Genomic DNA, 94,476 nt, shown 5'->3' with positions numbered 1-94,476 from the left:
TTTAAAGGATAATATACATTAAACTATTGCAAAGTAACATTGCTATAGGCAGCAACAAGACTAAAGGTTTTGTTGCTGTTTTTTTGTGCACTGTACCCATTTGCAATTTCATTTCCATAATTTTTGGAAACGCCCAGCACCAATGTTTTAGGGAATTTTACAGATGAATTGGAAGCATTGCTGAAAAAATTAAAAGCTGTATCGGGTAGCTTTACCCTTGCTTCCGAATTGTCCAAAATTATATTCAGGGTATTAAACTCGTTGGATATATTGTTAATAAACAGGTCGCCAAAACTTCCATCAATAATAGCATCTCCCGTAAAGTTATCGATGGCAACGTTGGATGATTTCGATGTTAATTTAATGCTGTTTACATCCTTTAGGCTTACCGATTCCACATAATTTACCTGCAACTCTCCCTGATGCCAATTATCTACTAAAATAGGCGAATATGAAGCATGTATTACAGAATTTTTGCCAATTACGTTAGAAGCATGCAACCTTGAATAAGACAAGGTTGCATTTATGGTTGATGAATTATCGGCCAAGGTTACTTCGCCATGACGGACGTTCATTTTTAGCTTAGCGCCTTTGGGCATTTTTATTTTGATTGTTTTTTTAACCTTCAGGTTTTTGTCGCCGCTGTCGGACCTGTAAAAAAACACATTGGGAGCCCCCGAAGCATCACCGCTTCTATATTCTATTGCCTGTTGCCTTGCCTTCATTACCTGCTTTCGGGCTTTCTCTGCTTGTTTGTGTGCTTCTTCCCTAGCCTTTTCCAGTTCTACTCTGTTTATTTTTTGATCTTTCCGCATCTGTTCGTAATCTTTCATCATTTCTTCTTTATGGGCTTGCCATTCTGCCTGATGTTCTTTTACTTCTTCTTGCCATTCATCTAAATTGGCCTTGACCTCATCATCAAAACTTTTATTAAATTTTTCCTTCCATTCTTTTAAGTATTTATCCCCGTCCCGCTTGTAAGCTTCATAATCAAAAGAAAAATCTTCAAAATTAAAAGGCAACGGTGGCATTGGGGGAACCGGAGGCATTACCATAATACTGTCAGGCATTGGCGGTAATGGCGGTATTGGGGGGATGGGAATGGAATCGGGAAAATCAAAATCGAAGTCAATATCGATATCGTCCATATCAGAAATCACGATTACGTTATCATCATTGGCCCATCTCATAACGTTACTGGCAGTGCTTACCGAAACTTTATCGGCAGTGCCCGTTGCCTTAAAATTCCAATCTTTAAAATATTTTTCGGCCTCTTCCTTAGAAACATCCTCTATTTCTATAACGGCCTCTATTTCTACCTTGTTTTTATTCCAGGTATCAAACTCAACATCGGCATAACTTGTATTTACGTCAATTGCTACGTCCTTATTTACATCAAAGGATTCTTTGTAGGTTTTCGACTGTTTTTGTGCTTGTACAAAAACCGATGACAAAAGCAATACAACTAGCAATCTATACGTTTTGTGTTGTAAATTTCTCATTTTTTGATTCTTTAAGTTCTTTAATCTTCTCTTTTAACCGGTATAGCAACTGTAAGCGCAACTGTAAATTGTTAATTAGCGCATTAATGGTTTGGTCGTTTGGTCCTACATCGTTTAACTCTACGGTAAGCTCTTTATAGGCATCGTTGAGTTCGGACAGCCTGCCCATGTATCCGTCCAATAATTTTTTATTGGCATCGTTTAAATCTATATCTGCCAGCTCTAGGTTAATATTGGCAACATAATAATCTTCTACTTTTTTTAGGTCGGGGGATATGTCGCCCAATGTAATTTTATCGGCTTCTTTATCAGTTTTTTGATCCACACCTGCCACTTGGCCCTCAATAGGTGTATTTGACTCTTTTTGATAGAAAAAAATACTGGTCCCAATACCCAAGAGCACGACTATGGAAGCGGCTATTTTCCATAAATAAGACTTCGGTTTTCTCTTTTTGGGAAACGTTGCTTCCAAAAGCTTCAAAAAATCTTCTTCATGCCCCTTTGGCAATGTATATTGCCCTTTATCTTTATGGTCTTCAAACATTTTTTTAATATCCTGTGCCATATGCTCTTTCTTTTAAAAGTGACTTCAATTTTTGTTTTCCGCGCAATAAATGTGTTCTCGATGTTGTATTGGTAATTTCCAGGATTTGTGAAATTTCTTCATGATCATATCCTTCAATTAAATACAACATCACCACATATCTATATTTGTCGGGCAGCTTGTTTATGGCCAACTTGACATCGGCAATGTCCAGTGGGCTTTCCATTTCCCAATTTTCATCGTCTACAAGTTGCACAAACGATTCGTTTAACGATACGAAATACTGCCGTTTGGACTTTAAAAAATCGATGCTTTTATTTATTACAATTCGCTTTAACCAACTTCCAAAAGTTACTTCTGCTTTAAACTGATCCAATTTTTTAAAGGCTTTTATAAAACTTTCCTGCATAACATCTTTTGCGTCGTCTGCATTTTTTACATAGCGCATGGCTATACAATACATGGCATCGCAATACATATTATAAAGCTTCATTTGTGCCTTACGGTTGTTTTGTTTACATTTTTCGATCAGATCAATTTCAAGCATGCCGGCTTGTCTCTTTTTTTAGTTGGATACAGTTACTATTCACCATTAAAGACGACGAAAAAAACAAAACGTTGCAATTTTCTTCTTTTATTTATTTGATGTAGCAATTGTGCTATGTTTACATTTTGTATTTTCGCTACTGATTTTAAGGAAACCCCTTATTATTTACAAAGAAACAACTTAATATATAATGCAAGAATACAGCATCCAAAACGATTTTATAAAACTTATTGCGCTCGATTATGGCGCTACCATCCACCAACTAATTACCAAAGATAAAAACGGAAATAATGTAAATATTGTTCTAGGATTTAAGGAAAAGCAAGAATATAGGCACAATCAAGAATATTTAGGAGCTTCGGTAGGTAGGTTTGCCGGACGGGTCCATGAAAGTGGTTTTACGCTAAACAACCAACATTACACCCTACTTTCCAACAACGGTGCCCATTTGCATGGCGGAAAAGAAGGCTTTTCTTTTAAAACATGGAAACTGGAAACCATACATCAAGGCAATGATCCTTTTATTAAATTTTCATACACAAGTAGCGACATGGAAGAAGGTTACCCCGGAAACCTTCAGGTATTTTGCACCTATCAACTCAAAAAAAATAAATTGATAATTACCTATGAAGCAAAAAGCGATAAAGACACTATTGTAAACCTAACAAACCATAATTATTATAACCTTGACGGAAGTGGAAGTATTTTAAACCATGAGCTCATGATTGCTTCTGATAAAATTTTAACAAAGGACGAAAATGCTGTTGCCGATGGAGATTTTATGAGTGTTGAAGGTACGCATTACGACTTCAGAAAAAAAAATAAAATAGGCAATCAAATTAAAACCAAAGGCATAGACGACTGTTACGTACTTACCAACAACGACCCTTTAGCAGTATTGTACGCTAAAAACACAGGCATAGAAATGACCGTTTCCAGCAACCAGTCCGGCGTTGTTGTGTACACCCCCGAAAATTTTGATGAAAATAGATTTTTAAACAAGCCCCTCCATAAATATCCTGCCATTTGTTTTGAAACCCAAGGTTTCCCAAATGCGCCCAATCAACCGCATTTTCCTTCAGTAATATTAAAAAAAGGCGAATTATATAAAAACGAAAGTATTTTTGCGTTGACCGTAAAATAAATCTCTTTTAAAGAAATAAAAGATTAAATGTTTTATCGGTTTCTATTAAAAAAAGTAAGCCCCGCCAAAAAATGAGCGGGGTTTATTATTTTATCAATGCCTTATATTACGCTTATTAAAAACGTGAATTATTATACCATTAAATTTAAAGTAACGTCTATGTTGTCTTGTGTGGCGCGGGAATATGGACACACTTCATGGGCTTCGTTTATAAGCTTTTCTCCGGTTTCCTCGTCTATGCCCGGTAAAGTTACATCCAAAACAACTTCCAGGAGAAAGCCTCCCAATTCGGGGTGTTTGCCTATACCTACCGTTGCGGTAACGTCAAAATTATCTCCTATATCCACTTTGTTTTCTTTGGCAACAAACTGCAATGCGCTCCCAAAACAAGCCGAATATCCAGCGGCAAACAATTGCTCGGGGTTTGTATGGGCCCCTCCCTTGCCACCTAATTCTTTTGGCAGTTCCAGTTTCATGTCTATCAACCCGTCATCGCTTTTTACATGTCCTGCCCTACCTCCGGTTGTAGTGGCGCTAGCTTTGTATAATGCTTTCATTTTTGATTTTTTTATATTATTCTCTAATATACCTTTATTCATACAGAATATCAGTATGGAAGTTATTAAATTTGTTTTAAAATTTTAGCATTTGTCCAAAAACAAGCCACATAAATCCGCTTTGAGCAAACACGAAGGGGTTTCGCAAAACGAAACTACCAATCGGGCTGCCATTTCCAAATTTTTGAACAAGAGGAATAAAGACTTTTCTTCGGATGCGCTTGCCAATGCTATTGTTAAAGGAGATACCATAGCGCTTAGCAGAGCCATTACCTTGGTAGAAAGCACCAACCCGAAACATTTACAAAAAGCCAACGAGGTTCTTGCCAAATGTCTTCCGTATGCAAACAACTCTATAAGAATTGGAATTACAGGAGTTCCCGGTGTTGGAAAAAGCACTTTTATTGAAGCTTTAGGAAACAATATAGCCAACAATTCCAGTAAATTGGCCGTTCTGGCGGTAGACCCAAGCAGTTCGATAACCAAAGGAAGCATCTTGGGCGATAAAACCCGTATGGAACAATTGGCAAATAATCCAAATGTATACATCCGCCCTTCGGCTGCGGGCACTTCATTGGGCGGCGTTGCGCGAAAAACAAGGGAAAGCATTATTTTATGCGAAGCCTGTGGGTTTAAGTATATTTTTGTAGAAACCGTTGGTGTGGGGCAAAGCGAAACGGCCGTACATAGCATGGTAGACTTCTTTTTACTTTTAAAGTTGGCCGGGGCCGGCGACGAGCTCCAAGGGATAAAAAGAGGGATTATAGAACTTGCAGATGCCATTGTTATCAATAAAGCCGACGGCAATAATTTTAAAAACGCCCAAAAGGCCAAAGTAGAATTTAACCGAGCCCTGCATTTGTACCCGCCAAAGCCCAATGGTTGGGTGCCCAAAGTCCTGCTTACCTCGGCTACCGAAAGTACCGGGATCGACAAGGTTTGGGAACTTATTGAAATGTATATGGACCAAGCTAAAAAAGAGTCGTTTTTTAGTAAAAAAAGAATGGAGCAACATACGTTTTGGCTACACCAAACCATTGAAGACCGCTTAAAATCGAATTTTTATAATAACGAGCAGGTAAAAAAAGCCTTGCACGAACAATTAACAGCCATAGAAAACAACCAAACCACCCCTTTTGCAGCTGCTCAATATTTGCTTTCCTTGGTTTCCAAATAACTTTTTTGCATACCAAACCACATATGTAACCATTACTTTGTTTTCTAAAAATCTTATAATATAGAACGCTCAGCAGTAGTTGATTTTTACTGGTAAATACCTACATTTGCATTTGGTTTGCAGCTTTGCAGTCAAAAAATAGCTTTATAATTATGAATTACGAGTTTACTATTATTGTTCCTGTTTATAATGAAGAAGACAACCTGGAACGGGTAGAAAAAGAATTTAAAAAATATTTTGAAATAGCCGCAAAGCCTACCAAAGTGCTTTTTGTTAACGATGGCTCAAAAGATAAGAGCCAAGAACTTATTGAAGCTATTTGCCAGCGCTCCAATCATTTTACCTATATTTCTTTTGTAGAAAACCGCGGGTTGAGCGCCGCCATAAAAGCCGGTTTCGACCATGTGGACACTCCGCTTTTGGGATATATAGACTCCGACCTACAAACCACCCCGGAAGATTTTAACGAACTACTAAAACATATTGAACATTACGACCTCGTAACCGGGGTCCGTGCCAATAGAAAAGATTCTTTTGTAAAAAACATGTCGTCCACCATTGCAAATGGTATCCGTAGGGCCTTTACCCACGACGGCATGGACGATACCGGTTGCCCGCTTAAAGTTATTAAAAGCGATTATGCCAAGCGCATCCCCATGTTTAATGGTTTGCACCGTTTTCTACCCGCCATGATTTTGCTTCAAGAAGGTAAAATCGTTCAAATTCCGGTACGCCATTTTCCGCGTATCGCAGGAACGGCAAAATTTGGTTTCTGGAACCGCCTTATTGGTCCGCTTCAAGATTGTTTTGCATATCTTTGGATGAAAAAAAAGTACATTAATTATTCCATTGCTAAAAAAGGTTAAATGGCAGACTGGCTTATATACGCTATTGGATTTCTCGCACAAATACTCTTTTCCGGGCGCCTTATTTATCAATGGCTTTCATCAGAAAAAAATAAAAAGGTACTAACACCGTCGCTTTTCTGGAAATTAAGTTTGTTTGCTTCCTTTTTACTGTTTGTATACGGTTGGTTGCGCGACGATTTTGCTATCATGCTGGGGCAAACGTTAACATACTTTATTTACATCCGCAATTTACAGTTACAGGGCGAATGGCAAAAATCGCCACGCTTATTGCGTATTTTTTTATGGTTTTTCCCCATATTGATTATTATTTATGGGTACAACAACAATACGTACGACATGCACCAGCTTTTCAAAAACGAAGATATTCCCTTTTGGTTACTAATCCTTGGTATTGTGGCCCAGGTAATATTTACTTTTCGGTTTATTTACCAATGGATTTATTCCGAAAGACGCAAAGAGTCTTCACTTCCGGCCGGTTTTTGGCTTTTAAGCCTTTTGGGCGCTTTATTGATTTTAAGTTATGCCGTATTGCGAAGAGATCCTGTTTTACTGGTGGGACATTGTTTGGGAAGTATTATATACATTAGGAACTTACTTATTTTAAGAAAACAAAATGACTGAGTTTATAGAAAAGCATCCCGTTAAAATTATCCTGTTGGTATGTGCCCTTATATTTATAGCCAATCTGGACGTGATTTATGTAAATATCATGGAGGCACGCAATTTTGTAACCGCCCGGGAAATGATACAAAACCACAATTGGGTACTTACCACCATGAACGATTACCCACGCTACGAAAAACCACCATTACCAACGTGGCTTACAGCATTGAGTGCAATGGTGTTTGGGGTTCATAACCTTTTTGCGCTACGGTTACCGGCGGCATTATCTGCCATTGTATTGGTTTTCTTTTTTTATAAAACGGTATTGCTCATTAACAGCAATAAAAAGTTAAGTTTTTACACTGCTTTAATCCTCCCTACTTCTTTCTATATTATCTTTTCGGGAAGAAACGGCCAATGGGATATTTTTACGCATAGTTTTATGGTTATCAGCATTTATTTTTTAATAAAAATGCTAAAGTTTGACCAACTTAAATGGGGCAATGCCCTTTTGTCCGGCCTCTTCTTTGGGTGTTCGTTTTTAAGCAAGGGGCCCGTATCGTTGTATGCATTATGGCTCCCTTTTTTAATTGCCTACGGAATAGTTTACCGAAACGAACTAAAGAGAAAACATATCTTGCCCTTTGTTTCACTTTTGTTGCTGGGGCTCGCCATTGGCGCTTCTTGGTTTGTGTATGTTCGTTATGCCGATCCGCAGTCGTTCATGGAAATCGCCACAGAAGAAGCCGGCAATTGGACCAGCTACAACGTGCGCCCGTTTTATTATTACTGGAGTTTCTTTACCCAAAGCGGTATATGGACACTCCCCGCTTTTGTTGCATTGCTATATCCGTATTTAAAGAATAGAGTAAGCAACAAACGGCATTATACCTTTGCTTTTATGTGGACCATGGCTTCGGTTGTCCTGTTATCGTTCATTCCCGAGAAAAAATCGAGATATTTGCTCCCGGTGCTAATCCCGATGGCCTTTAATACTGCTTTTTATATAGAATACCTTGTAAATCATTTTAATAACATAAAAAAAGGCGAGCGTTTTCCGGTATATTTCAATTTTGGACTTATTGCCCTTATCGGGATTGCCTTCCCTATTGGGGGATTCATCTTCTTAAAAGATAAATTAAGCGGCCATTACCCATCTTTCATCCTTACGGCCATTTTATTGTTTGCCATTGGTGCCGGTATTGTGTTTTTTCTTCGGAAGAAAGACACCGAAAAGGTCTTTTACCTCACTATTGGTTTTGTTATTGTCATTTTACTTGTTGGTTTTCCGTTGGCCAATACTTTTAATACCAATGAAGAATTTAACAATATAAATACGCTCGAAACTTCTCTGCCATTGTACTCCTTAGGCGAACCCGCCCCTGAAATGATATGGCATTTGGGACATTCGGCCCCAGAAATTCAACATGGTGGGCACCTTAACATACCAACCGAAGAAGAATTTGGAATTTTGGTAGCAGACGATAAAAAAGACGAATTAAAACGTATCTTTGAAAAAGATTATTCTATCGATTATAAAGAAAAATACGACATAAATTATACGGCAAACCCCAAAGACCGCGCATACAAAGCAAGGCTTACAAGTTCGTACTACATCATTAAAAAGAAATAAAATATGGCATTTAACAAAACCGAAAAGTTAGGATATGCCCTTTTGGGAATTATATTGATTTACAGTTTGTACCTAGGATTTACCAATCCTGATTATTTTAACAATACATATGCCGCCGAAGACCATACCGTAGAAAACGGCACTGCATTTATGCTGCTTTGTATAAGTTTGCTGTGCCTAGTGCGATTGTTTACCATAAGTAAAGGCAAATCTATTACCTGGAAGCTGGGCGTTTTGCTTTTTGCCATTGTCTTTTTCTTTGGTGCCGGCGAAGAGATATCCTGGGGGCAACGTATTTTCGGGATAGAATCCGGCGAATACTTTTTGCAGCACAATGCACAAAAGGAAACCAACCTGCACAACCTTGTAGTGGGCGATACCAAAATAAATAAAATCATTTTTAGCCAGTTGCTCATGATCGGCATGGTTGTTTACCTGCTTGCCGTACCACTTATGTACCGTAAAATGGGCTGGGTTAAAAATTTAGCCGATAAATTTGCCGTCCCGGTTGTAAAATGGCACCAAACCATTGCCTTTATAGCTGCTACCGTTGTAGTTGCCCTTATTCCTGCCGATAGAAAGTGGGAAGTTTACGAACTAGCCTTTGGTTTGATTTTCTTTTTGATTTTTCTTTACCCCCTTAACGGATATCTTTTTAAAAAAGAAATAATATCTTAATTGTTATTATCTGAATTTAATTGACTTCTTGTTGATTACAAAAATCATTTTATTTTTTAATTGATTAAGATGATATTTAACAAGGCTTTCGTATAAAACAAATAAGTTATTGAAGAATTTTATCAGTCTAATAAGGGAATCATTGTATGGAAAATTGGGAATTATATTAATAATGGTCTTCTTTTTCTGTATATCATCATATTATGAAGATAGAGAACTATTAAGAATTAATAATTATAAATCATACTCTGTCGTGTAAGGCTACATGCCGAACTGGTAAATGCCATAAAATTATCCATGGAAAATTCCGGATACAATGAAGCCAAGCTAGACGAGGGGAAAATATTATTAAAGGAGGTAAAAGAAAGATGCAATATTGTAACAGATTTTGAGAAAAACCTAAGAATAGCCTCATTGGCCTATAAAAAGGTGAAACAGCAGGTCAATTTAACCTACAACAGGCACCGTGCCATAACCAAAGTTGCCATGGACACCAATAAACCAGCACTAAAAATCCTCAGGATCGACAAAAATCCGCCCAAGCAATTTGCATCTTGGCTGCAGAACGTATCGGTTTTTTATCAAACAATCGCCAAAGACAACGGATATCAAAAAAAACTAGATCAGTTTAATTTATACAAAGACGAAATAGAAAAGTCTATGGCCACGCTGGAAAAATTAAAGAAAAGCTACGAAAGTTACTATAAAATAAAAGGATTAAAAGAAGATAGTACTAAAAATAGAAATGAAATTATGGACAAGCTAAGTCATTGGATGAACCATTTCTATATTATTGCAAGATTAGAATTAAAAGACCGCCCGCAATTATTAGAGTCGCTGCATAAAACCGTGAAGAGTTAATTGTTAGTTGAGAGTTTAGAGTTGAGGGTTGAGGGTTGTACGCCTCTAATAACTATAACCAACCTTTGAACCTTTGTAACTTTGCATCTTTGAACCTCTGAAACAAAAACCCTTTTCTCATTTATTCATTAACTCATTAACTTATAGATATTATGCGACTTCTCCTTCGTCGAAGTGACTACTACTTTGAAAAGGGACTAGGGAAATTGTTAATAGGTCTAATAATGAGAATAAAGAGTAACTATCAACGAACAACGACATGCAACATAACAGCATAGCATCGTAACAACATAACAGCATAACACTAAACTCTTAACTCATAAACTTATCAACCATTATATGGTACAGTTTGGTAAACAGCCAGCCCAGAAGCATCCCGATGGAAATTCCGGTAATTATATCCAAAGGATAATGTACCCCTATGTAAATACGGCTATAGGCAACGGTAATACCCCAAATTACCAATAAAAAAGGCAACCATTTATAATATTTTTTTAATAAGACCGAAAAAAACGTAACTACAACAAAAGCATTGGAGGCATGGGCAGAAAAATAGCCAAATTGGCCACCGCAATAAGCTTTGACCAAGCGCATTTGCTGTGCAATTAACTCCTCATGGCAAGGGCGCAAGCGTTCAAATCCATATTTAAAGAGATTTGCAAGCTGATCGGTAGCGGTAATCATCAATGCCACAAGAACGAGTATCAATATTGTTTTTTTCCATTTAAAAACATAGAGAACAAGTATTAACAACAAGGCATATAATGGAATGGACGACCATTTGTTTGTCATGAACATCCAAAAAGCATCCCATTCGGTATTGCCAAGCCCGTTTAAATACAAAAACAGTTTTTGGTCGTATGCTACCAGTTTATCAATCATATTTATTATTCTTCATATCTACTTATTTCCCGGTCGTAGAAATCGTTGGCTGCTTGAATGAGGTTTTCGGCTTCTGTGGCCAATTCTTTTTCATCTTCAGCAGAAAAATCTTCCAGCCATTCAACCTCATCGTTTTCAAGGTTGATAACAAAGCGCGGGTAATCGGTATGGATGATAAAAATAGCATCTGGATAATCGGTATTATCGCCTAATAAAAATTTTGGTAGTTCCATTTATTGTATACGTTATTAGTTATTTACGGGGCTGTATGTCCCTATCGCTTTATTTTCTTACCATTTTATTCTTCCTGTATGCTTTCTTTAGCATGAATAAGTTTTCTTGTTAGGTAATTGAATCTAAAATACAAAAATATAGCTGCTATTGTAAGTCCGGACAACAAACCTATCCAAATACCCATATTTCCCAAGGAAGTTTTCAATCCAAAGTAATAAGAGATGGGGAAACCGATAATCCAATAGGCCACAAAAGTAATTATAGTTGGTATAACTACGTCCTGTAATCCTCGTAAAGCACCCAGGAAAGTAACCTGAAGCCCATCGGAAATTTGAAAAAAGGCCGCAATCAATAATAATTGCGAAGCTAATAAAATAACTTCGGTGTTATCGGCAAGATTTATCATATCGTTTTGGTCCAAATATATGGTGGGCAACCAATTACGGAAAAATATAAAGAAAAGCGCAAAGATAACTTCCAGGATAAATGTAAGAAAGAACACAGAAATGGCTATCCTACGGAGTTCCCTAAAGTTTTTTAATCCTTTTTGGTTTCCAACACGCACCATGGCCGCAACGCTAAGGCCAACACCAACCATATATGTCATGCTCGATAAGTTAAGCGCTATTTGGTTGGCAGCTTGTGGGTTTTTTCCCAAGACACCGCTTAACCAAACAGCCGATGTGAAAATAGCAACCTCAAAAAACATTTGTAAGGCCGATGGCAAGCCCAGGTTTATGACTTTTTTTATCATTTTGCCCTCGATAACCTTCCATTTAAAGTGTGTTACATACTTCTTGATCTTACTATTTGTGGTAAATAGCCACCAAAGAAAAACAACCATCATAAAGCGTGACACCAATGTGCCAATGGCTGCACCGATAATGCCCAATTGTGGAAAGCCAAATTTTCCGAAGATAAATAAGTAGTTAAGTACAATATTTACAATATTTGCCACAACAGTGGCATACATGGGATATTTTGTTTGCGAGAGGCCATCTGAAAATTGCTTTAAAGCCTGAAACATAATAAGTGGTACCAACGAAAATGCTACCAAATCTAAATAAGGTAATGCCAACTCTACAACTTCGCGCGGTTGATCCATTAAATACATTAATGGTTTTGCAAAAAGCAAGATCACAAATAGCACAAGGCCAATAAGGGTAGATAAAAAGAGTCCGTGTTTAAGTGCCGAGCGCCCCTGCTCTATGTTTCCGGCTCCATCGGCTTCGGCAACCAAAGGTGTAATTGCCGTAGAAAAGCCTATTCCCAAAGACATGGCAATAAATATAAAGCTGTTCCCCAATGAAACTGCGGCCAGTTCGGCTGTACCCAATTGTCCAACCATTACGTTATCGGCAAAAGCCACAAAAGTATGTCCGAGCATCCCTAAAATAACGGGAAAGGCCAAACGTAAATTATAATTAAATTCTCTCGTATATCGTTCTAAGATCATGGAACTGTTTTGAGGGCGCAAAGATACATTTTACCCTTTTGATGTCCTAATGAAGAACAGGTTTTGAATTTTAAATTAAACTGGAGGTGTTGGAAAACCTGTGTTAGATTTTCTTTGCTTCTTCCCAGAACACGTTCATTTCGGCAAGGGTCATTTCTTTTAACGATTTTCCCAATTCCTTGGATTTTTTCTCCAAATATTGAAAACGTTTAATGAATTTTTTGTTGGTGCGCTCCAGTGCATCTTCGGGGTTTACCTTTAAAAAGCGTGCGTAGTTAATCATTGAAAACATAACATCTCCAAATTCGGCTTCAATTTTATCATGTTCGGCCTTGTTGATTTCCTCTTGTAATTCGCCGAGCTCTTCCTGTAATTTCTCAAAAACCTGCCGGGGTTCTTCCCAATCAAAACCAACTCCGGCCACTTTATCTTGAATCCTGCTCGCCTTGACCAATGCCGGCAAACTTTTGGGAACGCCTTCCAGAACACTTTTTTTCCCTTCTTTCAATTTTAAGTTCTCCCAATTTTGTTTTACTTCTTCTTCGTTGGATACTTTTACATCTCCATAAATATGCGGGTGCCGGTTAATTAATTTATCACATATGCCATTGGCCACATCGGCTATATCGAAATGATTGGTCTCGCTCCCTATTTTGGCATAAAAAACTATATGCAACAATAAATCTCCCAATTCTTTTCTAACTTCTTCTAGGTCATTATCCAGAATGGCATCGCCCAATTCGTAAGTTTCTTCAATGGTTAAATGCCGTAAAGATTCCAAGGTTTGCTTTTTATCCCACGGACACTTTTCACGAAGTTCGTCCATAATGGTCAACAAACGGTCGATTGCTTTTAACTGCGATTCTCTAGAATTCATAAAAAAGGGAATTTTTAGCCAATTTAAAAAAGTTTAAAAGAGCTCAATGGGTAAATGCAATTTTTTTATAGTTTTTGTATTGTAAATAACGCTTTTTCGCTTCGGAAAAAACAGGGAATTTCTCTCCTTTTTCTTTATTCAGCATTGCTATTTGATAAGCAACCTTCCATAAATGAAGCATTTCCTTCCAAGCATTAAAAAGTTTATACGATGGGTCGTAAATATGGGTTGGTTCTGCCCCGATGCCATTTACTTCCAGTATTTTAAAATTCTTGCCGTGTTTTAAATCGTTTATTGATTTGGCCTTAATATCAAACCTACCGTAAAAAAAACCTGGCATTTGCCCGTTTAGATCATCGAAAACCTTTAACAATTGGTTGTCCAAAATAGCATTTCCATTGATAAACTTTGTGCCCCGGTTATGATTTCCTATGGTTTCAAGTTTAATGGTTTTTCCTTCCGGAACAACATAATGCCATTTGTGCTTAAATTTTTTTTCTAATTTTTTATACTGAAGCAAAGCACGCGGTTTCTCTTTTATCAATTCCTCAAGGGTATGGGTTCCGTTCCCGGTAACGGTTAAAAATTCCTTTAAGGTAATTGAAGGAATTTGCCCCGAAATTTTATTGGGAAACCGATAATAAAAAATACCCACTTCCACAGGGTATGCTATATATTCCTGAACAATATAATCGGCTTTGTTAAAGTGTATGCCCTTTAAATCTTCTTCATTTTTGCACAAATGCACCAAAAGTCCGCGAAAACCTATATTTGGCTTAACAATTATTGGAAAATGGAGGTTATTGTCTTGCAATGTTGCCTTTAATGCCTTTAAGGTACTCCCTTTGGCAATTAATACGGTCTTTGGCCTGTAGACCTCCGGGACCAGTTGCAGGGTTGTGTATTTTGTATCGCTTAAAATAAAACCTTCGCCAATCGCAGGATTTACCTTTAAAAAATAAAACAGGCTTTTTGCTTTGACGGACAACCAATAATGCTGCAAAAAAACAGGTACATACAAAACCCACATGGGCCAATATTCCCACGAAGTTAGTTTTATATACAGCTGCTTCAATTTCATCGTTTACCCAAAATAGGGAGTTTTACATCTTTGGTCAATAATACCACAATACAGCAAACAAGGGTTACACAAGCCAAGGTAAACAAGGTACCTCCATCGCTGTTAAAATTTATGCCTATTATGGCTACATGCGATACAATTGCGCCAATCATCATCCCCACACCGATGATAGCACCTATGTGGGATGTTTTTCTATAAAGCAACAAAATTCCGGTTATTAACTCCAAACACCCCAAGCCAATTCTTCCCACAGGTTCTGCGCCCAATTCCGTAAACAGTTTTACGCTGTCCGGATGTGCAGTAAATTTAAAGTACAAAGTTTGGATAAGGATTACCGCTGCAATAATTGCCGCTGCTCTTTCAACGTAATATTTTTTGTTTCTCATCTATTTTTGCTTTTTTATAGTATGTTAGCCCAATACTATTATTTAAGGCCTCTACTTGTGTGGTACTTACCGTTTTTACCTGCGGCATGTTGAGCACAAAAGAGTTGTTTGCATGAATACCGTGAAGTTTCAATATCGTTTCTGAAGTTATATTCCCGGTTGCCAAAAAAGTTTGAAATACTTCCAGTTTTTTCTGATGAGCTTCTTCATTGTATAAAGTTGCCGATGACCATAGATGAGGAATTTCCTTACTTAGAAAATGCATGTGTTTTTTTGTTCCGTCCCAAACAAGCACCTGCAAATGTTCGTCTATTAAAATCAAGGTGAAGGGCTCTATGTTCTGGAGTTCTACATTTTGCATAAAGTTTAAAAATGAAGGGGATTCAAAGGCTTCAAAAACAAAATGCCCCCTGCTTTTTCGGTAAGGAAGTTTACGTTGGTGTTTTTCAAAAGCACCGTTTAAAATGCAGGCAACCTTCGATTTGTTGTCGGTAGCAATCCAACTCCCGCCCTTTTCAGTATCAATGGGGGCCAATAATTTTAATTTATCCTCCATATAAACATGTTGCGGCGACGTAGTTTTTCGTAGCGGGTCCTCGTCCCGGTTTGAAGTTAAATAAAAGCCTTTTTCCGTAGGTATGTAACTTACTGTGCACATATGTTTTTATTTCTTATGGTAGAAGCGGCCACCCCGAATTGTTGATTTAGAACTATTGTTGGGTCCAGTTCTTTCAAGCCAATTTTAATAATGGCCAAATGGTGTACCATATGCTCTATGTTATAAACTAACTCCCGGTTTAAATTTGTGGAAACTTCTATTTGCCTTGAAGCGTCCTCATTGCAATAGCTACCCTTTAAAAGCAAGTTTACATCCTTTTTTACAGATTTTATAAATGCCATAATTTCTTCAATTAACACAGTAGCATGTTTTGGTTGTGTTTCTAATTTTAAGTCGCGGTTTCTTGTGTCGTAATTTACTTCCCCAATTTCTATGGACAGCATCAAGCATTGGTAAAATTCCAAAATATGCCTTACGTGCATCCCTATCGATGAGCCGTTCAAGACTTGAAGGGGTTTTGCATATTGTTGAGCGTTAAAAAGCAGGATGATTTCCTTTAATTGTTGCAGGGTTTGATTGGTAGTTTGTTGAATCATTATTACTTGCTTTCTCTATTATGTAGCTATTACAATTGTTTCCTTACAAGTAAATTTACCAAAAAGAAAGCCCGCTAAAAATAGCGGGCTTTCTTTTTATTAACAAAACTTTGTAGATAATCTTTTATCCTTGCTATTCCTTAGAGGTCTTTTCTTCTGCCGAAGCTTTTGCTTTGGTTGCAGTTTTTGCTTTGGCCGGGGCTTCTTTTTTGCTTTTTTCTTCATCTCCAAAATCGGTAATGCCGTAATCGAGGAGTAAGTTGTACCATTGTATTACTTTTTTAATATCGCTGGCATATACTTTATCTTCATCGTAATCGGGTAAAATTTCAAAGAAGTATTCTTCCAACTTTATTTTTTCTTCTTTATGGCTTATTTTGGTTTTTTTGCCGTTTTCCTTCTGCTTTATTTTATTAAAGACCTCTTTTAAGGGCACTTCTTCGGTAAGCGTGTAAATGGCAATTTCTGACAGCAAGCTTATGTTGCTTCTCAAACCAACACTAATTTTTTTTCTATCGATTAAAGATTCTGCCACAATTCCCGAACGGGTTTGCGCTTTTAGCTCATAAAGTCCGGGTCTTCCCGTAATGGCTAATATTTTATCTAAGCCCATAAGTTATTATTTTTTTGAGAAAGCAAATATCTGTGCTTTGTATATATTATCAAAACGTTTAACGTGCTTTTTTAGCATCTGGAAAACGCATTTTATAATCAATTCGTATTTTTCCTTTGGAAATATTGGAAAGTTTTCCCTTTAAAAGCCTCTTTTTTAAACTTGAAAGCTTGTCTGTAAACAATATTCCTTCAATATGGTCGTATTCGTGCTGGATTACACGGGCCGCCAACCCTTTGTATTCTTCTGTGTGTTTGTTAAAGTCGGCGTCGTAATATTCAATTTTAATTTTTGGGTTCCTGGTAATATCCTCGCGAATATCCGGTATGCTCAAACAGCCCTCGTTAAAGGCCCATTCTTCTCCTGTTTCTTCAATAATTGTTGGGTTAATAAATACCTTTTTAAATTGTTTTAGCGTTTCCCTTTCCTCATCAGCCAGGTCTTCGTCGTCTGCAAATGCAGAGGCATCTATTACAAAAAGGCGCAACGACAAGCCTACTTGCGGTGCCGCCAAGCCTACACCATATGCATTGTACATTGTCTCGAACATATTGTCGATAAGTTCGGTCAAATTAGGATAATCTTTGGGAATCTCTATTGCCACCTTTCGAAGTACCGGATCTCCGTATGCTACAATTGGTAAAATCATAATATCTATTAAATTAAGGATGCAAAAATACAAACTAAATCCAATAATACTATGCGAAGCACTATAAAGATGAAGATAATAGATTGTTTTTAAGTATTTTTATTCATAAAGTGCGACCGGAAAAAATATTCGGGCACCTTATTTTACAATAACTTTTTTTGCGGTTTGAAAGTTGGCTGTTGCTATGTTTAATATATATACACCGCTTCCTAAATCGGAGATGCCAAACGAAAAAGTTTTGCGCTCGGTTTCTACTACTTTTACCATTTTTCCGGTAATATCGTAAAAAGTTAAGCGTTTTTTACCTGTATCGTTCATAGACACGTTTAACATATCCCTTCTATTAACGGGATTTGGGTATATTTTCAGAGAATCGTCAATATCATCGAAGCTGTAAAGCGATAACATTTTTTCCAATGTCCAAGGAGATGAATCGGAATCAATGAAATGGGTCATGGTTAATGATTTTGTGTGGGGCACAATCATTTCCTTGTTGTTTACCGTTGCCGGAAAAACAAGCTGGATAAAAAAGCATAAGATTAGGGTAATTCTCATTTCATTCACTTTATGTTTTAAAATGCAAAAGTTGTTCCAAACATTTTGCCAATTTGTTTATATACAAAGGTAAAAAAATTTAAACACCAAGCCTGTATTCTCTATCAATTTATGGTTTTTTTAGTTAAAAATTAACCTTTTAGCATTTTTATTGATTTTTCTTCAACTTATTTTTATTACTTTTTACTATGTAAGTACGACTGTAAAATAAGGGTGGCACTCACTTCGTCCAGCAGCTCTTTTTTTCTTCTGTTTTTTTTCTTGACCCCGCCATCTATCATGCTCTGAAAAGCCATTTTTGAGGTAAACCTTTCATCGATGCGTTCGATTTCCATTTTAGGGATTTCTTCTTTTAGTTTATGTATGAATAAACGGATTTCGGCTTCAATATCAGAAAATTCGTTGTTCAACCGCTTTGGCTGGCCAACCACTATAGCATCTACCGTTTCTTTTGAAGTATATTCCTTTAAAAAAGAAAGCACTTCGGCAGTTGGTACGGTCGTTAGCCCCGATGCAATTATCTGTAATTCATCGGTAACGGCAATTCCCGTTCTTTTCCCTCCAAAATCAATAGCCAGAATACGTCCCATTTTTTTATTTTTCAACAAAAGTAAGGCTTTATTCCAATAATTTTTCAGTAGCCGCTCGATACAATAGTTGGGCGTCGTTTTAAATTCCTTATAAATAACAACAAAATGTTATACTTGTAAAAAGTATCATGAAAATACAACCATCCGCTATATATTTGTAACAAAATATACCATTTATAATGAAAGAGATTCAAGCTATAATAGAAAAGGCCTGGGAAAACAGGCAATTATTAAAAGAGCAGGAAACTGTAAACACCATAAGAAAAGTAGTTGAATTACTGGACCAAGGAACTTTACGAGTTGCCGAACCCACCGAAAACGGCTGGCAGGTAAACGAATGGGTAAAAAAAGCAGTAGTTTTATATTTTCCCATTCAAAAAATGGAGACCATTGAAGCCGGCCCATTAGAGTTTCACGATAAAATTCCGTTAAAGAGAAATTATGCCGAAAAGGGAATACGCGTTGTCCCGCATGCCGTTGCAAGACACGGTGCCTATATTTCTGCCGGTACCATTTTAATGCCCAGCTATGTAAATATTGGCGCTTATGTAGACGAAGGAACCATGGTAGACACATGGGCCACAGTGGGAAGCTGCGCCCAAATTGGCAAAAATGTACACCTTAGCGGAGGTGTGGGCATTGGTGGCGTTCTAGAACCTTTACAGGCCGCCCCGGTTATTATTGAAGACAATGCATTTATAGGCTCACGCTGTATTGTGGTTGAAGGCGTTCGCGTTGAAAAAGAAGCCGTTTTGGGGGCAAACGTGGTATTGACCGCCTCAACAAAAATTATTGACGTTACCGGCGATAAGCCCGTGGAGATGAAAGGTTATGTGCCTGCCCGTTCTGTTGTTATTCCCGGAAGCTATACCAAAAAATTTGCAGCGGGCAACTACAACGTTCCGTGCGCATTAATAATAGGCAAGCGTAAAGAAAGTACCAATAAAAAGACTTCTTTGAACGATGCTCTCCGCGAATACGATGTGGCAGTTTAAATACAGCTCAATAAAATATATAAAATCCGGGGTTTGATATCAATTTCCCGGATTTTTTTATTATCAAGCAAGATAATATCTTTGCCGAAAATATAGCATTGGGCACAACAGCAAAATTATCGGCGGTTATTATTACTTATAATGAAATTAACTACATAAAAGATTGTGTAGAGAGTGTTTTGTTTGCCGATGAAATTATAGTTGTAGATTCTTTTAGTACGGACGGCACATGGGAATACCTTCGGCAACACGAAAAGGTAACGTCCGTTCAACATCCCTTTGAAAATTTTACCAAGCAAAAATCGTATGCGCTGAGCTTGGCCAATAATGATTGGATTTATTTTTTTGATGCCGATGAACGTGTTACGCCAAAGCTTCAAAAGGAAATTGTCGAAACTATAAACAGCCCAAAAACATGTGATGCCTACTGGAATTACCGGACTTTTATGTTCAAAAACAAAAGGCTCTATTTTAGCGGCTGGCAAACCGATAAAGTTTATCGGCTGTTTAAAAAAAGTAAGTGTGAATTTACCAACGAACGCATTGTACACGAAACCTTAAAAGTAAATGGTACCGAAGGTAAGTTAAAACACAAACTGCTTCATTTTTCTTATAAAGACTATCACGACTATAAGGGAAAAATGATAAAATATGGACAACTTAAGGCAAAGGAAGCATTTTTAAAAGGGAAAAAATGGACATTCCTGCTACAATACCTCCGTCCGGCCTGGAAATTCTTTAACCATTACATTATCCGTTTGGGAATTTTAGATGGCAAAAAGGGCGTAATAATTTGCTACCTGAATGCTTTAGGCGTTTACGAACGCTTTAAAGAGCAAAGAAGATTGCAGAACAGCTCTCAGAAACGATCATAAAAACTTTTCCCGGTACCAATCCACCTGTTTTTTTAGGCCTTCTTCAAAAGCTGTCTCCGGATTGTAATCAAGTAATTTTCGTGCTTTATCAATTAGCGCAGTAGTGCGCAATTGATCTCCCGGCCTTGGAGGGGTTATCTTCAATTTGGCTTTGAGTCCGATTATTTTTTCTATAAGTTCTATCCCCTGTTGGGTTGTATATTCAACATCGGAACCTATGTTTATAATTTCACCGTTAATCTTTTGTTCTTTCCCGATAACTGCTGCCATTCCCTTAACGATATCCCCAACATAGGTAAAGCTTCTGGAATGCTTTTCACTTCCTTCAAATAAAGGGAATTCGGTTTGGTCGTATATAGATTTTATTAGTTTGGTGTACAGTTTTTCCGGACGTTCCCTTGGCCCGTATACAGAATACAACCTTAAAGAACATGCGTTTATTTTTCCTGTACGTTGTTCACCAAGAACCAGCTGTTCTGCTGCCAGTTTTGTCGACCCGTAAAAGGAAATAGGTTTTGGCAAGGCCGTTTCTGGCAATGTGGCCTCTTTTCCATAAATAGAAGAAGTGGCAATATTTACAAACAATTTTAGGCTTGGGCAAGCTACTTTTGTCCAGTCCAACAGGTTTTGTGTTGCGAAAATATTGTTCCCCACATATTCATCTAGAGAAGTAGTTGCCGAAATGCCCGGCTGGGCGGCAAAATGAAAGATATAATCAAAAGCATCGGGCAATTTCTTTTGTAAATCTTCAGTTAAATCTGCTTTAACCAAATGTACTCCCGCCGCTTCGATATCGTTTTTATTAAGTTCTTTTAACTTAGGGCTGTAATAAGTTGAAAAATTATCTACTCCATATACCTCGTGCCCTTCTGCAGCAAAAAATTCTGCTGTATGTGAACCTATAAACCCGGCTGCTCCGGTAACTAAAATTTTCATTTCTTTTTATTTTCTTTTATTAATTTGGCATATTTCATATACGAAAAAAAAGCCTGTATAAGGGCAAAGGTAAAACCGTCCAAACCGTGGAATATTCCTTTTTTGAAGATATAACATTTAAAAAAAGAGGTCCAACCATGCACAAAAGGAGCCAAGAAAGAAGTCTTTTTCCCGTTTTTTACATATTCCTCAACCTGCCAATCGGTATATTGATTCTTTTTTGATATAATTTGATGAAAACCGGTCCAGCTATAATGGCGCAGGTGCATTTTGGACTTCAAAACATTTTTACCCGTTACGTCTTGGTGCACAATGGTTGTTCCCGGCCGTGCAGTTCTTTTGTCAAAAAACCGACAGGCATAATCGGGGTACCAGCCGGAAAAATTAATGAGCTCGTCCCTAAAATAGGTATTTCTTCTAAAACGGTAACCATCGTATGGTCCGTCAAAAAATTTCCCCGATTTTATAAATAAATAAGAATCTTCTTCCAACCTTTCGTCTGCATCTAAATTCAAGATCCAATTATTCTTACAAAATTGCAATCCATGGATACGTTGCGGACCATCGCCCAAAAATTTTTGCTGAATCACTTTGGCGCCCATTTCTTCGGCTATTTCCACCGTCCTGTCGGAGCTATACGAATCTATCACGATAACCTCGTCGCAAACCCTAAACATATCTTCCACACAACCGCCTATCCACTTTTCTTCATTAAAAGTAATAACCAATCCGCTAATTTCCATTTATTAAATTTTCGATAAAAATACTAAAATCATCATTATTAATATACTTTTGCAGCTATTCAATTTTCCGTATAATGGTATTAACCAAGACTTCCTCATTGAAGAAAAATGTCCAGAAAAGACAAATATTTACCGGAAGACTAAAAAGTTTAAAGTAATTTTAAGTTATATCGTTAAAAAAACGATTTCACCAACATTGCAATAGCTTATCAAAAAAAATACTTAATGCACGAAGAAATAAAAAAAACGCTTGATATCCTCAACCAGGGCAAACTCATACTCTACCCAACCGATACCGTTTGGGGCATTGGTTGCGATGCCACCAATGAAGAAGCCATAAAAAAAATATATCAACTTAAGCAAAGGGACGACAGCAAGGCTTTAATATGTTTGGTATCCGACCTTAGGATGCTTCAAAAGTATGTATATGAAATTCCCGATGCCGCCTATGATATTATTGACCTGGCCACCAAACCCACCACTATTATTTACGACAGACCGTTAAACATAGCAAAAAACCTTATCGCCAACGACGATACTTTGGCCATCCGGATTGCTTCTGATGAATTTTGCCAAAAACTAATCCGCCAGTTTAAAAGGCCATTGGTTTCCACCTCAGCCAACATAAGTGGACTCCCAACCCCAAAATCCTTTTCAGAAATAAGCAATGAAATTTTAAAAGGTGTAGACTATGTGGTAAATTTGCACCGCGAAAAAAAGAATGGCCAGCCATCGTCTATTATTAAAATTGGTAATGATGCTACGGTTAAGGTTATTCGCAAGTAGTCTCGTATCTTGAATTTATTGAAAAATAAAGAAATTGGACATTTAATCATTTATTAGGGTGCCCATCCTGAAAAATTTGGCATCATAACTGAAAAAATACCGAACACCGAATACTAAATTGGAAAATAACAAACATAATAACGCCATACAACACCCTATATTCAAACTAATTGCAAAAGCTTCAGAAGCAATTCATGTAAAAAGCTATGTAATTGGTGGTTTTGTACGCGATTATTTTTTAAACAGGGAAAGCCCAAAAGATATCGACATAGTTGCATTGGGCAATGGTATTGACCTAGCGCAAAAGGTGTCCGAATTGCTCCCCAAAAAAACCAAGGTAACCGTGTTTAAAAATTTTGGCACCGCAATGCTAAAACACGATGACCTTGAAATCGAGTTTGTGGGGGCCCGCAAAGAAAGTTACCATTTTGACAGCCGGAAGCCCGTGGTGGAAAACGGAACATTGGAAGACGACCAAAACCGAAGGGATTTTACCATAAATGCACTTGCCATTTCTTTAAACAAAGAAGATTACGGAAACCTGCTCGACCCTTTTGATGGAATATCCGATCTTCACAAAGAAATTATCCGCACTCCTTTAGATGCCGATATTACCTATTCCGACGACCCTTTACGCATGATGCGCGCCATAAGGTTTGCTTCTCAGCTTAATTTTAAAATTGAAAAAAAATCGCTACAGGCTATCAAAAGGAACAAAAAACGGATAAACATTATTTCCAACGAACGCATTGTAGACGAATTGCATAAAATATTGCTCAGCGAAGTCCCTTCAACGGGCTTTAAACTCCTTTTTGAGACCGGCCTGCTTAACATGATAATGCCAGAACTTACCAACCTTCAGGGCATTGAAGAAAAAGAAGGGCAACGGCACAAAGATAATTTTTGGCATACCCTGGAAGTTGTTGATAATATTTCTAAAAACACAGATAACCTTTGGTTGCGCTGGGCTGCTTTATTGCACGACATTGGGAAGGCTCCCACAAAACGTTTTGATAAAAAAATTGGCTGGACATTTCACGGACACGAATTTGTGGGCTCCAAAATGGTATACAAACTCTTTAAAAGACTGCATATGCCATTAAACGACAAGATGAAATTTGTCCAGAAAATGGTACTCATGAGCTCCCGCCCCATTGTATTGGCACAGGACATCGTAACCGATTCTGCCGTAAGACGACTTATTTTTGATGCCGGTGACCATGTTGAGGATTTAATGACTTTATGCGAAGCAGACATTACCACAAAAAACCCAAGGCGCTTCAAGAAATACAATAACAACTTTAAAATTGTGCGTCAAAAAATTGCCGAAGTAGAAGAACGCGACCATGTACGCAATTTTCAACCGCCCGTGGATGGGGCAGAAATTATGGAAACATTTAATTTAAAGCCTTCCAAGGAAATTGGAATTATTAAAGAAGCCATAAAAGAGGCCATTTTGGAAGGTGAAATCCCTAATGAACATGATGCCGCTTATGCTTTTATGATTGAAAGAGGAAAAAAACTTGGATTGACGCCAGTTGAGAAATAGGGATTAGTTAATGGTTAATTGATAATGGTTAATTGTTGAACTTATAGAACTTTGAACCTTGAATAGTAATTAGGGAAAAGGGATTAGTCCATCCGCTGACGACAGCACAGCTACGTAACAGCATAACAATGAACTAAAAACCAGAAACTTGAAACCTTGAAACCTTTGAACCTTTGCAACTTTGAACCTTCGAACAATAAAAAAGTGAAGAAAAACTTTAGAAAAATAGCAAAAATAACCTTGGTACTGGTATATCTGGTTATTATCGCCGGGGCCGTTGTACGAATGACCGGAAGCGGCATGGGCTGTCCAGATTGGCCTAAATGTTTTGGTTATTATGTTCCTCCTACCAATGTTTCTCAATTAACATGGCAGGCTGGACGTTCCTTTAAAAAAGGTCAGGTTATTATTGTTGACCAAACGCTTCAGGTAGCCAAGGAAAATTTTACCACCGGAGAAAATTATAATAAAGCCCACTGGGAGCCCTATACCAAACACGATTACGCTATTTTCAATCCACTGCATACCTGGGTAGAATACATCAACCGTTTGTTTGGTGCCCTTGCCGGGTTTGCCACACTTGTTATGGCCTTTGCTTCTTTTTCGTTTTGGAAAAAAAACAAATGGATCCCCGTACTTTCGTGGCTTACCGTTTTTGGCATGGGGTTTCAGGCATGGCTGGGCGCTACCGTTGTATACTCTGTGCTTGCCCCGGTAAGGATTACGCTCCATATGGTAATGGCATTGCTTATTGTGGCCATGATCCTTATTATTATTTATCAAACAAAAAAAGAATATCATAATTTCGGGGGCCATAAGCTTTTTAAAAATGTACTATTGCTTGCCTTGTTACTTACACTTGTACAGGTAGTTTTGGGCACACAGGTAAGGCAGTTCATCGACGAACAAGTAAAAGATCATGGTATTACCAATAAAAGCCTATGGCTTTCGTCACCGGAAACCGACTTTTACATACACCGTTCGCTATCAATTTTAATTTTTATCACCAATGCCTTCCTCTTCATAAAAAACCGAAATTTAAAACCGGGGTTTTCAAAAATAAACTGGGTATTCTTCCTTATTGTTTTAGAAATCGCTACGGGAATTTCCATGTATTATTTTAATTTTCCTTTTGGCAGCCAACCGCTACATTTGGTTATTGCCTCCATACTATTTGGCCTACAGTTTTATTTACTTATGGAAAGCAAGCCCAAAAAGCTAATAACCTAAATATTTGTGCTGTTTGCATTTAACGTCCACTGTTGAAAAATATCTTTTTAGAATACAAGTTGCCAAATGAAATTAAGCCAAAAACTTTGTAACTTGCAACCTGCTGAAAAATGAAAAACCATGATTTATAAATTCAGAATAATCTTAGATGCCGAAGAAGATGTATTTAGGGACATTGAAATAGAAGGCAACAATACGCTGGAAGATTTCCATAATGCCATATCGCAGGCCTTTGGTTTTGACGGTACCGAAATGGCTTCTTTCTATGTAAGCGACGAAGAATGGAACCAAGGTGAAGAAATTGCCCTTTTTGACATGAGCGAGACCGGAACCGATGTAAAACTCATGGCCGAAACTTATATGGAAGACCTCCTGGATGAAAACAACAGGAACCTAATTTATGTATACGACTTTTTTAGCATGTGGACATTCTTTGTGGAATTGGCCGATATTGCCGAAAAAGAAGATGGCGCCACTTACCCAAACCTTTTGTATGTGCACGGGCAGCTGCCCGACGCACCGCCCGTAAAAAAGTTTGAAGCCGAAGACCTCTCTGAAGGTGACGACAATGGTTTTGACCTTGATAATTACGACGACCTTGATTTTGACGAGCATTGGAACTAACCCAAGCACAACATTAAAAGCAAGGTTCGCACGGTTCAAGAAACACTTTTGGTTTATTTAAAGATTACAAACCCATTAAAGGTTACCGTACCGTTACGCACATAAAACCCGACGGATAAACCATTGATTTAACAATCCTAACAGCATAACCAGATAACAAAAAGCATGATTAATTTATATCCCACACAAATAGAAAGCCTGTCCATTCACAGAATAGGAAACAAAAGCAAGAGCGAAGGCACATTTTTTTCAGAAGAACCTTACCGCCTAAACGATGAAATAACCGGGTTGCTCAAAGAATACTTTTTTAAGCCTTTTCGGGACAAAGAAGAAAATTATTACCGTTTCGACCACGAAGTCGACCTTGATTATAACGAACTATATTCCATCGCTTCCGAAGTATTTACAGACCCGCCAAGCATCCATAAACAATCCAAAAGCATTGCCACACATTTGTACGACCAGTCCAACCACCCGCACATAAAAAGCGGCGAAGTATATGTTGCGTACCTCTCAGATGTGGTTCTTGATAATGAAAAGTACAATGCCATTGGGGTTTTTAAATCAGAATTAAAACACGATTTCCTTGAATTTGAAGAAAAAGGCACCAATCTGGAAATCTTAATCCGTCAGGGAATCAACATCAACAAGCTCGATAAGGGATGCTTAATTATTAATGCCAATAAAGAAGAAGGATTTAAAATTTTATCGATCGACAGCAACCGCTACGATACCAAATATTGGCTGGAAAATTTTTTAAGCGTAGATGCCCTTACCGATGAAACTTTTTTCACCAAAAAATATTTAAAATTTTGCCAAGACTTTGCCAAAGATGTGGTCTTGCCTGCGGAAGACAAAAAAGAAGAAGTTATGTTCATGAACCGTGCTGTGAATCATTTTGCCAAAAACGATGCTTTTGAAGAAACCAATTTCTTGAATGAAGTTATGGACAACCCAGAGCTTATTCCCGAGTTTAAGCATTATAAAACCGAAAAAGGACCAAAATACAGTATCGAAGATGTATCTTCTTTCCCCATTGCCAACAAAGCCGTTTCGGATGCCCGCAAAAAAATTAAAAACGTAATCAACCTAGATACCAATATTCAAATAAAAATGGACTTCATCAACCCGGAATCTGCCGAGAAATTTGTAGAAAAAGGCTGGGACGAAGAGAAGCAAATGTATTATTATCTGGTTTATTTTAACAAAGAACAAAAAAGCTAGCATAAGCACCTATTTAATTAAGAGAAGATATAGCAACATACGGTAAACACTGATTATAAGGAATTGAATTCAACAAACTCCTGCAAATCTTTTTCCTGACCTTGCAGGCATTCATTTCAGCTCTAAAATTCCTACAAGGTTTCCAAAAAACCTTGTGGGAATAAAGCAAACGTAATAGAAGTGTTGACTTTTCTTATGTAAAACCTATGTTATATAAAAAGGGTTAAAACTTATAGTATAAACCAGAGCCCTGCCCGAATTGCTCTTCAGACCATTTTTCAACGGTATACTCCCAAATTCCAGTTAAATCTTCAACGGCTTTATTAGTCAATTTATATTTAACCATTATTTTTTCGCCTAGCTTTTAATTGTTGAAGGTGTTTATCTGGGTTAAAATCGTGTGCTATTCCGCTATCAATTCCCTCTTGAATTGCATTTCGCAAAGCAGTGGACTTACTTTCTTCATCTTCTAAAAGGCGAAGTCCGGCACGAATTACTTCACTTACATTTTTATACCGACCGGCAGAAACTTGTGTCTGCACAAATTGGTCAAAATAAGTTCCGAGTGATATTGATGTGTTCTTGCTCATAATTCAAATATTTACTCAAAAATACCAAAATATGGTAAGTTTAACAAATTACGTCATGTCCTAAAAATACATTTTTATCCCCTTAATAAATGGAATAATGTGCCTTTTTTTTGTTTTTTATCCTGAGAATATAAAAGTAGCATATAAATTATACTCAAAACCTCATTAGATACGTCCGGAACCCCAACCGATACGTCCAACAACCTATCTGGTTAGGTGAAAAATAGGTCTGGATATGCATCGGAGCATCTTAAACACCACTTAATGAGTAAACTACCCCGCCAGATGTTTGTTAGGAATCGTGCAGCAGCCGTTTCATGCTTACATCTTCGTAATTTCTTCTTACAAATTCCAGTGCCACCCTTACCACTTGGCCCATGGAGCGGCAGCGCTTAAATTTCAGGTCCAATGTATAATTATACAGCTCCTGTTTTAGTTCTTCCAGGTTTTCTTTGGTGGTAATATGGTCGTTTACCATACAGCGCAACAATGCTTTTAACCTTTTCTTGGATGTCAAGATCCGCTTTGCCAACAAAGAGCGTTCTTCTTTTTTATATTGTTCTATGGAAGCGGGTTTTAAGCGTTCTTCTACCATTTTTACCATCTGGTAATTTTCTTTAAAAAATTGTGGTTTGTATACCTTAAAGTTCCCTTCGTAGCACTGCTGGTCGAAATCTATTGCGCGTATTTTAAAAATTACATTGTCAAAATCGTGCACGGGTATAATTACGTAATTGTAAGAGCGCATATCTCCCAAAAGCCTTATCATGCAGCGTTCGTTAAACTTTACAAATTCTTTTGCAATCTGACTTTTTTGTATGTCGGTACATTCGGGCAGTGCATTTTTTATAAATTCATCGCCCGGGATCCCAGAAATATGTTCTTCGATCAAGGTATCGTGGTAAACGGCAAAGTTAATTCGGTTGGGCGACAGGATATGTTCCAGTTCGAGCCCGTATACCCGAGAGGCATCGGCTTTTTTTACATAAATATAGGTATAGTTGTCGTTAAGGATATTTCTAACCTTTATGCGAAAAGGCTGCGAGTTGCCAAAGGTGCAATAATCAATGGCATCTATGTTAAGGTACTGAAAGATGTCTTCGTTTCCATCAGAAAAAATAAGCGTATATACCTGTTTTAAATGGTAATCGATCTCTGGACGTTCAAATTCAGAATAATAAACACGTATCCAAAGCGTATCGTTATCATCTTCATCATACACCACAACAGAGCCGGAAAACCGAAGCAGGTCGTCATAAGATATTGGTATCTTTGTGGTCCGGTTGTAGCGCTCCAGATAGGTAAGCAACCGTTCGTTTACTGGATAGCTGGGCTTCTTTTTCGACATTAATTTTTCGCTCATCTCGTGTTTTCTTATTAATTAATCAAATTTAATCTATATTATTGTAACAAATCAACATAGAATTCGTCAAGTTAATAGAATCAACTCGAAAAAAGAAAATTTTGGAAAATATTCTTACAGTAAATAACCTCACCAAGAAATTCGACCTTTTAACCGCCGTAAACGATGTTTCCTTTAACATAAAAAAGGGAAACGTATATGGTATTTTAGGGCCTAACGGAAGTGGAAAATCGACCACCTTGGGCATTGTGCTCAATGTTGTTAACAAGTCTGCCGGGGATTTTTTCTGGTTTGACGGGAATACCTCGACACACCAGGCATTAAAAAAAGTAGGGGCCATAATAGAACGCCCGAACTTTTACCCGTACATGACCGCAGAACAAAACCTGAAACTGGTTTGTAAAATAAAAGAAGTGCCAAACGATAAAATCCATGAAAAACTGGAGCTCGTTGGGCTGTTGGACCGAAAAGACAGCAAGTTTAAAACTTATTCCCTCGGGATGAAACAACGCCTGGCCATTGCCTCTGCACTTTTAAACGACCCCGAGATTTTAATTCTGGACGAGCCCACCAACGGGTTGGACCCGCAGGGAATACACCAAATCAGGGAAATCATAAAAAAAATTGCCTCCATGGGCACGACCATTCTTTTGGCCTCTCACCTACTTGATGAAGTTGAAAAGGTATGCTCTCATGTTATTATTTTAAGAAAAGGACATATGCTCTATTCGGGCAGGGTGGACGAAATGATTGCCAGTCACGGCTTTTTTGAACTAAAAGCAGATAACGAAAAGGAATTAATGGCCGTTTTGGAAAAAAACCCCGCTTTTGGATCGCTAAAAATTGAAAATGGATTGATTACCGCTTTTTTAAACGAACCCATGGACGCTACAACATTTAATAAATTTATGTTTGAAAAAGGCATTGTGCTCTCGCATCTGGTTAAAAGAAAAGAAAGCCTTGAAGAACAATTCCTGACAATTACCAAAAACCAAGCTAACTAATGAAACGATTACTCCAAATAGAATTTATAAAACTCTGGAACAACAGGGCCAGCAGGGTCTTGACCATTGCATACTTTATTTTGCTCACTTTTATCGCCCTATTTGCAACCATAAAATTTGATATAGGCGACGTACATTTTCAATTGGCCGACCAAGGAATTTTTAATTTTCCGTACATATGGCACTTCAATACGTACATTGCCGCTTTTTTTAAGCTTTTCCTGGCCATTGTTATTGTTTCCATGATGTCCAACGAGTACAGCAACAAAACCATAAAGCAAAATTTAATAGACGGGCTTAGCAAAAAAGAATTCATTCTTTCTAAATTTCTTACCGTGGTGGTTTTTTCTATTATTTCTACCATTTTTATTTTTGTGGTCTCTTTGATTTTAGGGATGATTTATTCTGATTATACCGAACTCAGCATTATATTTTCTGACCTTGAATACTTTTTGGCCTTTTTTGTAAAGCTCCTGGGCTTCTTTTCATTTTGTTTGTTCTTGGGCATGTTTGTAAAAAGATCGGCTTTTGCCCTGGGCTTTTTAATACTCTGGCAAGTGTTCGAAGGCATTTTTTACGGGCTTGCACATTGGCAACTGGACAGCAATATAGCAAATGGTATTTCTCGGTTTTTGCCGCTAGAAGCCATGAGCAACCTTATAAAAGAGCCATTTAGCCGTTTGGGGGCCGTACAATCTGTAGCCAGTCAAGTTGGGGAATCTATTACCAAAGACTATTCGGTGCATTGGTACGAGATACTTATTGTTTTAGTATGGACATTCATTTTTATTTACTTATCTTTTGCCTTATTAAAGAAAAGGGATTTATAATCCACGAAAAACAACCTAAACTAAATGATAGCCCGATCAACTATCAAAAGCTGTTTTTTAATGGCACTACTCTACTTTTCGGTCAAGGAAATGCAGGCACAGACCAATGCATTGCCAAACGATTGCGTAAATGCCATAACGGTATGTGGCAGTGGAATGATAAACAGTAATGCCGACGGAAGCGGCGTCCAGGAAATAAGTAACAATGCCTGCAATAGCATGGAACACAATAGTTTGTGGCTAAAAATAAATATTGTCCGGGCAGGTACTTTGGGATTTACCTTACAACCTACAAACACCGATATTAAAGTAGATTACGATTTTTTTGTGTTTGGCCCCAACGCCAATTGTACCAATATTGGGCAGTCCATACGTTGCTCGACCACAAATCCAAACGCTGCCGGACTTACAAATAACCTTACCGGAATGAACGGCACTGCAACCGAAACCAGCGAAGGCCCCGGGGAAGAGGGCGATGGTTTTGTAAAATGGCTGGATGTCTCGGTTGGCGATACTTATTTTATTGTAATCGACCGCCCTGTAGGAAGCGGCGGGTTTAACCTTGAATGGACAGGATCTGCCACAACTGGAGGCTCCCCTTTTCCCGGTATGCCCATAGCAAATGCAATAACCGGCCAAGAGATATGCAACAGTACCGGAATGCATACATTCGATCTTTCGGTAATGACAAACAGCATAAACCCCGACCCCAACAACAACGTTAGCTTTTACGGCACCGAAGGCGATGCTTATGATCAAGTAAACCAACTCTCGCACAGCTTAACGCTTGATAATTCTTCTCAAAAAATATATGCACGCGTTACCAACGCCAACGGTTGTTTTGATATTACCGATTTTGAGCTTTCATCCTATAAAACCCCTGTACTAAACAATATGGATTTTGTGCAATGCGATTTGGATATTACAAATTCTACCGATGGTAAAACGGTATTCAACCTTTCTCAGCTAAAAGAACAAATAACCAATAACAGCAATACCCAAATTCTTTATTACGAAAGCGTGGCCGATAGAACAAACAACAACCCCGTTGCAAACCCCGAAAACTATATCGGGCAAGACCAACAGGTTCTCTATGCCAAAGCAATTGCCCCAAGCGGATGTGAAAGCACTTCCGAAGGTAAAATTACGCTTTCTGTAAAATCCACAACAGCCAGTTTGCCAAAGGCAGCATCATATTTTACTTGTGATTTAAATGCCGAAGATACTGTTCTGGAAGGAGCTTTCGACTTGGCCTTTATCAAAAAAAACGCATACCCAAACCTAGATGTATTTCTTTATAAAAGCCGCGATGATGCTGCCTTGGAAGTAAATGAAATTACATTGGACGAAATTATTTCCGAAAGCACAACCTTGTTTGCACGCCTTGAAAAGAACAACGAATGCCAGGGCGTGGAAGAAATAGACTTAACCGTAAACCCAACGCCTCAAATAAAACTTCCCGATGTCTTTCCTCTTTTATGCCTCAACATTGGAAGTCTCCCAATAACCGCCCCAAGCGGATTTGACCTTTATAAATGGTATAAAATTGATGAAAACAACCAGGAAAAACTTATAGAAACCCAACAGACCATTAAAATTACCGAACCTGGAAATTACCGTTTGGAAGTAAGCTATGTATACAATAATTATGGAGACACCAAGGAATGTAACAATAGCAAAACATTTAATATTGAAGCATCTAATATAGCCAGTATTTTAAAAGTTGATGTCGAAGATATTTCTGAAAACAATAAAATTACCATTTTGGTTGAAGGGGAAGGCAATTATGAGTATGCCCTTGACACGCCGTATGGAATATACCAGAACAATAACATGTTTGAGAATGTCCCAAATGGTTTTATAGAGGTATATGTACGCGACAAAAATGGCTGTGGCATGGTAAGTCAAAAAATATCGGTTATTGGTTATGACAAGTTTTTCACCCCAAATGGGGATGGCTACAATGATTATTGGAGAATACACGGAACAAATGGAACATTTCAGGCCAATTCCCTAATTTTTATATACGACCGGTACGGGAAGCTCATTAAACAAATACGTCCTTTAAGTAAAGGCTGGGACGGGAATTACAATGGCATCCCCCTCCCGTCATCTGATTATTGGTTTTCTGCAACCCTTGAAGATGGACGCGAATTTAAAGGTCATTTCACGTTAAAAAGATAAACCCCTATCTGCTGTGCACAAAAGTTTAAAATAGTCAATGCCAAAATATTTCTTCATTGACATGTTGTCTTCCAATTGTCTAATTATTAAACAATTTTCAATCTGTTTCCAATTCATAATTTGCTAATTTTGTAAGATGCGATTCAAAATAAAATCAAATTACAAACCAATGGGGGATCAGCCCGAGGCTATCCGTCAATTATCAGAAGGCATCGAGGCCCATGACAAATACCAAACCCTTTTGGGGGTAACGGGTTCCGGAAAAACATTTACGGTTGCCAACGTTATTCAGGAAGTACAGCGCCCCACCTTGGTCTTGGCACATAACAAAACGCTTGCGGCGCAGTTATATTCAGAATTCAAACAGTTTTTCCCCGATAATGCGGTAGAATATTTTGTTTCTTATTACGATTATTACCAGCCCGAAGCCTACATACCCGTAACCGGTACATATATTGAAAAGGACCTCTCCATAAACGACGAAATTGAAAAGCTACGCCTTAGCGCAACCTCTTCCTTGTTATCGGGAAGGCGTGATGTACTGGTGGTGGCATCGGTATCGTGCCTGTATGGTATTGGTAACCCTGTTGAGTTTCAAAAAAATGTAATTTCTATTGAACGGGACCAGGTAATTGCCCGCACCAAATTGTTGCACCGGTTGGTACAAAGCTTATATGCAAGGACAACAGCCGAATTTACCCACGGAAGTTTCAGGGTTAAGGGCGATGTGGTGGATGTATACCCGAGTTATGCCGACGATGCCTTTAGGATTCATTTTTTTGGGGATGAAATCGAAGAAATTGAAGCCTTCGACCCAACTACAAACCGCGTTCTTGAAAAATACGACCGCCTAAATATCTATCCGGCAAATATGTTTGTTACATCACCGGACGTTTTGCAAAATGCCATTCACCAAATACAGGACGACCTTGTAAAACAAGTAGATTATTTTAAAGAAGTCGGGAAGTCCTTAGAAGCAAAGCGCTTGGAAGAACGCACCAATTTCGACCTGGAAATGATTCGCGAACTGGGTTATTGCAGCGGTATTGAAAATTACTCCCGCTATCTTGACGGAAGACAGCCCGGCACCCGCCCATTCTGCTTGCTGGACTATTTCCCCGATGATTACTTAATGGTGGTAGACGAAAGCCACGTTACCATTCCACAGGTACATGCCATGTATGGAGGCGATAGAAGCCGGAAAGAAAATCTGGTTGAATATGGGTTTAGGCTCCCTGCTGCCATGGACAACAGACCTTTAAAGTTTGAAGAATTTGAGGCATTGCAAAATCAGGTACTGTATGTAAGTGCCACCCCCGCCGATTATGAACTGCAATTAAGCGGTGGTATTTATGTGGAACAGGTTATTAGGCCAACGGGCTTGCTGGATCCCGTTATAGAAGTACGCCCCAGCGAAAACCAAATCGACGACCTTGTGGAAGAAATTCAACAAAGGGTTGAAGTTGACGAGCGTGTTTTGGTAACCACGCTTACAAAAAGAATGGCCGAAGAACTTACCAAGTACCTTACCCGCATACAGGTACGTTGCCGCTATATCCATAGCGATGTAGACACACTGGAACGCGTGGAGATTATGCAAGATTTACGCAAAGGTTTGTTTGACGTGCTCATTGGGGTAAATTTATTAAGGGAAGGATTGGATTTACCCGAAGTTTCGCTGGTTGCCATTTTGGATGCCGATAAAGAAGGTTTTTTAAGAAGTGCCAGATCGCTTACCCAAACGGTAGGCCGTGCCGCAAGGAACCTGAACGGAAAGGCAATTATGTATGCCGATAAGATTACGAACAGCATGCAAAAAACCATTGACGAAACCAATTACCGCCGGGAAAAACAAATTAGCTTCAACAAAGAAAACAATATAACCCCTAAAGCACTCAATAAGAATTTGGATAGTGCCTTGGCAAAAAATTCGGTTTCTACCTATCAACTGGAAAAAGAAGCAGCCCGGAAAGCGGCCGAACCCGAACTGGAATATCTTCCGAAGGAAAAAATAGAAAAAATAATAAGGGACAAGCGCAAAGCGATGGAAAAAGCTGCAAAAAACCTTGACTTTATGGAAGCTGCAAAACTGCGCGACGAAATAAAGAGTTTGCAGGAACGTGTTTAAAATGGAAAGCGTTAAGAAATTTACTATTGATGGGAATTCCATTTTTGATATTCCCTCTTTTTATAAAGAAGTAAACCGCGAATTCATGAAAAATGAGGATTGGGACATTGCGGAGAACCTTGACGCTTTAAACGATTTATTTTATGGTGGATTTGGTGAATTAAAATCGATTGAAGCATGTGACCTTGTCTGGAAAAATATAGCCAAGAACAAAACTGATTTAGGCAGACAGACTACTATTGAGTTTTACAAAAACAAACTAAAAAAACCTTCTATTTACAATACAGTCTTTATAAAGAAGAAACTAGCTGAATTGGAACAAGGACAAGGCAAAACATATTTTGATATCATCATGGAAATTATTGAAAATCATCCGCAGGTTAATTTAATAGATGCTTGAATTAATTTTAAACTAAAAAGACTATTCCAGCAAAAAATGCTCAAGAATATATTGTTTCCTAACGGGCTGGCTTACATTGTTCAATGCTTTCAGGAATAATTCTTTTGATAATTCTGATTTATTTTTTTTATACAAACTGGCTTTGACCAATTCAAAATAATAATAGCGGCCTCTCAGCACAGGCTCAACCTTTTCAATGATTTTAATTGCATCTTCTTCTTGGTTCAATTGCATTAGGCAATAGCATACATTTAATTGCAATATAGGAGAGTCTGTTATGTTCTGTAACAATTTGTAGCATGATAACATTTTATTCCAAAAACCTTCATCATAATTGTTTTCCATCATATAGCTACTCACAATCAACGCCTCAATATAATATTGATTTAATTGATCTGGTTTCTCCAGATAATGAAACCCAGCATTGATAAACGATTGATTCCAAAGGCTTTTATCCTGATCAAAGAAAGAAATCATTTTGCCTTTTGCCATTCTTGAACCAAAACGGGCGATATGAAAGAAAAATAATGACAACAAATGCTTAATCCTTACGTCTGCATGCTGATTTTTTATGGTTTTTGTTAAAGCATACGCTTCTAGGCACACGTTGTAATTAAAAAACGATTTGGACTCAACAGCATCATATCCTATGTTAAACACACCGTATAAAACCTCGGCTACAAGTGTTATTTCCATAGGCTTTAAAGCAGAAAAGCTTCCCGGAAATTTTTGTCTGTCGCCCTTTTGGAGTCTTTTTCTGGTCCGCTGAATATTTTTATAGATGGCTTCTTCACCCAATAAGGTTGAAGCACTTATTTCTTTTATATGCAGGCCAAATATATTTTTAAGTATAAAAAGAGTTTTTGCCTTTTTTGGGATATCGGTGGCTTTGATAATATAATAAAGTACTTCAAGCCTATAATCCTGCTGGTCAGCATCAAATTCAATATAATTTATCTGAAAAGCTTCTTTTTTTATTTGATTCAGCAAATCATTTTTAGCGACAATAAATAACCAGCCCAATTTATTTTCGGGAATACGGCCATGCTTCCATTGTCTTAAAGCTTTCAAAAAGGTATTTTGAATAGCATTCTCGATAATAGGGATATAGCTTTTCCCAAAATGATGAAGAAGGGAGGCGTACAATTTTCCATAGTATGCCCTGTAGCTCCCTTCTATATTAATTTCATCATCATGATTCATAATCGGCAATGGGTCTTATTTCTGTTGTTCCGCCCCATAAATGGGCGGGGCATTCCATGGCAATTGCCAGCATTTCTTTTTTGCTTGCTGCTTGCAATAAATAATATCCTCCAATTATTTCCTTTGTTTCAAGAAAGGGACCGTCTTTAATAATACACTCTTTTCCCATAATAAAAGTAGCCGTGGATTCTAAACCATCTCCCGATATAAAATTTCCGTCTGACTTTAACTTTTCGACCCAGGCAAAATGGGCATTAATAAGTTCTTCCATTTCTTTAAGAGACAGTTTCTCCATTGTTTGCATGTCTTCATGCAGGAGCAATAAAAATTTTTTCATGACTTAACGTGTTTATTATAAAGACATTTTTCTTCTTCCTTTTTGGATATTCTTTTGAAAAAATTTCAAGAAAAAGTAATCAACCTACTAAATTTACATATTATTCTGTTACAACTATTTAGAACCTTCAGTATCAAGTTTTAAAAGCAAATAATTGGATTCGGCATAAAAATTTCATCAAAAACAATAAAAAAACGAAATCGGTTAAAATATTTTCCTTTCTCAACCGACTATATAGTATAACGCATCCCAACTTAATGAACCAAAAAGAGAAAAATAGTTTTATAAAACGTGTATCTGCTTCCGAAGAGGGAAAGTTGATATACTTTTTAAAACAATGGATTACCAATGGAGAGGATGCCAAGGATATAGTGCAGGATGTGTTTTACAATTTAATACTAGGTTTTGAAGAGATAAAAGACCTGGACAAAATTACCTCGTGGCTGTACAGCACGGCAAGGTTTAAGGCAATTGATTTTATAAGGAAAAAGAAGCCTACCGTAGCTTCGGATCTGATTAAAAACGATGAGGACGACAACGAGATTTTTGAATGGATCCAAAAGCATACTCCGGCCGATCAAGTTGATGAGTTATGGAAAGAAGAAGTGTACAACGTACTCGAAAACACCTTGGAAACCCTACCCGAAGAACAAAGGGATGCCTTTGTACTTTATGAACTTGAAGGCTTTTCCATGGCACAGATTGCCGAACTAAAAGAAACATCGGTTAACACCATTTTGTCGCGCAAACGATATGCCGTTTCCCGATTAAAAATAGCATTGCAGAAATTGTATAACGAATTAAATGACTAAGCATATGAAAGGATTAAAAATTATTGGATTTATATTTTTTAAAGTAGCCGTAATTGCACTGTATGTTTTTATAGTGATGCTGTTATGGAACTGGCTCATGCCAACTATTTTTGGAATTACAACCCTAACTTTTTGGCAGACCTTGGGCGTATTGCTCTTGTGCAAGCTCCTGTTTTTAGGAAGTGGCTGGGGAGGATACCGTGGCAGGTTTAGGGGAAAACGGGGAAGGCCCGCGGGAAAACCCTGGGAAAACGGGTTAAAACAACGATTAAAGGAAAGATGTAAAAACCATAAAACCAACAATGATGAATAAAAGAACTGCACTGGAAATATTGGTCTTTGCCACCAATATTTTTTCTACCGAACAAATAAACAAGGTACTGGAAAAGCTATTGACGCATCCCGGTGTTAAACAAGCAAATTTCGACCTGGAAGACATTGACAAGATATTAAGGGTAGTATCTTGCGGCATTACAGAAAGGGAAGTTGAAGAAGTTTTACAAAACCAGAACATACATTGTTTGGCGCTGGCTTAAAATTAGCATGCATTACTAGGCCCTATTTTTAAAAGGAACTATTACACCTTTTTCCAGATAGTTTTTGAGCCCATTTAAAAGCATGGCCCAACAAAACGAAGAAATACGAAAATGTTTATTGTCGGTTTTCCACATACGATGCATAAAGCTAAGTAATACTTTTCCCTTTTCTTCTGCCAGTTTATAATCCAAAACGGTACCGTTCCAGTCTAGATCGGCCTGTGTTATTGTTATTTCTAATGATTTAGCAGGAATGCAGGCCGTTACTTCACCGAACCAATTGTATTCTTCTGAGAAATAAAAATTATACACTTCGCCCATTTTGGGAGTTCCCGTACATTTTTTTGTCCACCAATTATTTAATTGATCTGGTTGCGATATGCCTTTAAAAACATTTTTGGCAGAAGTATTTATATACAATATACAGGTCGTGATATATACAATAATTTTGGCTCATTAAAATTTATTTCTCCTAAAATACAATATTTCAATTTATTATATAAAAAATCGCCACGGAAATCCGTGGCGATTTTTAACTAACTAACCAAACTTAACATTATGAAAAACTAATCATTCTATCGTTATGCTATCTCGATAAGCCTTTTTGGTTTTGGCAAGGCTTCTTCTTTTTTTGGCAATGCCAATACAAGCACGCCATCTTCGTAGGTAGCATTTATTTTATCGCTGTCTACAGTTTCCGGAAGTGTAAAAATTCTTTTAAAAGAAGTATAGCTAAATTCCTTACGGGAATACCTAGCGTTTTCCTTTGAGTCTTTCTCTTCGGACTCCTTTTTAACATCCGCAGAAACGGTTAAAACATTTTTGTCTATTTCTACGTTAAAATCTTCCTTCTTCATTCCCGGAGCGGCAACTTCAAGCGAAAACTTATTGTCTTCCTCTTTAATGTTTACAGCCGGTACAGAAGATGAAAAATTTTCAATTCCGCCAAACCAATCTGGTTTTAACACTTCATCAAAAAAACTTGGAAACAAACTGTTATTTCTTCTTACTAAGCTCATTGTTTATATTTTTTTAGTTAAACTTTAATTTTAATAATTGTACAAACTGCTATAGTCAAATTTAATTCCAATTCACTTTTGCTGACTTTTTGTCATTTATCAAGATATAATTACTGACATTTAGTCTTTATTCGTGTGTTTTTAAGTTTAAAATGAAGCTGAAAATGGCAGAAACCTAGAAAGTATTATATTTAGATACGCCATAAAATATGCTCCTACATGAAAATTATACTTCGAAAACTTAAAACCTTTTTTACGAACATAGAAAATCAAATTGCCTTTTACCCATCGATTATTGCCGTCTTGGGAGTGCTTTTTGCATTTATAATGATCTATCTGGAAAATTTAGGGGCTTCGAAGTACTTTAGGAATAACATCCCTCTTTTAGTTCTAGATAATGCCGATACCGCACGCGCGCTTTTGGGCGTATTTATCGGAGGGCTTATATCGTTAATGGTTTTTAGCTTTTCAATGGTTATGGTATTGCTCAACCAAGCTTCAAACAGCTTCTCTCCACGTATTTTACCGGGGCTAATTTCCAACCGGAGGCATCAATTGGTACTTGGGCTATATATCGCAACGCTGCTTTATTGCATTTTTATATTGGTATCTATAGAACCTACCGCCGACAAGGATAAAATACCGGGCTTTTCCGTTTTGATAAGCATTTTTTTAACCGTGTTCTGCCTGGCCGCATTTGTATATTTTATCCATTCGATCTCGCAGTCCATACAGATAAACAATATCCTGGAAAATATTTATGATTCTTCAAAGTCGAGGCTTAATAAACTAATCGATACTCAAAATGGCAATCCGGTTGTTTTTCCCGAAACGGAACAATGGAAAAAGTACAACTCCGACCGCTCCGGGTATTTGCAAACAATAGCCATGGATGCGCTTATAGAAATTGCAAGTGAACATAAAACGAAATTTAAAATACTTGTTGCCAAAGGGAATTTTATACTGGACGGGGTGCCCTTGCTCTTATCTGAAAAAGAGTTGGACGAAAAGGTTGCCAAGGAAGCTTTAAGTACTTTTATATTTGCAAAAGGGGAACTGATACACAACAATTATGTCCTGGCCTTTAAGCAAATAACCGAGATAACCGTAAAAGCTATGTCGCCGGGAATTAACGATCCAGGTACCGCCCTTAACGCCATTGATTACTTAACAGAATTGTTGGCATTGAGAATGTTAAAAAAAGATACAAACATTTACACCAAAGACGACACCCCCATTGTTTACGAAACATCCATAAGTTTTAAGGAACTACTGTACAACGTCATGGCATCAATTAGGTTGTATTGCAAGCACGACATTATTATTATACAGAAATTAATGGTTATGTTTAAATACCTACAATACCAACATTGTGTAGATAAAAGTTATAAAGAAAGTATTGTGCATGAAATAAAAACACTTGCCAGGGAAGCCAGTTCAAGCTTGAGCAATCAAAGCGATAAGGATGTATTGCACAACTATTTAAAAGACTTTGATATTAATTTAGGCAATGGCAGCTAATTGTAATATGTTTTAAATATAGCTACCAAAATTTCTGGCGGTACTACCCTGTCCGGATAATTTTCCATTACTTTCAACACCCTGTCCATGGCAAATGGGCTCAATCCCATGCGCAGGCCGAATTCTTTTAATTTCTGTACTTCTTTGGAATGTTGATCCTTATCTATATTCATCAACAACACCAATCGGTGAAACTGCAAAATCCGCTCAGATTCAGGAGTTGGCGGTATGTACGGGGCATGGTTTTTCTCGAACAATGCGTCAAGGTCTTCTTTTGCAATGTTCATATGTTTAGCAATTGCATAAATAAAATCGTATTCCCGGTCGTTGATGGAATGGTCTGCTTGGATAAGGGCAATCATCTCAGACAATAGGCTAAGCTTTTGTTCTTTTTCACTCATTGTATTGGGGCATTTCAATGGTTTTTTCACTACTAAAATATATAATTCTGTTTTTCAATAGTTAAACTTTTCTAATTTTTCGACAAGAAACATTCACAAATGCCCGAAATAATAATTAAAAAGAGTATATTGCAGCATTAAAACTATTACCCTATAGAATTAATAGACTTTTATGATTGCAACAGAAAAAAGAGTATTCACCCAAGAGGAAATAAAAGCACTTAATAAAAAGTACAAGAACTTAAACATTCACGAAAGGATTGCCGAACTGTATAACGACTTTGACCAAAGTGAAGTTATGCTAACAAGCTCTTTTGCAGCTACTTCTGCTTTTCTATTGCATCTTTTTTCAAACATACACAAACAACAAAAAGTATATTTTATAGACACGGGTTTTCATTTCCCGGAAACCTTAGATTACAAAAAAAGACTTACCAAGTTATATGGGCTAAACGTTTCTTCCATAAGTGCCATAAAGGAAGAATACGAATTTACGGTACAAGACGAAACTTATAAAAAGAACCCTGAATTTTGTTGTAGCATCAATAAGGTAAAGCCATTGGACATCATAAAAAAGAAATTCAATGTTTGGGTCTCCGGTTTAATGGAATGGCAAAGCGACCATAGGGCAACACTGGATATTTTTGAAATGCGTGGTGAAATTTTAAAGTTTTACCCTTTATTGGATGTTTCCAAGCAACAGAGGGATGCCTTTATTGAAGAACACCAGCTCCCTTTTCATCCACTGGTAGCAAAAGGCTACAACTCTATAGGCTGTAAGCATTGTACGGTTCCAGGCGAGGACAGGAGTGGCCGCTGGAACAATAGTCCGAAAACAGAGTGCGGGCTACATCTTTAAAAAGCATGATTTTTTTAGAATCCTTAACTTTTATTGCCTTAACAGCCTAATTCTATAACATCATTTAAGACAAAGTTGGCTTTCATTTATGATATTTTGATTTATAATATACTGACCTTTAATATATTATTAATCACTAAAAAAATACATCATGAATACTGAAGAATTAAAGGGTAAATGGAACCAGATTAAAGGAAAAATTAAACAGAAATACGGTGACCTTACCGACGACGACTTGACCTTTGCCGAAGGGAAGTTTGACGAAATGCTGGGTAGGGTACAAGAAAAGACCGGAAAGACCAAGGAAGAGCTTAGGGAAGAAATTGCTAGATTATAGAAACACAAGAGGCGGCCAATTGGCCGCCTCTTCTTCTTTTAAAACCCTGCGTTACTTGGCAACAATCCTTACATCTACCACATACTCCTCTCCTTTTTTAAGGGTATCGCCTTCAACTTTTTTATAGTTCATCCTGCTTTTAATATATTCTTCTACAATATCATTTTCAGCTTTCACGGTAAGCACCACGATTTCTCCTTCCTGATTAACCATAAAGCGCACATTGGCTATTATGTCATCTTCGGTTACCTTAAAGGTTGGCGTACCTAAAATAGTCGATAATTGTTTAACAACTGTTTTTCCTACTGGTTTTGGATCGTTGTTGGCCGCCAACGCATTGGTTGCTATTAGCATGGCCATTACTGCAAATAATTTTACGTTTTTCATAATGTTCTTTTTTTGATTATTGATTATGGGTCAAAATTAACTACAAAAACATTTACAAAAAACTGAATATTAATTAGTTAACCAATTTTTAAAAGAGATAACAATTGCTTAATAATTCAAGAATTACATATCATAAACGACCCAATTTATGCCAAGCCTTTATACAATGCGTGCGGGAAAGTATTTACTATTTTATAAGAATAAAAAGCTTGTTATTAATTTATCAATTTTATTCGTTTTATTTAAAAAGAAAAAATATACAGAAGGTAAAAACGTAAATAGTTTATACTAAAAAGATGCTCTGTTAGAAATATTATCAATTTTAGACAAAACGGGCTATTGTGCTAACATTAAATTTACATAGCAACTATATACTTAGATGAGTTTACATCATAAAAACAAAAAGTAGCTGTCTAAAAAGCCCTATTTAAACTTGTTTTGTCAGTCTGAGATTGTCGAAGACTTGTTGACATTCAGCGAATTATGCTTCGACAGGCTCAGCATGACATCAGGATTTACAGCTTTTTAGACAGCCTCTTAAGAATTCAATATAAATACAATTAATTATTTTAAAACTTCCTGAACTTTATCGGCAGCTTCTTTAAACTCGATAGCCGAGTGCACTGCAAGTCCGGAATTATCGATAAGATCTTTTGCTATTTCGGCATTGGTTCCCTGCAAGCGCACAATAATTGGCACTTTAATAGCATCGCCCATGTTTTTGTAGGCATCTACAATACCTTGCGCAACACGGTCGCAACGCACGATACCTCCAAAAATATTAACAAGAATGGCCTTTACGTTGGGATCTTTTAATATGATACGGAAAGCCGTTTCTACTCTTTTTGCATCGGCAGTTCCACCAACATCAAGGAAGTTGGCTGGTTCCCCGCCAGCCATTTTAATAAGATCCATGGTTGCCATTGCCAATCCTGCACCGTTTACCATGCAGCCTACGTTTCCGTCAAGGTTTACAAAGTTAAGTCCGGCAGCCTTTGCCTCTACTTCAATAGGATCTTCCTCGCGTAAATCGCGCATTTCGGCATAATCCTTATGGCGGTACAATGCATTATCGTCAATGGTTACCTTGGCATCAACGGCCATTATTTTATCGTCTGATGTTTTTAACACCGGGTTAATTTCAAATAAAGAAGAATCAGAAGATTCGTATGCTTTGTAGAGAGCAGTTACAAATTTTGTCATTTCCTTAAAAGCAGTACCGCTCAAACCAAGGTTAAAAGCAATTCTTCTGGCCTGGAAAGGCAACAATCCTGTTGCGGGGTCTACTTCCTCGTTAAAAATTAGGTGAGGGGTTTTTTCCGCCACTTCTTCAATATCCATTCCACCTTCGGTAGAATACATAATCATGTTTTTTCCTTTGCTTCTATCCAAAAGTACCGACATGTAGAATTCTGAAGTTTCGCTATCACCTGGATAATACACGTCTTCGGCCACCAATACCTGATGTACTTTTTTCCCCTCTTTTGATGTTTGTGGGGTTACCAAGTTCATCCCGATGATATTTCCAGCCAGCTCTTCAACTTCTTTAAGGTTTTTAGCAAGCTTGACACCACCGCCCTTTCCTCGTCCACCGGCATGAACCTGGGCTTTTATAACATGCCAACCGGTCCCGGTTTCTTCGGTTAATTGCTTTGCAGCATTAACAGCTTCAGCAGCATTTTGTGCTACAATACCTCGCTGAATGCGTACTCCAAAACTTGCTAATATTTCTTTTCCTTGATATTCGTGTAAATTCATAACGATACGTTGTATAATTTAAAGCGGAACAAAAGTAACAAATGGAGTTTAATAAACCCAATCTAGAATTATTTTTTTGGAAGTCAATGCATACAAAAACACATAAAATTGTTACGCAGGCGAACATGGACTTTTTATATAGATGAAAAAACGCCGCAGTAAATTTTTAAGCGCTTTATCTTTTAAACTTATTGTTAACCGCTAAAATCCAAGGGATCCAGATTTTTAAAATGCCCGTTCATTTGAATCAGCTCTTTGGTCCTGTTTACCTGCTTTAAAACGGGAAGGACTTTGGTAAGGTGCTTTTCAAGGTAGCGCAACCGGGCGTGTTCACTTTTAATCTGAATTAATTTGTATTCATCTTCAATATTCATCCCAATTTTATGGGCAAAGGAAAAGCTGCTAAACGTTTCAATATCAATAGAGGCAACCGTTACATCGATGCTGTTGTATAATTGATATATCAAGTCTATTACCTTTTGTTTTTGCTGTTGGGTGCCATCGTTTTTGCGGGGCATAAAGGTTACTTCACCGCCCGCATACAATTTATTGGGAATAGGATTGAAAAATTTTTCAACTTTAAACACGCGTTTTCCCTTGCAAACAATGTCCATTACACCGTTTTCGTAGGTCCGGACAATCTTTTTGATAATCATTTCTGTACCAAATTCGATCTTGCCTTCAAAAAAAACCGGGATACCAAAATTGAGTTTTCCCCGCTTGCAATCTTTTATAAGCTGAAGATAGCGGTCTTCAAAAACATGAATGGGGAGCTCTTCATCCGGAAAAACCACAAGTTGTAAGGGAAATAAGGGAATGATCCTGTTCATGAATATATTTTAAAAACGCTTCTTATAAAAATTCTCCGTGATATTATAATTTACCTTAATATCAACTTATTGTTTAAATTTACAAAAAAATATAGAGCCATTGTTTGATTATACAGGTCTTCTAAATTGTTATAATTATAACAATATGTTTTATATTTAGTTGTTTAACGCTAATAATTTTCAATAAAAAGGGCACTTTTATAATTTTGCCTTCTAATTTATAATGTAGTATGAACCATAGCGACCTTTTAAATGTAGCCAAAGAGTTTGGCAGCCCCGTATATGTATACGACTCGGAAAAAATCATTTCACAGTATAACAGATTAACTGCTGCTTTTAAAAACGTAAAGCAATTGAAGTTAAATTATGCTGTAAAAGCGCTATCAAATGTTGCGGTGCTTAAACTTATGAATTCTCTTGGAAGTGGTCTGGACACCGTTTCCATACAAGAAGTACAACTGGGCCTTATGGCTGGTTTTAAGCCAGAAGATATTATCTTCACCCCAAACGGCGTGTCTCTAGAAGAGATTGAAGAAGTTGCCAAATTGGGCGTACAGATTAACATCGACAATTTATCAATTCTGGAGCAATTTGGTACCAGAAACCCTGAAATACCGGTATGCATCAGGATAAACCCGCATGTTATGGCCGGGGGAAATTCTAATATTTCGGTAGGTCATATCGATTCTAAATTCGGTATTAGCATACACCAAATTCCGCATATTCTTAGAATTGTTGAAAATACTGGGATGCGAGTAAACGGCATCCATATGCATACAGGAAGCGATATCTTGGATATTGAAGTCTTTCTGTATGCTTCAGAAATACTTTTTGAAACTGCCAAAAATTTCCAAGACCTAGAATTTATAGATTTTGGCAGCGGGTTTAAAGTGCCATATAAAGAAGGTGACATAGAAACCAATGTGGAAGAGCTTGGCAAAAAACTTACCAAACGTTTTAACAGCTTTTGCAAAGAATTTGGAAGAGACCTTACGCTGGCTTTCGAGCCCGGTAAGTTTTTGGTAAGCGAGGCCGGATATTTTCTTGCCAAAGTAAATGTGGTAAAACAAACTACATCGACTGTTTTTGCCGGTATAGATTCTGGTTTTAATCATTTAATAAGGCCAATGTTATACAATTCTTACCACAAAATCTACAACATTTCGAACCCAAAAGGCAAGGAACGCTTTTATTCCATTGTAGGATATATATGCGAAACAGATACTTTTGGCAGCAACAGGCGTATTAATGAAATATCCGAAGGCGATATCCTTTGCTTTAAAAATGCAGGCGCCTACTGCTTTTCCATGGCGAGCAACTACAATTCCAGGTTCCGTCCTGCCGAAGTTTTATGGCACAAAGGAAAAGGGCATTTAATTAGAAAAAGGGAAACGTTTAGCGATTTAACCAACAATCTGGTTGATCTCGATATTCCTTCGCTAACAAAAAAAGAGCTCGTCAAGGAAGCTTAAAAACACTAAAAAAGGCCCGAAAAACTTATTTTCGGGCTTCTTTATTTTATATGGTTGTGCAACAAACAACTATATTTTGCTATATTTACTCAATATGTAAGACCGTCTCATCCCGATGGCCATCGGGAATTTTCGGGATTAACAGCTCCGGAACCATTGACTTTTGGTTTACGGAATTATATTTGCAATATAAAACCAAAGCCCCATCATTGCTACTGAACTAAAAATTTTAAAAATGAAAAAAAATGTATTTTTTGTCGTTGTTATGTTTCTTTTGGCCTTTGCCATGCAGGCCCAAGAAATTGAATGGATGTCCTGGACAGAAGCTGTAAATAAGGCTGCCACCGACAAAACCCCAAAAAAAATATTTGTAGATATTTATACCGACTGGTGCGGATGGTGTAAAAAAATGGACAAGGACACCTTTAATCATCCCGATGTTGCAGCCTATATGACCCAAAATTTCTATATGGTAAAAATGGATGCCGAAGAAAAAGAAGATATTGTATATAAAGACAAGACCTTTAAATATATCCCGCAGGGAAATAGGGGCTACCATGAGCTTGCCGTAGCATTGCTCCAAGGAAAAATGAGTTTCCCCACGGTTATTTTCTTAACGCCCGACCAACAAATATTGTCACCTGTTCCCGGCTACCAAAAAGCCGATGGGTTCTTAAAGATTGCCCGTTATTTTGGAGACGATATCTACAAGGACACCAGCTGGCAAGAATACAGTCCAGAAAAAAGCAAATAAACAAAGTCTTGAGAATGAAATACAATAACAATTCGCTTACAGCTATTAGTATATTTCTCCTTTTTCTGCTTGTGGCATGTGCTTCAGAAAAAGACCCGACAAACCTTTTAGACCATGTACTTGCATCAAAAAACAGCCTTATAAAAAATGTAATCGACAGTACGGACTATTATGAAGTTCAAATTCTGTTAAGCACCATACAAAGGACAAGCGATAAGGTTACTTTTACCGATTATGCATACCATGTAGACGATAACAATTACTTCTACCCCGCCAGCAGTGTAAAATTCCCGATATCGCTATTGGCTTTGGAAAAACTCGAAAAAGACAACCGTTTTGACCGTAATACCAAGTTTTATGTAGAAGGTGACAGCCTAGAGACGACTTTTGAAGATGAAATCAATAAAATATATGCTGTAAGCGACAATGAAGCCTTTAATCGTCTTTTTGAATACCTTGGCAAAGATTACATTAACACCACATTAAAAAGCAAAGGACTTTCGCCTGTAAGGATAAGCCATAGGCTCTCTACAGACAACGCTTATGAGCTTACGACCAAACCCTTGATTTTTTATGAAAACGACACCGTTCTTACCGAAGTAAAGGGCACTACCAATTTGCCCATTGAAGAATTACAATTGCAACGCCTGCACAAAGGCGCAGGCTATGTGGAAGGAGACAGTATTATACCAGAACCCATGGATTTTTCACTTAAAAACTACCTGCCTGTTTCTACCTTGCACAATACAATGAAACGTATTATTTTTCCCGATAGCTTTAAGGAAGAAGAACTTTTTCAATTAAACGAATCGGACTATAATTTTGTATTAAAATCCATGTCCAGCCTACCAAGAGAACATGGTTACGACCCTGTTGAATATTACGACAGTTATGGCAAGTTTTATATCATTGGAGACATCAAGGAAAATATCCCGGAAAACATAAAAATATACAACAAAGTTGGCTATGCCTATGGTTACCTAACCGATTGTGCATATATACAAGACACCAAGAACAACGTAGAATTTATAATCACGGCAACCATTAGTGTAAACAAAAACAAAATATACAACGACGGGAATTATGAATACGATACCGTTGGAATACCCTTTTTGGCCGAATTAGGCCGGGAAGTATATCAAAATTTAAAAAAATAACCGCCAAAACATATTTTAAAATGAAAAAAACAACCACCCCCCTGCTCCTACTCATTACAATATTATTTTTTATGACCACAAAAACAAACGCCCAAAGCTTTGGTTTGGCTTTTGACCACCATGCAATTTTGGTAAAAGACCTTACGGAAAGCTCCAATTTCTATTTAAATATAATGGGGCTCGAAGAAATTGAAAACAAAACACAAAAACCACACATACGCTGGTTTTCCATGGGAGGTAACACCTCGCTCCATGTAATAGAAGACAAAAGCCATACCGTTCCCGACGTTAAAGGTGTGCATTTTGCCATACACACAAAGAACCTGGACAAATTTATAGAACACCTTAGGGCAAACAATATTTATTTTGAAAACTGGCCGGGCGAACCCAATAAAACAAACAGCAGGGCCGACGGCGTAAGACAAATATATTTAAAGGACCCCAATGGATATTGGATTGAAGTAAACGAAAATTAGCTTTTATTGGGATGCCGCTTGAAAATATGGAAAAACACGTAGAAATAATTAAAGAAACCGTTTTATCCGATAATTGGTATACACTAAAGAAAATAGAGTTTAATTTTCTCAACAACGACGGCCAATGGGAAAACATAAACAGGGAAGTTTACGACCGTGGAAACGGGGCAGGCATATTACTGTACAACCGAAATAAAAAAACAATTATTTTAACACGGCAATTTAGAATGCCAACATACCTAAATGGCAACCCTAGCGGAATGATGATAGAGATCCCTGCCGGAATTATTGAAAATGAAGATGCCGTGACTTCCATTATCAGGGAAACCGACGAAGAAACCGGATATAAAATAAAAAATGCCACAAAGGTTCTGGAAACCTACATGTCTCCCGGGGCCGTTACAGAAATGCTTTCGCTGTTTATTGCCGAATATGATGAAAGAATGAAAGCCCATGAAGGCGGCGGACTTGAAAGCGAGCATGAGAACATTGAGGTTTTTGAGATTTCCTTTAAAAATGCCCTGGAAATGATTTCTACCGGAAAGATAAAAGATGCCAAAACAGTTATGCTCATACAATATGCGCTAGTTCATAAACTCATGGAATAAAAATCCCCCCATTAAATAGTAAACCACCTCGGTGCGAGCACACGGGGCATTAAGTGAAAAAATATATAACATTTCGACTCAAGCTTCGGAGCATCTTAAATCTCACTTAGCGAGTAAAAGTCACTGTAATTAATCATTTAAAAACTTTATGTCATGGCAGTAATTAATCCGTATTTAACATTTAAAGGGAATTGTGAAGAAGCCTTCAACCATTACAAAAAAATATTTGGGGGCGAATTTAGTTACTTGGGAAGGTTTGAAGAAATGCCTGCTGAAGAAGGCTTTGAACTAACCGACAGCCAAAAGCAGAAAATTATGCATATCTGTTTGCCCCTTGGCAACGGAACATTGCTGATGGGGAGCGATAGCGGCGATTGGGCACCTAAATTAACCACAGGAAACAATATCGCCATTTCCATTAGGGTGAAAAGCAAGGAAGAAGCCGATAAATTGTTCAACGGTCTTGCCAAAGGAGGCCAAGTTACCATGCCCATAGAAAACGTGTTCTGGGGAGATTATTTTGGAATGTGCGTAGATAAATTCGATATCAATTGGATGGTAAGTTTTAATCCAGAACACATTGTTGAACAATAAAAACAAAACACCATCATGAAAATTTCATGATGGTGTACACAAACTAACTAAAAAACAAAATTTAAAGGATTTATTTTAATAGCCTGAGCTAGATTATTCTGACTTTGTTATAACAATCTAATTAAGATTAATAAGCGCCCAATTCTGCAATGGCAGCAAATTGTTGCCCATCAATGGCAGCTATTGCGATTATTTTAAAATATCTAAATGTTTCTGTTTGACTTAAACCTATATTTTGAGGAGATGAAGTATTGGCCAGGTTAAATGTCCCCAGGCTTTTCCAGTCAACATTATCATTGCTTACCTGAATTTCAATATCCTGTACTTTCCTTGACCCGTTACGTTGCACAAACAGGAATCCGTTTACTGCTTGTTCCTCTTTAGTGTCAATAGTTAAACTATGCGGATATGTATAGTCCTGGCTGCACCCAGACCAACAAGAATGCCAATATGTTGCGTAGTCATTGTCCAGCACAAGAGAAGCCAGTCCATTGGTGCCTTCTCCACTTTCTGCCTGCGAAGTAAAATTGATTACCTCCCAGTTTGTTTTATCCAAATAATCGGGAGCCTCTAGAATGGAAGGCTCTTCAAGTGTAGAAAAATCTATCGATGGTGCCGTTCCATTGGCGTTGCGGGTATGAAAACTATCAATGGTAGTATTTTCACTAAAAAAGCCACAATTTTTCATAAAAAAGGAATTTTCTTCAGCACCACCGGCATAATCAAATCTTGCTCCTTTTCTGGCCGTTGCATCAGCAGTAAATTTTGCTTCGGTAAGTTCGGTCCAATTTCCATTGGTGTCGTAAATCCATTGATTTCCATACTGCCCCATTCGCTCCATAAAGCCAGTGCTGGTAACAAAATTTTCTAAAAAAGAATGCGGTCTTTTTAAATATGTACTCGTGTACGGCCTTCTAAAACTTGCTATTAGATTCCACTGATTGGTTTCTGGATCGAAAAAATAAGCGGTATAGTCTGTAGAATTATTTACGGATGGTTCTCCTTTTAATAAAAATTTATAGGTATTTCCGGCTTTCCAATTAAAAATTTTATAGCTCTGTCCGCCAGAACCTTCATTTCCAAATTCGCCTGTATGCACGCCTTCTCCTTTCCCTAAAAGAATAATTTTATAATCCTCGGGAATTTCATCGGGGTTCTGTGTATCGTATGGGCTCCAAACAGAGAACAAAACCCTTCTTTCTGATTCCGAATTTACTTGCATCCCAAAATATCCTTCGGCAAAACCGTTGGCCATAAAATAAGACCCCACAACATCTTCTCCTTCAGGGACCGTAACTTCGTTGTAAAACCATAGAATATCCTTATCTTCTGGAGTGGTATAGGTTAAATGTACAGAAGGGCCCCGCCTACCCCAATAAAAATCGTCTTCTACATAAGTTACGCCACTAGCTGTAGCGGCCCCACCAATTTGTATGTCGTTAATATCTCCTATATACGTTCCTGCTTTGCTTTTCCCTTGAATTTCGATAAAATGATAGCCCGGCGTTGTAATATTGAATATCCCTACGTTTACTAGAGAATAGTCTGTGCTATCCAACACCACTTCTTTAGTGATATTACCTACAGTTACCTTAATTGTGGATGTGCCTTCTGGAGCTTTGGCATTCAATCCAACATGAAGTTCGCCCGTGGCATTTACTTTAAAATAAGTCCTGATTTTTGTATCAAGACTTGTCCAATTATGAATTCCTTGATCTGAAATTAAGGTTTCATTTTTAGTTATATCGTCTACCGCCCAACTATTTCCCCCGGGTGGAATGGTAATGGCAAGCGTTAAATCTTCATCATCGATAACGTCTATAATTTTATCATCATCGTGACATGCCCACAAGGTTGTTAGGCTAATAAAAAGGTAAAAAAAGCTTTGCATTTTGTTGGTTTTCATAATGTTGGTTTTTAAAACGAAGGTGCCTAAAAAGTGCAAAATAATACTGCCGTACTGAGCGTGTCGAAATATAATTTGCTCAAAACCCTTTTTAGCCACCCTCATTATATTAAATTTGGTTAATCATTTTGAATCAATGTTGGCTGTGCATTTATTTGATTTTCAGGAATATACTCAATAATCCTATTGTCGGTTGGTTGAATTTCGTAATAAGGATTGCTTCCTGTTAAATGTGTTCCCGGATATCTTCTATCCATCACCTTGTTATTTCTAAAAACATCGAATTTACGGTGTCCTTCATAGGCCAGTTCCAATCTTCTTTCATCTAAAACAACATCCAGAAGATCTTTTCCTTCAGGGAAATCGGAAGCACTTCCATAAGTTGGGATCCCTGCCCGCTCTCGAATTATATTTACATTTTCCAAAGCTGCACTTTCGTTATTCATTTTAGCATAAGCCTCTGCTTTATTTAAATACATTTCTGCCAAACGAGAAACCACGGGCGACCATAAATGAGGTACGCCTTCTTGCAGAGATGTTTTTAATATGTAGAATTTTGGAAAGCCGTTTCTTTTATACATATCGTACCCTTTGGTAACGTATATTTTTTCATTAGAAGGATTGGTAAAATAATATGCAGTATCTCCACCTTGCGCTTCGCTCATTACTTCATAATCAACATCATCTTGCGTGAAATAGGTTTTGCCGCCTTCTTCAAAAGTTCTTCTGAATTGATATACATAATTGTCGTTAATCCAATATACTGCGGGAATCATGTTCCCTTCTTCATCTTCTTCAAATTGAGGCTCAATAAATTCTTTACGGGCATCTTCAGGATGTTCATTAATTAAATTTAAATACGAGCTTGAAGCGTACATCTCTCCCCAGCCCGATCCTTGTATATTGGCATAAAGAGACCCGACTGTATACCAGCCATTGTTATAATCGGATTCTTCTACATAACGGAAGCAAAAAATAGTTTCGGTATTATCTTCTGGTGTCTTTTGAAAATATTTGCCTAATTCAGCATTTGGAACCAATGAGAATCTACCGGAACCAATTACCTTATCTGCATACGCTATTGCTTTATCGTTCTGTCCCATATACAAATACACTCTTGACAACAGTGCTTGTGCCGCTTCTTTGGTTGCATAGGCATTTGTTTTATTTATGGACATTAAACTTTCGGCTTTTAAGAGATCGGCAACTACTTGCTCATACACCTCTCCTACCGTATTCCTGTCTGGAACATCATTAATATCGGAAGACAATTTTAGCGGTACGCCCAAGTTGGATGTCCCTTGGTTGTATGGTCTCCCGAAGACATTTACTAGCTGAAAATATGTGTATGCCCTTAAATAATAATTTTCCCCTATTAATTGGTCCGCTTCGGGTGTTTCCCCTTCCACAGCCAGTTCAATAACTTTGTTACACCCTACAATGGCCTTGTAACCGGCACTCCAAATATTGTTAACCCTTCCGCTAGTGGTTATATTATTGTAATTATAGCTATAAAACAAAGGGTCGGTAGTTGTCCCGCTTAAGGAAACATTGTCCCCGGGATATTCTGTAATTCTATGTAATTGAGGCGAAAATCCATTTCCATCTGCGTCTCCTTTTAGCAATGAATAAGAACCCCCTGTTGCAGCGACCAATCCTCCTTCACTTTCAAATAGTTCATCAGAAGCTACAGAATCATACGGAAACTTATCCAGATCGCACGCGGTAATACTTGCCGCTACCAATATGGTATATAATATTTTTTTCATTTTCTTAGTTTTTGTATATTAGAAAGATGCTGTTAAACCTATGGTCAATCTCTTGGAAACCGGATATCTAGTATCATTGGTTCCATCGACCCCAACTTCTGGATCCATCCCTGAATAATCGGTAATTGTCCAAAGATTATCTCCAGATAAATAGATATTTAAATTGCTCATTCCAATGGTATGTATCCAATCGGGTGAAAACGTATACCCCAAGCGGATATTACGCATTCTTAAGTAGCTACCATCTTCCAAATATCTAGATGATGTTTTATTGGATAAGTTATTCCCGCCATACACAGGTCTGGGGTGCGTTGCTTGGTCTCCCGGCTCCTGCCATCTGCTCCATCCATTATCGAGGACTTGTTGGTTGTACGTTGGATATGCACCATCGGCATCATATAACTCCCTGCTGTAATTGTATATTAAATTATCATTGGAAAAAGCAAAGTTTGCAGAAAGGGATATTCCTTTATAGGTAAAAGCAGTACCAAACCCACCATAATAATCTGGCGTAGATGTCCCTACCTCCTGTTGTGAAGCTTCATTCCAGTTATTTGTGGTTGTAATCTCTCCGGTTTCTTCGTTTACCACTTCCCAAAGCGGATCTCCATTTTCAGGATCTACACCAGCCCATTTACGCATGAACCAGGTATTAATATCTTGACCAACGTTCAACCTTTTGTTTCCCCTTATTATTGGTTCTCCTTCATATAATTCAGTAATTTCGTTTCTATTGATACCAATATTAAAGTTAAAAGACCACAAAAAGTCTTCAGTACTTATAATGTCTGCATCCAAGAAAATTTCAAAACCAGAATTCTTAACACCCCCTATATTCTCCCAATAGCCACTGTATCCTGTGACATCTGGAATTGAAACATAATACAGTAAATCCGAAGTATCTTTGCTATAATAATCAAAAGTTAGCCCTATGCGGTTTAAAAAACTAATATCCAATCCTAGGTTAGTTTGATATGATTTTTCCCAGCCAACATCCTCGTTACCCAATTGAGAAGGTGTTGTTACCGGAACTCCATTGTATGTATTGCTTAAGCTATACAAATCGTATTGAGGATATAACGAACTAGGCCTATTCCCTACGGCGCCATAACTCCCTCTTAATTTAAGTTCGTTTATGGCCTCTATGTTAAAGAAATCTTCATTATGAATATTCCAACCCGCGCTCGCCGAATAAAATGTCCCGTACTGATTATTGGAACCAAAATTGGATGCCCCATCACGACGAATGGACAACTGCACCATATACCTGTCATCATAGTCATAATTGGTATTGAATAGAAAGGATTGCAAAGCATAATCATTTTTAAGCCCTCCTATATCCTTTGGATTAGCGGCATTGTTTAATATTTCTGTTCCGGAGACTATTCCTGCTCCCGTTGCAGAAAAATCGTCGTATACATAATCGTTATATTCATATGCTGCCAAAGCCGTAAAATTATGCTTCCCCCATAGGTTCGCATACTTTAACATTTGGTTGGTAAATCTGGTAATCCTCCTAGAAGTATATTGATACAACCTACCATCATCTGCCAGACCACTATTGGAAGCCGGATCTGTATATGATTTACTATCGTATCTGTAAAGCGTGTAACCATTTGTAGAAATAAATTTTAAACGGTCGGTAATTTTAAACTCAAAATCGAAATTAGCAAGCAAATTCAACTCTTGAGAATTGCTATAATTCCATTGCAAGTCGTATAAATAGTTACTTTTGTCCCTCCCAATCCATGGCACTCCATTTTCCTGAGGATTTACAATATTTCCTTCATCGTTATAAGGATAATCCCACGGCATATAGGTTTGCATGGCATATAAAGAATGTTGCCGGTTCTCTACGGTATTGTAATTAACCCCTATTTTAGGAGAAATCTTAAGTCTATCCCCAAAATTGAGGTCTTGGTTAATACGAAAGCTTAACTTATCAAAATCGTACCCTTTTATGGTTCCCGTCTCGTCGTAATACCCCAGAGAAATGTATGTATTTGACTTCTCTGAACCCGAAGTGAAAACTATATTATGATCTTGGACCACTCCTGTTTGAGTACCGTTATCCAACCAATTATAATCCCGCTGTAATAATTCTTCATTAAACCACGGATTGTCCTCTTTATTAAAACTGTCTCCAAATGCTTGATAATAACCATACATCTGTTGAGAATTCATCACCTCAAAGTTTCCGTGATTAAAATTAGAAAAACCCGTTCTTGTAGAAAGCGTAATTTCGCTCCTTCCGCTCTTTGCCCGTTTTGTAGTCACCACCACAACCCCATTTGCCCCGCGCGAGCCGTACAATGAAGTTGCCGAAGCATCCTTAAGCACCGATATGGATTCTATTTCATTCGGGTTTAAATTTGGGGTCCCGTGCATAATCACACCATCTACTACCCATAACGGGCTAACTCTTCCATCTATGGATGAAATTCCCCGAATACGAACATCAGGTACCGAACCCGGCTGTCCTGAACTTTGAACAACTTGAACCCCAGCTACTTTACCTTGCAGCATTGTAGACACATCCGGGGTAGTAACATCCGTAAGTTCTTTGCCGCTTACGGTTGCCACTGCAGCAGTAACCTCTTCTTTGGTCTGGGTTCCGTAGGCCACAACAACCACTTCATCAAGTTCAGATGCAGAAACGGTCATGGTAACATCTACTACCGATTGCGAACCAACTGCTGCTTCTTGTTCCTTATAACCTATGTAAGTAAAAACAAGTGTTGCATTGGCATTTACGTCAATCGCGTAATTCCCGTCGAAATCTGTAACCACACCTTTTGTGGTATTTTTCACCATTACGTTTGCCCCGGGTATTGGCATTCCGGTTTCAGAATCAGTTACAGTTCCCGTTACATGCTTTTCTTGTCCATAAGAAAGCATCAAACAAAAAAATGCAACTAATGTAAATAAGATTTTCTTCATAAGATTAAATTAATTTGGTTGAGCATTAATTAGTTTAAAAGATTGATTTTTCGAATCGCTAATTAGTTTAACATAAATTCTATAAACAAAAGAAATTACAATTAAAAAACTTTCGTATACATTGCTAAATTAACAATATATTTTTATTTAACAAATATTTAAAGAATTTTATCTTTCGTTTTATTATTAATTACACATATACAGATACCAAAAGAGCAGTGATAGAACGGATTTAAAGAAAAATGTTAATTTAAATACTAAATAAGCATATATTTTATTTAAATTAAAAAGATATTGAAAGATTTTTTATTTTCGATTTATTTGTTTTACTTTGTCTAAAGGATTACAACACCTAAATCCTAAAAAAAATACCAGCAGTACCAGTAAACAATATAATGAGCATGAGTATAAAAACAACCAAGAAGGTTAACCTGCACACCGAGAGGGAGATAACGGCCCAGCCAAGGCTATGGAATGAAACTTATAATATGTTGATAAAAGAAAAAGAAAACATTAAGCGTTTTCTTTCCCCTATATTGGCCCATCAAAATCTACGAATTATTTTATCGGGAGCCGGGTCTTCGGCTTTTATAGGTGAAACGGCTCAGGGAATCATTCAAAAAAACACAAATAGGATTACGCAATCTATAGCAACCACAGATCTGGTAACCCATCCTGGTTCTTTTTTTATAAAAGACATACCAACCCTTTTAATTTCGTTTGCCAGGTCTGGAAATAGCCCTGAAAGCATTGAAACCGTTGTACTTGCCGACGAATATTGCAACAATCTTTCCCACCTTATTATTACTTGTAATAAAAGCGGGGAATTGGCCAATTATTCGGCAAGAACCTCCAGTCCGTGCTTAAGCATTGTTCTACCGGAAGAGACCAACGACAAAAGCCTGGCCATGACCAGTAGTTTTACTACAATGCTGCTCACCGCCATTTTAATCTCGAATATTGAAACTATTGAAAACAAAAAAGCAAATGTCGATGCCATATGCAAAGAAGCAAATCAAATTTTAAACGAACAGGCTTTGTTTCGGGAAATTGCAAAAAAAGATTTTGAAAGGGTCGTTTTTCTTGGTTCTGGAGAAATGCTGGGCATTGCCAGGGAATGCCACTTAAAACTACAGGAATTAACCGATGGACAGGTGATATGCAAACACGATTCTTTTTTGGGCTTTAGGCACGGTCCAAGGGCGGTGGTAAACGCGAATACATTGGTTGTTTATTTGTTTTCTAACGATGGGCATACTTTTAAATACGAAAAAGACCTTGCGGAAGACATTGCCAAGGATACCAGAAAAATTAATTCCTTAATGATCGGAGGAGATTCTGGCTTTATTACAAGCAATGCTAAAAGGATGAATGTCGATGTTGATTTAAACAACCCACTACAAGTTGTGCCCACAACCTTGGTTGGGCAATTATTAGGGCTGTATAAATGTCTGGAGCTAGGGCTTAACCCTGATAATCCTTCAATCTCCGGTGCTATTAACCGGGTTGTTCAAGGTGTAAACATATATAAAAGAACAAAAAAATGATATTAAGCGTTTGTCCAAATCCATCCATCGATACTTATGCTTGGCTAGACTCCCTAAACCCAAGGCATGCTAACAGAATTTCATGGTTAAAGGAATATCCCGGGGGCAAAGCTACGCATATAGCAATGGCATTACGAGAGCTCAACCAACCAACCGCACTTATGGGGAATTGGGCCGGCAGTTCCGGCATGTGGATAAAAAGAGAATGCAACCTAAAAGGTATACGTACCTGCGGAATAGAAATACAAGGGCAAAATAGAAAATGCTACACCTTCAGGTCTAACGATCCAAAATTCAACAATACCGAATTATTGGAACCCGGGCCGGAATTCACTCCTGAATATTGGGAGCGTTTTAAACAGGAATACACTCACGAAATAAGCAAACACGAATTGATATGCATCTCGGGCTCATGGCCAAAAGGCGCTCCCGAAAATGCCTATGGCGAGCTCATTGAAATTGCCAATAAATTAGGCCGGAAAGTAATTGTAGATTGCTCCGGGAAGCAGTTGGAGCAATGCTTACAGCAATCCTTTTTTGGTATTCATTTAAATGAAGACGAAGCCATTTCTTTGTTCAACACCAATGCCATTGAAACTATTATAAGTAAATTGAGTCCGCGTGTCAAACTTATTGCTATTACCAAAGGAAAAGAAGGGCTATGGCTGTATTACAAAGGGCAACTGCTCCACGCAAATGCAAACATTACAAATGTAATTAGCACTGTTGGTGCCGGCGATTGCCTAACGGCCGGGATTGCCTATGCCGTACATAACAATCTTTCTCCCGATATGATAGCCAAATACGGCGTGGCATGTGGCGCGGCCAATTGTTTAAACGAAGATTTGGGGATTTTAAAACGGAAAGATGTAGAAAACCTATTGCCCAAAACAAACGTACAACCCATAAATGTTAACGATTATGCCGAATAAAGATTTACTTGTTGTTGGGGAGTTAAATGTAGACCTGATTTTGAATAAAATTGAAGGATTCCCAAAAATAGGCACCGAAATTATTGCTGAAAATATGAACGTTACTCTTGGGAGTTCTTCGGCAATTATGGCGGCCAATGCTTCGGCTATCGGGATAAACACGTCTTTTTGTGGCATCATTGGGAAAGACGATTTTGGTGACTTTATCCTTAACGCGCTTCAAAAAAAGCACGTAAACACAGTATTCATCAACCGTACCGGCAAACAAAAATCGGGAATTACAGTAGTAATGAACTATGGCCAGGACCGTGCCAATATAACATATTGTGGCGCAATGGAAATGCTTCAAATACAAGATATTCCTTGGGATGATCTGCATCAATTTAAACATTTTCATTTATCAAATTTCTTTATTCAGAAAGGTATCAGGAAAGATATAACGGCCATATTTAAAAAGGCCAAGGCATGTGGCTTAAGCACTTCTTTGGATTTACAGTGGGACCCGGAAAACAAATGGGATTTCAACTATAAGGAATGCCTGCCACACGTAGATGTTTTCATGCCAAATGAAGCCGAGTTGCTTGCCTTGACAAAAACAACAACTGTAAATAACGGTATTGAAGAAATTATGCCATACGCAAACACCATTGTTATAAAAATGGGTGACAAAGGAAGTATGGCATTCCATAACGGAGAAACATATCAGGCACTCCCCTATGCCAATCCGAATTATGTAGATTCCATAGGTGCCGGAGATTCTTTTAACGCGGGCTTTATTAAAAAATACATAGAAAAACAGCCTATTGAAACCTGTTTAAAATTTGGAAATCTCACCGGTGCCTTAAATACAACCGCCGCTGGGGGAACAACTGCCTTTAGCGATAAAAAGAACGTTATTGAAGACGCGATAAAATTATTTAATGCTGAAATTTAAATCATCATGAACCTAAAAAACAAATTAAACGAATTCACCAAGCAAAAAAGAGGCTTATTGGCCACAAATTATTATAACCTGGAAACTTTGCATGGTGTATTAAAAGCAGCATCAGCATTAAACGAACCTATTATATTACAACTTACGCAAAGCTCCATTGATTATATGGGGTTGGAAACGGCCGTAAAATTAGGCAGAGCCGGTTTGGAACAGTTTAATGTAGAAGGCTGGATACACCTAGACCATGGAGCCTCTGTTGAACTTGCGCAAAAATGCCTGGATGCTGGATTTGACTCCGTAATGATCGACGGAAGCGAATTACCTTTTGAAGAAAACATAAAAATTACACAGGAGGTCGTAAAACGTGCCCAAAAGTACGGCGCACATGTCGAGGCTGAGCTAGGTTATGTAGCAAAATTGGGGCAATCTCACGGAAAACAAGGTTTTACACAACCCGAAGAAGCCAAAGCTTTTGTAGACGCCACCGGGGTTGATGCCTTGGCGGTAGCCATTGGTACGGCCCATGGATTTTATAAAGAAGAACCCAACCTGGATATTGACCTTTTGAAAAATATTGCAAAGGTTACCAATGCCACTCTTGTTTTGCATGGAAGTTCGGGAGTACCCCACAAACAGGTACAAATGGCTATTTCTAATGGAATATGCAAGGTTAATTTAGCCACCGAGATTAAGAACATATTTATGAAGACACTTCAAAATGAATTGTCCAATAATGAAGAAATCGACTTAAGAAAAGTATTCCCGAAAGCTACTTTGCAAGTAACCGAGTTGGTTAAAACCAAATTATTAATGATAAAAAACCAAAGCAATGCTACCGCAGTTCATTGATGCACATGTACATTTAAACACCCGATCGGAAGCAAAAATGGAATTGGCCAAGAAATACGGTGTTTCCTTTTTGTCCATTAATACCGATATTCCTTTTTTTGAAAAACTAAAAGACCAAGAGCAAGTGATTCATGACCTTTTGGACAAATATCCCGGAAGCACTAAGTTTATTACCAGTTTCGATACACAATACTGGAATACCGAAAGGTGGTTGCCCCACGCTTTGGCACAAATTAAAAAGGGAATTGAAAATGGCGCCGTAGGGGTGAAAATCTGGAAAAATATTGGCATGGATCCGGTTATAAAAGATCTTGACGGAAATTTTGTTTTGCTGGACGACGAAAGGTTCAATACCATATACCAATATTTGGTCGATAATGACATTTTGTTAATTGGCCACCAGGGAGAACCGAGAAATTGCTGGCTACCATTGGAAGAAATGACAGTAGATTCCGACAGGGATTATTTTTCACAGCATCCCGAATACCATATGCACCTATTGCCCGAATATCCTTCCTATGAAGAACAAATGAAAGCCCGTGACAATATCTTAAAGAAATTTCCCAATCTCAAATACGTCGGCCTGCATCTTTTCAGCATGGAATGGAGTATTGACGAAGTGGCAAAACGGCTCGACACATTCCCAAATACCATGACAGATCTGGCAGAAAGGATATGCCATATTCAACTACAAGCAAGGGAAAACCATGAAAAAGTAAGGGATTTCTTTATTAAATATCAAGACCGGATTATTTATGGAACCGATGTTATTGATGATGGACAAATAACAGAAAAAGAAATAGCCCGTAAGTTTGAACGTCTATGGAAAGCCCATTGGGATTTTTTTGCCACTAACAAAACGTTGGAGGCTCCAGAATTTAAAGGCGCTTTTCAGGGGCTTGAATTACCTGTTGCCGTATTAGAAAAAATATTTTATAAAAATGCCATTAAAACATACGGTCCCTTTGAACATATAAAAATTAATTAACTCAAAAAATCAAACAATTATGAATGATAATAGACGAAATTTCTTAAAACTGGGTTCCCTTGCCGGTTTGGGTTTGGCAAGCGGAAGCGCTTTGGCAGCTTGCGAAACAAAATCTGAAAAAAACTCTGTAGCTGCTACATTGGCATCTGCCCAAAACAACAAGCAAATATTCAATATGTCCGGTTACAGGGCACCAAAAATAGAAACGGTCCGTATTGGCTTTATCGGACTCGGAATGAGAGGTCCACATGCCGTGCAGCGCATGAGCTACATAGATGGCGTTGAAATAAAAGGCCTGTGCGATATCCGCCAAAAACAAGTGGATAATGCACAAAAAATATTAGCAGGTACCAAACACAGTCCAGATACCTATGTTGGAGATGATAACGAATGGAAAAAAATGTGCGACCGTGACGATATCGACCTAATTTATATCGCCACTCCATGGGAATGGCATACCCCTATGGCCGTTTATGCCATGGAAGCTGGGAAACACGTAGCGGTTGAAGTGCCTGCCGCAAAGACCATTGACGAATGTTGGCAATTGGTTGAAACATCAGAAAAAACCAAAAAGCACTGCATGATGCTGGAAAACTGTTGCTACGACTTTTTTGAGCTGCTTACCTTAAATATGGCCAGACAAGGCTTTTTTGGGGAAATCATTCATGGCGAAGGAGCTTATATTCATAACTTATTAGCCCTCAACTTTAACAAAGAAACCGGGTATGAAAGTATGTGGAGGCTAAAAGAAAATGCAAAACGTAACGGAAATCTTTATCCAACACATGGTTTGGGACCCATCTGCCAGATTATGGACATTAACCGTGGGGACCAAATGGACTACCTAACATCGCTTTCCAGTAACGACTTTAACATGCACCAAAAAGCTGTAGAATTAGCCAAAGAAGACAATTTTTACCAAGAATATACCGATGTTCAATTTAGAGGGAACATGAATACCACACTGGTAAAAACAAAAAAAGGGCGTAGTATCATGATTCAGCATGATGTAAGCTCTCCAAGGCCTTATTCAAGGATTCATTTGGTTAGCGGCTCTAAGGGAATGGCAAGAAAATGGCCTTCGCCGGCACGTATCGCCAAAGGGCATAGCTGGATGAACGAGGAAGAAATGAAAGAAATTGAAACTCAATACACGCCGGAAATAGTAAAAAAAGTAGGCGACCTTGCAAAGCAAGTTGGTGGTCATGGCGGTATGGACTTTATTATGGACTGGCGATTAATAGACTGTTTGAGAAATGGACTTGCATTGGACCAGAATGTATATGATGCTGCCTTATGGAGCTCCATTGCACCGCTGAGTGAAAAATCCGTAGCCAACAGATCACAGTCCATAGATGTTCCCGACTTTACCATTGGAAGCTGGAAAACCAATGCCCCCGTAGATATTACCTTAGCTGGTGGCGGTACTACCAATGTGATTTTAAATAATAAATAAACCCTATTTATTTCATTTTAAATATAATTATTACTTTTACTTTTGGTATTGAAATACAAACTCTTTACTAAAAGTAAAAGTTTTTTTTTCTTATTTTATAAATAAAAACACATCTATTTGTATGAAAAAAACTGCGCAACGTAGGTCATTAATTCTAAAGAAATTGGACGAAACAGGCCAGGTGAACGTTAATGAATTAAGCGAACTATTAGGGGTTAGCGAAGTTACCATACGAAACGATCTGGATAAACTGGAAAAAAACAATTTACTGATAAGAGCTCACGGCGGCGCCTTTAAAACAAACAACCTGGCACTTACGGTAACCGAAAAAAAACAGATAAATCTCGACATAAAACGAAATATAGGCCGGGAAGCTGCTTCTTTGATTACCGAAGACGACAGCATTATTTTAGATTCGGGGACCACTACTTTTGAGGTTTCAAATAATTTAAGTGAGTTTAAAAGGCTCACGGTTATAAGTAATGCCCTGGATATTGTAAACAACCTGGCACAATACAAAAACCTGGAAGTCTTTATGCCCGGCGGTTATTTAAAAGAATTTTCCATGTCTTTGGTAGGCCCCATGGCCGAAAGAAACTTTAAACAACTTTATTGCAACAAACTTTTTTTAGGTGTAGACGGCATTAAACCAAATATAGGTGTTTTTACACATTATATGGAAGAAGCATACCTTAACCAGATAATGATCGATATAGCCGAAGAGGTTATTGTTGTGGCCGATTCTTCCAAGTTTAAAAGGTCCGGGTTTGCATTTATCTGCAATTTTGAAAAAATAGACAAACTCATAACAGATGATAAAATTGAAAAAGCTTCCCTCGAAATGCTCGAAAAGAACAATGTAGAAGTAATCATTGCCAAAAATCAGGGGTAATTTTTAATCCTGCCTTACATTCCCCATAATCTGCTCCTCCTCTGTTATGTAATTAGAAAGATTTATTGCCGTTTCTATTAATGCCAAATGAGAATATGCCTGCGGAAAATTCCCCAGCAACCTTTTTGTTTTAAAATCTATATCTTCGCTAAACAGCCCTAAATGGTTGCTATACGATAATAATTGCTCAAACTGGGCTACCGCCTTTTTGTGTTCTCCTATTTTATTAAGGGCATTGATAAACCAAAAGGTACATATGGTAAACGACGAAGATGGCAAGCCAAAATCGTCTTTATTTTTGTACCTATATAGCAGGCCATCGTTGCTTAATTCTTTCTCGATAACTTTTACCGTGCTCACATATTTTGGATCCCGCGCATCTATAAAGCCATAAGTTTCCATTAACAGTACGGAAGCATCCATATCGTTGGAGCCATATGATTGTGTAAATGCCTGCACTTCTTCATTCCACGCATATTGGTGTATATCGTCTCTGATTTCCTGTTCCAAAGCAGCCCATTTCTCTATTTTCCTTGTTTTATTAAGCATTTTTGCCACTCGCAAAGCCCTGTCTATGGCTACCCAACACAATACTTTGGAAAAAGTAAAATGCCTTTCTTCGGTCCTAAATTCCCAAATACCCTTGTCGGGTTCGCGCCAGTGCTTGTTTACTACCCAAACAATTCCTTTGGTAATGGTCCATAAGCCTTCACTGTTTTCTATTTGGGTACTGAATTTCATGAACTGTTCGTAAATAACATCCATTAAAATCCCGTAAATATCGTTTTGGCGCTGTTCGTAAGCGGCATTCCCTATACGGACGGGTTTGGAGTTTTGGTATCCGCTCAGGTGGTCCAGCGTTTCTTCAATTAGCAGTTTTTCCTTATTGATTCCGTACATAATCTGGAGTTTTTCATCCTTGTCGGGAATTAAGTCAATTATGAACTGCAAATAACGTTTCGCCATATTTTTGTGCCCAAGTTCAGAAACCACTTTTATTACCATGGAGGCATCACGGATCCAACAAAACCGGTAATCCCAATTCCTTACTTCACCTATGGTTTCGGGCAAAGAAGTAGTTGCGGCCGCCAGCACTGCCCCGGACTTGTCGTAACTAAGCATCTTCAACGTTAGAGCGCTTCTGGCAATAATGTCGTTGTATTTTTTATAAGATGGTGTCCTGTCTGCCCAGTTCAGCCAATACACCTTTGTTCTTGATAGTTCCAGAAAGGCTTTGTTGATGGTTGGCACAAATATCTTTTCGTTGTACCCTACCAAAAAGTAACCATCTTCAATTATTTCTATTTCTTCACCTGCCACGACCTTTTCCTTATCAAAATTGGTATAGAGAAAAAGCGTATCAAACTTCTCCTTATCCGTCAGGCTAACAATAAACTCGTCTTTCACATAGGTATTTGTAACTCCTACTGCATATTCCAGCCTTGGGTTATAATCTATTTTAAATTTTGGTCTTCCGCTTTTGTGTTCTACATACCTAATAACATCCGGTGGCGAATTATACCCGCCTTCTTCATCGTAATAACGGGGCATAAAATCCCAAATAAGAAAAGTATCTTTTCCATTTGAAAACGTGGTAACCAATACATTTGTATTTTTATAATATTCTTGGCTTATTGTATATGATTCGTCTACCTCAAACCCGAAATTTCCCCCAATTTCGTCATCCAATATCTTGGCGAATACAGAAGTAGAATCAAACTCGGGCAAACAGCACCAATCTATAGATCCCGTTTTAGAAATTAATGCAGCACTTCTGCAATTTCCTATGATTCCGTATTCCAGATTATCCATTAATTATATTTTTTATAACGTTTAAAACCTAATAATTCCTTAAATTAACGAAAATCTTATTTGTTAACCAAGATCAATGTAATAAATGAAAGCAATAAAATTGTCTGTTTTAGAATTCTTAAAAAACATGGCGGTTTTTTTATGTTTTTTTCTTTATTATACTTAAAAAATTGACCCTTTAGAAATAGAAAACCTTTAATTAAATTATGAGCAAAACAATTATTGTTTCCAACCGATTGCCTTTACAAGTAAAACTTAATGAAAATAAACTGGAAATCACTCCAAGCGTTGGCGGATTGGCCACCGGAATGAAATCTGTACATAAGGAAGGAGACGGTATTTGGATTGGCTGGTCCGGTCTTACCGAAGAAGAACTCGACGAATCCCTCTCTAAAAAAGTGGATACTGCCGTTGCCAAGGAAAATTGTGCCGCCGTAAACCTGACTCAATGCGATATAGATAACTTTTATTACGGCTTTAGCAACCGTACCTTATGGCCGTTGTTCCACTACTTTATGGAATATACCGAATTTGAAAAGGACTTTTGGGAGTCGTACAAGGCCGTTAACCAAAAATTTGCCGAAGTAGTTTTAGAAAATCTGGAAGATGGAGACAATGTTTGGGTACACGATTATCAATTATTATTGCTGCCACAGCTTATAAAAGAAAAAAAGCCGGATACCTCTATTGGCTTCTTTTTGCACATCCCTTTCCCCTCTTATGAAATATTCAGGACTTTCCCGTGGAGGGAAGAATTACTGACCGGTATGTTGGGAGCCGATCTTATTGGCTTTCATACATATGATTACGAGCGCCATTTTTTAAGTTCCATTAAGCGTATTTTAAGGCTCGACGTTAAGTTTAACGAGGTAGTTTACCATGATAGGATTGTAAAAGTAGATTCCTTCCCGATGGGGATAGACTATAAAAAGTTTCATCAGGCTTCCGTTTCTCATACTAAAATGAACGTAAAGGAACGTTCGGAATTACAAAAAAGGCTGGACGACCATATTCAATCTTCTGTAGATACCAAGCTCATACTATCAATTGATAGGTTGGATTACACCAAAGGAATTCCAAACAGGATTCGCGCATTCGAATATTTTTTAAACAAATATCCCGAGTTCAAGGAAAAGGTACGCCTCATTATGCTTTCGGTCCCTTCCCGGTCGAACGTTCCCCAATACCAATTACTAAAAAAAGAAACCGACGAACTTGTAGGCAGGATAAACGGGCAATTTGCCACGGTAAGCTGGACGCCCATTTGGTACTTTTACCGTTCGATGCCCTTTAACAACTTAATAGACCTTTACACTTCTGCCGATGTTGCCTTGATTACCCCCGTAAGGGACGGTATGAACTTAGTCGCCAAAGAATATGTGGCCACACGTACCAAAAAAGACGGCGTACTTATTTTAAGCGAAATGGCCGGGGCCTCCAAAGAAATGAACGAAGCCCTGATGATAAACCCCAATAACTTCGAACAAATTGCAGATGCCATTAAACAGGCTCTGGAAATGCCCGTAGAGGAACAAATTGCCAGAAATACCATCCTTCAAAAAAGACTGGAGCGGTACAGTGTTGAAAAATGGGCACACGAGTTTATGAAATCGCTCGACGCCACCAAAAATCTCGGGCAGGTCATTGTTTCTGAAAAACTTGACACTAAGCTTACAAACCAAATGATTGAAGACTACAAAAAATCTAAAAGCAGTTTGATTTTACTGGATTACGACGGAACACTTTCCGGCTTTCAGGACAACCCGCAAAATGCAAATCCGGATATGGAGCTCTTTCAATTATTAGATGCCTTAAATAACCAGCCCAATACCGATATGGTTATTATTAGTGGCCGCGACAAGGAAACTTTTGAAAAGTGGTTTGGCAATAAAGAATATTCCCTAATAACCGACCATGGCGTTTGGCTTAAAAAGCGTAATAAAGACTGGGAAGCATTGGAGCGCCTAAAAAACGATTGGATGGAGAACATCCGCCCCATTCTGGAAACCTTTGTAGACAGGACGCCCGGAACATTTATTGAAGAAAAAAAATACTCGCTTGCCTGGCATTATCGCAAAGCCGACCCCGAACTGGCACAAATTAGAACCATGGAGCTCAATACCGTCCTTACAAGCTTAATTTCCAATAACGACCTTACCGTGCTTAAAGGAAACAAGGTTATTGAAATTAAAAGTAGCAGTGTTAACAAAGGCCGGGCCGCTTCCAGACTTTTATCTTTAAAAAATTACGATTTTATCTTTACCATTGGAGATGATTGGACCGATGAATATATGTTTGAAGAAGTGCCCGAAAATGCTTACACTATTAAAGTCGGGTTTAAAAAGACCAAGGCAAAATACTACGTAAAAGACACAAACGAGGTTAGAAAACTACTTACAAAATTTATTGATTAACAAATAGTTGCCCTGATTAATGTAGAAATAAAGCCAAAAAAGGAGAATTCATCGATAATTTAAGGTGACTGAAAGATTTTTTACTCTTTTGGCGGTTTCTTTTTTTAATTTAGTAGTCAAAACCAAAACTAATACCAACCTGGCAGGACATCCAACTTTGTTTGTCATAGTTGGTCTATTATATCAATTATGAAAACTACCCTATCTATAATTGCTATTGCAACTTCTATGTGGCTTCAAGCACAAATTGCCACCGAAGTTTATTTATTTGATATGGATAAATCCTTTAGGTTGACAAACCCCGTTAATCTTTCCAATAATCCCGGGTTTTATGACAATCAACCTTCATTTATAGATAACAACCTGCTATTATATACTTCAACCAGAAACCATCAAACAGATATTAAAGAAGTAGACCTAAGGAAAAAAACACAACAATGGGTTACCAATACCCCCGGGAATGAATTCTCTCCGCAAGCCACCCCAAAAACCAATATATATGCTGCAATCAGGCTCGATAATGATGGAAAACAACGCCTTTATAATTACAGTAGCCTGAACGGCGGGTACGAAGAACTGATAAGCGACCAAACAATAGGGTATTACAGTTGGTACGATAAAAATACCATCGTGTCTTTTGTGCCCGAAGAGGACAATTCGAAGCTTGTTGTAAATAACTTAAAGAACCAGACCAACTTTACATTTAAAGAAAATATTGGGCGTTCCATATGTAAAATCCCCAATACAAACCTTGTTAGCTATATAGACAAAAGCAGTGATGTATGGGAAATACGGTCGTTCGACCCCATTTCTGGAACCGACGCCTTTATTGCCAATACACTTGAAGGTATGGAAGACATGGCATGGGGCCCAGACGGGACCATCTTGATGGGAAAGGAAGAAGTTTTGTACAAATACAATCCCAAAGGTGGCCAAAAGTGGATTCCCGTTTCATCTTTGGAATACTTCAACTTAAAAGGCATTACCAGGTTGGCAATAAGCCCTAATGGAAAACAAATTGCCATTGTGGTAAATGAAGAAATTCCCGAAAATATTCAGCAACAAAACAACGCCATAATAGACATAGGCATCGTGGTTACCAATTTAAAAAAATCCTTGGCATTTTATAAAGATATATTAGGGATGAAAGAAACCCGAAAATTTACCATTGATAAAGCATTTGGAAGAAAATCTGGGCTTACCAGCGGACTATCGGCAGAAGTTACCGTACTTCAGTTGGCCGAAGGCAACAACGCTACAGAGCTCAAATTAATGTCTTTTGGAAAGCATAAAAACTGGTATCCAGATTACATTCAGCAGGATATGGGCGTTCAATATATTACCATTTATGTAAAATCGGTCGCCCCTTATTTAAAACGTATTCAAGAAAACAACATAAAACTCCTTGGCGATACGCCTATTGCATTTGAAAATGGCGAATCTTTTCTTTTGATAAAAGATTACGACGGTACCTTTATTGAAATTATCGGGGCTACCGATGAATGATTTTATGCTGATATAAAAAACATATTTTTTAACTTTAGGTCTTTAATTAAATTCCAATACCCAAAATGAAGACCTTTCTGTATGCATTCTTTATATGTGCCTACACAACTGTGTACGCACAAACCGACACCAAAATTTACGATATTATAGATGCCGTTTCTGCCAATAGGATAGAAACCAATATTACAAAACTGGCAAACTTTGGCACCCGGCACACCTTGAGCGATACCATTTCGAACACTCGTGGCATTGGTGCCGCACGCCGTTGGATTAAAAGTGAGTTTGAGGCCATTGCAAACAATTGCAACAGTTGTCTGGATGTATTTTACCAAAAGAATTTTGTAAAAAAGGGTACCAATAACCGCATTACCAAAGATGTATGGGTAGTAAACGTAGTTGCCGTGCAAAAAGGCACCAAATATCCAAATAGATACATTATTATGAGCGGCGATATTGATTCGCGCATATCTGATGCCAATAATTTTACCGATGACGCCCCCGGGGCAAACGACAATGCCGGTGGAATGGCAGGAACCATGGAAGCAGCGCGGGTACTTTCTAAATATTCTTTTGAAAATAGTATTGTTTACGTAGGGCTTTCGGGAGAAGAGCAGGGTTTATTTGGTGGTAAGGGACTTGCCGATTATGCCAAAGAAAAAGGATGGGATGTTATTGGTATTTTTAATAATGACATGATTGGCAATATTAAAGGTGTAGATGGCATTATAAGCAATACCGATTTTAGGATTTTCTCGGAGCCTACGCCTCCAACCGAAACCGAAAAACAACGAACAATGCGCAGGTTTTATGGTGGCGAAGTAGATGGTATTTCCAGGCAACTTGCTCGATATGTACATACAAATGTAAAAACCTATATGCCCGAAATGAACCCCATGATGATATACCGCTTGGACCGTTTTGGCCGTGGCGGTCACCATCGTCCTTTTAACGATGTTGGATTTGCTGGGATACGCATTATGGAAGCTCATGAAAATTATACCCAGCAACATCAAGACATCCGTACAGAAAACGGTATTGAATATGGAGATGTGCTTAAACATGTAAACTTTAATTATGCGGCTAAACTTACAGCTGTAAATGCTATTAACCTTGCCGCTATTGCCTGGGCTCCGCCTGCGCCAAAAAAAGTAGCTATTGGTGGCATCGTGGAAGCGTCGGCTAAACTTAAATGGACAAAGGTCGAGGGTGCCAAAGGATATAAAATCTATTGGAGGGATACTACTTCCCCCACATGGGATCATTCGCGGTATGTTGGAGATGTGGATTCTTTTACCTTGGATGGGATTGTTATTGACAATTTTTTCTTTGGAATTGCCGCTGTTGGCGAAAACGGACACGAAAGTGTGGTTGTTTTCCCCAATGATATTATAAAGGATTAAAGAAAAGGAAACTGGTTTCCTTTTTAAAATTCAAGGTTTTGAACTGGCCTGATCAAAGATATCTTTTTATGCTGAAAATAAATATTCCGCCTATAAAAGTGGCGCCCACAAACGGCAAAAAGATTCTTTTAACCGTTGGAGAATACCCCTGTCCAACCATCTTTTAACATCAACTTGATCGCAATGTTGAAGGTCTTCCATATATATTTTCAACATTTCCTTGGCGATATCATTATCGTAAATAAGGGCATTTACTTCAAAATTGATATGAAAGCTCCTGTAATCCATATTAGACGTTCCAACAGTTGTAAAAACATCGTCTACAATCATGGTTTTTGCATGAATATTTCCTTTTTCGTAGAGATATATCTTTACGCCTGCCCGCAATAATTTTTCCAAATAAGAATATGTGGCATATTTGGCGGCCCATGAATCGCAACTTTTAGGGATTATCAAGCGTACATCCACGCCACTTCTTGAAGCTGTGGCCATGGCCAATGAAATTTCGTCATTGGGTATAAAATAAGGAGTTGTTATATAGACATACCTTTTTGCAGAATTAATGGCCGTAAACATTGCTTCCATAATGCTTGCCCATTCTGTATCGGGCCCGCTGGCGGCAATTTGAATAGGGATTTTTCCGTCTATGCTACTTTCGGGGAACCAACTGTCTTCAACTTTAATATCGTTGTCGCAAACAAAGTCCCAATCTAACGAAAAATGAAGCTGCAATAGCCCGACCGACTGACCCTCGATTCTTAAATGCGTGTCCCTCCAAAACCTCCTGCCTTCTTTGTTTACATATTCGTCTCCAACATTTATCCCGCCCACATAACCAATTTTACCGTCTATAATGACCATTTTTCGATGGTTTCTATAATTTATCTTACTAGCAAATCTTGGAAAATAAACAGGCATAAAAGGATACATCTCTACGCCCTTGCTTTTTAAAAATGAAATGTTTTTATCGGAAATAGAACTAGCTACCGAATCGTAATTTATCTTTATGCAAACACCTTCATCGGCTTTATTTGAAAGGATTTCTATAAGTTCGGAACCTATTTCATCATCCCTGAAAATATAATATTCTATATGAATTGACGAAGTTGCATTTTGAATGTCCTGAAAAAGCCTTTTAAATTTTTGCTCGCCGTTTATTAAAATTTCTACTTTATTGTTAATTGTCAACGGAGACTTCTTCTCGCTGTCTATAAGCCTAATAATCTTTGTATCGCCATTAAGCACTTCTTCCCCAATGGAATATGCTTCTTTTTTATTGAGTACCAATTGATGTGCCCAATTTTGTATGTTTTTTTGGTTTAAAATATTTTTTTTCTTGAATATTCTAAACTTCCTATAATCCTGTCCAAAGAAATAATAGACTATTAGCCCCACAAAAGGGAAAGCAAGCAATGCTATTAAATAAGAAAGTGTTTTAGTGGGGTTAATATTTTTAAGCAGTATTGTTACGGCTGCAATCAATGCCAATAGATAATTGAACCCCAATAAAAATTCCCACAAATAATTTTTTACATAATCCCACATTATTTTACAGGTGGATAATAACCCGCCTTAGGTATTTGGATAAAATATTTTTTTCTGGATGCATTGTTAAGGTTTGTTTCCCTTAACCAAGGATTGTGGATTTTTAAGGTTTTGTAGGTAATCCCGAATTTTTTTGCAAATTTTGGAAAATCTTGAACTACCGTATCTACTTCAACATCGGTAAAGGGAATTCTTGTATAGAGGTCCTCTTCATCAAAATTAAACCCGTATTCTTCTGGGTGAGACAATATTTCCTTAACGGCCAATATTCTAAATACGTACCTGCTAGTTTCTTCGCCCAGCAATACGTTGTAATATCCTTCGGTTTCCTGGCGTTCCAATTGTTTAGCCATTCCAAACTGGCCAGCATTGTACGATGCGGCCGCCATGGTCCAGGTTCCAAAACGTTCTTTTGCCTTTTTTAAGTATTCACAGGCAACTTCGGTAGATTTTTCAATATGGTAACGCTCGTCCACATTATCGTTCACTTCCAGTCCGTACTCCCTTGCGGTACCCTTTAAAAGCTGCCAAAAACCAGTAGCTCCAGCCGGAGAAACTGCCTGTGTTAACCCACTTTCTATAACTGCCAAGTATTTAAAATCGTCGGGCACGCCATGTTGCCTTAAAATGGGCTCGATTATGGGAAAATACTTATTTGCCCTTTTTATAAGCAACAAACCATTGGACTGCCAATAGGTATTAACCAATAATTCCCTGTCCAGCCGTTCTTTTACGTCCGGGTCTTCAACAGGGACACGCTCTCCCGCAAAATTAATTCCATGTGGTATTTTAAGGGCATATACATTATAATCGTGCACCAAACTTAAACTATCCTTTTCTTTTTGTGGGGTTACAGCTTCTTGTTGGGGTGAAGTAGATTGAACAGCATTTATAAATATGGCCGAAACAGCAATTACCCCAATTAAAATCAATATGTTTTTCACGTTTTTCATCTTCATTTTTTTATAAATATACAAATTAGATCTATTTTTCATTTAAGATCAGTTTAGGTAAATTATCGTTAAACCATTTAAATTTATTGATAATCATAATATGCGTCCCGTTTTTAATTTTAATGCAGTTTTTTATATAACTGCAAGGAAAAACAGCATCTTTATCGCCTTGAATATGAATTGTATTGGGAATGGGTGCTGCCTGTTTCCAATTTACAATATTATCTATAGACCAGTTTAAATAATGTTTGTCCCTAACGGAAAGGTATTTCTCGTACAAATTTAATCTTTTTACTACAGTATCTCCAAAAGCATATTTTGCCAAAAGTTCCATGTTGTTTACCAATCCTGTTGGCAACAACCTATGTGCCTTGGTATACTTTGCAAAAATCATCCTTTTGGGGAGCTCTCTATTACATTTAACGCTCGATATTACAATTATTTTTTTTACGGGAATAATTTTGCCCATTTCTTGAACCAAAATCCCTCCAAAAGAAACCCCCATCAATACCGGGTTTTCATGGGTGATATATTGTGTCATCCTCTCGGCATAGGCTTCAATGGTCTCGTTTTTTTTGGGAATTTCCCATTCCAGGTAATGTAATTTAAATTTATCCCCGGGGAGTTTTATGTTTTCAAATATTGATGGATTTGCAGCCATTCCCGGCATGCAATAAACATGTATTAAATTAGAATCCATATATATTAATGATTGAAAAATAGATGATTAGCTATTTTTTAGTACCTTTGCATCGCTAAAGGTATATAATTCTTCATCAATATAACCAAGGACCAAAATTAAATTGTACCAAATTTTATCAATCTTTCCATTTTTTTTGGAGGGATCACCTAAAAGGATTAGGTATCGTATTTGGCAGTTTTTTAAAGTGATTTTTAAAACCTCGTAATAATGAATGAAGTAGTAATTAATGACAATGAGTTTTTGCGTCAATATGAAACAAAAATTGAAGGAAAGCTCGCAAAAATCGAGTATGCTTCACAAGAAAGAAAGGTCTTTTTAACCAAGCTTGTGATTCCGGAAGAGATAACAGATCCTGAGTTTAAAGATGAATTTATCAAAACCGTACTGAAGCATATTGAAGGAAAAAACCTAAGTGTAGTTCCTACTAGCCCCCAAATAGCTGGTTTTCTTAGAAAGCACAAAGAATTTAAAGATTTATTACCTGTAGGAATTAGGATTTAAAGAAAGAAGCCCCGCAAATTGCAGGGCTTTTATTTTTTTACAGCTCAACCAACTTCTTTTCTTTTACAAACTCAAAACGCACCAATCCGTCATCATCTATTTTGGTCAATTCTACTTCGTGCAGGGTGTTTATTAACGATGGATCCCACGGGGCTTTTACTTTTACATAATTTTCCGTAAATCCATGTATGTAGCCTTCTTTGTTTTCGCCTTCAAATAAAACCGTTCTATAACTTCCCAGTTGACTTTCGTAAAAAGCCCTCCGTTTCTTGGCAGAAAGGCCCCTTAGCATTTTACTGCGTTTGGCACGTACTTTATTTGGAACCACTCCGTCCATTTCGGCGGCAATGGTATTATCCCTTTCTGAATATGTAAACACATGTAAATAGGAAATATCCAATTCATTTAAAAAATTATAGGTTTCCAGGAAATGCTCGTCTGTTTCTCCGGGAAAACCAACAATTACATCCACGCCTATACACGCATGTGGCATTGTTTCCTTGATTTGCCTTACCCTGTTTACGTATAATTCGCGTTGGTACCGGCGGCGCATCAACTTTAATATTTCATTGCTCCCACTTTGCAACGGTATATGGAAATGAGGAACAAAAGTGCGGCTTTGTGCTACAAAATTGATGGTTTCGTTCGTTAACAAATTTGGTTCTATGGACGAAATGCGTAAACGCTCGATCCCTTCCACTTCATCTAGGGCCGTAACCAGTTGATAGAAAGTATGTTCGTGCCTTTTATTACCAAACTCCCCTTTTCCGTAATCGCCAATATTTACGCCCGTAAGTACAATCTCCTTAATTCCCTGATCTGAAATTTCCTTGGCATTTTTTAAAACGTTTTCTAAAGTATCGCTTCTCGAAATCCCCCTGGCAAGCGGTATGGTACAATAGGTACATTTGTAATCGCATCCGTCCTGTACTTTTAAAAAAGCGCGGGTCCTGTCTCCAATAGAATAACTTCCCACATAGAAATCGGCTTCCTCGATCTCGCAACTGTGTACATGGCCGTAATCATTTTTTGAAAGGTCGTTTAAGTAATGGGTTATTTTAAATTTTTCGGTAGCTCCCAAAACCAGATCTACGCCATTAACATCGGCCAATTCTTCGGGCTTTAATTGGGCATAACACCCAATAGCGGCCACAAAGGCATCGGGGTTTGCTTTTTGGGCCTGTTTTACAATGGATTTAAAACGCTTATCGGCATTTTCTGTAACCGAACATGTATTGATTACATATATATCTGCTTTCTCAGAGAACTCGACCCTGTCAAACCCTTCTTCTGTAAAGTTTCGGGCTATGGTAGAGGTTTCTGAAAAATTAAGCTTGCAACCCAATGTATAAAACGCTACTTTCTTTTTTTCCATGTAGTTGACTTTTAACATGTTGACCTTTATCTATTTCTTTTAAAAAAAGCGTACAAATATACCAACTTATTTGCAGGTATTAAAAGGTTTTTGTTGGTTGTTAGAGTTGAGGGTTTTAGATTTTAGGTTGTTACCCTGTTATGATGTTATGATGCTATGTTGTTGAGAGTTGAGAGCTGTACGCCTCTAATAACTAAAACCCAACTTTGAACCTTTGCATCTTTGAATAGTGATTAGGGAAAGGGGGGGTAGGGATTAGTTGATTGTTAACAGATAAATATTAATGGTTAAATCTTTGAACCTTTGCAACTTTGTAACTTTGCATCTTTGAACCTCTGAAACAAAAAAACCTTCACTCATTAACTCATTAACTTATAGATAGTATGCGACTTCTCCTTGCGTCGAAGTGACTGGAACCATCAACTATTCTGATTCAAGGATATGTTTTAGGTCTGATAGCCCCGATTCAAAATCTTTACCGACGGCCTTGTCCATGTTCATAAAAATCATAAAGATATTCATGGGGAATTTATATAGGCCCGAAAACCCCCAGACTACCGTGGTTGTTTCGGGGAGTACTTTTTCTACTTTAATATAGGCTTCAGAAGTAGATTTAAATGGTTTTATAAAGCGTAGTTCGGTCTCTATCGTTTCATTGGGCAGTATACGCTTGATTTCCTGTTCGCCAGATCCCACTTCTTTGTTTCCTTCCCACCAGCTTACCGCACCTATGCTCCCATCTATGCCCTTAAGGCCTTTCTTTATGTTCGGGTCTTTTTGAAACCACGGCGACCATTGGTCTTGGTTTTTAAGAAACTTTAAATAATTAAATACCTCTGGAAGAGGCCTGTTTATTTGTATGCTCCTGCTTACATGGTAATTTTTGGGCGCAATAACCCCCAAAAAAACAACCAATAGGATAACACCCCCCAATATGTACATAATTGTTGCCAACATAACCCGCTCGATAAGAACTATAAATTTACTAAAAATAACATAACCAAATACCTATTGTTTAGCCATTGTTGTACCTTTTTAAAACATCTTCAATGCTCCTTATGGATTTTTTGGACCAATCTATTCTTTTTTCCAACATTTCCCCATCGGTAAGCTGCCATTCTATATTGGATTTCCTGAGCCTGGCACATAAATGTTGCAGGATTATTGCCACGGAAACCGATATGTTTAAGCTCTCGGCAAAACCGTGCATGGGTATTTTTAAATATCCATCGGCCTGCTGCATTATGGCAGGGGTTAATCCGCTTTTTTCGGTACCAAAAAACAAGGCGCTTTTTTTATCGATAGCAAAGTCTTCCAGCATACAGGCATTGTTATGCGGCGTAGTAGCTATAATCTGGTAGCCTTGTGCCTTTATGGCCCCTATACAGTCTTGGGTATTGGCATAACAGTATACGTCTACCCATTTTTGTGAACCCATAGCTATGTTCTTGTCCAAACGCTTGCCATACTGTTCTTCTATAACATGTGCCTGCTGTATGCCAAAGGCATCACAACTTCTTATCACGGCACTTGTGTTATGCAGTTGGTACACATCTTCTATGACCACGGTAAAGTGTTTGGTGCGCCCTAAAAGTATTTCTTGTATACGTTCCTTACGGGCACTGGTAATAAATCCTTCTAAATATTCCAATAATGCTTTGGACATATATATAATGCTTTGGAATGTAAATTTATAAATATTCTAGTTGAGAGTTGAGGGTTCAGAGTTTTTGGTTTCAGGTTTCAAGGTTCAGGTTTCAAGGTTCAGGTTTCAGGGTTCAGGTTTCAGGTTTTTGATTCATTGTTATGTTGTTATGCTGTTACGTAGCTATGCTATGCCAGTGGATGGACTAATCACTATTTCAGGTTTCAAGTTTCAGATCTTTAATAAACAATTAACCATTAACTAATAACAGTCATCAATTAACGTTGAGCAGAACAAATAATTTTTTTTAAATTAAAAATGACCGATAGGTCATTTATAACACTTAAATTACTAGTAGATATGCAAAAAACAATTTTGATTACAGGAGCTTCAAAAGGATTCGGAAGAGTTTGGACAGAAGCATTTTTGGAACAAGGGTACCAAGTGGCCGCATCTGCACGAAATGTAGAGCGTTTAAACGACTTGAAAGATAAGTTTGGCCACGCAATATTCCCGATTCAATTGGATGTCACCAATAGAACACAAAGCTTTGAGGTCGTTAAAGATGTCAAAGACCACTTTGGAAGCATCGATGTTTTGATCAACAATGCAGGGCTGACTATGTTTGGCGCAATAGAGGAGTTCAGTGAGGAGGAAGCCAAGGCACAGTTTGAAACCAACTTCTTTGGTCTTTTAAATGTAACCCAGGCGGTATTGCCCATAATGCGCGAACAAAAGAATGGGCACATTATACAGGTTTCAAGTATATTGGGACTGGTTACCCTTCCTGTTTTAGGGTTGTATAATGCTACCAAGTTTGCGGTAGAGGGTCTAAGTGAAACATTGGCCTCTGAGGTTGCAGGATTTGGAATTAATATCTCAATCGTGGAACCTAATGGGTATGAAACCGATATATGGGCCGGTACTTCCGCAAAAAAGCAAATAGAGGCATATAACCCCGTTAAAAAAGCTTTTCAGGAGAGTGCATCCCCCGACTCTTATGGGAAAATTGAAGCGACAAAAGAAGCCATGTTAAATTTAGTGGAATCTTCTAAGCCACCTCTAAGATTGCTTTTAGGAAAAGTCGGACTTCCATTTGTGAAACAGGTTTACGAGCAAAGAATGGCCGGTTGGACGGATTGGAAGGAAGTTTCCGAAACCGCCCATGGAAAGTAAGTTCTAAATATAAAAGAGGCTCTATGGATATTTTCTGTCCATGGTCCCTCTTTATTTAAAAATGTCCACAGGGCGGATAAATACTACTTGATTACACTAGGGATTATCCCTATCAAGAATAAGGTGATTGAAAGGAAACTATAAATCTCACAGGTCATCGTCTTTCAATGTAAAATCCTTGTCTTTATTGCCCATTACCCTTTCCAAGAACTGCAAAAGAGGAATGATTTGTTCGATTGGACTCCCGTTATCCCGACTTATAAAAAACGTCATCACATAGCCAATAAGTGATGGCGTTTTTATTATTTTAATTTTCGCTCACAACTTCTATTGAAACCCTTCTGTTTTTCTCCCTGTTTTTATGTGTTATATTAGGGAACAGTGGTTCAGCCTCTCCTTTGGACTCTACTTCCATACGGTCACGGGAAATTCCTTGTGCTTCTAAATAAGCTGCTACCGATCTGGCACGTTTCATCCCGATTTTTTTATTTATTGATTCACTTCCCAAGTCACAAGTATAACCGGTAATATAGAGTTTTGATTCTTTATTTTTGTTTGCTAGTCCGGCAATGGTTTTTAACCTTTCGGTTAATTGTTCCGGTATTTCTATCTGGTCAATATTTCCAAAAACCAATGGTTTTTCCATATAAGCAACCTCTGAAGCGGTAAGTGTTGGCTCTATTATATTTTCTTCATGATTTTTTTCAACCACTTTGGGGACCAAAGCTTTAGTTTCCATAGGCTCTTCTATGGTAACCACTTCTGTTTTTTCTGCTTGTAATGCATTTTTCTTTCCTAACCGAAAACCTAGTTTAACCTGTATCCCTGCCGAAAGATACTTGCTGCTTTCTACAATTCCTTCTGCTGCCATCACTCCATTTGCAGTTACCATTTCCAGTCCATTAGGGCTATAATCCACTAGGTTCTGCGTTGGATTCTCGTCTTGTAAATCCGTAAGCCCATAATCTATATAAATGCCCGTATATAATTTTAAGTGTTCTTTTAGCTTAAAAATCAGCCCCCCTTCTACGCTTAACAGCACAGATGTTTTTAAGGAAACTTCCACATCATTTTCCCAATCGTTGGTATTACCAAATCCATGAACGGGAAGATCGTCTATCTCTAGATTAAGATCCGGATAGTAACTACTTAACTCTAAATCTTTGGCGCTAGCCGCCACCTGCTGCTTTGTAGGAAACAGTACTTTTCCTCCAAACCCGACATAAAATCCCGTTTTATCTGAAATTGCACCTCGGTACTGTAACATTACGGGAATACCAAAGCTATAAAAATGTTGATCTTCTCTATACTTGCTTGTATTTACCCTGTACTCGAAAGCGGAGCCTTGGTCGTCTATCTCATTGGTTACTACAATCTGTTGTTGGTTGTCATACAATTCAAATGTATTGCTATTGTACCTGGCCTCTATTCCGGTTTGGAGCCCCCAATGATTATTAAAAAAATAGGTGTATCCTACTCCTATACCACCACCAAAGCCCAATGTACCATTTCCCATCGAACTGTTATAAGCTATCCCGGAGGTACCTCCATCCAATTTAAGCATAATTTCCTGAGCCTGTCCAGATACCATCCATATTAAAAACAGGCTTGTTACTATTCTTATTTTCATATGTTATTGATTGATAATGCTATGTGCTTTTTATTTTACTAAAAGGTTTACCGTTTTCCTTTCTCCGTTGGAAAGACTGAGCAATACCACATAGATGCCCGTTTGCATAGGTGCCGTAAGCCGTGTCCGGGAGCCCATGGCAGGAACCGTTTGCAGGACCCTTCCATTAAAGTCAATAATGTTAATACTGGCCCCATTGAGCAATGGTTCTTCAAAATTGCCATCAAGAACAAATTCCGATCCAGCCATAACAGGATTTGGTATTACGGTTGCCCTTCTGCTGACACTTTCTCTTGATAATTCCAAGGGGCAAGAGGTGATTACTTCTCCGCTTTCGGTAAAAGCCTCTACGTAATAGCTACCATTCAAGGCAGTATTTTCGGAGTAATACTGTTGGGTAGCCCCAAGAACGGCGGTACCATTTTTATACCATTGGTAACCTACAAAGTTTCCGTTACTGTTGTCGAACATCAAAACATCGTCCCAGTGCTGACGTATAAGCCCTCCCTGGCTTATCAATAATGTTTTTTGAATTGAAGTAGCAGGGTTATGGTTTTTATCTCCAGACTGCATGGCCATTATTGTTGCAGCTCCAGACCGTTTATGGGTTAAAACATTGCCAGACACTTCAGCAATAGAGTTATTTGAAACAACATAGCTTATAGGCAGCCCGCTATTGGCCGAAGCCGTCAACGAAACCTGCGACCCACTCCCACAACCAAAGCTTAATTGCTGATTCCAGACGATGTTTTGATCAGCCTTGACAACTTCTAAACTTGAAGCTTCAAAATATATATCATAGTTCTCCCCTGCATTTAAATTTCCAAGGGTTATTGGATAGGTACCTGCATCTTCCCCGGTTTCTCGAGATAATTTTCCTGTTATAATACTTGTCCCGTCTCCATTTACAAAACCCATGACCTTATAGGTCAATTCTGGATCGGCCTCTCCAAAGACCTTTGATGTATTTTCAGCGGTTATAGTTAAGGGCGCCTTTGTAATTTCTAAAGTACCCGATGAATAATTGATTGTATAATTATTACTTAGTTTTAAACTTCCTTGATCAATGCTATATGTGCCTACAGCTTCTCCTTTTTCCCTTGCCAGCATTCCTTCAAAATTATCGTTGCCAATTAAACTTGGGCTTGCTGTATAAGTAAGTTCGGGATCGGATGCGCCATACTTTTTTTTCTGATAATCGGCTACTATAGTCACCAACTTAGGGGAAATGACAAATGCATCATTGTCTTCTTGAAACGTAATATTATAATTAGATGCCTTTACGCCATTTAATTCCAATTTGATATTATAATTCCCCACATTTTCGCCCATTTCTCGTCTGCTTTCGGAAACAATGTCTGTCAGGCCATCACCTTCTGCCAAGAAACTTCCGCTATCAAGCACAAAACCATAATGCTCCGGATCTGGTGAACCATAAGTTTTCCCTTGGTCTGATTCTGTAAGAATAGTAATTTGCTTTTGTTCTACTATTACATCAATTTGTTTTGTAATTGCTTCAAAATTTTCGGTAGCTTCTTGTTCAATAGTTAAAATACCATTCCCCACCTGCTGGGCGAATACCGATTTCAAGTCATTTAAATTCAAAATATTAGAAGCATCACCCTCTAAAGTATAACTAAAACTCCCATTAGGGTTACTACTCTCTATTGTTAACGTTCCTTGATCCCCATAGGTTAACAAAAGTCCTTTATTTAAATCGATGTTTATTCCATCCCATAAAACTGTAAGCTCGGGGGAGCCTTTTAATACCTTAATGGTTACTTGTGCGCTTATTTCATCAGGATTGGCAAAATATGGAATATCTCCTTCCTCTGGAAGAATTAGTGGTATGTTGAATACATATGTTCCTGCAACTTCAGCATTAAATACACCTCCTGAAGGTGTCAACAATGTCCAATTAGCTGTATTTCTGTCTAGCGAAACAATAACTTCGTTTTCATTGTTTAATATAGCTGTTGCCTCTGTGGGAAGGTTGTTTATTTCGGTTAAAGCAGTCCCATATGCTACCGCTATTGCTTCTGGGGAAGAAACATTTTTAACAAACGGAACAGGATCTGTATGGAGCTCATAAGCGCCCATATCAATAATATCGTTCGTAGGAGACCCGTTATAGAGGCGTTGTTTTCCCGCCAAATCGACATCAGTCGTCGGGTTTCCACCAGCATCGATATAAGCTTGGTTACTTCCCTTGTTAACTGCTGGACTATATTTTTTTAAGAACAGGTATTCTGTAGTTCCAGGAACAGTATCTACAAATTCTGGATCTATGTCTATATTATTGCCTCCATCGATTCCCATTGCATCGTCCCAGGTGCTACTCCCCCCAAAATTGGCAATAATGCTGTTTGAAAAAAAAGTTTTATGCCCCCCGCTATTGGTATATACCGATGCCGGCGGAATAGATGTACTCCCTAATGCCTCATTATCCCAAATAATGGAGTTTTTTATCAAAGGAGACGACAACAAATTATAAATAGCGCCCCCTTCTTCTTCTGCAACATTCTTTGTAAATGTACAGTTTACTATTGTTGGGGACATAATTCCAAGGTTGTAGATGGCTCCTCCTCCTCCATCACTTATGGCCATATTACCAGAAAAAACAGAATTAAGAATGGTTGGTGATGCACTAGGCAATGAATTATCTAGGCCTAGATTGCCCATGTTTGCCATAGCACCACCAATAATTGATATATTGTTTTTAAAAAGTGAATTATGTATTGTAGGATGACTACCTTCACTGTTGTAGATTGCACCTCCTGAATGGTCTGCAAGGTTGTTGGAAAAAGTGGCGTTTACCAAACTGGGATGATTTCCTATATCGTTCCATATTGCCCCTCCAGACTCTCCAGCATGGTTTCCCGTAAACGTAACATTATTTATTATGGGATTACTAGAAACCCCTGCTACAACAACATTACTATTTATCATTGCACCTCCGTAAAGTATTGCCGAATTACCAGAAAATATCAGATTTTTTAAAGTCGGGGAACTTTGTCCGTTATACATCCCGCCACCGTTTGTAATTTCATTTTCTGTAAGCGCTCCGTTAGCATTTCCCCCTGTAATGATAAAACCATCCAATATGGCCGAAGTATCTAAACTGGAATTATCAAATATCCTATAACTATTAACTCCAGAAATATCTTCATAAGATGTAAGTACTCCATTGCCATCCGTACTATCATTTCTATCTATATCCCCACTCAAAACCGTAGGATGCGCCTGCCAATCTCTTGTGTCCATATTAAAACTTGTGCTTTCCGTTCCAGAAAGCCCCCCATAGATAGCCACCCCTTTTCTCATTGAAAACGATTTTTTTCGTTCGTTATCAGTTACATTATTAAGATCGGTAGGTGTAACTGGCATATATAATCCTTGTGCTACCCATATTTCCAAATTACCATCTAAGTCAACATCCCAATTTGACCTAACCCAACTTAGGGCATCACTGAGTTCGTGAATAGCATTGTTCCAACTATTGCCACTTTGGTTTCCCCCGCTAACATTTTTATTAACGTACAGAATGTTTCCCGGACTTGGAGTTATTACCGGAGAAACTACTTTTAGCGTAAAGGCAATACTGCAATCTACAGGGTCATCATTATAATGGGATTTTATAATGCTCGTCCCAATGCCTTTGATTTTGATGTAATATTCCGAGGCTTTTTCGCTAATAACCGCCACCGATGTGTTACTACTTTCATAGGTTACATTGGTAGTAATCTGACCCGGATTTTCTCCTAAGCTCCCGCCTGCGGGAACAAATGATTGTAGCAATAATTCGCTGTCCATCTCAAAGTTAATCGAGAAGGTTTTGTTATAACCCAAAATTGGTCCATAAAAATGAACCTGGGAATCCATACAGGATTGCGAAAAACCAACTTCTATGTAAAAAAAAGTGACACTACAAAGTGCTAAAAGTAAAACTCTCTTCATATTTTCAGCTTATAGATTTGATTGGCTAACCAAAGGTTAGCGCTAAAGGTAGAAATCACTATATAAAAAGAAGAAAATCACGCATTACAAAAACATTACAATTGTCTCCATGAATCGTTTAGATTATTAAAAACAAACAAATTAACCAACGTATAATTTTATATACTCAAGCCAATTTATTGTATTTCAAGTTATAAGGCCATGACCCATTGTTGTAGTTCGTCCTGTGTTTTTAATTGTAATTTTTTTCGAATACGGTGTTTTGTTACCATGACGGTATTTGCAGAAACCCCCAAAACAGCAGCCATTTCTTTATTAAACAACTGTAATTTTTCTAAACACAAACAGCGTAACTCAGCTGGGCTTAATTGCGGGGTCTGTTGTTTGAGTCTATGGATAAAATTTGGATAAACCTGTTCAAATATTTCTTGATATTCTTTCCAGTTTTCATCGGTCAGGATAATACTGCTTTTCAATTCATTTAACAGTTGCATATCCTGCCTTCCCTTATCTTTTTGCTGCAATTGCTGAATAAGTTCGTTTTTTTCTTTTACTTTTTCTGTAAGGTTATTTAATTTATTTACTGCTAACGATAGTTCATTTTGAGTATTTTGGTAGGCCAACTCCTTTATTTTATGTTTTTGCAATGATATCTGTCGCTCCTTTTTTCTCCTGGTGTTTGTTATGTAATAGAGTAAAAAACCAAAAGCCGCTAGCAAGGAAACGATTAAAATATATATTCCTGAACGCAACCTAAGCTTTGCCTGCTCCTCTTTTTGTAAATTTAATTTGGCCTGATTCTCCTGTATTAGCAGTTTATCTTGAGACATTTTAACCAGTGCCGTCTTGTATTTAGAGTTAATTATTTTTTCCACTTCTTGAAGGCTATCCCTATATAAAAGTGCTTTTTGGTAATCTTTCGTTTTATTATAATATTGATAAAAATTGTGATAGTAATCTTTTTTTGCTACTTCATATTGTTGTTGCTCACCAAATTCAAAGGAGTTATTTTTATTGAAATAATTTTCAGTTAAGGTAATATAATTATATGCCTTTTCAAGCGAATCAGTTGCCAAATAACCTTTTGCAAGGTCTGAACACGCTTCTCTGGATATTTCTATATGCTGATAGGTATTTTTGTTGAGATTATAATTTTTTCTAAAGTATATTACGGACTTTTCTTTATTCCCTTCCAATAAATAAACCTCTCCAATATTCCCTGAACTAATGCCCATCCATACAGAATCACGATAAATTTCAGCTCTTTTGTATGCCATGTTTAAATAAAATTTAGCACTGTCCAATTTATTTATTTTCAAATATGACATTCCTAAGGTATTGTAGCGCTGTATATCAAGATTGTTATTAAACTTTGGCAATGTTATTGAAGTTTTCATCGCTTCGATGGCCTTTTTATAATTCCTAAAATAATAATAATCCAAAGCTAGGTCATGCAAATATTTACCTATATTTGGTACGTTCTCATATCCAATTTTTTTGAATATTTTCTGGGCGTTTAAGGAGTTTTCAAATGCCCATCCGTACCGTTCCAATACAAATTGATTTTGTCCTATTTGGTGGAGGCAGATTGCCCTGTACAAAGAATTTTCTTTGAATTTATCATTTTCAAGTACTTTTTCGTATCCCTGAATCCTGTTTCGAGAATCGGTCTCAATAAAAGTAAATGGAGTAAGTTTTATAAAATTTAATTCTTTTAAAAAGGGCTCATCTTTATATTTATAGGCTAATGAAGTGGCTATTTTCAATATAGTTTCCAACTCCTTTTGCTTATTGTCGTTGCCATCAGTTTCTTCAATCTTTTTTATTATGTACCGATTTATATTTCGAATCCTATCAGCAGATGATCGATTTTTAAGTATAGGTTCCAGTTGAATACTTTGTTGTGCATTTATTGGAGAAACATAAGAAATAAGTAGTAGAAAAAGATAAAATCTGCTCATTCAATTAGGGTTTCTGTCAAATTTAATCATTTATAAATTAAAATATCCCCCTATTATTTCATCTTAAGATTCTTAACTTAAAAGAAGTTCATAAACCTTTTCAAAATTAACCTAAGTAAATATGACTGTTCAACCGATTATTCCTGCATTTGTTACCTCCCAAGCTTTCTCCTCCATGACAATAAACTCGCTCCCCATTTGTCAATGACACAATCGATAATCGTCTGGTCCGGTTCCCCGACCGCTTCAGGTAAAAAACGCTTGCCATACTATCGGTATGCAAGCGTACGTCGACCTTTAAGGTCTGTAAGGTTACCCCCTCAATTATTACTTTTTCAAGCTCTACCTCTACGTCCGGAGAGATGTTCCATTGTCAATATCAACATACATGGCCCCTATTTTAACACCTTCCACAATTCGGTCCATTACAAAGCCCCTTCTAAAAATAGGGGGGCGTCTGGACCCCCACATTTATATTACCCATCGCAACAGTGTACAAACTAAAATAAAAGTACCCAATAATATCTGTATATTAAATAAAAAACTAGAAATGGACTGCAAATGAACAAGGATATAACTTCTTTACTTTTATTTTTACCGGTTATTTACCTTCCTGCAATAAAGCAGCCAATGATGTCCATATTTATCGGTGAGCCCGCCAAAAGTATCTCCTAAATATGTTTTTTTGATTGGATGTGAAGAAATACCGCCTTTTTTTAAATTTTTATAATATTTATTGGCCTGAGATTCACTGGAACAGTCTAATAATATGGAAACAGCGTTTCCTTTTACCAGCTCATCATCGTTCATATCTGTACCCATTAGTTTTATGGCGCCCAACTTTAGGGAAGCCTGCAATACAAGCTCTTGTATGTTTTTGGGGAATTTATAGGCCTCGGGAGAATCGCCAATGGTCTGTATATTTAATTCCCCTCCAAGGCAATTTTTATAAAACTCCATGGCTTCCCTGCAATTTCCGTTAAATGTAAAGTATGTAATGATTTGGTTCATAGTAAAAGAATTCAGAAAAATTTGTTTTTGCTTTTTACAAACTTTTTATTCCCTTTTACCTTTTAAATAGGCATAAATAGCCATTGCATGCCCATGCCCATATTGGTAATCTTCTTTCAACCAATTGGTAATTTTGGGTGGCTTTTATTTCTTTTCTGATGATGCCATTTTTGGTAAATTCCTTTTCTTGGGCCAACGCACAAAAATCGGAAGGTGTTTTACCTGTTTTTGTTTGAATATTATTTAAATATGATTGAAATGACATGACTATCTGTTTTTATTTAATTGGACTTACCTTATTTACTTTCAGTTTATATTGATTTAAACTGAATATTTTTCGGCATACTTTTTAAAATTATCCATTATGGCCTGCCAGCCATCGCGCTGCTGCTCCAAACTGTTTTGGTTTTCTGCTTCAAATACGGTTTCGATTAACGTTTCATTGTTTTCTTCTTGAAAGTCTACCGTTACTTTTCGGCCATCTGTTATGGTATAGGCTATGTGCTTATTGGGTATTACCTCATTGTAGGTTCCGGCAAAATCAAAACCAAAACTTCCGTCTTTGGCTTCCATCCTTGACAAAAATTTGCCTCCTGACCTAAGGTCGTTTTCTGCCCGGGTCGTGTGCCAATCTTCCGCAGGGGTATTCCATTTTACAATATGTTCTGGGGTAGACCATAAGTTCCATACCTTACCCACCGGGGCATTTACCTTGCTTTTTACCGTTATCTGTTTCATAATTTTTCTTTTTTAATGGTTCAGATACAAATTTTTAAATAATTGCGCACATATCAAGGGCATAATTACGGCATTTATAAGGGTTGATTGCGCCACATCATTTCATTATCTTTGGATTATGAAAAAAGTTTTTATCCTCGTTCCAGAGTCGGCGGTCATAGAAACCATTGCCTCCCCACGGTATATTTTTTCTGGTGCCAATCAGTTTTTACAGGCCAATGGAAAGGAAGCCTTGTTTAATGTTAGCTTGGTGGGGAGCACTAAAGAGGTGAAATTTAACAACGGGATGTTTTCCGTACAGCCCGATATGCTTTTTGATGAAGCAAATAAAGCCGACCTGATTATTATACCTCCATTATTTGGAGACATGAAAACGGCCATTGCGCAAAACGACACCGCTATTCCATGGATAGTAAACCACTATAAAAATGGTGCCGAAATTGCATCGCTTTGTGTAGGTGCTTTTTTATTGGCCGCCACCGGGTTGCTCAACGGAAAAAAATGCTCTACCCACTGGGCCTATTATGATGAGTTTAAGGAAAATTTTCCCGAAGTTGAAATTATGGACGGAAGCATTATTACCGAAGAATCTGGAATATATTCCAGCGGTGGGGCCAACTCTTATTTTAACCTGTTACTTTATCTGCTGGAAAAATATACCGATAGGGATACCGCCATTCTGGCCTCTAAATATTTTGCCATTGACATCGATAGAAACAGCCAGGCCGCTTTTATGATGTTTAAAGGCCAAAAAGACCACAATGACGAAGAAATAAAGAAAGCACAAGAATACATAGAACAAAATTTCCAAGAGAAAATTACGGTTGACGATTTGGCCAAAATGGTGGCCATTAGCCGAAGGAGCTTTGAAAGGCGCTTTAAACAGGCAACCGATAATACGGTAATAGAATACCTGCAAAGGGTAAAGGTGGAAGCTGCAAAGCGGAGTTTTGAATCGAGTAGAAAAAATATCTCTGAAGTTATGTACGATGTGGGATATTCTGACAGCAAGGCTTTTAGGAACGTATTTAAAAAAATAGCCGGCCTGACCCCCATTGAATATCGTAACAAATACAATAAAGAGGGAATGGCCGACTAATTGCGGTTAACTTTTTTAAGTGCTTTTATAGTATTTCTACTTCTTGTGGAATGTTAAGGAGCAATTCGCAACCTTTAGCTGAGCTTACACCGTGCTTGCAATGTACTGGCGTATGCAAAAAATCGCCCGCCCCCATGTGTTCATCGTTGACTTTACAACTTCCTTTTAGCACAAAAATGTCTTCGCCACCCGGATGGTTGTGGTATGGATAAGAAGCCCCTGCCTCGAACTTTAATAAAATTGACGGGGAACGTTTGGCTTTTTCATCATATTTTAACGATTTTACATATACCCCCTGATATAAAATGCCCTTTTCGACCAAAGGTTTCCATGCTAGCGAACTGCTTTTTACAATTGAATTTTTAACGGTAACTTTCATGACTTTCTATTTTTTTATTACATCACAAATGTATGGAGCCACAGAACGTGAGAACATAGACAATTTCCAGAAAAGCATGTACTTTTTCAGTTTACAATTGCATATTGGGTTTGATAAGCTTTTGGTGACATTCCAACATACCTTTTAAAGAAATTTGAAAAATAAAACGGATCGGAGAACCCTAAATTAAAAGCTACTTCCTTTACAATTAACTTTTCGTAGGTAAGAAGCCGTTTTGCCTCGGAAACTATAAGTCCGTAAACAACATTTTGTGCAGTTTTTCCGGTAAATAATTTTGACTGCTCATTGAGCTTAGACTCTGTAGTTTCCAGCAATTGAGCATATTTGCTTATGGAATATTGCTCCTCAAAATTAGCACGCACCAGTTCCAGGAATTTCAGGAACAAGGCATCGGGTTTCCAGATTTCATTCCCTTGTTTTATTTTCGAACGGTTTATTTCAATTAAAACCAACTCGATTCTAGAATGAACAGAAATAAGATATTGATAAGGTTTTTGTTTTAACTCGTCTTCAATTTTTCGTAATTGTTCCTCCAAAAACTTGAAATTTTCTATCGTTATTACTTCATTCATGGCAAAGTGACAAAAGAGTCCATTTTGAAAAACGAGTTCTATGTCGTTATCATCCTTACAGAAATAATCCAAGGTAAATTCCAAAATATAACCTTTGGCATTATGGGCATTCTTAAAATAATGTACCTGCCCAGAAGTAATGGTTATAACAGCATGTGGTTCAAGTTTTAATTCCTTATCGTCTACTACAACAATTGCATTTCCAGAAGAACACCATATTAACACATACTTCATCATCCGTTTGGGTGTGGTAATATCTATATCTTCCCCGAAAGTTTCAATTGTTACCATTGCTATTTACCAATTTCACAAGCACCTTGGTCCCATGAGGTTACACCGCTATTTTTGGCCTGGCATGGATTGCTATAGGTTTTTCCATCGCAACCACAAACGGGGGCATATTCCATGGTACAAGGTCCATCGGTTATTGCAGAAGTGTCTATACAACCAAAACCTTTTTTGGCTCCGCATGCAGCTAATAGAATGACAAAGATAAAAATGCAAAAAAAAGCAAGGAGCCTTTTAACTCCTATGCTTCTTTTGGTATACGAACCATTTTTTTTCATAAATCGTACTTTTATTATTTTTCAGCTAGTCCATCAAAGGCTTATATTTATGACGGTTTTCGTAAAGTATCCAAAGTAAAATGGCAAATAATACAAGTGTTGTAACTAAACCACTGCTATCCACTACAACTGTTGTGTTTACCAGTAAAATACCTACCATTACCGGGAAGATAATCAATGCGCCCAAAGCTCTTGTTCTTGGAATAATAATTAATATTCCGCCCACAATCTCCGCTATGGCAACTAATGGCAAAAGCCAGGAAATTTCCATCATGGCCTGCATATCTTTCAAGAGGTCCTCGGGCATCTCTTCGGGCATTGGCATGTAATGTAAAAACTTATCTAGGCCCGCATTAATAAACATAAGCCCAAACAAAAGGGACAAAATAAAAAGAATGATTTTTTTCATCTTATTAAATTTTAAAGTTGGTTAATAATCAATTTAGTTTAAACAAAAACCTGTATAGATTTATACCGGAATTGTTTCAGTATAAAATTAATAAGAAATTTTCAATATAGAAGATGCAAGAACCATCAATAAAAAGGGGCGATTGCGACAACTGCTTTTCGTTATTATAAAATAAATGCTCAAGTTGGAAATCTCAAAAATATATTCCTACTTTCAACTATTATTATACCCCTTACCAAAACGGTAACTTAAAGACAGTCCATGTGTATTGGTAAGGGGCGAATTTGATATTCTATAGTTGTAGGAATAAATAATCCTAAAATTATTGAGCAGGTAAAATCCTGCCAAAAAATTAAACATGGAAGTGGTCCTGTACCCTGCTCCAATTTCAACTTTGTTCCTATAACTCACCAAAAGGTTTATATCCAATTGCATGGGTACCCCTTCTTCATATTTAAGGAGTGCATTGGGTTTTATCATATAATCTTCCAAAATATTTCCGTAAAACCGATATCCAAAATAAGCATAATACGGACTCTGAAGATTAATACTTTTATCTGAGGCCAATGTATTTCCCAGTACATTCGGTGCAGAAATACCAAAGTAAACATCCCGTCGGTTGTATAAAAAGCCAACGCCAATGGTTGGAATATTTACGTTGATATTTTCATCAAAATTTGGATCGTCCTGTAGCCCCAGTTCCAATAAATTTTCGCGGTACGATAAAAACCCGGCCGTTATTCCAAAAGAAATCACCTGCGGATTTGCCTGAAACCATCTTGGCTGATCGTAATCGTGTCCCAGGCGTATTTTATAGGCATACGATGCGAAAACCTGCGTTGCTTGTGTAACTCCTATTTCATCGTTTAAAATACCGCCACCAAATCCCATTTTTCCACGGTTTATAGACGAATTAAACGTTCCTGTAAAAGTTCTCGGACTTCCCTCAATAGAATTTCCCATCCCTTGGTTCGTCATAACGATTTCAGTTTCTGTATACAAACCTGCATGTGCCGGATTAATTAGCAATGCATTATACATATAGTCTGAATATGTAGGTGTTTGCTGTGCCGTAATGGGCATAATTGCAATAAAAAGAATTGAAAATATTATAATTTTTAACTGTTTCATATTAATTTTTTAGCACAATAAATCCTTGCATGTTAGATTGATTGGTGGTAATTGAATAAAAATAAGTGCCGTCAGGAAGTTTATTGGCTCCCAAACTTCCCAACCTGTTTGCGGTTCCCCTAAAAACTTGGTTTTGGTTATCATAACCGTTTACCTCAAAAACCTTATCGCCCCATCGGTTGTATACCGCAACCGTATTATCGGGATATGCTTCTATTCCGGGGATTTCCCAATAATCATTAATCCCGTCCCCATTGGGTGAAATTCCATATTTGGTTTTATTGCTGATTGAATGTGACGCAATTGTACTAAAACTATATTCATTGCATCCCGAAGCGGATCCAGATTGATTATACGGAACCACTCTTACATATAGTTGGGTGTCTTTCGGAAGTTCTTCTGTAAAAACATACGAAGTCACATTGCCAACGTCCAGATTATCGATCAGGTCATTTCCTGCGGAAGTTGTCCCGACAGAAAGGCGGTAGCCCGTGGCCGTGGCGACCGATTGCCATTCCAGACCCGTGCTTACCGATACGCCCGTGGCATTGTCCAACGGTTGAAGCAAGGAAGTACAATCGGGGATTTCAACCAGTTTTTCGGTCGTAAAAACGCTTTCCGAACAATCCTCTGCATTGCCCGCG

General features: G+C 37.7%; 94 protein-coding genes and 2 pseudogenes. 44 read left to right on the top strand and 52 right to left on the bottom strand.

Features of this window, described 5'->3' with window-relative positions; all coding sequences use genetic code 11:
* Positions 1-23 precede the first annotated feature (23 nt).
* The 3 genes from UXI14_RS13635 to UXI14_RS13625 are packed head-to-tail and all read right to left on the bottom strand — an operon-like array spanning position 24 to position 2,593.
* The gene (locus UXI14_RS13635) at positions 24-1,502 is read right to left on the bottom strand and encodes a DNA-binding protein (RefSeq protein ID WP_335966608.1); all 1,479 of its coding nucleotides are present in this window, start codon (positions 1,500-1,502) and stop codon (positions 24-26) included.
* Positions 1,474-2,067 (bottom strand): hypothetical protein, encoded by a 594-nt coding sequence (locus UXI14_RS13630; RefSeq protein WP_335966607.1) that lies wholly within the window; start codon positions 2,065-2,067, stop codon positions 1,474-1,476. Before UXI14_RS13630 ends, UXI14_RS13635 begins: the two co-directional genes overlap by 29 nt.
* The gene (locus UXI14_RS13625; RefSeq protein WP_335966605.1) at positions 2,051-2,593 is read right to left on the bottom strand and encodes an RNA polymerase sigma factor; all 543 of its coding nucleotides are present in this window, start codon (positions 2,591-2,593) and stop codon (positions 2,051-2,053) included. Before UXI14_RS13625 ends, UXI14_RS13630 begins: the two co-directional genes overlap by 17 nt.
* A 190-nt stretch (positions 2,594-2,783) precedes the next feature.
* On the opposite strand from UXI14_RS13625, the gene UXI14_RS13620 reads away from it, so the two are divergent.
* Positions 2,784-3,737, top strand: coding sequence for an aldose epimerase family protein (locus UXI14_RS13620; RefSeq protein WP_335966604.1), 954 nt, complete (start codon positions 2,784-2,786; stop codon positions 3,735-3,737).
* A 131-nt stretch (positions 3,738-3,868) separates the two neighbouring features.
* Here the strand turns inward: UXI14_RS13620 and UXI14_RS13615 are convergent, their stop codons facing one another.
* Positions 3,869-4,294: an organic hydroperoxide resistance protein gene (locus UXI14_RS13615; RefSeq protein WP_277900833.1), complete on the bottom strand. Its 426-nt coding sequence runs from the start codon at positions 4,292-4,294 to the stop codon at positions 3,869-3,871.
* Between the two features lie 91 nt (positions 4,295-4,385).
* On the opposite strand from UXI14_RS13615, the gene meaB reads away from it, so the two are divergent.
* From meaB to UXI14_RS13585, 6 genes are all read left to right on the top strand, one after another.
* Positions 4,386-5,471, top strand: coding sequence for a methylmalonyl Co-A mutase-associated GTPase MeaB (gene meaB / locus UXI14_RS13610; RefSeq protein WP_335966603.1), 1,086 nt, complete (start codon positions 4,386-4,388; stop codon positions 5,469-5,471).
* Between the two features lie 152 nt (positions 5,472-5,623).
* Positions 5,624-6,337 (top strand): glycosyltransferase, encoded by a 714-nt coding sequence (locus UXI14_RS13605; RefSeq protein ID WP_335966602.1) that lies wholly within the window; start codon positions 5,624-5,626, stop codon positions 6,335-6,337.
* Positions 6,338-6,961 (top strand): lipid-A-disaccharide synthase N-terminal domain-containing protein, encoded by a 624-nt coding sequence (locus tag UXI14_RS13600; RefSeq protein ID WP_277900830.1) that lies wholly within the window; start codon positions 6,338-6,340, stop codon positions 6,959-6,961.
* Positions 6,954-8,576: a glycosyltransferase family 39 protein gene (locus tag UXI14_RS13595; protein ID WP_335966601.1), complete on the top strand. Its 1,623-nt coding sequence runs from the start codon at positions 6,954-6,956 to the stop codon at positions 8,574-8,576. Before UXI14_RS13600 ends, UXI14_RS13595 begins: the two co-directional genes overlap by 8 nt.
* Before the next feature lie 3 nt (positions 8,577-8,579).
* On the top strand, positions 8,580-9,254 hold the full coding sequence (locus tag UXI14_RS13590; RefSeq protein WP_335966600.1) for a hypothetical protein: 675 nt from the start codon (positions 8,580-8,582) through the stop codon (positions 9,252-9,254).
* A gap of 297 nt (positions 9,255-9,551) precedes the next feature.
* A complete protein-coding gene (locus tag UXI14_RS13585) occupies positions 9,552-10,115 on the top strand; it encodes a hypothetical protein (RefSeq protein WP_335966599.1) in 564 nt (187 codons plus the stop codon).
* A 312-nt stretch (positions 10,116-10,427) separates the two neighbouring features.
* Here the strand turns inward: UXI14_RS13585 and UXI14_RS13580 are convergent, their stop codons facing one another.
* The 12 genes from UXI14_RS13580 to ruvX form a co-directional block, all read right to left on the bottom strand.
* Entirely contained in the window at positions 10,428-10,997 is a 570-nt protein-coding gene (locus UXI14_RS13580; RefSeq protein ID WP_335966598.1) for a phosphatase PAP2 family protein, read from the bottom strand.
* Positions 10,998-11,002: 5 nt separating this feature from the next.
* Positions 11,003-11,230, bottom strand: a complete 228-nt coding sequence (locus UXI14_RS13575) for a hypothetical protein (protein WP_277900825.1) — start codon at positions 11,228-11,230, stop codon at positions 11,003-11,005.
* A gap of 65 nt (positions 11,231-11,295) precedes the next feature.
* Positions 11,296-12,687, bottom strand: a complete 1,392-nt coding sequence (locus UXI14_RS13570) for an MATE family efflux transporter (RefSeq protein ID WP_335966597.1) — start codon at positions 12,685-12,687, stop codon at positions 11,296-11,298.
* A gap of 103 nt (positions 12,688-12,790) precedes the next feature.
* Positions 12,791-13,564, bottom strand: coding sequence for a nucleoside triphosphate pyrophosphohydrolase (gene mazG, locus UXI14_RS13565; RefSeq protein ID WP_335966596.1), 774 nt, complete (start codon positions 13,562-13,564; stop codon positions 12,791-12,793).
* A 43-nt stretch (positions 13,565-13,607) separates the two neighbouring features.
* Positions 13,608-14,645, bottom strand: coding sequence for a D-alanine--D-alanine ligase (locus UXI14_RS13560; protein WP_335966595.1), 1,038 nt, complete (start codon positions 14,643-14,645; stop codon positions 13,608-13,610).
* Positions 14,642-15,031: a DoxX family protein gene (locus UXI14_RS13555; protein ID WP_335966594.1), complete on the bottom strand. Its 390-nt coding sequence runs from the start codon at positions 15,029-15,031 to the stop codon at positions 14,642-14,644. Before UXI14_RS13555 ends, UXI14_RS13560 begins: the two co-directional genes overlap by 4 nt.
* Positions 15,006-15,689: an NRDE family protein gene (locus tag UXI14_RS13550; RefSeq protein WP_335966593.1), complete on the bottom strand. Its 684-nt coding sequence runs from the start codon at positions 15,687-15,689 to the stop codon at positions 15,006-15,008. The genes UXI14_RS13555 and UXI14_RS13550 overlap by 26 nt, the downstream gene beginning before the upstream one ends.
* The gene (locus tag UXI14_RS13545; RefSeq protein ID WP_277900819.1) at positions 15,677-16,186 is read right to left on the bottom strand and encodes a hypothetical protein; all 510 of its coding nucleotides are present in this window, start codon (positions 16,184-16,186) and stop codon (positions 15,677-15,679) included. Before UXI14_RS13545 ends, UXI14_RS13550 begins: the two co-directional genes overlap by 13 nt.
* A 133-nt stretch (positions 16,187-16,319) precedes the next feature.
* Positions 16,320-16,799: a DUF5606 domain-containing protein gene (locus tag UXI14_RS13540; protein WP_335966591.1), complete on the bottom strand. Its 480-nt coding sequence runs from the start codon at positions 16,797-16,799 to the stop codon at positions 16,320-16,322.
* Positions 16,800-16,857: 58 nt separating this feature from the next.
* Positions 16,858-17,448: a peptide deformylase gene (gene def / locus UXI14_RS13535; RefSeq protein ID WP_277900817.1), complete on the bottom strand. Its 591-nt coding sequence runs from the start codon at positions 17,446-17,448 to the stop codon at positions 16,858-16,860.
* Between the two features lie 138 nt (positions 17,449-17,586).
* The gene (locus UXI14_RS13530) at positions 17,587-18,003 is read right to left on the bottom strand and encodes a T9SS type A sorting domain-containing protein (RefSeq protein WP_335966590.1); all 417 of its coding nucleotides are present in this window, start codon (positions 18,001-18,003) and stop codon (positions 17,587-17,589) included.
* Between the two features lie 176 nt (positions 18,004-18,179).
* Complete coding sequence (gene ruvX / locus UXI14_RS13525) at positions 18,180-18,593, bottom strand: Holliday junction resolvase RuvX (protein ID WP_335966589.1); 414 nt, start codon at positions 18,591-18,593, stop codon at positions 18,180-18,182.
* Positions 18,594-18,772: 179 nt separating this feature from the next.
* On the opposite strand from ruvX, the gene UXI14_RS13520 reads away from it, so the two are divergent.
* Positions 18,773-19,588, top strand: coding sequence for a 2,3,4,5-tetrahydropyridine-2,6-dicarboxylate N-succinyltransferase (locus UXI14_RS13520; RefSeq protein WP_335966588.1), 816 nt, complete (start codon positions 18,773-18,775; stop codon positions 19,586-19,588).
* Between the two features lie 98 nt (positions 19,589-19,686).
* Positions 19,687-20,463, top strand: a complete 777-nt coding sequence (locus UXI14_RS13515; RefSeq protein ID WP_335966586.1) for a glycosyltransferase family 2 protein — start codon at positions 19,687-19,689, stop codon at positions 20,461-20,463.
* On the opposite strand, the gene UXI14_RS13510 is transcribed toward UXI14_RS13515, so the two are convergent.
* Together UXI14_RS13510 and UXI14_RS13505 are read right to left on the bottom strand one after the other, a co-directional pair.
* The gene (locus tag UXI14_RS13510; protein WP_335966585.1) at positions 20,458-21,399 is read right to left on the bottom strand and encodes an NAD-dependent epimerase/dehydratase family protein; all 942 of its coding nucleotides are present in this window, start codon (positions 21,397-21,399) and stop codon (positions 20,458-20,460) included. The two genes, UXI14_RS13515 and UXI14_RS13510, sit on opposite strands and share 6 nt — an antisense overlap.
* The gene (locus UXI14_RS13505; RefSeq protein ID WP_335966584.1) at positions 21,396-22,142 is read right to left on the bottom strand and encodes a glycosyltransferase family 2 protein; all 747 of its coding nucleotides are present in this window, start codon (positions 22,140-22,142) and stop codon (positions 21,396-21,398) included. The genes UXI14_RS13510 and UXI14_RS13505 overlap by 4 nt, the downstream gene beginning before the upstream one ends.
* Positions 22,143-22,367: 225 nt before the next feature.
* Here UXI14_RS13505 and UXI14_RS13500 point away from each other — a divergent pair, with 225 nt between their 5' ends.
* The 5 genes from UXI14_RS13500 (at position 22,368) to UXI14_RS13480 (ending at position 27,555) form a co-directional block, all read left to right on the top strand.
* Positions 22,368-22,928, top strand: a complete 561-nt coding sequence (locus UXI14_RS13500) for an L-threonylcarbamoyladenylate synthase (protein ID WP_335966583.1) — start codon at positions 22,368-22,370, stop codon at positions 22,926-22,928.
* Positions 22,929-23,046: 118 nt separating this feature from the next.
* Positions 23,047-24,477 carry an HD domain-containing protein gene (locus tag UXI14_RS13495; RefSeq protein ID WP_335966582.1) on the top strand — a complete coding sequence of 477 codons (1,431 nt, stop codon included), beginning with the start codon at positions 23,047-23,049 and terminating at the stop codon, positions 24,475-24,477.
* Between the two features lie 204 nt (positions 24,478-24,681).
* The gene (locus UXI14_RS13490) at positions 24,682-25,707 is read left to right on the top strand and encodes a COX15/CtaA family protein (RefSeq protein ID WP_335966581.1); all 1,026 of its coding nucleotides are present in this window, start codon (positions 24,682-24,684) and stop codon (positions 25,705-25,707) included.
* A gap of 120 nt (positions 25,708-25,827) precedes the next feature.
* Complete coding sequence (locus UXI14_RS13485; protein ID WP_277900807.1) at positions 25,828-26,331, top strand: hypothetical protein; 504 nt, start codon at positions 25,828-25,830, stop codon at positions 26,329-26,331.
* A gap of 165 nt (positions 26,332-26,496) precedes the next feature.
* Complete coding sequence (locus UXI14_RS13480; protein WP_335966580.1) at positions 26,497-27,555, top strand: nucleoid-associated protein; 1,059 nt, start codon at positions 26,497-26,499, stop codon at positions 27,553-27,555.
* Between the two features lie 259 nt (positions 27,556-27,814).
* On the opposite strand, the pseudogene UXI14_RS13475 reads toward UXI14_RS13480, so the two are convergent.
* From UXI14_RS13475 to UXI14_RS13465, 3 genes and pseudogenes are all read right to left on the bottom strand, one after another.
* Positions 27,815-27,901: pseudogene (locus UXI14_RS13475) on the bottom strand (type II toxin-antitoxin system RelE/ParE family toxin); the annotation flags it as partial.
* On the bottom strand, positions 27,894-28,145 hold the full coding sequence (locus tag UXI14_RS13470) for a type II toxin-antitoxin system ParD family antitoxin (RefSeq protein WP_335966579.1): 252 nt from the start codon (positions 28,143-28,145) through the stop codon (positions 27,894-27,896). The pseudogene UXI14_RS13475 and the gene UXI14_RS13470, both read right to left, overlap by 8 nt.
* A 292-nt stretch (positions 28,146-28,437) precedes the next feature.
* Complete coding sequence (locus tag UXI14_RS13465) at positions 28,438-29,508, bottom strand: hypothetical protein (protein ID WP_335966578.1); 1,071 nt, start codon at positions 29,506-29,508, stop codon at positions 28,438-28,440.
* 101 nt (positions 29,509-29,609) lie between these two features.
* On the opposite strand from UXI14_RS13465, the gene UXI14_RS13460 reads away from it, so the two are divergent.
* The 5 genes from UXI14_RS13460 to UXI14_RS13440 all read left to right on the top strand — a co-directional run bounded on the left by UXI14_RS13460 (position 29,610) and on the right by UXI14_RS13440 (position 36,054).
* Complete coding sequence (locus UXI14_RS13460; RefSeq protein WP_277900801.1) at positions 29,610-30,512, top strand: ATP-binding cassette domain-containing protein; 903 nt, start codon at positions 29,610-29,612, stop codon at positions 30,510-30,512.
* A complete protein-coding gene (locus tag UXI14_RS13455) occupies positions 30,512-31,342 on the top strand; it encodes an ABC transporter permease (protein ID WP_335966577.1) in 831 nt (276 codons plus the stop codon). The genes UXI14_RS13460 and UXI14_RS13455 overlap by 1 nt, the downstream gene beginning before the upstream one ends.
* A gap of 60 nt (positions 31,343-31,402) precedes the next feature.
* On the top strand, positions 31,403-33,526 hold the full coding sequence (locus tag UXI14_RS13450) for a T9SS type B sorting domain-containing protein (protein WP_335966576.1): 2,124 nt from the start codon (positions 31,403-31,405) through the stop codon (positions 33,524-33,526).
* 136 nt (positions 33,527-33,662) lie between these two features.
* Positions 33,663-35,654 (top strand): excinuclease ABC subunit UvrB, encoded by a 1,992-nt coding sequence (gene uvrB, locus UXI14_RS13445; protein ID WP_335966575.1) that lies wholly within the window; start codon positions 33,663-33,665, stop codon positions 35,652-35,654.
* 1 nt (position 35,655) lies between these two features.
* Positions 35,656-36,054 (top strand): ribonuclease inhibitor, encoded by a 399-nt coding sequence (locus UXI14_RS13440; protein WP_335966574.1) that lies wholly within the window; start codon positions 35,656-35,658, stop codon positions 36,052-36,054.
* A gap of 21 nt (positions 36,055-36,075) precedes the next feature.
* Here UXI14_RS13440 and UXI14_RS13435 read toward each other — a convergent pair whose 3' ends face one another.
* Both UXI14_RS13435 and UXI14_RS13430 read right to left on the bottom strand, forming a co-directional pair.
* Entirely contained in the window at positions 36,076-37,257 is a 1,182-nt protein-coding gene (locus UXI14_RS13435) for a DUF6596 domain-containing protein (RefSeq protein WP_335966573.1), read from the bottom strand.
* On the bottom strand, positions 37,247-37,594 hold the full coding sequence (locus UXI14_RS13430; RefSeq protein WP_335966572.1) for a YciI family protein: 348 nt from the start codon (positions 37,592-37,594) through the stop codon (positions 37,247-37,249). Before UXI14_RS13430 ends, UXI14_RS13435 begins: the two co-directional genes overlap by 11 nt.
* Before the next feature lie 257 nt (positions 37,595-37,851).
* Between UXI14_RS13430 and UXI14_RS13425 the strand changes: the two genes are divergently transcribed.
* From UXI14_RS13425 to UXI14_RS13415, 3 genes are read left to right on the top strand one after another with little or no spacing between them, the layout of a single operon-like run.
* Complete coding sequence (locus UXI14_RS13425) at positions 37,852-38,406, top strand: RNA polymerase sigma factor (protein ID WP_277900794.1); 555 nt, start codon at positions 37,852-37,854, stop codon at positions 38,404-38,406.
* Positions 38,407-38,410: 4 nt separating this feature from the next.
* Complete coding sequence (locus UXI14_RS13420) at positions 38,411-38,719, top strand: hypothetical protein (protein ID WP_277900793.1); 309 nt, start codon at positions 38,411-38,413, stop codon at positions 38,717-38,719.
* Positions 38,712-38,942, top strand: a complete 231-nt coding sequence (locus tag UXI14_RS13415) for a hypothetical protein (protein WP_277900792.1) — start codon at positions 38,712-38,714, stop codon at positions 38,940-38,942. The genes UXI14_RS13420 and UXI14_RS13415 overlap by 8 nt, the downstream gene beginning before the upstream one ends.
* Before the next feature lie 15 nt (positions 38,943-38,957).
* On the opposite strand, the gene UXI14_RS13410 is transcribed toward UXI14_RS13415, so the two are convergent.
* Together UXI14_RS13410 and UXI14_RS13405 are read right to left on the bottom strand one after the other, a co-directional pair.
* Positions 38,958-39,362 (bottom strand): SRPBCC domain-containing protein, encoded by a 405-nt coding sequence (locus UXI14_RS13410; RefSeq protein ID WP_335966570.1) that lies wholly within the window; start codon positions 39,360-39,362, stop codon positions 38,958-38,960.
* Positions 39,363-39,523: 161 nt separating this feature from the next.
* Positions 39,524-39,961, bottom strand: coding sequence for an Hsp20/alpha crystallin family protein (locus UXI14_RS13405; protein ID WP_335966569.1), 438 nt, complete (start codon positions 39,959-39,961; stop codon positions 39,524-39,526).
* A gap of 219 nt (positions 39,962-40,180) precedes the next feature.
* On the opposite strand from UXI14_RS13405, the gene UXI14_RS13400 reads away from it, so the two are divergent.
* Positions 40,181-41,482, top strand: a complete 1,302-nt coding sequence (locus tag UXI14_RS13400; protein WP_335966568.1) for a DUF2254 domain-containing protein — start codon at positions 40,181-40,183, stop codon at positions 41,480-41,482.
* On the opposite strand, the gene UXI14_RS13395 is transcribed toward UXI14_RS13400, so the two are convergent.
* Positions 41,479-41,883: a TerB family tellurite resistance protein gene (locus UXI14_RS13395; protein ID WP_277900788.1), complete on the bottom strand. Its 405-nt coding sequence runs from the start codon at positions 41,881-41,883 to the stop codon at positions 41,479-41,481. The two genes, UXI14_RS13400 and UXI14_RS13395, sit on opposite strands and share 4 nt — an antisense overlap.
* Before the next feature lie 172 nt (positions 41,884-42,055).
* On the opposite strand from UXI14_RS13395, the gene UXI14_RS13390 reads away from it, so the two are divergent.
* On the top strand, positions 42,056-42,742 hold the full coding sequence (locus tag UXI14_RS13390; protein WP_335966567.1) for a phosphoadenylyl-sulfate reductase: 687 nt from the start codon (positions 42,056-42,058) through the stop codon (positions 42,740-42,742).
* Positions 42,743-42,893: 151 nt separating this feature from the next.
* On the top strand, positions 42,894-43,079 hold the full coding sequence (locus tag UXI14_RS13385) for a CsbD family protein (RefSeq protein ID WP_277900786.1): 186 nt from the start codon (positions 42,894-42,896) through the stop codon (positions 43,077-43,079).
* A 51-nt stretch (positions 43,080-43,130) separates the two neighbouring features.
* Here the strand turns inward: UXI14_RS13385 and UXI14_RS13380 are convergent, their stop codons facing one another.
* From UXI14_RS13380 to UXI14_RS13370, 3 genes are all read right to left on the bottom strand, one after another.
* Positions 43,131-43,466, bottom strand: coding sequence for a hypothetical protein (locus tag UXI14_RS13380; RefSeq protein ID WP_335966566.1), 336 nt, complete (start codon positions 43,464-43,466; stop codon positions 43,131-43,133).
* Positions 43,467-44,030: 564 nt separating this feature from the next.
* A complete protein-coding gene (sucC, locus tag UXI14_RS13375) occupies positions 44,031-45,224 on the bottom strand; it encodes an ADP-forming succinate--CoA ligase subunit beta (RefSeq protein ID WP_335966565.1) in 1,194 nt (397 codons plus the stop codon).
* A 194-nt stretch (positions 45,225-45,418) separates the two neighbouring features.
* The gene (locus UXI14_RS13370) at positions 45,419-46,054 is read right to left on the bottom strand and encodes an LON peptidase substrate-binding domain-containing protein (RefSeq protein WP_335966564.1); all 636 of its coding nucleotides are present in this window, start codon (positions 46,052-46,054) and stop codon (positions 45,419-45,421) included.
* A 230-nt stretch (positions 46,055-46,284) separates the two neighbouring features.
* On the opposite strand from UXI14_RS13370, the gene lysA reads away from it, so the two are divergent.
* The 6 genes from lysA to UXI14_RS13340 all read left to right on the top strand — a co-directional run bounded on the left by lysA (position 46,285) and on the right by UXI14_RS13340 (position 51,115).
* The gene (gene lysA / locus UXI14_RS13365) at positions 46,285-47,526 is read left to right on the top strand and encodes a diaminopimelate decarboxylase (RefSeq protein WP_277900782.1); all 1,242 of its coding nucleotides are present in this window, start codon (positions 46,285-46,287) and stop codon (positions 47,524-47,526) included.
* A 235-nt stretch (positions 47,527-47,761) separates the two neighbouring features.
* A complete protein-coding gene (locus UXI14_RS13360) occupies positions 47,762-48,280 on the top strand; it encodes a DUF255 domain-containing protein (RefSeq protein WP_335966563.1) in 519 nt (172 codons plus the stop codon).
* 14 nt (positions 48,281-48,294) lie between these two features.
* Positions 48,295-49,437, top strand: coding sequence for a serine hydrolase (locus UXI14_RS13355; protein ID WP_335966562.1), 1,143 nt, complete (start codon positions 48,295-48,297; stop codon positions 49,435-49,437).
* Positions 49,438-49,457: 20 nt separating this feature from the next.
* Entirely contained in the window at positions 49,458-49,913 is a 456-nt protein-coding gene (locus UXI14_RS13350; protein ID WP_335966561.1) for a VOC family protein, read from the top strand.
* Positions 49,914-49,939: 26 nt separating this feature from the next.
* Positions 49,940-50,521, top strand: a complete 582-nt coding sequence (locus UXI14_RS13345) for an NUDIX domain-containing protein (RefSeq protein WP_335966560.1) — start codon at positions 49,940-49,942, stop codon at positions 50,519-50,521.
* A gap of 153 nt (positions 50,522-50,674) precedes the next feature.
* Positions 50,675-51,115: a VOC family protein gene (locus tag UXI14_RS13340; RefSeq protein WP_335966559.1), complete on the top strand. Its 441-nt coding sequence runs from the start codon at positions 50,675-50,677 to the stop codon at positions 51,113-51,115.
* A 127-nt stretch (positions 51,116-51,242) separates the two neighbouring features.
* Here UXI14_RS13340 and UXI14_RS13335 read toward each other — a convergent pair whose 3' ends face one another.
* From UXI14_RS13335 to UXI14_RS13325, 3 genes are all read right to left on the bottom strand, one after another.
* On the bottom strand, positions 51,243-53,021 hold the full coding sequence (locus UXI14_RS13335; protein WP_335966558.1) for a DUF3472 domain-containing protein: 1,779 nt from the start codon (positions 53,019-53,021) through the stop codon (positions 51,243-51,245).
* Positions 53,022-53,140: 119 nt separating this feature from the next.
* A complete protein-coding gene (locus tag UXI14_RS13330; protein WP_335966557.1) occupies positions 53,141-54,790 on the bottom strand; it encodes a RagB/SusD family nutrient uptake outer membrane protein in 1,650 nt (549 codons plus the stop codon).
* 18 nt (positions 54,791-54,808) lie between these two features.
* Complete coding sequence (locus UXI14_RS13325; RefSeq protein WP_335966556.1) at positions 54,809-57,730, bottom strand: TonB-dependent receptor; 2,922 nt, start codon at positions 57,728-57,730, stop codon at positions 54,809-54,811.
* Positions 57,731-58,131: 401 nt separating this feature from the next.
* Here UXI14_RS13325 and UXI14_RS13320 point away from each other — a divergent pair, with 401 nt between their 5' ends.
* From UXI14_RS13320 to agaR, 7 genes are all read left to right on the top strand, one after another.
* Positions 58,132-59,277: an SIS domain-containing protein gene (locus UXI14_RS13320; RefSeq protein WP_335966555.1), complete on the top strand. Its 1,146-nt coding sequence runs from the start codon at positions 58,132-58,134 to the stop codon at positions 59,275-59,277.
* Positions 59,274-60,209, top strand: a complete 936-nt coding sequence (locus UXI14_RS13315) for a PfkB family carbohydrate kinase (protein WP_335966554.1) — start codon at positions 59,274-59,276, stop codon at positions 60,207-60,209. The genes UXI14_RS13320 and UXI14_RS13315 overlap by 4 nt, the downstream gene beginning before the upstream one ends.
* Positions 60,199-61,143 carry a carbohydrate kinase family protein gene (locus tag UXI14_RS13310; RefSeq protein WP_335966553.1) on the top strand — a complete coding sequence of 315 codons (945 nt, stop codon included), beginning with the start codon at positions 60,199-60,201 and terminating at the stop codon, positions 61,141-61,143. Before UXI14_RS13315 ends, UXI14_RS13310 begins: the two co-directional genes overlap by 11 nt.
* A gap of 6 nt (positions 61,144-61,149) precedes the next feature.
* Positions 61,150-61,992 carry a class II fructose-bisphosphate aldolase gene (locus UXI14_RS13305; protein WP_335966552.1) on the top strand — a complete coding sequence of 281 codons (843 nt, stop codon included), beginning with the start codon at positions 61,150-61,152 and terminating at the stop codon, positions 61,990-61,992.
* Positions 61,973-62,980 (top strand): amidohydrolase family protein, encoded by a 1,008-nt coding sequence (locus tag UXI14_RS13300; protein ID WP_335966551.1) that lies wholly within the window; start codon positions 61,973-61,975, stop codon positions 62,978-62,980. The genes UXI14_RS13305 and UXI14_RS13300 overlap by 20 nt, the downstream gene beginning before the upstream one ends.
* A gap of 19 nt (positions 62,981-62,999) precedes the next feature.
* A complete protein-coding gene (locus UXI14_RS13295) occupies positions 63,000-64,436 on the top strand; it encodes a Gfo/Idh/MocA family oxidoreductase (protein WP_335966550.1) in 1,437 nt (478 codons plus the stop codon).
* Positions 64,437-64,557: 121 nt separating this feature from the next.
* The gene (agaR, locus tag UXI14_RS13290) at positions 64,558-65,328 is read left to right on the top strand and encodes a transcriptional repressor AgaR (RefSeq protein WP_277900767.1); all 771 of its coding nucleotides are present in this window, start codon (positions 64,558-64,560) and stop codon (positions 65,326-65,328) included.
* A gap of 3 nt (positions 65,329-65,331) precedes the next feature.
* Here agaR and UXI14_RS13285 read toward each other — a convergent pair whose 3' ends face one another.
* Positions 65,332-67,140, bottom strand: a complete 1,809-nt coding sequence (locus UXI14_RS13285; RefSeq protein WP_277900766.1) for a glycoside hydrolase family 15 protein — start codon at positions 67,138-67,140, stop codon at positions 65,332-65,334.
* 206 nt (positions 67,141-67,346) lie between these two features.
* Here UXI14_RS13285 and UXI14_RS13280 point away from each other — a divergent pair, with 206 nt between their 5' ends.
* From UXI14_RS13280 to UXI14_RS13270, 3 genes are all read left to right on the top strand, one after another.
* The gene (locus UXI14_RS13280; RefSeq protein WP_335966549.1) at positions 67,347-69,554 is read left to right on the top strand and encodes a bifunctional alpha,alpha-trehalose-phosphate synthase (UDP-forming)/trehalose-phosphatase; all 2,208 of its coding nucleotides are present in this window, start codon (positions 67,347-67,349) and stop codon (positions 69,552-69,554) included.
* 189 nt (positions 69,555-69,743) lie between these two features.
* Positions 69,744-71,060 carry a VOC family protein gene (locus UXI14_RS13275; RefSeq protein WP_335966548.1) on the top strand — a complete coding sequence of 439 codons (1,317 nt, stop codon included), beginning with the start codon at positions 69,744-69,746 and terminating at the stop codon, positions 71,058-71,060.
* A gap of 65 nt (positions 71,061-71,125) precedes the next feature.
* Positions 71,126-72,460, top strand: coding sequence for a M28 family peptidase (locus UXI14_RS13270; protein WP_335966547.1), 1,335 nt, complete (start codon positions 71,126-71,128; stop codon positions 72,458-72,460).
* Between the two features lie 90 nt (positions 72,461-72,550).
* Here UXI14_RS13270 and cls read toward each other — a convergent pair whose 3' ends face one another.
* From cls to UXI14_RS13255, 3 genes are read right to left on the bottom strand one after another with little or no spacing between them, the layout of a single operon-like run.
* Complete coding sequence (gene cls / locus UXI14_RS13265) at positions 72,551-74,005, bottom strand: cardiolipin synthase (protein WP_335966546.1); 1,455 nt, start codon at positions 74,003-74,005, stop codon at positions 72,551-72,553.
* Positions 74,005-74,958, bottom strand: coding sequence for a lytic transglycosylase domain-containing protein (locus tag UXI14_RS13260; RefSeq protein WP_277900761.1), 954 nt, complete (start codon positions 74,956-74,958; stop codon positions 74,005-74,007). The genes cls and UXI14_RS13260 overlap by 1 nt, the downstream gene beginning before the upstream one ends.
* Before the next feature lie 31 nt (positions 74,959-74,989).
* The gene (locus tag UXI14_RS13255) at positions 74,990-75,658 is read right to left on the bottom strand and encodes an alpha/beta hydrolase (RefSeq protein ID WP_335966544.1); all 669 of its coding nucleotides are present in this window, start codon (positions 75,656-75,658) and stop codon (positions 74,990-74,992) included.
* Between the two features lie 210 nt (positions 75,659-75,868).
* Here UXI14_RS13255 and UXI14_RS13250 point away from each other — a divergent pair, with 210 nt between their 5' ends.
* Positions 75,869-76,162, top strand: coding sequence for an N-acetyltransferase (locus UXI14_RS13250; protein WP_277900759.1), 294 nt, complete (start codon positions 75,869-75,871; stop codon positions 76,160-76,162).
* Between the two features lie 37 nt (positions 76,163-76,199).
* Here UXI14_RS13250 and mtaB read toward each other — a convergent pair whose 3' ends face one another.
* From mtaB to UXI14_RS13235, 3 genes are all read right to left on the bottom strand, one after another.
* Positions 76,200-77,537: a tRNA (N(6)-L-threonylcarbamoyladenosine(37)-C(2))-methylthiotransferase MtaB gene (gene mtaB / locus UXI14_RS13245; RefSeq protein ID WP_335966543.1), complete on the bottom strand. Its 1,338-nt coding sequence runs from the start codon at positions 77,535-77,537 to the stop codon at positions 76,200-76,202.
* Between the two features lie 423 nt (positions 77,538-77,960).
* The gene (locus UXI14_RS13240) at positions 77,961-78,479 is read right to left on the bottom strand and encodes an SRPBCC family protein (protein WP_335966542.1); all 519 of its coding nucleotides are present in this window, start codon (positions 78,477-78,479) and stop codon (positions 77,961-77,963) included.
* Between the two features lie 73 nt (positions 78,480-78,552).
* Positions 78,553-79,203 (bottom strand): RNA methyltransferase, encoded by a 651-nt coding sequence (locus UXI14_RS13235; RefSeq protein ID WP_335966541.1) that lies wholly within the window; start codon positions 79,201-79,203, stop codon positions 78,553-78,555.
* 339 nt (positions 79,204-79,542) lie between these two features.
* On the opposite strand from UXI14_RS13235, the gene UXI14_RS13230 reads away from it, so the two are divergent.
* Positions 79,543-80,358 carry an SDR family NAD(P)-dependent oxidoreductase gene (locus UXI14_RS13230; protein ID WP_335966540.1) on the top strand — a complete coding sequence of 272 codons (816 nt, stop codon included), beginning with the start codon at positions 79,543-79,545 and terminating at the stop codon, positions 80,356-80,358.
* A 307-nt stretch (positions 80,359-80,665) separates the two neighbouring features.
* Here the strand turns inward: UXI14_RS13230 and UXI14_RS13225 are convergent, their stop codons facing one another.
* From UXI14_RS13225 to UXI14_RS13195, 7 genes and pseudogenes are all read right to left on the bottom strand, one after another.
* Positions 80,666-81,988, bottom strand: a complete 1,323-nt coding sequence (locus tag UXI14_RS13225) for an OmpA family protein (protein ID WP_335966539.1) — start codon at positions 81,986-81,988, stop codon at positions 80,666-80,668.
* Between the two features lie 30 nt (positions 81,989-82,018).
* Positions 82,019-85,945 (bottom strand): MBG domain-containing protein, encoded by a 3,927-nt coding sequence (locus tag UXI14_RS13220; RefSeq protein WP_335966538.1) that lies wholly within the window; start codon positions 85,943-85,945, stop codon positions 82,019-82,021.
* Positions 85,946-86,136: 191 nt separating this feature from the next.
* On the bottom strand, positions 86,137-87,906 hold the full coding sequence (locus tag UXI14_RS13215; protein WP_335966536.1) for a hypothetical protein: 1,770 nt from the start codon (positions 87,904-87,906) through the stop codon (positions 86,137-86,139).
* A gap of 594 nt (positions 87,907-88,500) precedes the next feature.
* Positions 88,501-88,917 carry a VOC family protein gene (locus UXI14_RS13210; protein ID WP_277898613.1) on the bottom strand — a complete coding sequence of 139 codons (417 nt, stop codon included), beginning with the start codon at positions 88,915-88,917 and terminating at the stop codon, positions 88,501-88,503.
* Between the two features lie 45 nt (positions 88,918-88,962).
* Positions 88,963-89,037 carry a hypothetical protein gene (locus tag UXI14_RS13205; RefSeq protein WP_335966609.1) on the bottom strand — a complete coding sequence of 25 codons (75 nt, stop codon included), beginning with the start codon at positions 89,035-89,037 and terminating at the stop codon, positions 88,963-88,965.
* Between the two features lie 89 nt (positions 89,038-89,126).
* Positions 89,127-89,182: pseudogene (locus UXI14_RS13200) on the bottom strand (hypothetical protein); the annotation flags it as partial.
* Between the two features lie 56 nt (positions 89,183-89,238).
* Complete coding sequence (locus UXI14_RS13195; protein WP_335966535.1) at positions 89,239-89,655, bottom strand: SRPBCC family protein; 417 nt, start codon at positions 89,653-89,655, stop codon at positions 89,239-89,241.
* A gap of 118 nt (positions 89,656-89,773) precedes the next feature.
* Between UXI14_RS13195 and UXI14_RS13190 the strand changes: the two genes are divergently transcribed.
* Entirely contained in the window at positions 89,774-90,754 is a 981-nt protein-coding gene (locus UXI14_RS13190) for a helix-turn-helix domain-containing protein (RefSeq protein WP_335966534.1), read from the top strand.
* Positions 90,755-90,779: 25 nt separating this feature from the next.
* Here UXI14_RS13190 and UXI14_RS13185 read toward each other — a convergent pair whose 3' ends face one another.
* From UXI14_RS13185 to UXI14_RS13160, 6 genes are all read right to left on the bottom strand, one after another.
* Entirely contained in the window at positions 90,780-91,133 is a 354-nt protein-coding gene (locus UXI14_RS13185) for a cupin domain-containing protein (RefSeq protein WP_335966533.1), read from the bottom strand.
* Positions 91,134-91,219: 86 nt separating this feature from the next.
* Complete coding sequence (locus UXI14_RS13180) at positions 91,220-92,017, bottom strand: AraC family transcriptional regulator (RefSeq protein ID WP_335966532.1); 798 nt, start codon at positions 92,015-92,017, stop codon at positions 91,220-91,222.
* A gap of 2 nt (positions 92,018-92,019) precedes the next feature.
* Positions 92,020-92,292 carry a Kazal-type serine protease inhibitor family protein gene (locus UXI14_RS13175; protein WP_277898607.1) on the bottom strand — a complete coding sequence of 91 codons (273 nt, stop codon included), beginning with the start codon at positions 92,290-92,292 and terminating at the stop codon, positions 92,020-92,022.
* Positions 92,293-92,317: 25 nt separating this feature from the next.
* A complete protein-coding gene (locus UXI14_RS13170) occupies positions 92,318-92,701 on the bottom strand; it encodes a DoxX family protein (RefSeq protein ID WP_335966531.1) in 384 nt (127 codons plus the stop codon).
* 213 nt (positions 92,702-92,914) lie between these two features.
* The gene (locus UXI14_RS13165) at positions 92,915-93,832 is read right to left on the bottom strand and encodes a PorP/SprF family type IX secretion system membrane protein (RefSeq protein WP_277898605.1); all 918 of its coding nucleotides are present in this window, start codon (positions 93,830-93,832) and stop codon (positions 92,915-92,917) included.
* A gap of 1 nt (position 93,833) precedes the next feature.
* Positions 93,834-94,476: gliding motility-associated C-terminal domain-containing protein (locus tag UXI14_RS13160; RefSeq protein ID WP_335966530.1), on the bottom strand; the 643-nt coding region annotated here is incomplete at its 5' end.

The organism is Galbibacter sp. PAP.153, assembly GCF_037029175.1.
GTDB lineage: Bacteria > Bacteroidota > Bacteroidia > Flavobacteriales > Flavobacteriaceae > Galbibacter > Galbibacter pacificus.
The sequence above is the reverse complement of the archived record's forward strand: the minus strand, read 5'-3'. Positions and strand labels throughout refer to the sequence as shown.

Bases quoted from the DNA above. Each gene is read 5' to 3' on its own strand.
- UXI14_RS13635 (WP_335966608.1), bottom strand. From the start codon at position 1,502: ATGAGAAATTTACAACACAAAACGTATAGATTGCTAGTTGTATTGCTT.
- UXI14_RS13630 (WP_335966607.1), bottom strand. From the start codon at position 2,067: ATGGCACAGGATATTAAAAAAATGTTTGAAGACCATAAAGATAAAGGG.
- UXI14_RS13625 (WP_335966605.1), bottom strand. From the start codon at position 2,593: ATGCTTGAAATTGATCTGATCGAAAAATGTAAACAAAACAACCGTAAG.
- UXI14_RS13620 (WP_335966604.1), top strand. From the start codon at position 2,784: ATGCAAGAATACAGCATCCAAAACGATTTTATAAAACTTATTGCGCTC.
- UXI14_RS13615 (WP_277900833.1), bottom strand. From the start codon at position 4,294: ATGAAAGCATTATACAAAGCTAGCGCCACTACAACCGGAGGTAGGGCA.
- UXI14_RS13605 (WP_335966602.1), top strand. From the start codon at position 5,624: ATGAATTACGAGTTTACTATTATTGTTCCTGTTTATAATGAAGAAGAC.
- UXI14_RS13600 (WP_277900830.1), top strand. From the start codon at position 6,338: ATGGCAGACTGGCTTATATACGCTATTGGATTTCTCGCACAAATACTC.
- UXI14_RS13595 (WP_335966601.1), top strand. From the start codon at position 6,954: ATGACTGAGTTTATAGAAAAGCATCCCGTTAAAATTATCCTGTTGGTA.
- UXI14_RS13590 (WP_335966600.1), top strand. From the start codon at position 8,580: ATGGCATTTAACAAAACCGAAAAGTTAGGATATGCCCTTTTGGGAATT.
- UXI14_RS13585 (WP_335966599.1), top strand. From the start codon at position 9,552: ATGGAAAATTCCGGATACAATGAAGCCAAGCTAGACGAGGGGAAAATA.
- UXI14_RS13580 (WP_335966598.1), bottom strand. From the start codon at position 10,997: ATGATTGATAAACTGGTAGCATACGACCAAAAACTGTTTTTGTATTTA.
- UXI14_RS13575 (WP_277900825.1), bottom strand. From the start codon at position 11,230: ATGGAACTACCAAAATTTTTATTAGGCGATAATACCGATTATCCAGAT.
- UXI14_RS13570 (WP_335966597.1), bottom strand. From the start codon at position 12,687: ATGATCTTAGAACGATATACGAGAGAATTTAATTATAATTTACGTTTG.
- mazG (WP_335966596.1), bottom strand. From the start codon at position 13,564: ATGAATTCTAGAGAATCGCAGTTAAAAGCAATCGACCGTTTGTTGACC.
- UXI14_RS13560 (WP_335966595.1), bottom strand. From the start codon at position 14,645: ATGAAATTGAAGCAGCTGTATATAAAACTAACTTCGTGGGAATATTGG.
- UXI14_RS13555 (WP_335966594.1), bottom strand. From the start codon at position 15,031: ATGAGAAACAAAAAATATTACGTTGAAAGAGCAGCGGCAATTATTGCA.
- UXI14_RS13550 (WP_335966593.1), bottom strand. From the start codon at position 15,689: ATGTGCACAGTAAGTTACATACCTACGGAAAAAGGCTTTTATTTAACT.
- UXI14_RS13545 (WP_277900819.1), bottom strand. From the start codon at position 16,186: ATGATTCAACAAACTACCAATCAAACCCTGCAACAATTAAAGGAAATC.
- UXI14_RS13540 (WP_335966591.1), bottom strand. From the start codon at position 16,799: ATGGGCTTAGATAAAATATTAGCCATTACGGGAAGACCCGGACTTTAT.
- def (WP_277900817.1), bottom strand. From the start codon at position 17,448: ATGATTTTACCAATTGTAGCATACGGAGATCCGGTACTTCGAAAGGTG.
- UXI14_RS13530 (WP_335966590.1), bottom strand. From the start codon at position 18,003: ATGAGAATTACCCTAATCTTATGCTTTTTTATCCAGCTTGTTTTTCCG.
- ruvX (WP_335966589.1), bottom strand. From the start codon at position 18,593: ATGGGACGTATTCTGGCTATTGATTTTGGAGGGAAAAGAACGGGAATT.
- UXI14_RS13520 (WP_335966588.1), top strand. From the start codon at position 18,773: ATGAAAGAGATTCAAGCTATAATAGAAAAGGCCTGGGAAAACAGGCAA.
- UXI14_RS13510 (WP_335966585.1), bottom strand. From the start codon at position 21,399: ATGAAAATTTTAGTTACCGGAGCAGCCGGGTTTATAGGTTCACATACA.
- UXI14_RS13505 (WP_335966584.1), bottom strand. From the start codon at position 22,142: ATGGAAATTAGCGGATTGGTTATTACTTTTAATGAAGAAAAGTGGATA.
- UXI14_RS13500 (WP_335966583.1), top strand. From the start codon at position 22,368: ATGCACGAAGAAATAAAAAAAACGCTTGATATCCTCAACCAGGGCAAA.
- UXI14_RS13485 (WP_277900807.1), top strand. From the start codon at position 25,828: ATGATTTATAAATTCAGAATAATCTTAGATGCCGAAGAAGATGTATTT.
- UXI14_RS13480 (WP_335966580.1), top strand. From the start codon at position 26,497: ATGATTAATTTATATCCCACACAAATAGAAAGCCTGTCCATTCACAGA.
- UXI14_RS13470 (WP_335966579.1), bottom strand. From the start codon at position 28,145: ATGAGCAAGAACACATCAATATCACTCGGAACTTATTTTGACCAATTT.
- UXI14_RS13465 (WP_335966578.1), bottom strand. From the start codon at position 29,508: ATGAGCGAAAAATTAATGTCGAAAAAGAAGCCCAGCTATCCAGTAAAC.
- UXI14_RS13455 (WP_335966577.1), top strand. From the start codon at position 30,512: ATGAAACGATTACTCCAAATAGAATTTATAAAACTCTGGAACAACAGG.
- UXI14_RS13450 (WP_335966576.1), top strand. From the start codon at position 31,403: ATGGCACTACTCTACTTTTCGGTCAAGGAAATGCAGGCACAGACCAAT.
- uvrB (WP_335966575.1), top strand. From the start codon at position 33,663: ATGCGATTCAAAATAAAATCAAATTACAAACCAATGGGGGATCAGCCC.
- UXI14_RS13440 (WP_335966574.1), top strand. From the start codon at position 35,656: ATGGAAAGCGTTAAGAAATTTACTATTGATGGGAATTCCATTTTTGAT.
- UXI14_RS13435 (WP_335966573.1), bottom strand. From the start codon at position 37,257: ATGAATCATGATGATGAAATTAATATAGAAGGGAGCTACAGGGCATAC.
- UXI14_RS13430 (WP_335966572.1), bottom strand. From the start codon at position 37,594: ATGAAAAAATTTTTATTGCTCCTGCATGAAGACATGCAAACAATGGAG.
- UXI14_RS13425 (WP_277900794.1), top strand. From the start codon at position 37,852: ATGAACCAAAAAGAGAAAAATAGTTTTATAAAACGTGTATCTGCTTCC.
- UXI14_RS13420 (WP_277900793.1), top strand. From the start codon at position 38,411: ATGAAAGGATTAAAAATTATTGGATTTATATTTTTTAAAGTAGCCGTA.
- UXI14_RS13415 (WP_277900792.1), top strand. From the start codon at position 38,712: ATGAATAAAAGAACTGCACTGGAAATATTGGTCTTTGCCACCAATATT.
- UXI14_RS13405 (WP_335966569.1), bottom strand. From the start codon at position 39,961: ATGAGCTTAGTAAGAAGAAATAACAGTTTGTTTCCAAGTTTTTTTGAT.
- UXI14_RS13400 (WP_335966568.1), top strand. From the start codon at position 40,181: ATGAAAATTATACTTCGAAAACTTAAAACCTTTTTTACGAACATAGAA.
- UXI14_RS13395 (WP_277900788.1), bottom strand. From the start codon at position 41,883: ATGAGTGAAAAAGAACAAAAGCTTAGCCTATTGTCTGAGATGATTGCC.
- UXI14_RS13390 (WP_335966567.1), top strand. From the start codon at position 42,056: ATGATTGCAACAGAAAAAAGAGTATTCACCCAAGAGGAAATAAAAGCA.
- UXI14_RS13385 (WP_277900786.1), top strand. From the start codon at position 42,894: ATGAATACTGAAGAATTAAAGGGTAAATGGAACCAGATTAAAGGAAAA.
- UXI14_RS13380 (WP_335966566.1), bottom strand. From the start codon at position 43,466: ATGAAAAACGTAAAATTATTTGCAGTAATGGCCATGCTAATAGCAACC.
- sucC (WP_335966565.1), bottom strand. From the start codon at position 45,224: ATGAATTTACACGAATATCAAGGAAAAGAAATATTAGCAAGTTTTGGA.
- UXI14_RS13370 (WP_335966564.1), bottom strand. From the start codon at position 46,054: ATGAACAGGATCATTCCCTTATTTCCCTTACAACTTGTGGTTTTTCCG.
- lysA (WP_277900782.1), top strand. From the start codon at position 46,285: ATGAACCATAGCGACCTTTTAAATGTAGCCAAAGAGTTTGGCAGCCCC.
- UXI14_RS13360 (WP_335966563.1), top strand. From the start codon at position 47,762: ATGAAAAAAAATGTATTTTTTGTCGTTGTTATGTTTCTTTTGGCCTTT.
- UXI14_RS13355 (WP_335966562.1), top strand. From the start codon at position 48,295: ATGAAATACAATAACAATTCGCTTACAGCTATTAGTATATTTCTCCTT.
- UXI14_RS13350 (WP_335966561.1), top strand. From the start codon at position 49,458: ATGAAAAAAACAACCACCCCCCTGCTCCTACTCATTACAATATTATTT.
- UXI14_RS13345 (WP_335966560.1), top strand. From the start codon at position 49,940: ATGGAAAAACACGTAGAAATAATTAAAGAAACCGTTTTATCCGATAAT.
- UXI14_RS13340 (WP_335966559.1), top strand. From the start codon at position 50,675: ATGGCAGTAATTAATCCGTATTTAACATTTAAAGGGAATTGTGAAGAA.
- UXI14_RS13335 (WP_335966558.1), bottom strand. From the start codon at position 53,021: ATGAAAACCAACAAAATGCAAAGCTTTTTTTACCTTTTTATTAGCCTA.
- UXI14_RS13330 (WP_335966557.1), bottom strand. From the start codon at position 54,790: ATGAAAAAAATATTATATACCATATTGGTAGCGGCAAGTATTACCGCG.
- UXI14_RS13325 (WP_335966556.1), bottom strand. From the start codon at position 57,730: ATGAAGAAAATCTTATTTACATTAGTTGCATTTTTTTGTTTGATGCTT.
- UXI14_RS13320 (WP_335966555.1), top strand. From the start codon at position 58,132: ATGAGTATAAAAACAACCAAGAAGGTTAACCTGCACACCGAGAGGGAG.
- UXI14_RS13315 (WP_335966554.1), top strand. From the start codon at position 59,274: ATGATATTAAGCGTTTGTCCAAATCCATCCATCGATACTTATGCTTGG.
- UXI14_RS13310 (WP_335966553.1), top strand. From the start codon at position 60,199: ATGCCGAATAAAGATTTACTTGTTGTTGGGGAGTTAAATGTAGACCTG.
- UXI14_RS13305 (WP_335966552.1), top strand. From the start codon at position 61,150: ATGAACCTAAAAAACAAATTAAACGAATTCACCAAGCAAAAAAGAGGC.
- UXI14_RS13300 (WP_335966551.1), top strand. From the start codon at position 61,973: ATGCTACCGCAGTTCATTGATGCACATGTACATTTAAACACCCGATCG.
- UXI14_RS13295 (WP_335966550.1), top strand. From the start codon at position 63,000: ATGAATGATAATAGACGAAATTTCTTAAAACTGGGTTCCCTTGCCGGT.
- agaR (WP_277900767.1), top strand. From the start codon at position 64,558: ATGAAAAAAACTGCGCAACGTAGGTCATTAATTCTAAAGAAATTGGAC.
- UXI14_RS13285 (WP_277900766.1), bottom strand. From the start codon at position 67,140: ATGGATAATCTGGAATACGGAATCATAGGAAATTGCAGAAGTGCTGCA.
- UXI14_RS13280 (WP_335966549.1), top strand. From the start codon at position 67,347: ATGAGCAAAACAATTATTGTTTCCAACCGATTGCCTTTACAAGTAAAA.
- UXI14_RS13275 (WP_335966548.1), top strand. From the start codon at position 69,744: ATGAAAACTACCCTATCTATAATTGCTATTGCAACTTCTATGTGGCTT.
- UXI14_RS13270 (WP_335966547.1), top strand. From the start codon at position 71,126: ATGAAGACCTTTCTGTATGCATTCTTTATATGTGCCTACACAACTGTG.
- cls (WP_335966546.1), bottom strand. From the start codon at position 74,005: ATGTGGGATTATGTAAAAAATTATTTGTGGGAATTTTTATTGGGGTTC.
- UXI14_RS13260 (WP_277900761.1), bottom strand. From the start codon at position 74,958: ATGAAAAACGTGAAAAACATATTGATTTTAATTGGGGTAATTGCTGTT.
- UXI14_RS13255 (WP_335966544.1), bottom strand. From the start codon at position 75,658: ATGGATTCTAATTTAATACATGTTTATTGCATGCCGGGAATGGCTGCA.
- UXI14_RS13250 (WP_277900759.1), top strand. From the start codon at position 75,869: ATGAATGAAGTAGTAATTAATGACAATGAGTTTTTGCGTCAATATGAA.
- mtaB (WP_335966543.1), bottom strand. From the start codon at position 77,537: ATGGAAAAAAAGAAAGTAGCGTTTTATACATTGGGTTGCAAGCTTAAT.
- UXI14_RS13240 (WP_335966542.1), bottom strand. From the start codon at position 78,479: ATGTACATATTGGGGGGTGTTATCCTATTGGTTGTTTTTTTGGGGGTT.
- UXI14_RS13235 (WP_335966541.1), bottom strand. From the start codon at position 79,203: ATGTCCAAAGCATTATTGGAATATTTAGAAGGATTTATTACCAGTGCC.
- UXI14_RS13230 (WP_335966540.1), top strand. From the start codon at position 79,543: ATGCAAAAAACAATTTTGATTACAGGAGCTTCAAAAGGATTCGGAAGA.
- UXI14_RS13225 (WP_335966539.1), bottom strand. From the start codon at position 81,988: ATGAAAATAAGAATAGTAACAAGCCTGTTTTTAATATGGATGGTATCT.
- UXI14_RS13220 (WP_335966538.1), bottom strand. From the start codon at position 85,945: ATGAAGAGAGTTTTACTTTTAGCACTTTGTAGTGTCACTTTTTTTTAC.
- UXI14_RS13215 (WP_335966536.1), bottom strand. From the start codon at position 87,906: ATGAGCAGATTTTATCTTTTTCTACTACTTATTTCTTATGTTTCTCCA.
- UXI14_RS13210 (WP_277898613.1), bottom strand. From the start codon at position 88,917: ATGAACCAAATCATTACATACTTTACATTTAACGGAAATTGCAGGGAA.
- UXI14_RS13195 (WP_335966535.1), bottom strand. From the start codon at position 89,655: ATGAAACAGATAACGGTAAAAAGCAAGGTAAATGCCCCGGTGGGTAAG.
- UXI14_RS13190 (WP_335966534.1), top strand. From the start codon at position 89,774: ATGAAAAAAGTTTTTATCCTCGTTCCAGAGTCGGCGGTCATAGAAACC.
- UXI14_RS13185 (WP_335966533.1), bottom strand. From the start codon at position 91,133: ATGAAAGTTACCGTTAAAAATTCAATTGTAAAAAGCAGTTCGCTAGCA.
- UXI14_RS13180 (WP_335966532.1), bottom strand. From the start codon at position 92,017: ATGGTAACAATTGAAACTTTCGGGGAAGATATAGATATTACCACACCC.
- UXI14_RS13175 (WP_277898607.1), bottom strand. From the start codon at position 92,292: ATGAAAAAAAATGGTTCGTATACCAAAAGAAGCATAGGAGTTAAAAGG.
- UXI14_RS13170 (WP_335966531.1), bottom strand. From the start codon at position 92,701: ATGAAAAAAATCATTCTTTTTATTTTGTCCCTTTTGTTTGGGCTTATG.
- UXI14_RS13165 (WP_277898605.1), bottom strand. From the start codon at position 93,832: ATGAAACAGTTAAAAATTATAATATTTTCAATTCTTTTTATTGCAATT.